The 112931-nt window shown below is 64.4% G+C and carries 106 protein-coding genes and 2 pseudogenes (1 of these 108 running past the window's edge); 64 read left to right on the forward strand and 44 right to left on the reverse strand.

Going from position 1 to position 112931, the window contains the following annotated elements; all coding sequences use genetic code 11:
* Positions 1 to 215: 215 nt before the first annotated feature.
* Entirely contained in the window at positions 216 to 731 is a 516-nt protein-coding gene (locus QSV46_RS08525) for a ferritin-like domain-containing protein (protein WP_314949279.1), read from the reverse strand.
* Positions 732 to 815: 84 nt separating this feature from the next.
* Here QSV46_RS08525 and QSV46_RS08530 point away from each other — a divergent pair, with 84 nt between their 5' ends.
* From QSV46_RS08530 to QSV46_RS08555, 6 genes are all read left to right on the forward strand, one after another.
* On the forward strand, positions 816 to 1004 hold the full coding sequence (locus QSV46_RS08530) for a hypothetical protein (protein ID WP_314949280.1): 189 nt from the start codon (positions 816 to 818) through the stop codon (positions 1002 to 1004).
* 60 nt (positions 1005 to 1064) lie between these two features.
* On the forward strand, positions 1065 to 2117 hold the full coding sequence (locus QSV46_RS08535) for an ATP-dependent DNA ligase (protein ID WP_314949970.1): 1053 nt from the start codon (positions 1065 to 1067) through the stop codon (positions 2115 to 2117).
* A 48-nt stretch (positions 2118 to 2165) separates the two neighbouring features.
* Positions 2166 to 2333 (forward strand): DUF2934 domain-containing protein, encoded by a 168-nt coding sequence (locus QSV46_RS08540; protein ID WP_314949282.1) that lies wholly within the window; start codon positions 2166 to 2168, stop codon positions 2331 to 2333.
* A gap of 185 nt (positions 2334 to 2518) precedes the next feature.
* Entirely contained in the window at positions 2519 to 2824 is a 306-nt protein-coding gene (locus QSV46_RS08545) for a hypothetical protein (RefSeq protein ID WP_314949284.1), read from the forward strand.
* Between the two features lie 112 nt (positions 2825 to 2936).
* Positions 2937 to 3329, forward strand: coding sequence for a VOC family protein (locus QSV46_RS08550; protein WP_314949285.1), 393 nt, complete (start codon positions 2937 to 2939; stop codon positions 3327 to 3329).
* A gap of 29 nt (positions 3330 to 3358) precedes the next feature.
* Entirely contained in the window at positions 3359 to 3967 is a 609-nt protein-coding gene (locus tag QSV46_RS08555) for a cysteine hydrolase (RefSeq protein ID WP_314949286.1), read from the forward strand.
* A 52-nt stretch (positions 3968 to 4019) separates the two neighbouring features.
* Here the strand turns inward: QSV46_RS08555 and QSV46_RS08560 are convergent, their stop codons facing one another.
* A complete protein-coding gene (locus QSV46_RS08560) occupies positions 4020 to 4193 on the reverse strand; it encodes a hypothetical protein (RefSeq protein ID WP_244429184.1) in 174 nt (57 codons plus the stop codon).
* A gap of 249 nt (positions 4194 to 4442) precedes the next feature.
* On the opposite strand from QSV46_RS08560, the gene QSV46_RS08565 reads away from it, so the two are divergent.
* From QSV46_RS08565 to QSV46_RS08575, 3 genes are all read left to right on the forward strand, one after another.
* On the forward strand, positions 4443 to 5519 hold the full coding sequence (locus QSV46_RS08565; protein ID WP_314949290.1) for a flavodoxin family protein: 1077 nt from the start codon (positions 4443 to 4445) through the stop codon (positions 5517 to 5519).
* 74 nt (positions 5520 to 5593) lie between these two features.
* Entirely contained in the window at positions 5594 to 5923 is a 330-nt protein-coding gene (locus tag QSV46_RS08570; RefSeq protein WP_314949292.1) for a four-helix bundle copper-binding protein, read from the forward strand.
* A 16-nt stretch (positions 5924 to 5939) separates the two neighbouring features.
* Positions 5940 to 6113: a hypothetical protein gene (locus QSV46_RS08575; protein WP_314949294.1), complete on the forward strand. Its 174-nt coding sequence runs from the start codon at positions 5940 to 5942 to the stop codon at positions 6111 to 6113.
* A 7-nt stretch (positions 6114 to 6120) separates the two neighbouring features.
* On the opposite strand, the gene QSV46_RS08580 is transcribed toward QSV46_RS08575, so the two are convergent.
* Positions 6121 to 6843, reverse strand: a complete 723-nt coding sequence (locus QSV46_RS08580; RefSeq protein WP_314949296.1) for a DUF72 domain-containing protein — start codon at positions 6841 to 6843, stop codon at positions 6121 to 6123.
* A 102-nt stretch (positions 6844 to 6945) separates the two neighbouring features.
* Here QSV46_RS08580 and QSV46_RS08585 point away from each other — a divergent pair, with 102 nt between their 5' ends.
* Positions 6946 to 7206: a hypothetical protein gene (locus QSV46_RS08585; RefSeq protein ID WP_314949297.1), complete on the forward strand. Its 261-nt coding sequence runs from the start codon at positions 6946 to 6948 to the stop codon at positions 7204 to 7206.
* A gap of 6 nt (positions 7207 to 7212) precedes the next feature.
* Here QSV46_RS08585 and QSV46_RS08590 read toward each other — a convergent pair whose 3' ends face one another.
* The 5 genes from QSV46_RS08590 to QSV46_RS08610 form a co-directional block, all read right to left on the reverse strand.
* Positions 7213 to 8361 (reverse strand): amidohydrolase, encoded by a 1149-nt coding sequence (locus QSV46_RS08590; RefSeq protein ID WP_314949298.1) that lies wholly within the window; start codon positions 8359 to 8361, stop codon positions 7213 to 7215.
* Between the two features lie 273 nt (positions 8362 to 8634).
* Complete coding sequence (locus tag QSV46_RS08595; protein ID WP_314949299.1) at positions 8635 to 9723, reverse strand: mandelate racemase/muconate lactonizing enzyme family protein; 1089 nt, start codon at positions 9721 to 9723, stop codon at positions 8635 to 8637.
* Between the two features lie 74 nt (positions 9724 to 9797).
* On the reverse strand, positions 9798 to 10991 hold the full coding sequence (locus QSV46_RS08600) for a M20/M25/M40 family metallo-hydrolase (protein ID WP_314949300.1): 1194 nt from the start codon (positions 10989 to 10991) through the stop codon (positions 9798 to 9800).
* A gap of 122 nt (positions 10992 to 11113) precedes the next feature.
* On the reverse strand, positions 11114 to 12361 hold the full coding sequence (locus QSV46_RS08605) for an MFS transporter (RefSeq protein ID WP_314949301.1): 1248 nt from the start codon (positions 12359 to 12361) through the stop codon (positions 11114 to 11116).
* 203 nt (positions 12362 to 12564) lie between these two features.
* The gene (locus QSV46_RS08610) at positions 12565 to 14088 is read right to left on the reverse strand and encodes a CHAD domain-containing protein (protein ID WP_314949303.1); all 1524 of its coding nucleotides are present in this window, start codon (positions 14086 to 14088) and stop codon (positions 12565 to 12567) included.
* A gap of 174 nt (positions 14089 to 14262) precedes the next feature.
* Here QSV46_RS08610 and QSV46_RS08615 point away from each other — a divergent pair, with 174 nt between their 5' ends.
* From QSV46_RS08615 to QSV46_RS08625, 3 genes are read left to right on the forward strand one after another with little or no spacing between them, the layout of a single operon-like run.
* A complete protein-coding gene (locus tag QSV46_RS08615; protein ID WP_314949304.1) occupies positions 14263 to 14400 on the forward strand; it encodes a hypothetical protein in 138 nt (45 codons plus the stop codon).
* Positions 14401 to 14424: 24 nt separating this feature from the next.
* On the forward strand, positions 14425 to 14562 hold the full coding sequence (locus tag QSV46_RS08620) for a hypothetical protein (protein ID WP_314949305.1): 138 nt from the start codon (positions 14425 to 14427) through the stop codon (positions 14560 to 14562).
* A complete protein-coding gene (locus QSV46_RS08625; protein WP_314949306.1) occupies positions 14559 to 14735 on the forward strand; it encodes a hypothetical protein in 177 nt (58 codons plus the stop codon). Before QSV46_RS08620 ends, QSV46_RS08625 begins: the two co-directional genes overlap by 4 nt.
* Here the strand turns inward: QSV46_RS08625 and QSV46_RS08630 are convergent.
* Together QSV46_RS08630 and QSV46_RS08635 are read right to left on the reverse strand one after the other, a co-directional pair.
* Positions 14689 to 15018, reverse strand: coding sequence for an HGGxSTG domain-containing protein (locus QSV46_RS08630; RefSeq protein ID WP_314949308.1), 330 nt, complete (start codon positions 15016 to 15018; stop codon positions 14689 to 14691). The two genes, QSV46_RS08625 and QSV46_RS08630, sit on opposite strands and share 47 nt — an antisense overlap.
* On the reverse strand, positions 15015 to 15617 hold the full coding sequence (locus QSV46_RS08635) for a hypothetical protein (protein WP_314949309.1): 603 nt from the start codon (positions 15615 to 15617) through the stop codon (positions 15015 to 15017). Before QSV46_RS08635 ends, QSV46_RS08630 begins: the two co-directional genes overlap by 4 nt.
* Positions 15618 to 16029: 412 nt before the next feature.
* Here QSV46_RS08635 and QSV46_RS08640 point away from each other — a divergent pair, with 412 nt between their 5' ends.
* Together QSV46_RS08640 and QSV46_RS08645 are read left to right on the forward strand one after the other, a co-directional pair.
* Complete coding sequence (locus QSV46_RS08640; protein WP_314949310.1) at positions 16030 to 17004, forward strand: tripartite tricarboxylate transporter substrate binding protein; 975 nt, start codon at positions 16030 to 16032, stop codon at positions 17002 to 17004.
* 102 nt (positions 17005 to 17106) lie between these two features.
* Complete coding sequence (locus tag QSV46_RS08645; protein ID WP_314949311.1) at positions 17107 to 18168, forward strand: DUF1236 domain-containing protein; 1062 nt, start codon at positions 17107 to 17109, stop codon at positions 18166 to 18168.
* Positions 18169 to 18216: 48 nt separating this feature from the next.
* On the opposite strand, the gene QSV46_RS08650 is transcribed toward QSV46_RS08645, so the two are convergent.
* The 3 genes from QSV46_RS08650 to QSV46_RS08660 all read right to left on the reverse strand — a co-directional run bounded on the left by QSV46_RS08650 (position 18217) and on the right by QSV46_RS08660 (position 21629).
* Positions 18217 to 19164 carry a lytic transglycosylase domain-containing protein gene (locus tag QSV46_RS08650; protein ID WP_314949312.1) on the reverse strand — a complete coding sequence of 316 codons (948 nt, stop codon included), beginning with the start codon at positions 19162 to 19164 and terminating at the stop codon, positions 18217 to 18219.
* 270 nt (positions 19165 to 19434) lie between these two features.
* On the reverse strand, positions 19435 to 20292 hold the full coding sequence (locus QSV46_RS08655; protein ID WP_314949313.1) for a VOC family protein: 858 nt from the start codon (positions 20290 to 20292) through the stop codon (positions 19435 to 19437).
* Between the two features lie 146 nt (positions 20293 to 20438).
* Entirely contained in the window at positions 20439 to 21629 is a 1191-nt protein-coding gene (locus QSV46_RS08660) for a urate hydroxylase PuuD (RefSeq protein WP_314949314.1), read from the reverse strand.
* Positions 21630 to 21893: 264 nt separating this feature from the next.
* Between QSV46_RS08660 and QSV46_RS08665 the strand changes: the two genes are divergently transcribed.
* On the forward strand, positions 21894 to 23204 hold the full coding sequence (locus tag QSV46_RS08665) for a sorbosone dehydrogenase family protein (RefSeq protein WP_314949972.1): 1311 nt from the start codon (positions 21894 to 21896) through the stop codon (positions 23202 to 23204).
* A gap of 48 nt (positions 23205 to 23252) precedes the next feature.
* Here QSV46_RS08665 and QSV46_RS08670 read toward each other — a convergent pair whose 3' ends face one another.
* Positions 23253 to 24053: an SDR family NAD(P)-dependent oxidoreductase gene (locus QSV46_RS08670; protein WP_314949316.1), complete on the reverse strand. Its 801-nt coding sequence runs from the start codon at positions 24051 to 24053 to the stop codon at positions 23253 to 23255.
* A gap of 254 nt (positions 24054 to 24307) precedes the next feature.
* Here QSV46_RS08670 and QSV46_RS08675 point away from each other — a divergent pair, with 254 nt between their 5' ends.
* Genes QSV46_RS08675 through cyoD form a run of 4 tightly spaced genes read left to right on the forward strand, consistent with a single transcriptional unit; the run spans position 24308 to position 28155 of the window.
* Complete coding sequence (locus QSV46_RS08675) at positions 24308 to 25141, forward strand: cytochrome ubiquinol oxidase subunit II (protein WP_314949318.1); 834 nt, start codon at positions 24308 to 24310, stop codon at positions 25139 to 25141.
* Positions 25131 to 27128, forward strand: coding sequence for a cytochrome o ubiquinol oxidase subunit I (gene cyoB / locus QSV46_RS08680; RefSeq protein ID WP_314949320.1), 1998 nt, complete (start codon positions 25131 to 25133; stop codon positions 27126 to 27128). Before QSV46_RS08675 ends, cyoB begins: the two co-directional genes overlap by 11 nt.
* Positions 27128 to 27769: a cytochrome (ubi)quinol oxidase subunit III gene (locus tag QSV46_RS08685; RefSeq protein WP_314949322.1), complete on the forward strand. Its 642-nt coding sequence runs from the start codon at positions 27128 to 27130 to the stop codon at positions 27767 to 27769. Before cyoB ends, QSV46_RS08685 begins: the two co-directional genes overlap by 1 nt.
* Positions 27766 to 28155, forward strand: a complete 390-nt coding sequence (cyoD, locus tag QSV46_RS08690) for a cytochrome o ubiquinol oxidase subunit IV (RefSeq protein WP_314949324.1) — start codon at positions 27766 to 27768, stop codon at positions 28153 to 28155. The genes QSV46_RS08685 and cyoD overlap by 4 nt, the downstream gene beginning before the upstream one ends.
* A 212-nt stretch (positions 28156 to 28367) precedes the next feature.
* Here cyoD and QSV46_RS08695 read toward each other — a convergent pair whose 3' ends face one another.
* Positions 28368 to 29156, reverse strand: a complete 789-nt coding sequence (locus QSV46_RS08695) for a thermonuclease family protein (protein ID WP_314949326.1) — start codon at positions 29154 to 29156, stop codon at positions 28368 to 28370.
* A 199-nt stretch (positions 29157 to 29355) separates the two neighbouring features.
* Here QSV46_RS08695 and QSV46_RS08700 point away from each other — a divergent pair, with 199 nt between their 5' ends.
* The 3 genes from QSV46_RS08700 to QSV46_RS08710 all read left to right on the forward strand — a co-directional run bounded on the left by QSV46_RS08700 (position 29356) and on the right by QSV46_RS08710 (position 32522).
* Positions 29356 to 30954, forward strand: a complete 1599-nt coding sequence (locus QSV46_RS08700) for a GMC family oxidoreductase (RefSeq protein ID WP_314949328.1) — start codon at positions 29356 to 29358, stop codon at positions 30952 to 30954.
* A gap of 7 nt (positions 30955 to 30961) precedes the next feature.
* The gene (locus tag QSV46_RS08705; RefSeq protein WP_314949329.1) at positions 30962 to 31411 is read left to right on the forward strand and encodes a hypothetical protein; all 450 of its coding nucleotides are present in this window, start codon (positions 30962 to 30964) and stop codon (positions 31409 to 31411) included.
* Positions 31412 to 31502: 91 nt separating this feature from the next.
* On the forward strand, positions 31503 to 32522 hold the full coding sequence (locus QSV46_RS08710) for a S1C family serine protease (protein WP_314949330.1): 1020 nt from the start codon (positions 31503 to 31505) through the stop codon (positions 32520 to 32522).
* 27 nt (positions 32523 to 32549) lie between these two features.
* Here the strand turns inward: QSV46_RS08710 and QSV46_RS08715 are convergent, their stop codons facing one another.
* On the reverse strand, positions 32550 to 36026 hold the full coding sequence (locus QSV46_RS08715) for an indolepyruvate ferredoxin oxidoreductase family protein (protein ID WP_314949331.1): 3477 nt from the start codon (positions 36024 to 36026) through the stop codon (positions 32550 to 32552).
* A gap of 644 nt (positions 36027 to 36670) precedes the next feature.
* Between QSV46_RS08715 and QSV46_RS08720 the strand changes: the two genes are divergently transcribed.
* Positions 36671 to 37369 (forward strand): isochorismatase family cysteine hydrolase, encoded by a 699-nt coding sequence (locus QSV46_RS08720; RefSeq protein WP_314949332.1) that lies wholly within the window; start codon positions 36671 to 36673, stop codon positions 37367 to 37369.
* A 9-nt stretch (positions 37370 to 37378) separates the two neighbouring features.
* A complete protein-coding gene (locus QSV46_RS08725) occupies positions 37379 to 39046 on the forward strand; it encodes a regulator (protein WP_314949334.1) in 1668 nt (555 codons plus the stop codon).
* A gap of 55 nt (positions 39047 to 39101) precedes the next feature.
* Here the strand turns inward: QSV46_RS08725 and soxA are convergent, their stop codons facing one another.
* The 7 genes from soxA to QSV46_RS08760 are packed head-to-tail and all read right to left on the reverse strand — an operon-like array spanning position 39102 to position 45089.
* Positions 39102 to 39881, reverse strand: a complete 780-nt coding sequence (gene soxA, locus QSV46_RS08730; protein ID WP_314949335.1) for a sulfur oxidation c-type cytochrome SoxA — start codon at positions 39879 to 39881, stop codon at positions 39102 to 39104.
* Positions 39878 to 40195: a thiosulfate oxidation carrier complex protein SoxZ gene (soxZ, locus tag QSV46_RS08735; protein ID WP_314949336.1), complete on the reverse strand. Its 318-nt coding sequence runs from the start codon at positions 40193 to 40195 to the stop codon at positions 39878 to 39880. The genes soxA and soxZ overlap by 4 nt, the downstream gene beginning before the upstream one ends.
* Positions 40195 to 40662 carry a SoxY-related AACIE arm protein gene (locus tag QSV46_RS08740; RefSeq protein WP_314949337.1) on the reverse strand — a complete coding sequence of 156 codons (468 nt, stop codon included), beginning with the start codon at positions 40660 to 40662 and terminating at the stop codon, positions 40195 to 40197. The genes soxZ and QSV46_RS08740 overlap by 1 nt, the downstream gene beginning before the upstream one ends.
* A gap of 4 nt (positions 40663 to 40666) precedes the next feature.
* Complete coding sequence (soxX, locus tag QSV46_RS08745; RefSeq protein ID WP_314949338.1) at positions 40667 to 41116, reverse strand: sulfur oxidation c-type cytochrome SoxX; 450 nt, start codon at positions 41114 to 41116, stop codon at positions 40667 to 40669.
* Positions 41109 to 42392, reverse strand: a complete 1284-nt coding sequence (locus QSV46_RS08750; RefSeq protein ID WP_314949339.1) for an NAD(P)/FAD-dependent oxidoreductase — start codon at positions 42390 to 42392, stop codon at positions 41109 to 41111. The genes soxX and QSV46_RS08750 overlap by 8 nt, the downstream gene beginning before the upstream one ends.
* 48 nt (positions 42393 to 42440) lie before the next feature.
* Positions 42441 to 44627 carry a xanthine dehydrogenase family protein molybdopterin-binding subunit gene (locus QSV46_RS08755; RefSeq protein WP_314949341.1) on the reverse strand — a complete coding sequence of 729 codons (2187 nt, stop codon included), beginning with the start codon at positions 44625 to 44627 and terminating at the stop codon, positions 42441 to 42443.
* 12 nt (positions 44628 to 44639) lie between these two features.
* Positions 44640 to 45089 (reverse strand): (2Fe-2S)-binding protein, encoded by a 450-nt coding sequence (locus QSV46_RS08760; protein ID WP_314949343.1) that lies wholly within the window; start codon positions 45087 to 45089, stop codon positions 44640 to 44642.
* Between the two features lie 279 nt (positions 45090 to 45368).
* Here QSV46_RS08760 and QSV46_RS08765 point away from each other — a divergent pair, with 279 nt between their 5' ends.
* Entirely contained in the window at positions 45369 to 46976 is a 1608-nt protein-coding gene (locus QSV46_RS08765; protein WP_314949345.1) for a B12-binding domain-containing radical SAM protein, read from the forward strand.
* A 19-nt stretch (positions 46977 to 46995) separates the two neighbouring features.
* Here QSV46_RS08765 and QSV46_RS08770 read toward each other — a convergent pair whose 3' ends face one another.
* The 3 genes from QSV46_RS08770 to QSV46_RS08780 all read right to left on the reverse strand — a co-directional run bounded on the left by QSV46_RS08770 (position 46996) and on the right by QSV46_RS08780 (position 50539).
* Positions 46996 to 48384, reverse strand: a complete 1389-nt coding sequence (locus QSV46_RS08770) for an MFS transporter (protein WP_314949346.1) — start codon at positions 48382 to 48384, stop codon at positions 46996 to 46998.
* A 106-nt stretch (positions 48385 to 48490) separates the two neighbouring features.
* A complete protein-coding gene (locus tag QSV46_RS08775) occupies positions 48491 to 48745 on the reverse strand; it encodes a hypothetical protein (protein WP_314949347.1) in 255 nt (84 codons plus the stop codon).
* A gap of 243 nt (positions 48746 to 48988) precedes the next feature.
* The gene (locus QSV46_RS08780) at positions 48989 to 50539 is read right to left on the reverse strand and encodes a winged helix-turn-helix domain-containing protein (RefSeq protein WP_409997159.1); all 1551 of its coding nucleotides are present in this window, start codon (positions 50537 to 50539) and stop codon (positions 48989 to 48991) included.
* A 109-nt stretch (positions 50540 to 50648) separates the two neighbouring features.
* Here QSV46_RS08780 and QSV46_RS08785 point away from each other — a divergent pair, with 109 nt between their 5' ends.
* From QSV46_RS08785 to QSV46_RS08800, 4 genes are all read left to right on the forward strand, one after another.
* Positions 50649 to 51110, forward strand: coding sequence for a cupin domain-containing protein (locus QSV46_RS08785; RefSeq protein ID WP_314949349.1), 462 nt, complete (start codon positions 50649 to 50651; stop codon positions 51108 to 51110).
* Between the two features lie 726 nt (positions 51111 to 51836).
* Positions 51837 to 52223: a hypothetical protein gene (locus QSV46_RS08790; RefSeq protein WP_314949351.1), complete on the forward strand. Its 387-nt coding sequence runs from the start codon at positions 51837 to 51839 to the stop codon at positions 52221 to 52223.
* A 105-nt stretch (positions 52224 to 52328) separates the two neighbouring features.
* Entirely contained in the window at positions 52329 to 52937 is a 609-nt protein-coding gene (locus QSV46_RS08795; RefSeq protein WP_314949352.1) for a TerC family protein, read from the forward strand.
* Between the two features lie 239 nt (positions 52938 to 53176).
* The gene (locus tag QSV46_RS08800; RefSeq protein ID WP_314949353.1) at positions 53177 to 54643 is read left to right on the forward strand and encodes a CHASE3 domain-containing protein; all 1467 of its coding nucleotides are present in this window, start codon (positions 53177 to 53179) and stop codon (positions 54641 to 54643) included.
* Positions 54644 to 54840: 197 nt separating this feature from the next.
* Here QSV46_RS08800 and QSV46_RS08805 read toward each other — a convergent pair whose 3' ends face one another.
* Entirely contained in the window at positions 54841 to 55584 is a 744-nt protein-coding gene (locus QSV46_RS08805) for an SDR family NAD(P)-dependent oxidoreductase (RefSeq protein ID WP_314949973.1), read from the reverse strand.
* Between the two features lie 153 nt (positions 55585 to 55737).
* On the opposite strand from QSV46_RS08805, the gene QSV46_RS08810 reads away from it, so the two are divergent.
* From QSV46_RS08810 to QSV46_RS08830, 5 genes and pseudogenes are all read left to right on the forward strand, one after another.
* Positions 55738 to 56508: a methyltransferase domain-containing protein gene (locus QSV46_RS08810; RefSeq protein ID WP_314949355.1), complete on the forward strand. Its 771-nt coding sequence runs from the start codon at positions 55738 to 55740 to the stop codon at positions 56506 to 56508.
* A 200-nt stretch (positions 56509 to 56708) separates the two neighbouring features.
* Positions 56709 to 57710: a DctP family TRAP transporter solute-binding subunit gene (locus QSV46_RS08815; RefSeq protein WP_314949357.1), complete on the forward strand. Its 1002-nt coding sequence runs from the start codon at positions 56709 to 56711 to the stop codon at positions 57708 to 57710.
* A gap of 155 nt (positions 57711 to 57865) precedes the next feature.
* Positions 57866 to 58342: pseudogene (locus QSV46_RS08820) on the forward strand (TRAP transporter small permease); the annotation flags it as partial.
* A gap of 219 nt (positions 58343 to 58561) precedes the next feature.
* A complete protein-coding gene (locus tag QSV46_RS08825) occupies positions 58562 to 59842 on the forward strand; it encodes a TRAP transporter large permease subunit (RefSeq protein ID WP_314949975.1) in 1281 nt (426 codons plus the stop codon).
* Between the two features lie 89 nt (positions 59843 to 59931).
* Positions 59932 to 61860, forward strand: a complete 1929-nt coding sequence (locus tag QSV46_RS08830) for an alkyl/aryl-sulfatase (protein ID WP_314949359.1) — start codon at positions 59932 to 59934, stop codon at positions 61858 to 61860.
* 61 nt (positions 61861 to 61921) lie between these two features.
* Here the strand turns inward: QSV46_RS08830 and QSV46_RS08835 are convergent, their stop codons facing one another.
* Both QSV46_RS08835 and QSV46_RS08840 read right to left on the reverse strand, forming a co-directional pair.
* Positions 61922 to 62992 (reverse strand): glycosyltransferase family 4 protein, encoded by a 1071-nt coding sequence (locus tag QSV46_RS08835; protein ID WP_314949361.1) that lies wholly within the window; start codon positions 62990 to 62992, stop codon positions 61922 to 61924.
* 163 nt (positions 62993 to 63155) lie between these two features.
* Entirely contained in the window at positions 63156 to 63350 is a 195-nt protein-coding gene (locus QSV46_RS08840; RefSeq protein WP_314949995.1) for a hypothetical protein, read from the reverse strand.
* Between QSV46_RS08840 and QSV46_RS08845 the strand changes: the two genes are divergently transcribed.
* From QSV46_RS08845 to QSV46_RS08860, 4 genes are read left to right on the forward strand one after another with little or no spacing between them, the layout of a single operon-like run.
* A complete protein-coding gene (locus QSV46_RS08845; RefSeq protein WP_314949363.1) occupies positions 63273 to 65036 on the forward strand; it encodes an ABC transporter ATP-binding protein in 1764 nt (587 codons plus the stop codon). The genes QSV46_RS08840 and QSV46_RS08845 overlap by 78 nt on opposite strands.
* Positions 65037 to 65092: 56 nt before the next feature.
* Positions 65093 to 67297, forward strand: coding sequence for an amylo-alpha-1,6-glucosidase (locus QSV46_RS08850; protein WP_314949364.1), 2205 nt, complete (start codon positions 65093 to 65095; stop codon positions 67295 to 67297).
* A gap of 21 nt (positions 67298 to 67318) precedes the next feature.
* Positions 67319 to 67855, forward strand: a complete 537-nt coding sequence (locus QSV46_RS08855) for a PRC-barrel domain-containing protein (RefSeq protein ID WP_314949366.1) — start codon at positions 67319 to 67321, stop codon at positions 67853 to 67855.
* 23 nt (positions 67856 to 67878) lie between these two features.
* The gene (locus QSV46_RS08860) at positions 67879 to 69198 is read left to right on the forward strand and encodes an MFS transporter (protein WP_314949367.1); all 1320 of its coding nucleotides are present in this window, start codon (positions 67879 to 67881) and stop codon (positions 69196 to 69198) included.
* Here QSV46_RS08860 and QSV46_RS08865 read toward each other — a convergent pair.
* On the reverse strand, positions 69195 to 70397 hold the full coding sequence (locus QSV46_RS08865) for an MFS transporter (RefSeq protein ID WP_314949369.1): 1203 nt from the start codon (positions 70395 to 70397) through the stop codon (positions 69195 to 69197). The two genes, QSV46_RS08860 and QSV46_RS08865, sit on opposite strands and share 4 nt — an antisense overlap.
* 104 nt (positions 70398 to 70501) lie before the next feature.
* Positions 70502 to 70984: a cupin domain-containing protein gene (locus QSV46_RS08870; protein ID WP_314949371.1), complete on the reverse strand. Its 483-nt coding sequence runs from the start codon at positions 70982 to 70984 to the stop codon at positions 70502 to 70504.
* A 270-nt stretch (positions 70985 to 71254) separates the two neighbouring features.
* Here QSV46_RS08870 and QSV46_RS08875 point away from each other — a divergent pair, with 270 nt between their 5' ends.
* The gene (locus tag QSV46_RS08875) at positions 71255 to 71971 is read left to right on the forward strand and encodes a peroxiredoxin-like family protein (RefSeq protein ID WP_314949373.1); all 717 of its coding nucleotides are present in this window, start codon (positions 71255 to 71257) and stop codon (positions 71969 to 71971) included.
* A gap of 41 nt (positions 71972 to 72012) precedes the next feature.
* Here QSV46_RS08875 and QSV46_RS08880 read toward each other — a convergent pair whose 3' ends face one another.
* Positions 72013 to 72897, reverse strand: coding sequence for a LysR family transcriptional regulator (locus QSV46_RS08880; protein ID WP_314949374.1), 885 nt, complete (start codon positions 72895 to 72897; stop codon positions 72013 to 72015).
* Between the two features lie 185 nt (positions 72898 to 73082).
* Between QSV46_RS08880 and QSV46_RS08885 the strand changes: the two genes are divergently transcribed.
* The 3 genes from QSV46_RS08885 (at position 73083) to QSV46_RS08895 (ending at position 76135) form a co-directional block, all read left to right on the forward strand.
* Complete coding sequence (locus tag QSV46_RS08885) at positions 73083 to 73907, forward strand: 3-hydroxybutyrate dehydrogenase (RefSeq protein WP_314949375.1); 825 nt, start codon at positions 73083 to 73085, stop codon at positions 73905 to 73907.
* A 70-nt stretch (positions 73908 to 73977) separates the two neighbouring features.
* Positions 73978 to 75120, forward strand: coding sequence for a patatin-like phospholipase family protein (locus tag QSV46_RS08890; protein ID WP_314949376.1), 1143 nt, complete (start codon positions 73978 to 73980; stop codon positions 75118 to 75120).
* 64 nt (positions 75121 to 75184) lie between these two features.
* Positions 75185 to 76135, forward strand: coding sequence for an oxygenase MpaB family protein (locus QSV46_RS08895; RefSeq protein ID WP_314949976.1), 951 nt, complete (start codon positions 75185 to 75187; stop codon positions 76133 to 76135).
* A gap of 182 nt (positions 76136 to 76317) precedes the next feature.
* Here QSV46_RS08895 and glgA read toward each other — a convergent pair whose 3' ends face one another.
* Positions 76318 to 77733, reverse strand: a complete 1416-nt coding sequence (glgA, locus tag QSV46_RS08900; protein ID WP_314949378.1) for a glycogen synthase GlgA — start codon at positions 77731 to 77733, stop codon at positions 76318 to 76320.
* 194 nt (positions 77734 to 77927) lie between these two features.
* On the opposite strand from glgA, the gene QSV46_RS08905 reads away from it, so the two are divergent.
* The 3 genes from QSV46_RS08905 to QSV46_RS08915 all read left to right on the forward strand — a co-directional run bounded on the left by QSV46_RS08905 (position 77928) and on the right by QSV46_RS08915 (position 81549).
* Positions 77928 to 79124, forward strand: a complete 1197-nt coding sequence (locus QSV46_RS08905) for a CoA transferase (RefSeq protein WP_314949380.1) — start codon at positions 77928 to 77930, stop codon at positions 79122 to 79124.
* Between the two features lie 148 nt (positions 79125 to 79272).
* On the forward strand, positions 79273 to 80340 hold the full coding sequence (locus QSV46_RS08910; RefSeq protein ID WP_314949383.1) for an alcohol dehydrogenase: 1068 nt from the start codon (positions 79273 to 79275) through the stop codon (positions 80338 to 80340).
* A 129-nt stretch (positions 80341 to 80469) separates the two neighbouring features.
* Positions 80470 to 81549 carry an isocitrate/isopropylmalate dehydrogenase family protein gene (locus QSV46_RS08915; protein WP_314949384.1) on the forward strand — a complete coding sequence of 360 codons (1080 nt, stop codon included), beginning with the start codon at positions 80470 to 80472 and terminating at the stop codon, positions 81547 to 81549.
* 38 nt (positions 81550 to 81587) lie between these two features.
* On the opposite strand, the gene QSV46_RS08920 is transcribed toward QSV46_RS08915, so the two are convergent.
* From QSV46_RS08920 to QSV46_RS08935, 4 genes are all read right to left on the reverse strand, one after another.
* The gene (locus QSV46_RS08920) at positions 81588 to 81875 is read right to left on the reverse strand and encodes a hypothetical protein (protein WP_314949386.1); all 288 of its coding nucleotides are present in this window, start codon (positions 81873 to 81875) and stop codon (positions 81588 to 81590) included.
* Between the two features lie 105 nt (positions 81876 to 81980).
* Complete coding sequence (locus tag QSV46_RS08925; protein ID WP_314949388.1) at positions 81981 to 82802, reverse strand: enoyl-CoA hydratase; 822 nt, start codon at positions 82800 to 82802, stop codon at positions 81981 to 81983.
* Positions 82803 to 83113: 311 nt separating this feature from the next.
* On the reverse strand, positions 83114 to 83485 hold the full coding sequence (locus QSV46_RS08930) for a helix-turn-helix domain-containing protein (protein WP_014497036.1): 372 nt from the start codon (positions 83483 to 83485) through the stop codon (positions 83114 to 83116).
* A gap of 29 nt (positions 83486 to 83514) precedes the next feature.
* Positions 83515 to 84564 carry a LysR family transcriptional regulator gene (locus QSV46_RS08935; protein WP_314949420.1) on the reverse strand — a complete coding sequence of 350 codons (1050 nt, stop codon included), beginning with the start codon at positions 84562 to 84564 and terminating at the stop codon, positions 83515 to 83517.
* 493 nt (positions 84565 to 85057) lie between these two features.
* On the opposite strand from QSV46_RS08935, the gene QSV46_RS08940 reads away from it, so the two are divergent.
* Both QSV46_RS08940 and QSV46_RS08945 read left to right on the forward strand, forming a co-directional pair.
* A complete protein-coding gene (locus QSV46_RS08940) occupies positions 85058 to 85324 on the forward strand; it encodes a hypothetical protein (RefSeq protein WP_314949422.1) in 267 nt (88 codons plus the stop codon).
* 205 nt (positions 85325 to 85529) lie between these two features.
* Positions 85530 to 86261 carry a cytochrome c biogenesis CcdA family protein gene (locus QSV46_RS08945; protein ID WP_314949424.1) on the forward strand — a complete coding sequence of 244 codons (732 nt, stop codon included), beginning with the start codon at positions 85530 to 85532 and terminating at the stop codon, positions 86259 to 86261.
* Here QSV46_RS08945 and QSV46_RS08950 read toward each other — a convergent pair.
* The 3 genes and pseudogenes from QSV46_RS08950 to QSV46_RS08960 form a co-directional block, all read right to left on the reverse strand.
* Positions 86258 to 87395, reverse strand: a pseudogene (locus QSV46_RS08950) (mandelate racemase/muconate lactonizing enzyme family protein). The gene QSV46_RS08945 and the pseudogene QSV46_RS08950 overlap by 4 nt on opposite strands.
* Positions 87396 to 87411: 16 nt before the next feature.
* A complete protein-coding gene (locus QSV46_RS08955; RefSeq protein ID WP_314949425.1) occupies positions 87412 to 88920 on the reverse strand; it encodes a sensor histidine kinase in 1509 nt (502 codons plus the stop codon).
* A gap of 306 nt (positions 88921 to 89226) precedes the next feature.
* On the reverse strand, positions 89227 to 89568 hold the full coding sequence (locus QSV46_RS08960) for a DUF1236 domain-containing protein (protein WP_314949427.1): 342 nt from the start codon (positions 89566 to 89568) through the stop codon (positions 89227 to 89229).
* Between the two features lie 141 nt (positions 89569 to 89709).
* Between QSV46_RS08960 and QSV46_RS08965 the strand changes: the two genes are divergently transcribed.
* From QSV46_RS08965 to QSV46_RS08980, 4 genes are all read left to right on the forward strand, one after another.
* A complete protein-coding gene (locus QSV46_RS08965) occupies positions 89710 to 89943 on the forward strand; it encodes a hypothetical protein (RefSeq protein ID WP_314949429.1) in 234 nt (77 codons plus the stop codon).
* A 380-nt stretch (positions 89944 to 90323) separates the two neighbouring features.
* Entirely contained in the window at positions 90324 to 91322 is a 999-nt protein-coding gene (locus QSV46_RS08970; RefSeq protein ID WP_314949431.1) for a TRAP transporter substrate-binding protein, read from the forward strand.
* An 83-nt stretch (positions 91323 to 91405) separates the two neighbouring features.
* Complete coding sequence (locus QSV46_RS08975) at positions 91406 to 91921, forward strand: TRAP transporter small permease (RefSeq protein WP_314949432.1); 516 nt, start codon at positions 91406 to 91408, stop codon at positions 91919 to 91921.
* On the forward strand, positions 91918 to 93237 hold the full coding sequence (locus QSV46_RS08980; protein WP_314949433.1) for a TRAP transporter large permease: 1320 nt from the start codon (positions 91918 to 91920) through the stop codon (positions 93235 to 93237). The genes QSV46_RS08975 and QSV46_RS08980 overlap by 4 nt, the downstream gene beginning before the upstream one ends.
* Positions 93238 to 93279: 42 nt before the next feature.
* On the opposite strand, the gene QSV46_RS08985 is transcribed toward QSV46_RS08980, so the two are convergent.
* The gene (locus QSV46_RS08985) at positions 93280 to 94554 is read right to left on the reverse strand and encodes a serine hydrolase domain-containing protein (RefSeq protein WP_314949435.1); all 1275 of its coding nucleotides are present in this window, start codon (positions 94552 to 94554) and stop codon (positions 93280 to 93282) included.
* Between the two features lie 174 nt (positions 94555 to 94728).
* On the opposite strand from QSV46_RS08985, the gene QSV46_RS08990 reads away from it, so the two are divergent.
* A complete protein-coding gene (locus QSV46_RS08990; RefSeq protein ID WP_314949437.1) occupies positions 94729 to 95646 on the forward strand; it encodes an intradiol ring-cleavage dioxygenase in 918 nt (305 codons plus the stop codon).
* A gap of 28 nt (positions 95647 to 95674) precedes the next feature.
* On the opposite strand, the gene QSV46_RS08995 is transcribed toward QSV46_RS08990, so the two are convergent.
* Complete coding sequence (locus QSV46_RS08995; RefSeq protein ID WP_314949438.1) at positions 95675 to 96568, reverse strand: LysR family transcriptional regulator; 894 nt, start codon at positions 96566 to 96568, stop codon at positions 95675 to 95677.
* 103 nt (positions 96569 to 96671) lie between these two features.
* On the opposite strand from QSV46_RS08995, the gene QSV46_RS09000 reads away from it, so the two are divergent.
* On the forward strand, positions 96672 to 97535 hold the full coding sequence (locus QSV46_RS09000) for an NmrA/HSCARG family protein (protein WP_314949440.1): 864 nt from the start codon (positions 96672 to 96674) through the stop codon (positions 97533 to 97535).
* Positions 97536 to 97573: 38 nt separating this feature from the next.
* Entirely contained in the window at positions 97574 to 98248 is a 675-nt protein-coding gene (locus QSV46_RS09005) for an SDR family oxidoreductase (protein WP_314949442.1), read from the forward strand.
* Positions 98249 to 98271: 23 nt separating this feature from the next.
* Here QSV46_RS09005 and QSV46_RS09010 read toward each other — a convergent pair whose 3' ends face one another.
* The gene (locus QSV46_RS09010; protein WP_314949977.1) at positions 98272 to 100008 is read right to left on the reverse strand and encodes a bifunctional protein-serine/threonine kinase/phosphatase; all 1737 of its coding nucleotides are present in this window, start codon (positions 100006 to 100008) and stop codon (positions 98272 to 98274) included.
* A 58-nt stretch (positions 100009 to 100066) separates the two neighbouring features.
* Complete coding sequence (locus QSV46_RS09015; RefSeq protein ID WP_314949444.1) at positions 100067 to 100906, reverse strand: formate/nitrite transporter family protein; 840 nt, start codon at positions 100904 to 100906, stop codon at positions 100067 to 100069.
* 677 nt (positions 100907 to 101583) lie between these two features.
* On the opposite strand from QSV46_RS09015, the gene QSV46_RS09020 reads away from it, so the two are divergent.
* From QSV46_RS09020 to QSV46_RS09060, 9 genes are all read left to right on the forward strand, one after another.
* Positions 101584 to 102903, forward strand: coding sequence for a CmpA/NrtA family ABC transporter substrate-binding protein (locus QSV46_RS09020; protein ID WP_314949445.1), 1320 nt, complete (start codon positions 101584 to 101586; stop codon positions 102901 to 102903).
* A 61-nt stretch (positions 102904 to 102964) separates the two neighbouring features.
* Entirely contained in the window at positions 102965 to 103861 is an 897-nt protein-coding gene (gene ntrB / locus QSV46_RS09025; protein ID WP_314949447.1) for a nitrate ABC transporter permease, read from the forward strand.
* Between the two features lie 11 nt (positions 103862 to 103872).
* Entirely contained in the window at positions 103873 to 104667 is a 795-nt protein-coding gene (locus tag QSV46_RS09030) for an ABC transporter ATP-binding protein (protein ID WP_314949449.1), read from the forward strand.
* 339 nt (positions 104668 to 105006) lie between these two features.
* Positions 105007 to 106386 (forward strand): MFS transporter, encoded by a 1380-nt coding sequence (locus QSV46_RS09035; RefSeq protein ID WP_314949451.1) that lies wholly within the window; start codon positions 105007 to 105009, stop codon positions 106384 to 106386.
* Between the two features lie 122 nt (positions 106387 to 106508).
* Entirely contained in the window at positions 106509 to 106937 is a 429-nt protein-coding gene (locus QSV46_RS09040) for a globin family protein (RefSeq protein WP_314949453.1), read from the forward strand.
* 10 nt (positions 106938 to 106947) lie between these two features.
* Positions 106948 to 108165: an NAD(P)/FAD-dependent oxidoreductase gene (locus tag QSV46_RS09045; RefSeq protein ID WP_314949455.1), complete on the forward strand. Its 1218-nt coding sequence runs from the start codon at positions 106948 to 106950 to the stop codon at positions 108163 to 108165.
* 14 nt (positions 108166 to 108179) lie between these two features.
* On the forward strand, positions 108180 to 110885 hold the full coding sequence (locus QSV46_RS09050) for a molybdopterin-dependent oxidoreductase (RefSeq protein WP_314949456.1): 2706 nt from the start codon (positions 108180 to 108182) through the stop codon (positions 110883 to 110885).
* Between the two features lie 340 nt (positions 110886 to 111225).
* On the forward strand, positions 111226 to 112065 hold the full coding sequence (locus QSV46_RS09055; RefSeq protein ID WP_314949457.1) for an aldo/keto reductase: 840 nt from the start codon (positions 111226 to 111228) through the stop codon (positions 112063 to 112065).
* Positions 112066 to 112252: 187 nt separating this feature from the next.
* Positions 112253 to 112931: the 5' portion of a DMT family transporter gene (locus QSV46_RS09060; protein ID WP_314949978.1), read on the forward strand. It continues 263 nt past the right edge of the window; 679 of the gene's 942 nt are visible here — the first part of the coding sequence; it begins with the start codon at positions 112253 to 112255; its stop codon lies beyond the right edge, outside the window.

Below are 112931 nucleotides of genomic sequence, written 5' to 3' on the forward strand. Positions count from 1 at the left end.
AACACATGGCTGCTCCGACCAACGCCGCAAGTGAAGATTCTCCTTGCCAACCCGGAGCCGTCCACACATGGCCCATCTGCGACCTCGGAGACCATCCGCTCTTCGGCCGATGCTGGCGGTAAACCGGACGTCAGGCGGACAGCCGATTAATGAGTGTATGCCCTAGTTGAAGGAGCGGCCCGCTGCGTCGCGGAGCCGCTCCAGCAAAAGGCGATCTACGCCGCGGTGGACGCCTTGGCGTTGACACCCTTGCGCAAGGCCACCGTGTTCAGCTTGGTATTCGCGGCCTTCTCTTCATTCAGGTTCGTCGTCAGGAAGCGCACGATCTCGTCATGCCCGAGCTCCTCGGCCCAGGCGATCAGCGTGCCGTAGCGGCACATCTCGTAATGTTCCACGGCCTGCGCGTTCGCGACGATGGCGGCGTCCAGCACGGCCTTGTCCTCGATCTCGCCGGCGGTCTCGTCCGCTTCCTTGATAAGGCCGTCGATGGCCGGGCACTGCGTCCCGCTCGGCTCCTTGCCGAGCTTGGCGAACACTTTCTCGAGCCGCTCGACCTGCTTGTTAGTCTCGTCGAGATGGTTCTTGAGGCCGGTCACGAGATCCCGATTGGTCGCCTTGTCGATCATCTTCGGCAGAGCTTTTAGAATCTGCTGCTCCGCATAATAGATGTCCTGAAGACCGTGCATCAGCAGGTCTTCCATCGATTTGATGTCCTTGGTGAACAGTCCCATCTCGAATGTCTCCCTTTCGAATAAAGGGATGGAACGCCAACGGGTGTGCGTAGTTCCCTCTTCGAACTGGACAGGAGTTTCGACATGGCCGACGAACGCTTTGCCAAATTGCTGGGCCAGGCCGCCATGGACGTGTGGGGCGATATGCCGCGTGACATCCAGGAGGCGCTGTTCGAGACGGCGATGAAAGACCACGCCGGAGATCGCGAAGCTCTGGCGCGGCTGCTGCATGACCGTCATCCACGCACCGCGCATCCTGCCAAACCCGGTTGACCTGCGGACGGGTGCCGTCCCGACGATCGAAGCGTGTTGCGAGTGCTGATCATGGAGCCGATGGAAGCCGAGTCTGTCGTCGAGCTTCCCCGCGGGGCGCAATGGCAATACGAGCCGAAATGGGATGGATTCCGTTGCCTGCTCATCCGCGATGGGCAGCGGCTCAGGATGCAGTCGAAGGGCGGGCGCGATCTCGTCCGCTATTTTCCGGAAGTCGCCTCGGCCGCGTCTGCTCTCGATGCCGACTCCTTCATCCTCGACGGCGAGCTGATCATTCGGCTCGACGACGGCTATTCGTTCGATGCCTTGCTTCAGCGCATCCATCCGGCTGCCAGCCGGGTGAAGCGTCTCGCCGGCGAGACGCCGGCGAACTTCATTGCCTTCGATTTGCTGCGGGCGGCCGACGCCGATCTCGCGGCGTTGGCGCTCGCCAAACGGCGGCCCGCGCTCGAGACCTTTGCGCGGCGCGAGTTCCGGAGCAGTCCTGTGTTCGCGCTGTCGCCCGCGAGTCGCAATTACGCGGAGGCAAAGCGGTGGCTCCGGCGTGTGGAGGACGGCCACGACGGCGTCATCGCCAAGCGGCTCGACCTCGCCTATCGCGGCGGCACGCGAGACGGGATGCAGAAAATCAAGCTGCTGCGCTCCGCGGACTGCGTGGTCGGCGGGTTCAGATACGCAGAGAAGAAGCAGGGCGGGCGGAAGGTGGTCGGCTCGCTGCTTCTTGGATTGTATGATGAGTCAGGACTTCTGCATCATGTCGGCTTCACGTCGGGCATCAAGGCGTCCGACCGGCCTGGCCTGACCGACAAATTCGAGAAGATCCTCAGCGAGAGCAGTTTTACCGGCAAGGCGCCGGGCGGCCCGAGCCGATGGTCGACGAAGCGATCCGCGACCTGGCAGGCGGTGCGTCCCGTTCATGTCGTCGAGGTCTGCTACGACCATGTTTCGGGCGACCGGTTTCGCCACGGCACGAAAATCCTGCGATGGCGTCCTGACAAGAAACCCTCCCAGTGTCGCATGGACCAGCTGCGGCAAAAATCGGCGAAAGCCCGCCGGGAAATGGTCGTGAAGCCCGACGATCGGCAAGGGCGTGCGGGCACGGCTGGAACGTGACGCGCGAAAGCGGGGTTGAGAACAACAGATTTCGAGGAGACACCCCAAATGGCAAAGCCGACGGAAGACGACATCCGGACTCGCGCGCATGCGCTCTGGGAATTGGCAGGTAGGCCCGAAGGACGACAGGAGGAGTTCTGGCGCGAAGCGGAGCGGGAGCTTGCGGCCGATCCGGCCATCAATGCCGAAGAAGCCTCCGAGACGTTCACGGAATAACCGATCCGCTGGTCGCAACGGCAGGCGGCGGTCATCATCGAAGCTGGACCAGGCCTCGAAAGGCTCATCGCTTTGGAACCGCCGATGCCTTGCGCGATTAAGCAACATCATCTCGCAACAGCATCGCAAAATGGCGGAACCCGGCTCCGCCAAGCATTAGCCGGCACCTCAGGAAGGAGATCGTCATGCTCAAGAGATCAATGCTGGTCGGCGTCCTGCTGACAGTCAGCTCGACCATCGCCTTGGCAGGTCCCTGCAACACCACCGCCAACCGCGATGCAGGCTCGGGGCCGGTCACGACCGGCAAGGCGGCCGAGACCACCGGCACCGCTTCGTCAGCTGCCAAGGAGCACCCGCCGACCTCGGCGATGGGCAAGGCCAGCGAGAGCACGGCAACGTCCTCGCAGGACGCCCAGCGGCAGATGCAGGGACAGCCGACGGCGGCCGAACAGTCAAAGACGGCGACGGGACCCAGCGACAAGGACTGCTGAGTCATCGGATTTCCAAACGCGCGCGAGAAGGAGCCGGCCTTGCTGCCTCTCGCGCGCGACCGCTTGAGGACCGCAAAAGTCTGGCCGCTTCTGCGATGGGAGCAATGAGCCGATGATCCACCACGTCTCCGTCGGAACGAACGACGTGCCTCGGGCGCGCGCGTTTTACGACCCGCTGATGGCGTTGATCGGCTTTCGGGTTCTCAAATCCTCGGACCGCGCCGTGCATTACGGCGCCTCCGACATCGTCTTCAGCCTCGAAACACCGCTGAACGGCGAGCCCGCCAGTGCTGGCAACGGCGTGCATATCGCCTTCCAGGCGCCCGACCGGGAGACCGTGAGGCGCTTCCACTCCGCGGCCTTGGCGAATGGCGGGCGTGACGAGGGAGCGCCGGGTATCCGCGAACAGTACAATGCCAACTACTATGGAGCCTTCGTGCGCGATCCCGACGGCAACAAGATCGAAGCCGTGACCTACACGGCGCGGGAAAGCTTCGGTCTGTGATCAAGCCATACGCTTCGGGATAAACACCGATGAGGGACGCAAAGACGCCGGAAAGCCAGATCCGGAATGCCGTTCACCTCTGCATCGACATGCAGAACATCTTTGCGCCCGGAGGCCTCTGGGAAACACCATGGATGGAGAAGGTTCTGCCGACGGTCGCCTCGATCGTCTCGCGCCACCAGGACAGAACCATCTTCACGCGCTTCATCACGCCGCAGGATCCGGAAGATCGCCCCGGGCAGTGGCAGGTTTATTTTCGGCGCTGGCGTCAGGCAACCCGCCTCCATCTTTCGCCGTCCGCACTCGATCTCGTGCCGGCGCTGGCGCGCTACGTTCCGCCGGCCCGCGTCGTCGACAAGCCGGCCTATTCCGCATTCAGCAATCCGCACCTGGCGGGCACATTGGTTGAAAAAGGCATCGGTGCTGTGGTGATGACGGGTGCGGAGACCGATGTCTGCGTTCTCTCGACGGTCCTGAGCGCCGTCGATCTCGGCTTCAAGGTCGTGATCGTCGAAGACGCGTTGTGCAGCTCATCCGACGTCGGCCACGATGCGCTCATGACGATGTATCGCACGCGCTTCCACGGCCAGGTCGATCTCGTGACCGCGGAAGAACTGGAGGAGTTCTGGCGGGAGTAGGCAGCGCGCCGCGCCAGAGGCGCGGCACGCGCCGCCGATGCGGTGCCCGGGCTCAGCGCCGTTTCGCCGCTTTGGTTCGCCGGTTGTAAGGCGAGCGGTTGACGGGCCGCAGCGAAATTCCTTCGCGCTGCGCCTTGCTGCGGATGGCCGCGACCGGGCGCTGAAGCTTGATGCTCATGACGCCCGTCGGCGTGTTTCCTTTCGCAAGCTGTTTCAGCTTGCTCACATCCGCAGGCGTCCATGGCTCGCGCGTGCGGCGCTTGTAAGCGGGATTTGCCTTGCGCGGTCCTCTGCGACCGATCGGTGAGCCTAGCCGTTTCAATGCTGCTTTCGCCATGATGATCCTCCTTCAAGCCCTTCATGAACAAGCGAATCACCATTTCGGTTCCGGCGTAGTGCATTCGCAACGCCAGGGGCCGGAACCGCGCACAGCGCGCCGGGTTGATCGCTTGCACTGATCTGTCGAGGAACCAGCATGACGGATGTCGACGTTCGCAAGGGGATGCCGCCCGTCAAGCTGTCGCGCGAAGCGTTCGAGCGGCGCTACAGGAGCCAATTCGTCGATCCGGCCTTTGCGCCGTTGCAGCGCGAGCTCGATGCCATCGTCGGCGCCGCCTGGGACGCCTACAGCCATTCGCGCAAGGCGCCGGTGACGCGGAAGGCGGGAGCAGGCTTCGCCGATCCCGACTACGATCTCGCCGCGGACTGGCTCGCCGCGCGCGCTGCGATTCTGGAGGCGCAACGGCGGCACGACGATGCCGACGCGACGCCGCGCATCCTCATCGTTAATGGCGCGGCGCGCAGCGAGCACAGCTGTCCCGGCGAGATGTCCAAGACATGGCGCATGGTGAAGCTGGCCGAGCCGGTCTTCGTGGAGATGGGCTATGCCGTCGACATCCTCGATCTCTCCCGCCTGACGTCGGAGTTCGGCAAGACCATTCATCCGTGCAAATCGTGCGTCTCCACCGCCATGCCGCTCTGCCACTGGCCGTGCAGCTGCTATCCGAACTACGCGCTGGGCCAGACCGGCGACTGGATGAACGAGATCTACCCGCTCTGGGTCGCGGCCCACGGCATCCTGATCGTGACGCCGGTGAACTGGTATCACGTCCCCGGCGGTCTCAAGGCGATGATGGACCGCCTGGTCTGTGCCGACGGCGGCAATCCCGATCCGACATCGACGCACGGCAAGAAAGCGGACGAGGCCAAGGCGATGGAGCTGAAGGGCTGGCCCTATCCGCGTCATCTCGCCGGCCGCCACTTCGGCCTCGTCGTTCACGGCGACAGTGTCGGCGCCGAAGGCGTGCGGCGGACATTGTCCGACTGGCTGACCGACATGCACCTGATCTCGGCTGGCCGCTTCGGCGAGCTCGACGGTTATGTCGGCTACATGGAGCCATACGCCACCTCGCACCGCGACCTGGATGAGGACGGCGAGTTCCAACAGGAGGTGCGCAATGCGGCGCGCGCGCTCGGCAACGCGGTTCGGCTGGCGCGCAGCGGGCGGCTCGACCGGCCGGGGAACGGCCTTGAAGATCCAAATCCTAAATGATGTGCGTCAGGAACGAAGCGCGCCGGCTTGCTTTGACTGGCGTTGGAGAAGCGTGCACCCGAAGGAGAGACGCGATGCCGAAATCGGAAGACATGAACCGTTGCATCGAGCTGTGCCTGGGCTGCTACCGGACCTGTCTCGGCACGGCCATGAACCATTGCCTCGAGACCGGCGGCAAGCATGTCGAGCCGAAGCATTTCCGCCTGATGATGGCCTGCGCCGAAATCTGCCGGACGGCCGCGCATTTCATGCTGATCAACACCCCGCATCACAGGCACACATGCGGCGAATGCGCCGAGATCTGCGCCGAATGCGCCCAGGATTGCGAACGGATCGGCGGCATGGACGAATGCGTCGCCATGTGCCGGTCATGCGCCGAATCCTGCCGCGCCATGGCTGCTTAAGCAGCAGGAGACGCTCATGCTGGAAGAGAAACTGAAGGAAGCCATCGTCGGAGAGCTCAAGCGTCAGGCCGCCAACCGGCCGCAATCGCTCAAGGTCGACGGCTCCTCCGAAGAACTGGTCGTCAACGGAAAGATCGATCTTGCCGAGCTGGCCATGGTGATCGCCGGGTCGGTCGCGGGCGGACCGTAGCTCCGTCTCAAAGCAGGGTCTTTAGCTTCAACGCATCGGCCGGTGCCGCGCTCTTCTGGTCGTTGTCGAAATAGACGTAGACGTCGCAGCCCTGCCGCTTCCACGATTTGATCCGCCGCGCCCATTGCGCCAGCGCCGCCGGCGAATAGTGGCCGTGATAGCGCCCGCCCGGTCCATGTCCGCGCACATAGACGAAGTCCGCGGTGCGCTTCCACGGCGCCGGTGCGTCGTGATGGTCCGACAGGCAGAGCGAGATGTTCTCGTCGGCGAGCATCCGCAGGATGCGGGGCTGATACCAGCTCGGATGACGGAATTCGAAGCTGTAACGCCGTTTGCCCGACAGCAGCTTGAAGAAGGAGGCGAGCCGGTCGGCGTTTGCCTCGAATTGCGGCGGCAACTGGAACAGGATCGGTCCGGCCTTGCCGCGCAGCCGGGAAATGCGATCCTCCAGCAGCTCGAGGCTGTTGACGGAGCGGTCGGACAGGCGCTTCCAGTGCGTGATGAACTTCGAGGCCTTCCATGCGAAGACGAAGTCGCGACCGGTCTGCTCGCGCCACGCTGTCACCGCTTCCGGCGTCGGCGTGCGGTAGAACACGCCGTTCAGCTCCGTCGTCTCGAACTGCCCGGCGTAGTAGCGAAGCTGCTCCTTCAACGGCAGGCCCTCGGGAAAAAACGGACCTCGCCAGGAGTCGTAATGCCAGCCGGAGGTTCCGATCAGAACGCGCGCCATTCTCTCTCGCTACTCCTGTCTCTCTCGCTGCTGCTGGCGCGGAGAGAACGGTCCGCGCCAGCCGGGGAGGAACGTCCGTGCAGGAGATACGTTTCTGTCGGCATGACGGAGCTCGATATTCCGTACCACGCAGCAGGACTGGAACCGATGTACGCGCTGTTCGAAGGCAACAAGCAGATCGGCGATCCCTTTCCCACCGAGAAAGAGGTGTGGGAAGCCGCGCTGATCGAGGGACTGGTGACCGACGTTCCGGTCGCGGACGAGGAGGGCGGCCGGCTTCTGCCGGCCGGCTATCACGTGGCGCGCGTCGACGAGACGTTCGAGCCGAAGCCGGGCTGGAAGCTGCCGCGTGAGATCTCCTGAGCGGGCCTAGTTCGAGGCCAGCGCCGCCTTGGCGACCTCGGCCATCCAGCTCGAGGCGACCGGCAGGATCGCGTCGTTGAAATCGTAGCGCGGGCCGTGCAGCTCGGCGCCGTCGCGCAATTCGCCGTTGCCGATCCAGACGAAGGCACCGGGGCGCTGCTTGAGATAGTGGGCGAAATCCTCGCCGGCCATGCTGGGCGCGAGATCGCGCCTGATCTCGGCCCGCACCTTCTCCGCGGCAAGGCGTGCAAGGCCCGCCTCATCAGGCGTATTGATCACCACGCCGACGCCCATCACGATCTCGGGCGTGACCTTGACGCCGAAGCTCGTCGCGATCCCGGCGCAGGTTCGTTCGATGCCGTCGAGAATGATTTCCTTGATTCCGTCGCGATGAAATCGCAGCGTGCCGCGGATCGTGACGCGGCCGGCGATCTGGTTCGGCGCGGTACCGCCGTCGATCGTGCACAGCGACAGCACGGCGGTGTCGAGCGGATCGACGCTGCGCGACACGATCGATTGCATCGCCACGATGAGGTGGCCCGCGGCCATCACCGGATCGCGCGTCAGATGCGGCATGCCGGCATGACCCGCATGACCGTCAATGGTGATGGTGACGCGCCCGCCGGAGGCCATGACGACGCCGTCATGGACCGCGATCGTGCCGGCTTGCAGGCCCGGCCAGTTATGGAAGCCGAACACCCGATCCATCGGGAAGCGCTCGAACAATCCGGCCGCGACCATCGCGCGCGAGCCGCCGTAGCCTTCCTCGGCCGGCTGGAAGATGAAATCGACCGTTCCGCTCCAGCTGGTGTCGTCGGCGAGCAGCGCAGCCGCGCCGAGCAGGGATGCCGTATGCCCGTCATGGCCGCAGGCATGCATCACGCCGGGATTTTTCGAAGCGTAGACAAGGCCCGTATCCTCGCTGATCGGCAGCGCATCCATGTCGGCCCGCAAGCCCACGCGTCCTTGCGCGGAGCCTCGCGCGAGGGTCGCGACGATGCCGTGGCCGCCGATGCCAGCCTCGAAGGGAATGCCGAGCTCGGTGAGCCTGTCCTGCACGAAGGCGGCAGTGGCCTTCTCCTGGAGGGACAGTTCGGGGTTGGCATGCAGATGCCGGCGCCACTGGGTCAGTTTCTGGTGCAACTCGGGGGTCAAGGCGGAGGGGACTTTCGGATGGTGGCTACCTTGGCACCATAGCCGAATAATTGCTGCTTGCATCCGGCGCTAGCGAATGCCTCGCGTGCAGCCACATCGTCATGGCCGGGCTTGACCCGGCCATCCACGTCTTGCTTGCTGCACGGAGAACGTGGATGCCCGGGACCCGGCTCCGCCAAGGCTTCGCCGGGCTACAAGGCTTCGCCGGGCTACAGGTGTTGGCCGGCGAAGCTTCAGCGAAGACGGCAAGCCCGGGCATGACGACCTCATGTCCTACGCCGCCAGCTTCGCCAGCCCCTTCCAGTCAAAGCTGATGCCGTGGCCGGGGCGATCGGGCGCCAGCGCCTTGCCGTCCTCCAGCACCAGCGGATGCTCGATATACTTGTCCAGCCCGAAGCCGTGGGCTTCCAGATACGAGCGGTTCGGGCAGGCCGCGAGCAGATGCACGGTGATGTCGTGCGCGCCGTGGCTGGTGACAGGCAGGTTGAAGGCTTCCGCGAGCCGCGCGATCTTCATGAACGCACTGACGCCGCCGCAATTGGTGACGTCGGGCTCGGGATAGGACACCGCGCCCGCGGCGATGTAGTTCTTGAACTCCCACAGCGAGCGCAAATTCTCCCCGGCCGCGATCGGCACGCCGCCGGCCTGCATGATGCGGGCGTGGCCCGCGACGTCGTCGGGGATAACAGGCTCTTCCAGCCAGGTCAGGTCGTATGGAACGAAAGCGCGTGCGGCGCGGATCGCTTCCTCGACCGTCCATTTCATATTGGCGTCCACCATCAGCGGAAAGCCGTCGCCGAGATGCTGTCGCATCGCGGAGACCTTTGCGACGTCGGATTTGAGGTCGGGCCGGCCGACCTTCATCTTGATGGCACGAAAGCCTTTTGCGAGATTGCCGTCTGTTTGCTTGAGCAATGCGTCGACGGAAAGATCGAGGTCGATGCCGCCGGCGTAGCACGGCACGCGCGCGTCAAACCCGCCGAGCAGGCGGAACAGCGGCAGCTTGGCCCGCCGCGCCTTCAAATCCCACAGCGCAATGTCGAGCGCGGACAGCGCCAGCACCACCGGCCCACCGCGCCCACCATAATGCAGGCCCCACCAGACGTGATGCCAGATCGCCTCGGTGTCGTCGGCCTCGCGGCCCTCGACCAGCGGCGGCATCTCGCGCTTGAGGATATCGGCGACAGCGCCGCCATTGCGCCCCACCGTGTAGGTGTAGCCGACGCCCTCGGCACCATCGGCATCGCGGACGCGGCAGGTGACCAGCTCGAACGCCGTGATCTCGCCATGCGTGGAGTCGGAGAGCGTGACGGGGAGGGGGATCCGGTAGAGTGCGGATTCGATATTGGCGATGCGTGCCATGGGGCCTCCCTGCGTTTTCTTTGCAGGCTAGGCCGGCGGGCGCTGCCCGGCAAGCGCGCGTCATGCGAGGCAGCTCACCGCATCGTCGCGAGCTGCACGGCCAGCGCGCAGGCGCGGTCGTATTCGTCCAGATTGATCCACTCGTCGATCGTGTGCGCCTCGTTCTGGCCGGCGCCGAACGTCACCGTCGGAACGCCGTGGCGGACCATCCAGTTGGCATCGAGGCCGCCATTGGCGGTGCGGACGTTCGGGGTGCCACCGACGGCGGACACGGCCTCGACCGCGCGTTTGACGACGGGCAAATTGTCCTTCATGCGGAACGGATAATAGTCGGTCTCGGCCTTGAATTTGACCTTGCCGGACTTGCCTTGCGCATTGGTGACCTTCTTGGCCGCCTTCTCGAATGCGGCCTTGTAGGCCTTGGTGATCTCCTTGAAGAACTTTCCGTCGTGGCTGCGGCTTTCACCGCGCACATGCACATAGTCGGTGACGACGTTGGTGGCATCGCCCGCCGGGCGGCCCTCGCCGCCGGTGACGGGGCCGACATTGCTGGTGCCTTGGCTCTTGCCCTTCACCACCTTGCCGAACCAGCCGCCGGCCTTCACGTCCGCAAGCGCGAGCGCCATGATCATGGTCGAGGAGATGCCGCGCTCGGGTGCGACGCCGGCATGGGAGGCGCGGCCGAAAATCTCGACGGTCCAGCGGTCCGCGCCGACCGCGCCGATGACGACGTTGGAGGCCGAGCCGCCGTCGTAGTTGAACGCCATCGCCGGCGAGCCGAGCTCGTCGAGCTTCACATGACGCGCGCCGTAGAGCCCGCTCTCTTCGCGCACGCAGAACAGCAGCGTGATCGGCGGATGATCGAGCTTGTGCTTCTCGAGCTCGGCGGCCAGGGTCACCAGCACGCCGCAACCGCAGCGGTTGTCGCCGCCGAGCGCGGTTTTGGCCTCGTTGACGATCTTGCGCCCGGATTTCTTCGGCCTGGCGCCGGCGCACAGCGGCACGGTGTCCATGTGGGTCATGAACATGATGCGCGGCTGGTTGTGCAGCGCGCCGCGGCCGGGCAGGTCAACGATGAGGTTGCCGGTCTCGGTCGGCACCGGAATGCGTGTGTTGGCATCGTCGAGCCGGATCGCCTTTCCCGGCACGCCGCTCTCCTTCAGCGCGGCCGCGAGCTCACGCCCGATCGCCGCCTCCTGTCCGGTGATGCCCTCGATGGCGAGAAAGCGCATGAGGCGGTCGGTGGCGGCTTTGGTGTCGACAGGCATGAGTCATTCCCTTGATGCACGAATGCGTAGGATGGGTAGAGCTCTTCGCGAAACCCACCATCTTCGTGCAAGAGCAATATCTTCGTGCAAGAGCGATGGGTTTCGCTTCCGCTCTACCCATCCTACGAACGCGACGAAGTATAAGTCAAAAAAATCAGCGTCCCGAACAGAAGCATGGCAGCCATGAAAAGCAACACCGCCGGCAGCCCGGCGAATGCCGCCACCGCGCCGGTCACCGACTGCATCAGCGCCGCGCCGAGAAAGAAGGCGAGGTTCACGGCCGCGAGCGCCTTGCCCGTAGTCTGCGCGTCGACCAGCTGGCGCGACATGCCGAACAGCAGCGGTTGGGCGGAGGTCGCAAGGCCGATCAGCACGAACAGCACGAGGTCGTATCGCGGCGGCATCACGGGCACCCCGCACAGCAGCGAGACCGCATAGTGCGGTGCCCCGAGCGCCATCAGCGCCAGCAGCAGCGCGCCGACCATATGCGTGCTCGCCACCAGCGCGCGGCGGCGGCCGAGCCTGCGATCGACCATGCCGATGAGAAGCGGACCTGCGATCATCGCCAGCGTGAACGCGCCGAGCTGGTTGCCGGCCTCGACCCGCGACAATCCCTTGACCTCCATCAGCCACGGCCCGCCCCACAGGCCGCGCAGCACCAGCGAGGTCGCAAGCGATACCAGCGCCAGCGCGATCAGGCCGCGCAGTGGACGCGACAAGCCGAGCCTGAGCACCTCGATCATCTGCGACAGCGGCGAGGACTCGTCCTTGTGCTCGGCCGGCTGGTGCGGCACCAGCAGGAACACCGCGAGCGCGACCGCGATGCCGCCGACGCCGGAGATCCAGAATCCGGCGCGCCAGCCGTAAGCATCGACCACGAAGGCGAGCGGGCTCGACGACAGCAGCATGCCGATATTGCCGATCGAGAGGATCGCGCCCGACCACAGGCCGAATCGCGCCGCAGATAATTGCTTGGCTGCCAGTGTCATCGGGCACATCAGCATGCCCGAGGTGGCGATGCCGAGCAGCACCTGCCCGACCGCGAAGCTTTCGGGCCCTGTCGCAAATCCCGACGCGATCGCGCCGAGCACGGTTCCCGCGAGCAGGCTGAGCGACACCGGCCGCACGCCAAAGCGGTCCATCGCAGCACCAACCGGAATCTGCGCGGCGGCAAAGGCAAACGGATAGACCGAGGTGAGGCTCGCCAGCGCCTGCGGTTCGATGTGAAAATCCGCCGCCATCAGATCGAGGCTGACGGCGGGAATGGTGCGCAGCAAGGTCGAAAGCATGTGCCCGCAGGCCAGCGCAAGCAGCGCAAGGATCAGCGCGCGGGTGCCGACGCCCGCTTCATCCGTGGCAGCGGTACCCATGAGCGCCCGTCCCGAGAAGGTTTTGGGTGGAGTTACATGATTGAGGGAGGCGTGCCAATGGCGGGGGCAGGAGCCCCTCGTATTCCTGAATGTGCCTTGTCAAAAGCATGGTCCGGAAAAATGCGGCGTGGTTCTTTCGAAAAGGCGACGTCGACAAAGGCCGGTGTGCGGGAATCCGGCATGACCCAGGCGGCTATTATTGCTCAGCCACGGGGCACGGCGCGCAGCCGGCGCAACCGATGCAGTTGCTTCGCCGCGTCCTTGATCAGGCCATCGGCGGCCTCGCGTTCCTGGCCGACGATGAACCCCGATGCGAATGCCTGGGCACGGCGGTTCGAAGGCGGCGCCGTCAGCGCAGCCTCCGTTGCCAGCTCGCGGTGCGCCATGAAGTCGTTCAGCGATCCCAGCGCGGATTGAATCTGCTTCAGCCGGTCGGAAAGATCCGCCAGCTCCTTCTGGTCGCGGTGGCTGTAGAGGCTCTTGAAGAACTCGGCGGCATAGCGGATCTTCTTGATCCTGATCCGCAGCTTGTGGCGCTGCATCGGATCGAGATCGTTTAGGCGCTTGCCCTGTTTTCGCGCCTTTCCGATGCGCCGGTCGAGCATTTCCGCGGCGTAGGCGGAGATGGTGCGGTCGTCACTGCTGTGATCATTGGCGCGAGGTCGTCCGGTGTCGATCCACTCGATCAAATCGATCAGCAGGCGGCGGTAACGCGCCGACCTGGTCGCGTCGCGGGCGCGGCCGAAGGCCGCCGTCCGTTGCCGGGAGAACCTCTTGCGGATCGCGCGAGCGCCGCGTTGCGGCACGCCGTGCCCGGTGATGGGCTGAACGCTCTCCGTCAGAAACACGTCGATCTCACGCGCCGGCGCCAGTTCGCCTGTGAGCCATTTCAGCTCGGCCTTGATCCGCGCGGTGCTTGCCCGCGGCAGGATATCGGCGAACAGCGAGATGGCCGCACGCAGCCGCCGCAGGCCGACCCGCATCTGATGGATGCCCTCGGCGTCCATGTCTCGCACCGGCTCGGCGTTCGCCGTGATTTGACGCAGCGTCGAATGCGCGATCATGCCGAACGCTTCGCGCGGCGGGAGCTCCGGTGTCAGCGCGATCGGCTCGGCGTGCTGCGCGCCGCCGCCGCTTCCCGCGACGAGCTGGTAGCCTCGCTCAGCCTTCGAGCGCAGATCGAGCTCTGCATCCGTTCTGCGTTCGAGTTCGCGGGCGAGGCGAAACAGGTCCGCGACATGTCCCGACTTCAGCTCCAGTTCCAGCTCGGAAACGGGCCGCGAACGGCGCCCGGCACTGATGCGGCCGCGATCGACCGCGAGTTCGATCTGGCTCTTCCGGACGCGTCGCGGCTGCGACAAGCGATGGATGTCGGTCTGGAACACCGGCTTCAGCTTGCGGGGAAGTTTGGCCGTCGCAAGCCTGCGGAGCGGCGTATGCCCCATCTTCTTCAACTCCGGTCTTGCGCCGGAAACCTCGTGCTCCCATTCGCCGCGCGTCACGCGTCCCGCGCCGCCGGATTTCACGGTTTGCACGTAACGGCCCTCGATCTTGCGGACGCGCAAGGTAAGGCCATGGCGCCTGAGCTTCTGCTTGTTCGTATCGTAGTAGGTCGACACGAGCGTCTGCTCGGACCCGTCGCGGCGCTGCCTCGAACTGCCGCGCCGCAACACCGACGACAATTTCCCTGGTGAAATCCGGAATTTCAGTTCCGTTTCTGCGTTCATGGCTGAATCTTTCCGTTGCCAAATTCAAAGTGGCGCATTCACGGGAAGTTCCGGCGCTGCCTGCATTTCAATTCGGCCGGCCAATCATGCCGCTGCACGTCATGCAATCTTCACGGAACTCGGCGCGAGAATGTTCGATTGAGGAGCAACGTCCATGAGCTGAAGGAGGCCGCCTTGAGCCGAACGAACGCAATTGCGATCATTGTCATCGTACTCGTTCTCGCCGGCGGTGCCGCCGCGCTCTATCGTCTGGATGACGGCCAGGGAAGCCGCACTAGCCAGGCGGATTCGGCGAGAACGGCATCGGATTGAGCCGGGCAGATCACCGGCGTCGGAATGACCTGGCAGGCGAATCTCGTCGACAGCGGCGGGGCCGACTGGCAGCGCGCGGCCAGCGTATTGAGACAGACGAGAGAGGATCTCGACCCGATGTTCGAATTGGTTGACGAACCACAATCGAAGGACAGGCCATGAGAAAGCCCGCGATTCATCCAGACGACTTCCCGGTCGAAACCAGCAAGACCACCGTCAAGACCGACAAGGGCGAGCCGCTTGCAGAGGCCGAAAACGAGCCTGTGGCGGAGGAGATCGCCGACCGTCTCAACGAGCATGCCTACCGCGAGGAGCACGATCGATGGTCGCCGTGACGTCCGGATCGGTGCGGCTCAGCTCGCGAAGCAGTTTGCGCGCCTGATCCAGCACTGTCCGAACGTTTTCCCGCTCCGCGGTCGAATCACTCGTAAACATCCCATGCGTCTGCGCATTGCGATTGCCGCGTGGTGCGCCCGTCCTTGCGGCGCCGCCATGCATGCGGCATCGACTCTTGCCGCCCACCGCCGGCGCGCGGCAGGGGCGGCCGCTGCGGGCCCTTGCGCCGCATCGGCGGCTCGCCTGCATCGGGGCCGTGTTGCGGACGTGATCGCTGTTCATGCCACGGCGCCGTGCGCGCCGTCGGCGCCCGCCTCCGCAACGATCATGCTGGCATGCTGGGTGACGTTGCCTACGATCGCCTTGCCGCCGTCCTGCACCGACACATTTTGCACCGTGATCGCGCGCTCGTCGCTATTGCGGTGGCGGTTCAGGGCTTCGACCTGGGCGGCGAAGGTGCGGGAGAGCCGGGTCAATGCGCGTGTGACACTCTCCTGCTGCGGAAGGTTGTCGGTGCAGGCGAGGCGACAGGCGCTGCGCATCGTCGCCATGTGAATGGAGACCATCTGGGATATCAGCATGGCCTCGATGGAATCTTTCGGCGCGATGCTTCCGATCATCGAGATCATGAAGGCGAGATTGGCTTCATCGGGCTTCTGCCCGATCGCGCTCGCCTTGGCCAATTGCCTGAGCATGCCGTGCAGCGCGTCACGGTCGGCGGCGCCGAGCGCCTCGGCCAGCAGCCGCTCGCCGGCTTCCGGGTCCGGATGATTGATCGCAATGCGGCGCTTGTAGAGTTTGATCCGTGGGGTGGCGGCGGGACTGCTGCGATCGTTTGCCGCAAGCGGCAAGGCGATGTGGCGTTCGGGGGCTGTCGTCATGTCTGTGTCCTTTGCTGGCGCAGGCGCGCGCGAACGGGACCGTTCGCTGTTGCGCGCGGATGCGAATTTCGGGATGTCGATGAAGGGCTTACGCACCACCACGCCAGGGCGGCCCTGATCAGGCAGGGCGGGACGCTCATGATGGTTGGGATGATGGCATTCTGCCCCTGTTTTGCCCGACGAGTCAAACGTCCTCGCGAGATGCGTAAGTCCTTGTTCTCTCAACGGCCGGCTACTGTGCATGGGGTTGTTTTCGCATTTTTTGTTTGGAAGCAGCTCTCGCGTGCCGCGCGGCGGAATGCCGGCACGCCAAGGCGATTGCGAATTTTGGCGCGACCGCTAATCATGCCGCCCGCATGCGTCGCACCAACAAGCAGTCACAAGCGGCGCGTTGAGGTCGGGGAGAGAACGAATGCAAGGAACGCTTCGCCTGCTGGCGATCGTCGCCGGATTGTGCGTGACGACAGAGGCACTCGCGCAGAAATATCCGGTGCGGCCGGTCAAGGTCATGGTCGGCTTCAGCGCGGGCGGTCCGGTCGATGTCGTCGCGCGCATCGTTGCCGACCGACTCAGCAACAAGCTCGGACAGCCCTTCGTGGTCGAGAACCGCGCCGGCGCCAACGGCATGATCGCGGCCGAGGGCGTGGCGCGTGCGGAGGCGGACGGCTACACCATCCTCGCCTGCAACTCGTCCACGATCACGCTCAACAAGACGCTGTTCAAGGACATCCGCTACGATCCCGAGAAAGACTTCGCGCCCCTCACCACCGTCGTGTCCGCGCCGCTCGTGCTCGTCGTCAATCCGGAGAACCCCAAGACCGCCAACGTCAACACCGTGGCCGATCTCGTCGCCGCCGCGAAGGCCGCGCCCGGCGCGCTGGCCTATGGCTCGGGCGGCAACGGCAACCTCGCCCATCTCGCCATGGAGCTGCTCAGCCAGAAGGCCGGTATCAAGCTGATCCACGTGCCCTATCGCGGCGGCGCCGCATCCGAGGTCGGCATCCTCGCCCAGGAGGTGCTTGCGGTGTTCGATCCGCTCTCCGCGGTGCCGCTGGTGAAGGCCGGAAAGCTGCGCGCGCTTGCGGTGTCCTCGGCCGAGCGGCTACCGTCGCTGCCGGATGTGCCGACCGTCGTCGAAGCCGGCTATCCCGGCTTCGACATCTCATTCTGGGTCGGCTTCTTCATGCCGAAGGCAACGCCGGCGCCGATCCTGGAGACGCTGCACCGGGAGATCGCCACGGCCGCGAAGGACCCGGCGATCGAGGAGAAGCTCGGCTCGCAAGGCGTGGTCAGCGTTCTCAGCCCCGCCGAGTACGCCGCCAAGATCGCGAAGGAGACCACGGAGCTTGCCGAGGTCGTCGTGGCCGCGAACATCAAGGCGGAGTAGGGTCCGTACGGAAGCGGTTCGCCTTTCTCCTGGGAAAAAGTGGAACTGGCCGTTCTAACGCAGGTTAGTAGCCAACGTTCATTTGATAAAAGGGAGTGAACCATGATCCGCCTGTTGGCAACCACCGCATTAGGGCTGGTGCTGGCGAATTCCGCCTTTGCGCAATCGCCCAGTTCGAACACGAAGTCCGAGCAGACCCCGCAATCCCAATCAAATTCGACAGCGCCGTCCACCACCACGCCATCCGGCGCGGCCGACAGGCAGCAGACCACATCGCAACCGCAGCAATCACCGGCGACAGGAAACTCGGCGCAGACTACGCAGAGCCCTGCGCCGTCATCGCAGAGCGGCACGGCAAGCTCGAACACCACCGGCAACCAGCCCGCGACCCAGCAGAGCGCCAACCCGCCGCCGGCGAATACGAACCAGGCGCAGGATCGGTCCAATCCGCCGCCGCCCAATAGCAATCAGGCCCAGCAGGCGCCCGCCGCATCCGGGACCAACCAGGCTCAGCCGGCGCCGAACGCCCCGGCCAGTAATCAGGCGCAAGGCGAACGCACGGGCAGCAATGCGCAGGCCGCCGCCCGTACCGACGTCAACCTCAACAAGCAGCAGGAAACCAAGATCAGCGCTTCGATCTCGCATCTGAACGTGCGGCCGCTGACCAACGTCAACTTCTCGCTAAACGTCGGCACCGTGGTTCCGCGCGACATTCAGCTATCGACGCTGCCGCCGGACGTGGTCGAGATCGTGCCGCAATATCGCGGCTACAGCTTTGCACTGGTGAAGGATCAGATCGTCGTGGTCGATCCGGCGACCTACAAAATCGTGACGGTGCTGCCGTACTCGGGACAATCCACCGCAACGACAACGACCACGCGCGAGCGTAGCGCCAGCAAGTTTTCGGATCGCGATCGCGAAGTGATCCGCAAGCACGCGAGAACCCGTAGTGAGGGACGGAGCGAACGGCAGACCACCGGCAGCACTGCGCGGACCGAGATCCGCGTCGGTGACCGCGTTCCCGATAGTGTCGAGGTCGAGGAATTCCCGAGCACGGTCTACCGGGACGCGCCCGACCTGCGCGAATACCGCTACATCCATCGCGATACGCGGACCTACGTCATCGAGCCTCGTGAACGGCGCATTATCGAGGAGATCGACTAGCTCGCAAGGCGTCGGAAGCCGCTCTTGGAGCGGCTTCCGATCGGCGCATCAGCGCTCGTTCGATGCGAGGCGGATGGCGCGGGCCTTCGCGCTCTTTCCGGCTGCGCGCGCCGCGATCATGCTGCGCGCCTTGCCGTGGCTGGTCTTCCTGATCATGGATGCGAGCCGCTTGCGGGCACGGGTGGCCGTTACCCGCGCTGCCACTTGTTCGCCCTTGCGAATGATGGCGGCGGCTGAAGTCGTCAGGTTCACCGGAACCCAGGCAACGTCTTTCATCTTGGACAGGCTGCCGATGCCTTCGCAGGGCGCTTCGCGCGGCAGGTCGATCCGGATCGCGAGGGCTTCCGCGCGCTCGGTCCAGTCTTCGGCGCTGGTGCCGGTGATGATGCGGACATAGTCGCGGGTCTCGCGCGGCAGCTGGCTCTCCTTTGCGAGCCACTTCTGGATGCGGCCGGGGCCTGCGTTATAGGCGGCCGCCGCGAGGCCGAGGTTGCCGAAGTCGTCGCGGAGCTTGCGCAGGAATTTCGCCGATGCCGGCAGCGCCTTCATCGGATCGAAGGGATCGTCCAGCCCGACCTCGGCCGCCGTCCCCGGCATGAACTGCGCGACGCCCTGCGCGCCGGCCTGGCTCACTTCGTCGGACTTGAAGCGGCTCTCCTGCCAGATCAGGCGCGCGAAGAACGGCACCGGAATGCCGCTGGCTTCGGCAGCTTCCCGAAGTGCGTGACAGAATCGTTCGGTGGATGAAACGGCGATCTGCGGGACGGGCGCCGGTTCGCGCGGTGGCTCGACGGCCTGCTCAAACGCCGCGCGTGCATTTGTCAGCTCGAGGGCCTGCACGCTCGCGAGGAAGAGATCGACGAGGGGAACCAGCGATGATACGCGTTCGGCTTGGAGACCGGTGTTGTCGAATTTCGATCCTTGCGGGGACGGCGACGAGCCGACGTCGCACATCAGAATCAGGAACGCGGCACAAGCCGCGACGAGAAATCGCATCTCGGTGGGAGTCCTTGAACTGTGGGGGAACGACCGGCGGCGGCGCCAGTGACAAGGACTTCTTAACGGTAATTGCGGCGAAGCTGCGATTCCGCGCGGCCCCCGGTGTTAGTACGGTGTTCCCGGCGCAGAACATGCGACGAGAGTTCCGCGGCTTGGCTGGGACTGCGAGGACATGAGGCCGCGAGCGATATTGCGGCAGCCTGGCGATCACACCTTGGGAAAGTCCTTCCGCATCGCGATCTCGGCGGCATCGCCGGGCGGTTAAAATCAGCCGGCGACGAAGGCGAGCAGGGTGCCGTTGGCTTTGGCCGGCGGGACGCAGATCGCCGGCCCGCTGCGGACTGCGGCGGAGCCAAGTGTCTTTTCGGTGGCCGCCAGATCGCGGCTGACGAGGACCAGGGCCGCGCCGCCGCGCTTGGAAAGGCCCGCGAGCGGCACGCCGGGATAGCGTTTGCCGAGCTGGTCCAGCGTCAGATAGACGAAGTCGGCGCGATCGCCGCCGGAGGGAACGATCACCGCGCCATCGGCCTCGGCCTTCGGCTCGCGGTCGATCAGCCGGCCGAGATGTGCTGCTTCCTTTGCCGGCTCCGGCGTTGCGATCAGCGTCTGCTTGATCCGCTTGGCCGCATTGGCGTGCTTCATCAATTCAGGGATCCACACGGTCTCGCGCGTCTTGTGCTGGCAGGCGAAGATGCGAATGCCGCCCGGCGCTTCCGCCGTCGGCCACATGAAGGTGCGGAATTTTGCCGCCGAGACCGTGCCATCGGGCAGCGTCACCGGCCGTTCGAAATCGGTGGGGCCGACCGGCTCCAGGCCGCGTGCACGGATCTCCTCCGCACCGGCTGCGGAATCGAGGGCGGTGAAGGCAATGCGCTCGATGCCTTCGCCGCGCTTGTCGAGGAAGGCGCGCGCCGGCGCATTGTGCTCGGTGGCCGTGAGCACGCCGAGCAGCTCCATATAGTCCGGGTCGAACATGATGGTGTAGTTGCCGGTGCCCATATGGGCGCTGTGGGTGCCGCGCGGGGAAACGGTGAAGCCGAGCTGCCGGTAATTCTCGGCGGCCTTGTCGAGGTCCTGAACCATGACCACGGCGTGGTCGATACCGATGACGTTCTTGAGGGCCACTGTTCTTATCCCCGCATGCAAACTGACTTCAGGCCGCTCTGGCGGCCACGGTCCTGTCTACGCCGGATGGGCGGTCGAGTCATTTTCAATTCAAAGGGAAATGCAAAATTTCATTCCGCGAAGCACGGCCACGGTGCGCGATCGCGTCAGCGCGTCTGCTCGATATAGGCGGCGAGGATGGCACGCTCCTCGCTGGTCATCTCGGTGATGTTGCCCGGCGGCATTGCATTGGACCAGGCGGCGACGCGGCCGATCAAGCGGATGTTGCGATGGATGTGCTCGGGCGCATCGAGCAAAATGCCTTTCGGCGCGGTGACGATGCCGGCCCAGACCGGCTCGGCCGCATGGCACATGCTGCAGCGGGACATCACGATCTCCTCGACGTTGGCAAGCGTCGGCTGTGCCGACAGCGCGGTGGTCCTGACATCGCGCGGGCCGGCCGCGGAGAGGAACAGGATCGCGATCACGCCGGCGGCTGCCACACCCCACACCCACCACGGCGATTTGCGCCCGGCATGGCGCTCGTTGAAGAAGTGGCGGATGACGGGGCCGAGCGCGAGAATGATGGCGACGATGATCCAGTTGAAGCGGGTGGCGTAGAGCAGGGGATAGTGGTTGCTGATCATCAGCACGACGACGGGCAAGGTCAGGTAGTTGTTGTGAACCGAGCGCTCCTTGCTGGTCTTGCCGAGTTTCGGATCCGGCGCCTGTCCCGCGATCAGCGCGGCCACGATTTTCTTCTGGTTCGGGATGATCAACGTGAAGACGTTGGCGACCATGATGGTGCCGATGATCGCGCCGATCTGGTTGAAGGCGCCGCGGCCGCTCAAGACATGGGTGAAAGCGTAGGTCAGCGCGACCAGGAACAAATAGCCACCGATGGCGAACGGCAGCTCGCGCTGGGCAAGCCCTGTGCGGCAGGCGGCCTCATAAAGCAGCCACGCCAGCGCGAGGCTGCAGAAGCTGAACAGGCCGGCCTGAAACGGCGTGAGGTCGAGGATCGACTTGTCGACCAGGAACAGGTCGGCTTCGAGATAATACACCACCACCATCAGCGCGAAGCCGGACAGCCAGGTGGTGTAGGCCTCCCATTTGAACCAGGTCAGCTCGTCCGGCATCTGGCTCGGTGCCACCAGGTATTTCATGATCCGGTAGAAGCCGCCGCCATGGACCTGCCAGGCCTCGCCCTGCACGCCGTCAGGCAGATCGTTGTTGGGCTTGAGGCTGAGATCGAGGGCGATGAAATAGAAGGAGCTGCCGATCCAGGCGATTGCGGCGACCACATGAAGCCAGCGGAGCAGCAGGCTCGCCCATTCCGATATGATGGATCCCCACATGATCACCCCATCAATTTGCGACGCCGACGCCGCAGCCTTGATGACCGCAACCGGCGGCCCTGCCCTTACAATGTGTCGCACCGATCTGCCGCATTTTCCAGTATGATGGGTCGCGGCTGATGCACATCGTGCGGGCATGAGCTGACGTGGGATGCGGCAGGCGTTTTTCCTGCCGCAGACCATTTGCGGATCGATCGGCGTTGACGCGCGAGACGTGCAGGCCGGGAGGAAGACGACGTGAAAATCAGGACATGGTCCGTGGCGATGGCCGCGGGATTGCTGGTCGCGGTTGCGACCGGTGCGCAGGCGGAGCCGGTGCTGCAGGGCAAGGATGCCTATGGCGATTGGCAGGCCGACAAGCCCGGTACGGTCAGATTGATCCGGCCGCAGGATCTGGTCAGGCCCGGCGCCACGCGGTCGTTTGCAAGCTCCGCGCGCGTGGTGGCGCGGCCGCCGGAAGCCTCGCCCCAGGTGCCGACAGGTTTCAAGGTCGAGCTGTTTGCCGAAGGCTTGCGCGCTCCGCGCATCATTAGGGTCGCGCCGAACGGCGATGTCTTCGTCGCGGAGACGCGGGCCGGCACCATCCGTGTGCTTCGCGCCGGCGAGAGCGGCAAGGTCGCGACCAACGAGGTGTTTGCGAGCGGGCTGCGGCAGCCGTTCGGCATCGCCTTCTTTCCGAACGGCGACAATCCGCAATGGGTCTATGTCGCCAACACCGACAGCGTCGTCCGCTTCCCCTATCAGGCCGGCGACATCAAGGCGCGCGGCAAGGCGGAGACGATCGTTGCGAGCCTGCCGCACGACGGCGGCCACTCCACGCGCGATATCGTCTTCACGCCTGACAACAAGCGCATGCTGGTCTCGGTCGGCTCGCTCAGCAATGTCGCCGAGGGCATGGGGACGCCACCGGGCGGGTTGGATGCGTGGTCGAAAGCGCAGCCGCTTGGCGCGGCCTGGGCCAGCGAGACCGAGCGTGCCGCCGTGCTGTCCTTCAACCCCGATGGCAAGGAGCGGAAGATCTATGCGACCGGCATCCGCAATTGCGTCGGCCTCGCAATCCAGCTGCAGACCGGCCTGCCCTGGTGCTCGACCAACGAGCGGGACGGACTCGGCGACGATCTCGTGCCGGACTACGTGACGAGCGTGAAGGAGGGCGCGTTCTACGGCTGGCCGTGGTTCTATGTCGGCGGCAACGAGGACCCGCGCCACGCCGGCGCGCGACCCGACCTCAGGGACAAGGTGACGGTGCCTGATGTGCTGATCCAGCCGCACTCGGCCTCGCTCGGCATGACCTTCTATCAGGGCACGCAATTTCCGTCCGAGTACCAGGGCGACGCCTTCGCCGCCGAGCACGGCTCCTGGAACCGCTCGAAGCGCACCGGCTACAAGGTGATCCGCATCAGGATGAAGGAAGGCAAGCCAACGGGCGAGTACGAGGACTTCGTCACGGGCTTCGTGGTAAGCGACAGCGAGGTATGGGGACGGCCGGTCGGCGTCGCCGTGGCGAAGGATGGTTCGCTGCTGGTGTCGGAAGACGGCAACGGCACGATCTGGCGGGTGACGTACTCGCGCTGAGCGAGCCTTTGTCTCCTCTCTCCGCGTGCGGAGAAGGGCAAGAAGGTGTCACCCCCGCCTCACGCTCGCGCCTCCATCCACCGGCAGCGTCACGCCGGTGATGAAGTTCGCTTCGTCCGAGGCCAGGAACAGCGCGGCGTTCGCGACATCCCATGCCGTGCCCATCTTCTTGCGCAGCGGCACCTTGCTGTCGCGTTCGGCTTCGACTTCGGCACGGGTCTTGTGCCATTCGCGGGCGCGGGTATCGACGGCCATCGGCGTGTTCATCAGGCCGGGCAGGATGACGTTGGCGCGGATGCCGTATTCGGCGTTCTGGTAGGCGAGTTGCTCGGTGAAGGCGATCATCGCCGATTTCGTCGCCTTGTAGGCGACGTAGGGATAGGTGGTGATCGCCGCCATCGAAGAGATGTTGATGATGGCGCCACTGTTCTGGGCCCGCATGATCGGGATCACTTCCTTCGCCGCGAGGATGCAGCTCTTCAGATTGATGGCGACGATGCGGTCGAACGCCTCCTCGGTGATTTGAAGCAGCTCGGCATCGCCGCCGGACAGGCTGACGCCGACATTGTTGTGCAGTACGTCGATCCGGCTCCAGCGCGTCTGCGCGTCCGTGACCATCGCCTTGATGTCAGCGGCCTTTGTCACGTCGGCCCTGAAGGCTGCGGCGGAGCCGTTTTTCTCTGCGATCATCGCGGCGGTTTCCTGTGCCGATTCCAGATGATGATCGACGCACAGCACCTTTGCGCCCTCGCGCGCGAAGGTCAGCGCGGTGGCGCGGCCGTTGCCCATGCCTTCACCGGGGCTCTGGCCGGCCCCAACCACGATGGCGACTTTGTCGTTCAGGCGCATGACGCTTTCTCCCTGCTTTTTCATCACGATAGCACGTGACAAGCGGAGCAGAAGAGCGATCGATCGCAGAGTGGTTGGCATTCGGCGCACGCCGTCCCGCCGAACATGCATGGCTCCGATGCCTCGAGGAAAGTGCGTGCACGCGCAAGGGCTTGCTGCTGCGCAGGAACCGAACTCAAGCGACTGCGTTGCTGCCGGGGCGTTTTTCGCGTTACGCTCTCCCCCGGGGCTTCTCAATCGTCAGTGGCCTGCCGATGAATCTGCTCGATCCGCAAGGGCCTGTTGCTGCGGCCAACAGCACCATTCTGGTCGATTCCGTCTTCATCATGCTCGCGATCGTGGTGCCGACCATTTTCGCGATCCTGGCCTTTGCGTTCTGGTTTCGCGCCTCCAATCCGAAAGCGCGCTTCCAGCCGGACTTCGTCTATTCCGGACGGGTCGAGATGGTGGTGTGGGCGATCCCCGCGCTGACCGTGATCCTGCTCGGCGGCGTCGCCTGGATCGGCTCGCACCAGCTCGATCCAGCAGCCCCAGTGCCGGGCACCGGCGCCCCGGTGCGGATCCAGGCCGTCTCGCTCGACTGGAAATGGCTCTTCATCTATCCGGACCAGCGCATCGCCACCGTCAACACGCTGACGGTACCGGCCGGCGCCGAGCTGAATTTCCAGCTGACGTCGTCGAGCGTGATGAACACCTTCTTTATCCCGCAGCTCGGCAGCATGATCTACACCATGAACGGCATGGTGACGAAGCTGAACCTGCGCGCCGACAATGAAGGCAAGCTGCAGGGGCTGTCGGCGCATTTTTCCGGCGACGGCTTCCCCGACATGATGTTCGACGTCAACGTGATCTCGCCGCTCGCCTTCCCGGACTGGGTCGCGACCACGGCGAAGACCGATGCCGTGCTGAACGAGGAGAGCTACAAGAAGCTGATGCAGCAGGGCATCGAGAAGGGCAGGCCGGCCTTCCGCCTGGACGATCCTCGCCTGTTCGATCTGATCGCAACCCAGCACATTCCGCCGGGTCCTGGACCCGAGCTCGCATCCGAAGCAGGCCGGTCGCACAGTGGAGGCCACGATGCTCGGTAAGCTCGACTGGTCGGCCATTCCGTTCGATCAGCCCATTCCGCTCGTCGCCGGCGGGATCGTGCTGGTCGCGATTCTCGGCGTGCTGATCTGGGTCGTGGTGAAGGGGCATCTGCCCTATCTCTGGCACGAATGGATCACCAGCGTCGATCACAAGCGCATCGGCGTCATGTACATCCTGCTGGCCTCCGTGATGCTGCTGCGCGGTGGCAGCGACGCCATCATGATGCGGATCCAGCAGGCGGTCGCCTTCCAGTCGCAGGGCTATCTTCCACCCGAGCACTACAACCAGATTTTTTCGGCCCACGGCACCATCATGATCTTCTTCGTGGCGATGCCGTTCGTGATCGGGCTGATGAACCTGGTCGTGCCGCTGCAGCTCGGCGTGCGCGACGTCGCGTTCCCGACGCTCAATTCGGTCGGCTTCTGGCTGACCGCGACCGGCGCGCTGCTGGTCAATCTGTCGCTGGTGATCGGCGAATTCGCGCGCACCGGCTGGCTCGCCTTTCCGCCGCTGTCGGAGCTGTCCTATTCGCCAGGTGTCGGCGTGGACTATTACGCTTGGTCGCTGCAGATCTCCGGCGTCGGCACGCTGGTCGCCGGCATCAATCTCGTTACCACCGTGCTGAAGCTGCGTACCAGGGGCATGAACTATCTGCGCATGCCGATGTTCTGCTGGACCACGCTGGCCTCCAACCTGCTCATCGTTGCGGCATTTCCGATCCTCACCGCCACGCTCGCGATGCTGCTGCTCGACCGCTACCTCGGCTTCCACTTCTTCACCAACGAGGCCGGCGGCAACGTCATGATGTTCATGAACCTGATCTGGGCTTGGGGGCATCCCGAGGTCTACATCCTCGTGCTGCCGGCCTTCGGCATCTTCTCGGAGGTGGTCTCGACCTTCTCCGGCAAGGCGCTGTTCGGCTACCGCTCGATGGTGCTCGCCACCATGGCGATCTGCGTCATCTCCTTCATGGTCTGGCTGCATCATTTCTTCACGATGGGGGCGGGGCCCGACGTCAATGCCATCTTCGGCATCGCGAGCATGATCATTGCGGTGCCGACGGGGGTGAAGATCTACAACTGGCTGTTCACGATGTATGGCGGCCGCGTTCGCTTTGCGACGCCGATGCTATGGGCGGTCGGTTTCATGGTCACGTTCATCATCGGCGGGCTGACGGGCGTATTGCTCGCAGTGCCGCCGGCAGACTTCATGCTCCACAACAGCATGTTCCTCGTGGCGCACTTCCACAACGTCATTATCGGCGGCGTGCTGTTCGGCGCCTTCGCCGGTTTCGAATACTGGTTTCCGAAGGCGTTCGGTTTCCGCCTCGACGAGCGCTGGGGCAAGGCCGCGTTCTGGTTCACCTTCCTCGGCTTCTACGTCACCTTCATCCCGCTCTACATCGCCGGCATGCTCGGAATGACGAGGCGCATGCAGCATTACGACGTCGCGGCGTGGCGACCCTGGATGCTGGTTGCGGCGGTCGGCATGGCCGTGCTGACGATCGGCGTGCTCTGCCAGATCGTGCAGCTCGTCGTCAGCATCCGCAATCGCGAGGCCCTGCGCGACCGCACCGGCGACCCCTGGGACGGCCGCTCGCTGGAATGGGCGACATCGTCGCCGCCGCCGGTGTTCAATTTCGCCTTCAATCCCGATGTGCGCGGCGAGGACGCCTATTGGGACATGAAGGCCCACACCAAGCAGCAGCTCGAGCATGACAGGCCGGAATATCAGGATATCGAGATGCCCAGGAATTCGCCGACCGGCTTCGTCTGCGCGTTCTTCGCCACCATCATGGGCTTTGCGCTGATCTGGCACATCTGGTGGATGGTGATTCTAGGAGGCTTGGGCGCGTGGGCGACCTTTGTCGTGTTCGCCTGGCGCGACCACGACGAGTACGTCATCCCGGCCGAGGAGGTCGCGCGCGTCGACGGCGCCAATCTCGAGGAGCGGCGCGGCCTCGTCAGCATGGCGGGAACAGTCTGATGGCGATGACCGCAACCGCCGGCCGTGCGCACGCCGATCCCCATCACATCGGCATCGTCATCGAGCATCCCGGCCCGGCGCCAAAGCGGATCGTGACCGCCTACGGCTTCTGGGTCTTCCTGCTCTCCGACATCGTGATGTTCTCCTGTTTCTTCGCGGCCTATGCGGTGCTGGTCGACCAGACCGCCGGCGGCCCGAAAGGATCGGAGATTTTCGAGCAGCGGAACGTCGCGATCGAGACGGTCTGCCTGCTGTTGTCGAGTTTTACCTGCGGCATGGCCAGCATTGCCGCCGACGTCCGCAACCGGTTGTGGTTCTACCTCGGTATGGCCGTGACCTGTTTGCTCGGCCTCATCTTCCTGGCCATCGAGTTTCGCGAATTTTCCGACCTCGTCGCGCGCGGCTACGGCCCCTCGCGCAGCGCCTTCCTGACCGCGTTCTTCTCGCTGGTCGGATGCCACGGGCTGCATGTCTCGGCCGGCGTGCTCTGGCTCCTGACCATGATGGCTCAGGTCTTTGCCAAGGGCTTTCGCGCCGACGTCCTGCGCCGGATGATGTGCTTTGCGCTGTTCTGGCACGCGCTCGACATCGTCTGGGTGGGGGTCTTCTCCGTCGTCTCTTTGCTTGGGAGTGGCGTATGAGCGATCAGGTGCATGTGCGGACCCAGCATGACATCGCACCGGGCGATGAGGAGCAACACAGCGTCGGCGAGCGGGTGCTCGGCTATGTCGTCGGCCTCGCTTTGGCGCTGCTGCTCACGGCGACGTCGTTCTTCATTGCCGGCACCGATCTGGTCTGGCAGCCTTCCATCCCTGTCGCGCTGATCGTGCTTGCGATCGCGCAGATGGGCGTGCACCTCGTGTTCTTCCTCCACATCACCACGGGACCCGATAACACCAACAACGTGCTGGCGCTCGCTTTCGGGCTGTTGGTCGTCTTCCTCGTCGTGGGCGGGACGGTCTGGATCATGGCGCATCTGAACGCGAACATGCCGCCGATGGATCACATCATGCAGATGCGGAGATAGGATCCGCAAAAAAGAAGAGCCGCTTGTTTGTGACAAGCGGCCCAAGTCTAGGGAGGAAACGCCCGAGCAAAGACAATCCGATGAGGATCGTCTGCCAAGGAAGCGCTCGCGCAAAGCGCGTGCGCACGTTCATAGGTGCAGCAACTCCCGAAAGAGTTCAATTCCGGTTCAATACTGTCTCCGGGTACCACTCACGGCTGCGTGAACCACTTTCACTTTGGCCGGCGGCAATTGTAGGCCTTGCGGAAGCCGGCGGCCTGGGCGTCGTCCTCCGAGCAGAACCAGCGGTCCGGCTTGGTGGTCGCGGGATAGCTCGGGCAGCCCCGCAGATGATAGATGCCGATATTGCCGGTGACGCGTGCGCGCACCGCGAGCTTGCCCTTGATACTGCAGCTTGGCGGCATCGTGAGCTCGTCCGGAAACAGGACCGCGCGGATCTCCTTGTCGCGATCAGGGCGGCAGGCAGCACCCAGGAGGGCGCCGTCCTTCTTGCCGGCGCGGAATTCCTGCGGTGCAACAAAGCAGCCCTTCCAGATGCCGGCTGACGCTGTCTTGGCTTCGACTGCCGCCGCCTTGACGTTGGCCTTGATCGGCTCGCGAGCGATGGCATAGCCGAGCTTGACCAGCTGCTCGTTCAGGCTGGCCTTGTCGCCCTCGGCCATGCAGATCGCCCGGTGGCGCTTGCCAAAACTCTTTTCCGGGCCGACATCGTCACAGCGCACGGAACGCTTGTTGATGAGCTTGGTGAGCTGATCGCGGGCCTCGATGCCGCAGGTCCAGGGATCAGCGTGGTCGTCGATGCAGACCTGGTCCAGTTCGGGCGCGTCGACGCCGTCCAGCCGGTAGGTGACGTCGCCGAGCTGAATCGAATTGCCGTCCCGGACAGTCGCGGCGGCGGTCAGCGCGGCCGCTGGGCCGGCGGCGCCCAGAAACCCGGACAGAGCGAGAAACAAAACAAGCGCGAAAGCGCGGGCGGCGGCAAATGAATTCTCGAAGGACATAACTTCTCGCTATCGATGGCTCTTGCCCCTCGTTCCTAGCATCCGGACATGGCGATACCAATGGTCTGCGCCCAGCGAAGTGCGACATTCGCCCGCCAGCCTTTACTCGCCGGGTCCTCTGCCCCTATCGTTTGCGCAAGCCTACGAGCCTTGACGGCCGAATCGTCCGGAAAGCGGCGAGGGGAGGGAAAAAGTTGCGATGAAAGATCCCGTGGACGTCCTGATCATCGGCGCCGGCGCTTCAGGAGCGGCGGTGGCGTGGTCGTTGGCCGAGACCAAGATGCACATTCTCTGCCTCGAGCAAGGCGGCTGGATGAACCCGGCGGAATATCCCAGCACGGGTCGGGATTGGGAGGCCAAGTTCTACGGCGAGTGGTCGTCAAGCCCGAATGTCCGCGGCCGGCCCGAGGACTATCCGATCAACGACGACAATTCGCCGATCAAGGTCGTCAACTACAATGCGGTCGGCGGTTCCACGGTGATGTACACCGCGCACTGGCCGCGGCTGCATCCCTCCGATTTCAAGGTCAAGACGCTCGACGGCGTCGCGGACGACTGGCCGATCGACTACGACGCGCTGACCCCGTTCTTCGAGGAGAACGACCGGATGATGGGGACATCGGGTCTGTCTGGCGATCCGCGCTCGCCGCTGACGCATCCGCCGATGCCGCAGCAGCCGCTCGGATTGTCCGGCGCCATCATCGGCAAGGCCATGAACAAGCTCGGCTGGCACTGGTGGCCGTCGGACACGACGGTCGCGACCATGGACTACCAGGGCCGGGCGCGTTGCATCAATCTCGGCCATTGCACGCCGGCCTGCGCGCAAGGCGCAAAGTCCTCGACCGACATTACCTATTGGCCGCACGCGGTCCGCGCCGGCGTCGAGCTGCGCACCCATTGCCGGGTACGCGAGATCACCACCGACGAGAACGGCATGGCCTCGGGCGTGGTCTATTACGACAAGGACGGCGTCGAGCAGTTCCAGCCGGCGCATGTCGTCATCATCGCCTGCAACGGCGTCGGCACGCCGCGGCTGCTCTTGAACTCGGCATCGAGCCGCTTCCCGAACGGCCTTGCCAATTCATCGGGCCTCGTCGGCAAGAATTTGATGTTCCATCCCTACGCGCAGATCTACGGCTATGTGAAGGAGCCGACCGACTCCAATCGCGCGCCGCCGACCTGCTTGTGGAGCAAGGAGTGGTATGACACCGACCTGTCGCGTGGCTTCGTGCGCGGTTATGGCGTCCAGTTCGTGCGCGGCGCAGGACCCGTGTTCGAGGCCGTCGTCAGCGAGCAGAAGGGCATTTTGCCCTGGGGCGCCGATCATCACCGCGTCTTCCGCAAGCTCAACGGCCATCGGCTCGGGTTCTCAGCGATCTGCGAGGACCTGCCGGAAGAGCACAACCGGGTTACGCTCGATCCGGTGCTGAAGGACAGCCACGGCATTCCGGCGCCGAAGATCGACTACACGATCAGCGAGAACAGCCGGAGAATGATGGAGCATGCGTTGGCGCGCGGCCGCGAGGTCTTGGAAACCGCGGGGGCGACCGACATCTGCGTCAACAGCCCGATCCCATGGGGCGGCTGGCATTTGCTCGGCACCGCGCGGATGGGCACCGACCCCGAGCGTTCCGTCGTCAACGAATCGGGCCGCACGCACGACGTGAAGAACCTCTTCATCGTCGACGGCAGCATCTTCGTCACCTCGGGCGGCGTCAACCCGACCTCCACCATCCAGGCGCTCGCGCTCTACATCGCCGACCAGATGAAGCAGCGCCTCGCAAACTTGTTCGATTGAGGCCGTCATGTCCGCAGACAATCAACTCACACCGCGACAGCGCGACGACCTCCGCACCATCGCCGCGATGATCGTTCCCGCCAGCGAGGAGTACGAGGTGCCCGGTGCCGACGATCCCGCGATCCAGGCCGACATGCTGGCGACGTTGGGGCGCGACACCAATCTGGTAGTGGCGGCGCTGGACCATCTGGCGAGACTGGCCGGAGGGCCGCTCGCTGAGCTCGATGCCGCGAGGCGCGATGCGGTTGCGCAGGAGTTTCGAAGCTCCGGCGGTGCGGCCGCCGCAACACTCGTTCGCGTCGTGCTGCAATGCTACTACCGCGACGACCGCGTGCTGCGCTCGCTGGGGCTCGAACTGCGCGCACCATTCCCGAAGGGCCATGTGCTTCCGGACGGCGACTGGTCGCTGCTCGACCCCGTCAAGGCGAGGGCTGGCGCGCTGCGGCGGGCGACCTAGCCACCTTGGTAGTCCAGCCCTGCGTCCCGAGCGGGCTACTTGCGCGAAAGGAAACAGGCCACCATCTGTGTGAGCCTCAAGGACTCTTGCCATGCTGGATTTCACCTCAGACATCGTCGATGACGCCGCGTCATCGCGAACGACAGCGGTTGCGCCGGTCAGTGACGGGGCGCTGCTGGACGCCTATTCCAATGCCGTGATCGACGTGACCGACCGGGTCGGCCCTGCGGTCGTGCGGGTCGAGACCGGTCCAAAGGTGCCGAACGGCCGCGAGCGCGGCGGGCTCGGCTCCGGCATCGTGATCTCGCCGGACGGGCTTGTGCTCACCAACAGCCATGTGGTCGGCTCCTCCAGGGAGATCCGGCTGCGCGACGTCGAGGGGCATGTCGGCGACGCCCGGGTGCTCGGCGTCGATCCCGATACCGATCTTGCGTTGCTGCGCGCCAACGGCGTGCGCGACTTGCCTTACGCCGCACTCGGCAATTCCAAGAGCTTGCGGCGCGGCCAGCTCGTGATCGCGATCGGCAATCCGCTCGGCTTTGAATCGACCGTGACCGCCGGGGTCGTCTCCGCGCTGGGCCGTTCGATCCGTTCGGTCAGCGGGCGCACCATCGAGGACGTGATCCAGACCGATGCCGCGCTCAACCCCGGCAATTCCGGCGGCCCGCTGGTGTCGTCGAATGCCGAGGTGATCGGCATCAACACTGCCATCATCAACGGTGCGCAAGGCATCTGCTTCGCGGTCGCCAGCAACACTGCGCAATTCGTGCTGTCGGAGATCATCCGCCACGGCTATGTCCGCCGCGCCTATATCGGCGTGGCCGGGCAGACCGCGCCGGTCCCGCGGCGGCATGCCTTGCTGGCCGGCGTCGAGAACAAGATGGGTGCGCTGCTCGCCCAGATCGAACCGGACGGACCGGCGGCCAAGGCGGGCCTGTTGCCCGGCGACGTCGTCGTCAGGCTCGACGGCGTCGAGATCAACGGCGTCGACGATTTGATCCGCGTGCTCGACCGCGACCGGATCGGCCGTCGGCTCGCCATGGACGTGCTGCGGCTCGGCCGCCTGCGGGCCATCGATATCGATCCGATCGAGCGCAAGCCGGCTCGCTAGCGCGGAGAGGCCCTCGCGCCCTCACCGCTACTCCGCCGCCGCCGCAAACCGGCTGTTCTCCAGCTCCGTCTCAAGCCGCGCCTTCTCGGCCGCCGCCAGCTTGATATTGGCTTCCTTGACGTGGCCGAAGCCGCGGATCGTTTCGGGTACGCGCGCAAGCCTTGCCAACAGAGGGATCTGTTCGGGTTTCAGCCCCGCAATGCGCTGATCGATCATGCCGAGATAATCCGCGATCAGCTTGCGCTCGGCCCGGCGCTCCTCGGTACGGCCGAACGGGTCGAGCGCGCTGCCGCGCAGGAATTTCAGCTTGGCCAGCACGCGGAAGGCGTGGATCATCCAGCCGCCGAATTCCTGCTTCTGGAGATGCCCGGTCGTCTTGTCGCGCTGCGCGAAGATCGGAGGTGCGAGGTGGTATTTCAGCGTGAAGTCGCCGTCGAATTTCTCCGACACCTTCTTCGCAAAATTGCCGTCGGTATAGAGCCGCGCAACCTCGTACTCGTCCTTGTAGGACATCAGCTTGAACAGGTTCTTCGCCACGGCTTCAGTCAGTTCGGTAGAAGCCGGCGAAGCCGCGCTCTCCGCCTTTCGCACCTTGGCGACGGCGGCAAGATAGCGGTCCGCATAGGCCTTGTTCTGATAGGCCGTCAGGAATTCAGCGCGGGTCGCGATGATGTCGTCGAGCGATTTCGTCGGGGTGGACGCCCGGCTCTTGAACTGGAGCACGTTGCGCACCCGCGACATGTCGTGGGCGGCGAGGCGCCCCCAGGTGAAGGCGAGCTTGTTCATCTCGATTGCGGCACCGTTGATCTCGATGGCGCGGAGCAGCGCTTCGAGCGACAGCGGGATCGCGCCCTTCTGGAAGGCGAAGCCGAGCATGAAAGGATTGGTCGCGATGCTGTCGCCCATCAGCGCGGTGGCAATAGCTGTGGCGTCGATGATGTCGAGATTCTTGTCGCCGATGGCGTCACGCAGCACGGTCTGCATCGTGCCCAGCTCGAAATCGAGGTCGGGGTTCTGCACGAAGCTCGCGGTCGGCTGCAGGTCGGCGTTGATATAGGCCCTGGTCACGCCGCGCTCGGCGCGGCTGAGAGCGGAGGGGCCGGCCGAGACGACCATATCGCAGCCGAGAATGACGTCGGCGCCGCCGGTGGTGATGCGAACCGCCGAGATGTCCTCAGGCTTCCGCGCAATGCGGACATGGCTCATCACCGCGCCGTTCTTCTGCGATAGGCCGGTGAAGTCGAGTGCCGAGCAGCCGCGGCCGTCGACATGGGCGGCCATGCCGAGCAGCGCGCCGATGGTGATGACGCCGGTGCCGCCGATGCCGGTGACGAGGATGTTGTACGGCGCTTCCAGTTCGCGGGCAGGAGGCAACGGCAAATCGGCGAACAACTGTCCGGAATCGATCGCCGATGTCTTCATGCGCTTCAGTGTCCCGCCATGCACGGTGACAAAGCTCGGGCAAAAGCCCTCGACGCAGGAAAAGTCCTTGTTGCAATTCGACTGGTCGATCTGGCGCTTGCGGCCGAACTCGGTCTCCAGTGGCTGCACCGAAACGCAGTTGGAGGCCTGCGAGCAGTCGCCGCAGCCTTCGCAGACGAGCTCGTTGATGAAGGCGCGTTTGGCGGGATCGGGATACAAACCTCGCTTGCGGCGTCGGCGCTTTTCGGCGGCGCAGGTCTGGTCGTAGATCACGACCGTGAGACCCTTGATGTCGCGCAGCTCGCGCTGCACGGCATCGAGCTCGCGGCGGTGATGGATGGTCGCGCCTTGCGGGAAGTAGTTGCCTTGCGGATACTTGCCCGGATCGTCCGAGACGATCGCGAGGCGCTTCACACCTTCGGCCCAGACCTGGTGCGCGATCTGGGCGACATTGAAACTGCCCTCGGCGGGCTGGCCACCGGTCATCGCGACGGCGTCATTGTAGAGGATCTTGTAGGTGATGCTGATGCCGGCGGCAGATGCCGCGCGGAGGGCGAGAAGCCCCGAATGGGTGTAGGTGCCGTCGCCGAGATTCTGGAAGATGTGCTTTTCGGTTGTGAAGGGTGACTGGCCGATCCAGTTCACGCCCTCGGCGCCCATATGCGAGATCAGATCGGTGCGGCGGGTCGGCATGCTCAGGGCCATGCCGTGGCAGCCGATGCCGGCCATGGCACGGCTTCCCTCAGGCACGCGCGTTGACGAATTGTGCGGGCATCCCGAGCAGAAGAACGGCGTGCGCGCAAGCTTGATCGGCGTGCTGGCGGCGACCGGATTGTCGAAGGCCTCTAACCGCGCGAGGCGCTGCTCCAGCACCGGGCTGTGATGACCGAGCTTGCGCAGTCGCGCCACCAGCGCCGACGCGACGATGGTCGGCGTCAGCTCGCCCTCGCTGGGCAGCAGCGGCGCGCCGCGCTCGTCGCGCTTTCCCGTGACGGTCGGGCGCCTCGAGGCGTCGATGTTATAGAGGATGCGCATCAGCTGGTCCTCGACGAAGCCGCGCTTCTCCTCGACCACCAGCACGTCCTGAAGACCTTTGGCGAAACGCTTCGCGCCGCTCTCCTCCAGCGGCCAGGTCATCGCGACCTTGTAGATGCGCAGGCCCAGATCCTGCGCGTCCTTGTCGGTGATCCCCAGGTCGGCGAGCGCCTGGCGCAGGTCGAGATAGGCCTTGCCGGTCGCGACGATGCCGAGTCGCGCGGGCTTTGAATCGAGCACGATGCGGTCGAGCTGGTTGGCGCGGGCAAAGGCCTGCACCGCTTCCATCTTGGGGCCGAACAGGCGCCGCTCGGCGTCCAGCGGCGGATCGGGCCAGCGGATGTTGAGGCCGCCGGGCGGCATCTCGAAATCGTCGGGAAGCTTGATTTGGATGCGCTCGGGGTCGCTGTAGATTGAGGCCGAGCTCTCCACGGTCTCGCTGATCGCCTTGAAGCCGACCCAGCAGCCGGAGAAGCGCGACAGCGCGAAGCCATAGAGGCCGAGGTCGAGATAGTCCTGCAGCGTCGCCGGATTGATCACGGGGATCAGCGCCGCCGCGAACACCTGCTCGCTCTGATGCGCGAGCGTCGAGGACTGGCAGCCGTGGTCGTCGCCCGCCAGCGCCAGCACGCCGCCATTGAGCGAGGTGCCGGCCGCGTTGGCGTGCTTGAGCGCGTCGACCGAGCGGTCGATGCCGGGGCCCTTGCCGTACCAGATGCCGAACACGCCATCGACCTTGGCGCCGGGAAACAGGCCGACCTGCTGGCTGCCCCAGACGGCGGTGGCCGCGAGATCTTCGTTCAGGCCGGGGACGAAAGCGATGTCGTGCTGCTGGAGGTGTTCCTTCGCGCGCCACAGCGCGTGGTCGTACATGCCGAGCGGGGAGCCGCGATAGCCCGAGATGAAGCCGCCGGTGTTGAGACCCTGAAGCCGGTCGCGTTCGCGCTGCAACATGGGCAACCGAACCAGCGCCTGCGTGCCGGACAGGAAGATCCGCTTCGATTCGAGCCGGTATTTGTCATCCAGCTCGACTTGCAACAGCGTCATTTCAAGGGTCCTTGTTTGCTTGGGCCGGCGAGGGGCGCTGCGCTGCGGGAGGGAATTCAGGTTGCGAAGCAGCTGGTTGCAGTCAAAAGCATAGACCGGTGAAGTCAATGTCACTGGCCGCATCCGTGGCGCTCCCGCTCGTCATGGCTTGTGCTGGCGCGGTACTCGAAGCCCCGGCTGCAGATGCGCATTCGACAAGGCGAGTGCGGTCGTCGCGACGGTGCTTCGGCACAGCAACGCTGAAGGATTCATAGACGCCCATCCTCCACGCTCGTCATTCCGGGCCGACGCGACTTGTCCGCCGAAGCTCGAAGAGCGAAGGCGGAAGCGGCGAGCCCGGAATCCATTTCACCTCGCATACTGCCGCCTGATGGAGTCCCGGATGGGCAATTGGGCATCATGGCTCGCGACGTCGCCCGCGCCCCGGAATGACGGCTGGCGAGCGCATCGCGTCCCGCCCAACCCTTGAGCAAATGCTCCGCGCAAGGCCGCCGCACAGCGAATGAGCAGAGCCTTCGCTCATCGGGTAACATTCTGACAGCGCAGCGAATTTCTCCGCAGCATCGTTCCGATCGCAATTGTACACAATGGCACGACGCTTGCAGAACTCCGGGCAACAGAGAGTTCTCGCGGGGGCCTGCGTCATGTTGAACTCAGCCAAGCCGACACGGGGCGTCATCAGCGCAGAGCCCGAGCCGATCAAGCTCGACTGGCCCGCCACCGCGCTTCTCATCATCGACATGCAGCGCGACTTCATGGAGCCCGGCGGCTTCGGCGAGACGCTCGGCAACGACGTCAGCCGGCTCGCGCGCGCAGTGAAGCCGATCGGCGCGGTGCTGAAGGCCGCGCGCGACACCGGCATGCTGGTGATCCACACCCGCGAGGGCCATCTGCCGGATCTGTCCGACGCGCCGCCCGCGAAAGTCGAGCGCGGCGCGCCGTCATTGCGCATCGGCGATTCCGGTCCGATGGGCCGTATCCTCATTCGCGGCGAAGCCGGCCACGACATCATTCCCGAGCTCTATCCGCTCGACAGCGAGATCGTGATCGACAAGCCCGGCAAGGGCGCGTTCTACGCCACCGAGCTCACCGACGTGCTGGAGAAGTACGGCATCGAAAATCTGCTGGTGTGCGGCGTCACCACCGAAGTGTGCGTCAACACTACCGTGCGCGAGGCCAATGACCGCGGCTACCGCTGCGTCGTCATCTCGGACGGCTGCGCATCCTACTTCCCTGAGTTTCACGAGATGGGCCTGAAGATGATCAAGGCCCAGGGCGGCATCTTCGGCTGGGTCGCGGACTCAGCCGCAGTTCTGGAGGCGATGAAGATTTCGACCACATAGGGGGATATCATGAGCACGTTGACAGGGATGGCCGGCAAATCTGAGATGAACAAGTCCGAGTTCAAGCCGGCACTATGGACATCGGGCGACTGGAACGCGTTCTTTGGCTTCGGCACCAACATCCTCGTCAACATGCTGGTGCTCACGGGCCTGCTTCGCTTCGTGCTGAAGATGCCCGACAGTCTCGTGTTCGGCCGCATCCTGCCCGCACTCGGGCTGATGATGTGCCTGTCGACCTTCTACTACGCGTACCTCGCCTATAGGCTCGCGCAGAAGACAGGCCGCAACGACGTCTGTGCGCTGCCCTCGGGCGTGAGCGTGCCGCACATGTTCATCGTCACCTTCGTGATCATGCTGCCGATCACGATCAAGACCGGTGATCCGCTCAAGGGCTGGTCGGCTGGCCTCGTCTGGGTATTCTTCCAGAGCTTCATCCTCATGATCGGCGGTTTCATCGCGCCGTTCATCCGCAAGATCACGCCGCGCGCGGCGCTGCTCGGCACACTTGCCGGCGTCTCCGTCACTTTCATCTCGATGCGTCCCGCGCTCGAAATGTACATGACGCCGCAGATCGGTCTGGTCTGCTTCGCCATCATCCTGGTGAACTGGTTCGGCGGCGTGAAGTACTGGCGCGGCATTCCCGCCGGTCTCGTTGCGATCGCCGTCGGCATGATCATCGCCTGGGGTTCCAACCTGTTCGGGCTTGGTCTCGGCGGATTGAGCGTCAAGGGTGTCGGCGACGCCTTCGCCAATTTCGGCTTCTCGGTGCCGATCCCGGCGGTGGGCTATGTCTTTTCCGGCTTCGAATTCCTCGGCATCATCCTGGTCACCGCCATTCCGTTCGGCATCTACGACCTCGTCGAGGCCATGGACAATGTCGAGAGCGCGGAAGCGGCCGGCGACGAATATCCGACCACGCGGGTGCTGACCGCCGACGGTGTCGTCAGCCTGATCGGCTGCCTGATGGGCAACCCCTTCATCAACGCCGTCTATATCGGCCATCCCGGCTGGAAGGCGATGGGCGGCCGCATCGGCTATTCGGCGGCGACCGGCATCATGATGGTGGTGCTGGCCTGGTTCGGCATCATCTCGGTGCTGCTGGCGCTGGTGCCCGTGGTGGCGATCTCGCCGATCCTGCTGTATATCGGCATGCTGATTGGCGCACAGGCGTTCCAGACCACGCCGGTCAAGCACGCACCCGCAATCGTGCTGGCGCTGACGCCGCACCTCGCCGCCTGGGCCAAGCTCCAGATCGACACGATGCTGGGCTCGACCATGAACGCGGCAGCAACCGTGGGCGGCATGGCCGCCGACAAGGCCGACGTTGTCAAGGCAGCCGCGATCGCCGCGCTGCCGCAGCAGGGCGTGTTCTACCACGGGCTCGAGATCATGGGCGGTGGCTCCATCCTCGGCGGCCTCGTTCTGGGCGCGATCGGCGTCTTCATCATCGAGCGCGATTTCGAGAAGGCCTCGGCCTTTGCTCTGGTCGGTGCGGTCCTCACCTATTTCGGCTTCATGCACGGCGAGGCCGTCGGTATCGGTGGTGGGTTCGGCGTCACGCCTGCCGTGGCCTTCGCCTATGCCGTGATGGCTGCCGGACTGTTCGCGGCGAGCAAGCTCGGTGCAAGCGAGCCTTATGCCGCGCATCCGGAGATGCACGCGGCACCGGCGGAGTAGGCGCCGAATTCAAACCTTGCGGCAGCGGCCGGGTCATGTCCCGGCCGCTTTCGTTTCAGGGACGAACCGCCGGCGACTCTATCGGCATACCGCGCGCCCGCGACATCAGATAGAGCTCGAGCGCGACCAGCTCGGGCGAACCGTAATCAAAGGCCTGGGCGCGGACGCCGCTCATGCAGCTGCGCAACCGCCGCTCGATCGAGCCCAGTGCCTGCCATTCCAGGCGATAGAGCGGATAGCCGGTCGGCTGTCCCTGCGTGATCGGCGCGCCCGCGAGGCGCTTGTCGAAATTGTCGTCGTGGCAATTGGTGCAGGCGAGATTGAGCTGGCCCTCGCGCTGCATGAAGAGGTCGCGGCCCCGCGCGACGAAGGGTTTGAGTTGCGGATCATCGCCGGCGGTGATCGGGGTGCCGCGGGACTGGTGGGCGACGAAGGCGGACAGAGCCAGGAGGTCGCGGCTCTCATAGGGCAGCGCCGTCGCCTGCTGATGATCGGCGCGGCAGAGATTGATGCGCTGATCCAGCGTGACCGGGCGCGCCAGCGCCTTGTCGAAGGCGGGATAGCGCGCCGCGACGCCCTTCATGCTGCTCCGCGCATCGCCATGGCAGTCGGCACAGGATTTTTCGGCGCGTCCGGTTTTCTTGCCCCACAGCGCCTCACCGTCGAGCACGAACAGCATGCCCGGATTGGACGTGTCGTCATCCTGCATCGCACGCGTATCAGGGCCCATGAAGGCATAGCCGGAGCGGCGCGCATCGGGCGGAATTTCTCCGGCGAGCAGGGCGGGGGCCGCGGCAACGAGCGCCGCCGCCACTATCGCGCGCCAGAAGATCATTCGACGGTGATCGATGCGGATGCGGTCGACGAAAAGCCATTGTCGCCGATCCATTCGAACTCGAACCTGCCGCTCTCCTTCGCGACCGTGAAGAAGGAGAGATACGGATTGGCGGCGATCGCGGGAAACAGGTCAGCGCGGAAGACTTCTGTGCCGTTGTAGCGGCACGTAAAGCTCGTGATGATGTTGCGCGGCACCAGCGTCCCGTCCGCGGTATGACGAAAGCCGGTCTCCATGATGTGCGAGGTCAACGTGCGGATTTCGATGATGTCGCCGCGCCTGGCCTTGGCCGGAACGTTGATGAGCGCAGCCATCAGTTCATCTCCTCGGTGCAGGCGGCCAGCGTCACGACCACGTCCGCTCCGGCCTGCCAGAAGGTGTCGTCGGAGAGGCGGGCGATCGCGATCACCTTCTGGGTGTCGGCGAGGCGGACTCTCGTCGCGACCTGGGCGCGGCCCGAGGACGACGTGAGATAGAAATTGCCGATGTTCGGCTGCGGGTTCTTTTCGTTGAAGAGATGGATGCTCTTGACGTAGTCGTTCGCCGTCATCGGGCTTGCGACGCTCACCGTCATCGGCACCGTGTTGCCGTTCTCGACCAGCGGCGGGATGTCGATCTTCACCTTGCCGGTGCGCACAGGTGTTTCGCCGACGACATTGTGGATCGCGGCGGTGAGCATGGCCGGTGTCGCTTCGAGCGGCCGCAGCGTGACGAGCGGTATCGTGCCGGCTGCGGTGACGCCGCCGGCGAGGCTCAAGAATTGTCGTCGCGTGGTTGGCATGGAACTAGTCCCGAAGTGTTGCAAGAAAGGCCACGATGTCTTCGATCTCCGCGGCCGACAAGATCGGCTTGCCGGCGAAATTGCGCCCGACGCGGACGAGCCCATCGTTGCGATAATAGGACGGCATGATGGTCTCAGGATTGAAGCGCGAGGCATCGACCAGACGAAGCCGCAATTGGCTGGCCGACCACCGGTTCCCGCTACCCGTGAGGTCAGGCGCGAGGTCGCCCTGGAACTGCGTTTCCGGGAACGGTCCGGAATGGCAGAGAATGCAGGTCGTGGTGCGCGCGAGCACGAGCGCGCGGCCGCGTGCCGCATCGCCGGGCGAGCCCGTGAGCGGCTCTGCAATGCCGTCGCCGACGATTTTGTAGGGCGCGAGCTCGTCCGCGCTCGTGCAGGTACAAGCGAGGCAAGCAGCGACCAGTGCTGCGATATGGACGGATGGTCTAGCCAAAGGTGTCCGCCGTGATGGTTTGAAACCAGCGCTCTGCCTCCGCCGCCTCGCGGGCGCGCAACTCGCGCGGCGCATCGACCGGGCTCGTCGCGCCGCCTTCGACCTCTGCAAAAATATCGCCCCTGGGCTGGTAATTGCCGGCGAGCAAAAAGCCGTAACCTGGCGCGACGGTGTTGTAGCAGACGCCGGTCAGCCGTGGTGTTTCTGGCGCACGGCCGGCGAGGAGGTTCACGATGGCAGCGGCGCAGGCCTTGCCCTGCGCGCCGGCGGCCGAGGCCGATTTGGGAATGCCGCCGCCGAGGCAGGCGTCGCCGATGACGTGGATGTTCGGGACGAGCTTGGACTCGAAGGTGACGGGATCGATCGGGCACCAGCCGGTCGCATCCACAGCGCTCGCGATATCGGCAATGCGCCCCGCACGCTGCGGCGGGATAATGTTTGCGACTTCAGGGATGTAGTTGCCGAATTCGGTGACGATAGTCCTGGTAGCCGGATCGACCGATGTGACACGGCCGCCCTGCGACAGCGCCACGCGCTCGATCATGTCGCCATAGAGCTCCTTCCATGCCTTCTCGAACAGCCGTTGCTGGGAGAAGCTATCCTTGGCATCGAGGATCAGCACCTTTGAGCGCGGCTTCTTGTTTTTCAGGTAATGCGCGATCAGGCTGGCGCGTTCGTACGGTGCCGGCGGGCAGCGTGAGGGATTGGCGGGGATCGCGATTGCGACCGTGCCGCCGTCCGCCATCGCCTCCAGTTGCCGACGCAGCAGCAGCGTCTGCGCACCGGCCTTCCAGGCGTGCGGCATTTTCTCCGATGCGGCATCGTCGTAGCCCGGCAGGGCTTCGAAATGGAAGTCGATGCCGGGCGAGAGGACCAGGCGGTCATACGCAAATGCGGTGCCATCGGTCGCCGTCACGCTGCGCTTTTGTGTGTCGACGGCCGTCGCAGCCTGACCGATGACCGTGACGCCTTCGGCGGCAAGCTTGTCATAGCCGAACTGCTGTGCCTCGAGCTCGCGCAGGCCCGCGATCACCTCGTTGCTGAAGGGGCAGGCGGTGAAGATATTGTTCGGCTCGATCAACGTGACCTGCAATTTGGCATCGGCGCGCCTCAGCGCGCGGGCGCAGGCCGCGCCGCCAAAGCCGCCGCCGACCACGACGACACGTCCAGTCGATTGCGCGCGCGAAGCCGATGGCCGCGCCAAATTTGCGGCCGTTATGGTGATGCCGAACACGGCACTTCGCCGTGTCATCGGGCGCGTGGTCATCAGGGGCATCTGGAAAAGGGCTGCGGCGGCAATTTCTCGCCCCCGCAGCGTGTGGCTCTAGGCGAAGGTGATGTTCTGGTCGCGCAGCGGCACCGAGCGGATACGCTTGCCGGTCGCCGCGAAATAGGCGTTGAGCACCGCCGGCGCCGCGACGCCGATGGTCGGCTCGCCGACGCCGCCCCAGAATCCGCCGCTCGGCACCATCACCGATTCCACCTTCGGCATCTCGTTGATGCGCATCGAGTTGTAGGTGTCGAAGTTGGTTTGCTCGATCTTGCCGTCCTTGACGGTGCAGCCGCCGTAGAACAGCGCGGAGAGGCCGTAGACGAAGGAGCCGGCGATCTGCCGCTCCACCTGCGCCGGGTTGACGATGTAGCCGGGATCGGTGGAGGCGACGATGCGGTGCACCTTGATCTTGTTGCCCTCGGTCACCGAGATTTCGGCGGCGCCGGCGACATAACTGCCATAGCCCATGACCTGCGCAATGCCGCGATAGACGCCTTGCGGCGCCGGCTTATCCCAGCCGATCTTCTCGGCCACGGCATTGAGCACCGCCAGATGCTTGGGATGGTTGCCCATCAGCCTGCGGCGGAACTCGAGCGGGTCCTGGCCTGCGGCCTGGGCCAGCTCGTCCATGAAGCATTCCATGTAGATCGCGTTGTGATTGACGTTGACGCCGCGCCAGAAGCCGGGCGGAACATGCGGGTTGCGCATCGCATGCTCGACCAGGAGGTTGGGCACCGAATAGCCGAACGCGGCTTCGCCGGATTGGGCGACGCCCTGGAATGCGGCCGGATCCATCCCGTTCTGCAGCGCTTCGGGGCGCAGCGAGAACAGGATCGACTGCCCGGACAGGCGGTAGTGCAGCGCGACCAGATTGTTGTTGGCGTCGAACGCGCCGGTCATCTTGCACTGGGTGATGGGATGATACCGGCCGTGCGCCATGTCCTCTTCGCGCGACCACAACAGCTTGATCGGCGTGCCCGGCATCTGCTTGGCGATCATCACGGCCTGACGGACATAGTCCGTCTGACCGCGCCGGCCGAAGCCGCCGCCCGGCATTACCTTGTGCACGTCGCACTTCTCCGCCGGAAGGCCGGAAGCCTCCAGCACCGCCGCGAAGGCGGCCTCGCCGTTCTGCGTGCCGCACCAGACCTCGCATTTGTCCGCCGTGTAGATCGCCGTGGCGTTCATCGGCTCCATGGTGGCGTGGTTCTGATAGGGATAGCTGTAGACGGCCTCGATCTTCTTGGCGGCGCCGGCAATCGCCGCCTTCGCGTCGCCGTTCTTGTTGCCGACATAGGCCGGCTGCGCGTCGTCGAGGCCTTCGGCCAGCCATTTCGCAATTGACTCGCTGGAGACCTTGGCGTTCTCGCCCTCGTCCCACACGATCGGCAGCGCTTCCAACGCCGTCTTGGCCCGCCACCAGGTGTCGGCAACGACCGCAACCGCGGTATCGCCGACCTTGACGACCTTCTTGACGCCCTTCATGCCGGTGATCTTGGCTTCGTCATAGCTCTTCAGCTTGCCGCCGAACACCGGGCAGTCCTTGATCGCGGCATTCAGCATGCCCGGCAGCTTGACGTCGATGCCGTAGATCATCGTGCCCCTGGTCTTGTCGGCGGTGTCGAGCCGCAGCAGGCCCTTGCCGGCGATGGTCCAGTCCTTCGGGTCCTTGAGCTTGACCTCGGCCGGCGGCGTCAGCTTCGCGGCAGCTTCGGCGACCTTGCCATAGGTCGTCGTCTTGCCCGTAGCCTTATGGGTGATCACGCCCTTGGCGACGGTGCATTCGGAGGCCAGCACCTTCCATTCGTCGGCGGCGGCCTGGATCAGCATCACGCGGGCGGTGGCGCCGCCCTTGCGGACATAGTCCTGCGAGGAGCGGATGCCGCGGCTGCCGCCGGTCGAGAAATCGCCCCAGACGCGCTTGCGGGCGACGCTCTGGCCGGGGGTTGGATATTCGGTCGTGACCTTCGACCAGTCGCATTCGAGCTCCTCGGCGACGAGCTGGGCGAGGCCGGTCAGCGACCCCTGGCCCATCTCGGAGCGGGCGATGCGGATCACGACCGTGTCATCGGGCCGGACCACGACCCAGGCACCGATTTCGGGCGAGCCGTCGGCCGCGCGGACCACGGCGGGGCCGCCGAAGGGCAGGTCGAGGCCGATTGCAAGGCCGGCGCCGACAGCGGCGGTGCCGATCACGAAGGCGCGGCGGTTCATCTTGGGAGAAACGTGCTTGTTCATGGGGGCGGCTCCTTAGGCGCTGGCGATCGTGTGGATCGCTTCGCGCACCTGCTGGAAGGTGCCGCAGCGGCAGATATTGGTGATGGCCTCGTCGATGTCGGCGTCGGTCGGCTTCGGCTTCTCGCTGAGCAGCGCCGCCACGGCCATGATCATGCCGCTCTGGCAGTACCCGCATTGCGGAACGTCCTTCGCGATCCAGGCCTTTTGCACCTTGTGCAACGCGTCGCCGGAGGCGAGCCCCTCGATCGTGGTGATGTTCTTGCCTTCGGCCTCGCCGACCGAAACGCCGCAGGAGCGGGTGGCGACGCCGTCCATGTGGACCGTGCAGGCGCCGCATTGTGCGATGCCACAGCCATATTTGGTGCCAGTTAGACCGGCATTCTCGCGAATCGCCCAGAGCAGCGGCGTATCCGGCTCGACGTCGAGCGTGAAGGTTTTTCCGTTGATTGTTAGATTTGCCATCGCAAGTCCCCTGATTGGCCCAATCCACCGATCGGACTCAGGGGCGGAATGTGTCGGGCAAATTGGAACTGTTCAAATCAACAGTCCGAGGGGTAGCCACCAATCCGAGGGGTCGCCACCAAAGAGACCCTTCCTGGACGTCCGCGGCACGGCTTGGGGCGACGTCTACCGGCTTCTGCGCCGACACCCCTGGAACAGAGAGCGACAGTTTGCCCCTTTTGCCGGGGTGCAAGTCGTCAGCGCTCTGCTACACTGGGGATCAAGCCAAAAAGGGGTTCCATGAACGTACCGCAGCCTTGCAACGTCCTGATGCTCTATCCGCTGTTCTCGGCAGAGTCCTTCTGGAGCTTTGGCGAATCCTGCAAAGTGCTGGGCGTGAAGCGCCCCGCCGCCCCTTTGGGCCTGATCACCGTTGCCGCGATGTTGCCTGAGAGCTGGACGGTCCGGCTGATCGATTGCAACACGCAGTCCTTCGGCGAGGAGGATCTCGCCTGGGCCGACGTCGTCTTCACCGGCGGAATGCTGCCCCAGCAGGCAGACACATTGCGCCTGATCGAAGTATGCCGCGCGGCGGGCAAGCCGGTGGTGGTCGGTGGTCCTGATCCCACCTCGAGCCCCCATGTCTACGAGCGAGCCGACTTCCGGGTGCTCGGCGAAGCCGAGAGCGTCATCGACGAGTTCATCGCGGCCTGGGAGGGCGGCGCACGCGCCGGCGTCTTCACCGCGCCGAAATTCCAGGCCGACGTCACCAAGACGCCGGTGCCGCGTTTCGATCTGCTCAAGTTCGAGGACTACCTTTATCTCGGTGTGCAGTATTCGCGCGGCTGTCCGTTCACCTGCGAGTTCTGCGACATCATCGAGCTCTATGGACGCGTGCCGCGGACCAAGACGAACGCGCAGATCCTGAACGAGCTCGATGCGCTCTACGCCATGGGTTACCGCGGCCATCTCGACTTCGTCGACGATAATTTCATCGGCAACAAGAAGTCGCTGCGGCTGTTCCTGCCCCAGCTCGCCGAATGGCAGCGCAGCCACGGCTATCCCTTCGAATTGTCGACTGAGGCCTCGGTCAATCTGGCCGACGATCCCGAGCTATTAGACCTGATGGGCGCGGCGAATTTCTTCGCCATCTTCGTCGGTATCGAAAGTCCGGATCCGGCGACGCTGGTCGCGATGCGGAAGAAGCAGAACACGCGGCGCAACATCGCCGAGAGCATCCACAAGATCTACGCCGCGGGCATGCTCGTCACCGCAGGTTTCATCGTCGGCTTCGACAACGAGAAGGTCTCGATGGCGGATGCCATGATCGAATTCATCGAAGAGGCGGCGATTCCCGTCAGCATGGTCGGCCTGCTCTATGCCTTGCCGAACACGCAGCTGACGCGCCGCCTGGAGCGCGAAGGCCGGCTGCACTCGGGCCATGATATCGCGCCGACCATTGGCGCCGATCAGTGCACGGCGGGGATCAACTTCGATCCGGTGCGCCCGTTGCGCGACATCCTGATGGACTATAAACGGGTGCTGGAGCACATCTACAGCCCGGCTGCCTATGCAAGACGCGTCGACCGCCTGATGACGCTGCTCGACCGCTCCAGGCAGCGTCATGAACTCGCGGAAGGCGACATCCGTGCCAAGATCGGCGCGATGGAAACAGTGCACAAGGTCGTCACCGCCCTTCCCGAGGCGCGGGGGCCGCTGTGGCAAACCTTCATGAACTGCGCCAAGCGCGACACGTCATCGGCGCGCATTGCCGTGCAGATGATCGCGGCCTACGCGCATCTCGGGCCGTTCTCGCGCAAGGTCATCGCTGCCATCGACTCGCGTCTCGCCGCGCTGGACGACGAAGCCGTGATCCCGGCTGGGGCTGCCGACGTAACGGCGGCGTGACACCTGGCCCGAGGGGGACCTACTTCACCGCCAGCCGCAAGAAGCTCATCACGCTGCCGAGCGCGGCAAAGCCGGCGCCGAGCGCCAGCGCGACGGTGGCGCCGTCGTGTCCGGCGAGAGCAAAGCAGGCCGCGGCGAGTGCCGAGCCGGTCGTCTGCCCCGTCAGCCGCGCGGTCGCGACGATGCCGGACGCGCTGCCGCTGCGGTGCGGCGGCGCGCTCGACATCACCGCCTTCATGTTCGGCGCCTGAAAGAAGCCGAACCCCATGCCACAGATCACCATCCGCCAGATGATGTCGGGGATGGCAGGATTGGCCGGCAGCATCGCGAGCAGGGCCATGCCGAGGCCGAGCAGCACGAGGCCGATGCCGCCGAGCAGGCCGACTGCATGGCGGTCGGACAGGCGCCCCGCGATTGGCGCCATGATGCCGACGACGAGCGGCCACGGCGTCATGAAGAAGCCGGTCTCGACCTGCGATCGCCCGAGCACGTCCTCGAAATAGAACGGCAGCGAGACGAAGGCGAGGCCCTGCACGGCGAAGGAGCACACCGCCGTCGCCGCCGACAGCGCGAACATCGGCCGGCTGAACAAATCGATCGGCAGCATCGGCGCGGGGTGCTTGGCATGACGGCGCGTCAGGATGAAGCCGAGCGCGAGGGCCGTGACCAGCTCGATGCCGACGACAACCGGAGACAGGTTGTGCGCGGCGCTGCCGATGCCGGTGATGAACAGGCCGAGACAGGCCGATGCGAGGAGTGCGCCGAGGAAATCAAAACCGTGATCGGCCCGCGGCGTCTTCGGCAACATCGCAAGGCCGATGCCGATGGCGACGAGGCCGAACGGGATGTTGACGGCGAACAGCCACGGCCACGGGCCGAGCGCGAGAATCGCGGAGGCGACCGAGGGCCCGAAGGTGAAGGCGGTCGCGACCACCAGCGCGTTGTGGCCGAAGCCGCGGCCCAGCATCCTCCCGGGATAGACGAAGCGCACCAGCGCGGTGTTGACGCTCATGATGCCGCTGGCGCCCAATCCCTGCAGGGCGCGCGCGACCAGCAGACTGTCCAGCGACCACGCCACCGCGCAGAACAGCGAGGCGATGGTGAACAGGATCAGGCCGCCGAGATAAATGCGCTGGTGCCCGACGATCTCCCCGAGCGCACCGAGCGGCAGCAGCGTTGCCACCAGCGCGATCTGGTAGACGTTCACGACCCAGACCGACTGCTCCGGGCTGACATGCAGATCGGCGGCAATGGCGGGCAGCGCGATGTTGGCGATCGCGGTGTCGAGCGAGGCCATCGCCAGCGCGGTGAAGATCGCGGCGATCGCCCAGCGCCGCTGCGCGGACGGCAGGCCGTCGGCAATGGGATGGTCGGGCTCGCGCGCGGCGGCAGGTAACGTGATTGTCATTGCGTTAGCGCGTTGCTCCGGCGGCCCGCTGTGGCGACTTTGGGCATGTACTACGCCCGCGCCGCCTTCCACAGGCTCATGCTTGCATGCTGTGTATGCGCGAAGGTCAGGTAATGCGGCCGCGATCGGCGAGGGCAGGGCGACGCGCGATGTCGGCGGCAAGCCCGGCACCATCGCTGCGATCGCGGAAATCCTGCAGGCGGAATGAAGCGCCGCTGAGTATTTTTTTCTTGGCGCCAAAACAAAAACTGCGAAAACAACCCCATGCACAGTAGAAGGCCCTTTGATCGATAAGGGATTTTCGAGTCGCGCCGAGACGGCATTCGGAGCCGCCGTGACGTTGACCCGTCGGGCAAAACACTGGCAGGATGCTATCGTGACGGAGATCCGGGAAGACCAGCGTGTGCGCTCATGGATACGCGACGCCCGCTTCCAACACTGAAGCAGACTTGAGCAGGCGATCCAGGTGTTTCGCCGTTTGACCCAAGCGGACAATCGGACGTCGCGACGAAGCAGTCTGGTGAGCCAAGCCCAATATGCAGTATCCAGTGCGCGTATTTTTACTTGGCCCGTCGATCACCATGACGAGAACTCCGATCTCGCCTTACTCTGGCAGCCCGGCGGTCCTCAGCGCATCACCAAGGGTTTCCGCGAGCGCTGGGGCACAGTTCACGCCCGCGAACTGGCGGCTGTAGCGAAAGGTCGGATGAAGTTCGAGCACCCGCTCGGCGGCTGCCCTAGCTTCATCCAGCCGTCCGAGTTTGGCAAGCACAGCGGCCAGCTGCACATAGGTGATGCTGTGTGCGGGATTGGCCTGCACGGACTTGTAGGCGGCGCGACTGGCTTCTTCAAAGCGGCCGCGCAGCAAATGACTCATCGCCTGCGCGTCGAATGCGGCGAAAGCCCATGGATCGAAGGGGCTGAGCCGCATGCCTCGTTCGCTCCACTCGATGGCGCGCTCGGCTTCTCCGCTCCATCCGAGAACGACGCTGCCGAGGATGTAGGTCAGCGCCGAAGAGGGGCTGACGGCAAGCGCGGCCTCAAATGCGGTAAAAGCCGCGTCCCGATCATGCGCGTCCATGCCGATCGAAAACCCCGCAAGCGCCAGCGCGCTCGCGTCGTCCTGGCCGTGGAGGATTGCCGAGCGGGCGTGGCGGATCGAAGCGGCACGGTTCGCCTCCTGCAAACCGACGCGAAGGTAGAGGCAATGGTGGCACATCGCGGCGTTGCCATGTGCCAGCGCGTAGTCGGAATCAAGTTCGATGGCACGTTCGAGCAGCACGAGCGCTCGCGTCACCTGCTCAGGCATGCCGGAATCGACGTCGACCTGGGCCCGCAGAACCAGATCGTAAGCATCCAGGCTCTCGGGGCGCTTCCGCTTGACCCTGTCGATTTCAGCACGGCGCAGGCTCGGCGCAATGGCGCCTACCGCCGAGAGTGCAATCTCATCCTGGAGTGCGAAAATATCGTCGGAGCTGCGGTCATATCGCTCGGCCCATACATAAGCGCCGGTCGAGGCGTCGATCATCTGGCCCGTCACGCGCACGTTGCCCTCGGCCTTGCGAACGCTGCCTTCGAGGACATAGCGCACGCCAAGCTCGCGGCCGACCTGCTTCACGTCCACGCCACGGTTCCTGTAGGTCAGGGTCGAATTTCGTGCAATGACGAACAACCACTTGATGCGGGCCAAGCCGGTGATGATGTCTTCAACCATGCCGTCGGCGAAGTACTCCTGCTGCGGATCACCGCTCAAGTTCGAAAACGGTAGAACCGCGACGGACGGCTTGTCAGGCAACGCCGGTGCGGGCGCCGCACGGGTGGCAGGTGACTGAATATTGATGGCGACGGCAGCCCCGACATAGCGATAGCCGCGGCGCGGCAGGGTTTCGATCCAGCTATCGGCCCTCTCGTCGGCCAGCACCCGGCGCAAGGCGGCGATCTGAACCGTCAGATTATTATCGGCAACTGCCAGTCCGTCCCAGCCGGCCTCGACCAGCGCATCCTTGGACACCGGAGCACCCGCGTTCTCCAGCAGCAGCCGGAGCAGCGCGACAGCGCGCTGCCCGAGCATCGTCGGCCTGGTTCCCTGGTAGAGAATGCCCGCCTTTGGGTCCAGGCGGAACGGGCCGAACTGGTAGAGATCCGTCATAGGCATTCGGTGGTTTTAGCAAATTTTTGGGAACTGTTTCACGACTTTCCGACCCAGACGGCCGAGGTTGCTTCCGTGCTTGCGGGAGCAAGCGCTTGGTCGATGGAGGAATGTCATGAGCGCCGATGCTGTCATTCGCATGCCCAACGAGACAAAGGGGATCATGCTCCGTGGTCATCCTATGGTTTTCCTCGTCACCGGCGAGGATACCAAGCACACCAGCATGTTCGACTGGACAATTCCGGCCGGGTTCGCCACTGGACTGCATGTTCACCGGGTGCAGGAGGAGACCTTTTACCTGCTCGAGGGCGAGTGTGAGTGGCACGTTGGCGACAAGACGATCCGCGCGATCCCGGGGACCTATTTGTTCATTCCGCCAGGGGTACCGCACAACATCACCAATGTCAGTCAGAAATCGGCCCGCGTGCTGATGACCGTCTCCCCACCCGGCCACGAGCACTATTTCGAAGAGCTTGCGAAACTCGCAGCAAAGGGCGCGCCGGATCCACGAGCCCTGGCCGACCTTCGAGACCGCTACGACACCGATCAGTTGTCGAGTTTGACAGCACGGGCGTAAGCTCTAAGGCTCGGCTCCGATGGCAGCTTCTGGCCCTTCCCGAACTGTTCACAATGTCGGCTGCTCGGGCGAAACCGGAAGTGGCGGCTCTGCCGCCGAAGCGGCGCTCGTGACCCGAAGCCGACCTTAGTGGAGCGAAGCCGTCAGCACGAAAGATGCTGCGGGAATGTCAGCCTGCCGATCGCCAACATAGCGGGATCGAGGCGAGCCGCCGCCTCGTCGGCGATGGTGGCAATCTTGCGTTCCCGCCCGGGGACCCCAGCCGCGACGCCGAATGCCAGCACACAGGCGGCGGCCAATGACCAGAACCAGTTGCACTCGAGCCGTCAGGGCACGTTCCAATAGAAGGATGGCGAGCATGCGTGCCAAACGGCTCGTGGTCATGTTCCCGCGCGGTTAAAACGCGCGCGACGATGAGTAGCATTGTCTTTCTGATTGCACGGGTCGTCCTCTAGAGAGGCAATTTTATCGATCGTGGGTGCGCTCTTGAGAGAGGCCAGCACATGATTGAGCTTTGGAGCAAGTGGTTCGAGACCTTGGCCTCGGTCGAGGGACTGGCAGCCATCGTCGTTGTTGCCGTAATGACCGCTGGCATTCTTACGCTGATTGAGGGTCGGCGGCATAGGACCAACAAACACTAGTTGAAGAGACGGAAAACGAGCCAACTGGACCAGGGTGGTGCCGCAAGTAAGTGGCCCTATAAATTGTCGTATGCAGGAGGATCAAATGTTCGCTTCTCATGCAGGTTGGAACAGGAATGCTTCTTGGCGGGAGACATTCTGCATATTCGCGCTGTTGAGCATCTTGGTCGCGGCTCCCGCCCTCTTGATAATACTTCTGCTGGATTCGCAACTCATCTTACCAGCGCTCAGTCTTTTGTTTTTCTCGGACGCGATGATCACCGCGCTCTTGGCCCTGGCAAAGTCAGGGACTGCAACGGTAGGTAAGATTTCTCTGTGGGTTATCGCAGGTGCGTTCACAATGATCGGCTGCGCCGCAGCGATTTTTGGCGAGCCAGATCAAGTAGCACTGCTTTTCGGGCAGACCGCCGGACAACATTCGGACGCCGCTGCCGCAGATAGTTACCCCAGCGGCCGAGCAGCGGTGGACTAGAGCTAGAGCTGTATTAGCTGCCCTGCTTTGGAGGTAACCCGTATGGGTCGACCTGGCGGATATAAATACGCCCCTCGCTCGGAGCGGAACCTGGGACCATGACCCTTGATAGACTATCTCGATACGGATGTTCTTAGCGTACTCTTGCAGGTCGTTCTGATCGACCTTGTGCTCGCTGGCGATAACGCCATCGTCATTGGCCTTGCTGCAGCGGGACTTCCTCAAGCGCAACGAGCCAAGGCCATTTTGATCGGGATCGTCGCCGCGACGATACTGCGCCTTCTCTTAGCGGGGATAGCGACGCAAATCCTGCAAATCGTCGGCCTTCTGCTCGCTGGCGGGATCCTGTTGTTGTGGGTATGTTGGAAAATGTGGCGAGAGTTGCGCACGTCCCCCGCGGGGCCCACAGTTTCTGCAGAAAGCAAACCCCGCAAAACACTCTTCCAAGCGAGTTGGCAGATTATCGTGGCCGATGCTTCCATGTCTCTCGACAATGTCCTGGCCGTCGCAGGGGCGGCGCGCGAGCACCCAGTGGTTCTGATTTTCGGCCTGGGGCTTTCCATCGCGATGATGGGCATGGCCGCTTCTTTCATTGCCGGCCTTCTGCAAACTCATCGATGGGTCGCTTACGTCGGACTGGCCGTCATTCTCTATGTGGCAGTTGAGATGATCTGGCGCGGAACATTGGATATCATGAAGGTCGCATCGATATGAGGGCCTGTTGTGTCCGACGGCGCGGCCAATGCCCAGAATTTCCCGGTTGTCCGACGAGATGCTGTCTGCGCTCCACTCAGGGGAAGGCTGCGCTGCTTTGCCCTATCACAGTCCCATGCCAAATTCTTGCGAATGCCACCGCTTGGGAGCAATCTCGAACTAGCTATTGATCGGCCGCGGATTTCGGCTTTGAGGGTCACGTGCCCCCTTTCTCGAATCTACTGATTTTGCACAAATTGATGGCCGCGTTTGCTGCCGTGATAGCCGTCATATTCGTGAGTGGCGCAATCGTATACGACAGACTTGGCGTGATAGAAGAGGCCAAAAACTGGCGGGTCCATACCACCGATGTGTTGGACACGCTAGAGATGGCTGTGGCCGCAGCGCTTGATCAAGAAACGAGTCTGCGCGGCTATTTGATCAGCGGCGACGAGAAATTCTTGGATCCATACCGCGAGGGCGGCGACAACTTCATCGTGGCGATCCGGAAACTTAGAGCACAGACTTCGGATAACCAAGACCAGCAAAACCGGCTTGATGAATTGAATAAGCTGGCGACCGCTTGGCGCATCGAGACCGCCGAGCGCGAGATTGCGCTGATGGCGAACCCCGCGACGCGCGATGAGGCGCGCACGTTGGAGGGGTCGAGCGGCAAAGCTGCCATGGGCGCAATCCGCGCCCAGGCAAACGAAATCGAGAAGGCTGAACGCGATCTGTTGGCAAGGCGCGACGCCGTGCAGAAGCACGCGTACGCCACTGCATACATGGCGACCGCGCTGGGCGCCGCAGCCTCGCTCCTGATCGCGGTGTTGATGGGCCTTCTACTCACGCGCGCTATCGCGGCGCCGATCACGCGAATGACCGGCGCCATGACCGCACTCGCCAAGGGCGACACTAGCATCGACGTGCCCGGGATTGATCGACGTGACGAAATCGGCGCCATGGCGGGTGCGGTCGAAATTTTCAAGAAAGGTGTTATTGAACGCCAAAAGACCCAGGTCGAACTCGCTCATGTCAGTCGTGTCGCGACCCTTGGGCAGCTGACGGCCTCGATTGCCCATGAAGTCAATCAGCCGATCTCGGCTGTGCTCACCAATGCGGACGCCGCCTTGAACTGGCTGGGCGCTAACCCGCCAAATCTAAATAAGGCCCGCGAGTCCCTCGAGCACATTGTCGCAGATAGTCGACGAGCTGGCGAGATCGTCCACCGTATCCGCGCTATGGTCAGGAAAGCGCCGGTACCCAGAAGCCGCCTCGACCTCAACGAAGCCGTCCTGGACGTCGTCGCCATGGTCCGAAGCGAGGCGGTGAGGCATAAGATTTCGCTACAGACGCAACTGGCGGAGGACCTGCCGCAGATCGAAGGTGAGCGCATTCAGCTGCAGCAGGTGCTCCTCAATCTGATCCTCAATGCCATCGACGCCGTGAACTGCGTTCACGAGGGCACGAGGGAGCTGCAGATCAGTACTGAACGGGACGTTGCCGGCGATGTACGCGTCGCCGTGCGAGACTCGGGCCCGGGGCTCGATCCGACGAGTGAGGAACGCGTTTTCGATGCGTTCTACACGACCAAGTCGCACGGCTTAGGGATGGGCCTGGCCATCTGTCGGTCGATCATCGCAGCTCACGGCGGACGGTTGTGGGTCACGAGGAACAAGCCTCGGGGCGCCGTCTTCCAGTTCACCCTCGCTCCCCACCAGGACTAGATGGCCCCGTTTGGCCAAAGCCGGTGAGGTGGGCATATACTTGGGGATTGAGTGTGGACAGGCCTCTTGAGGACCATTCGGGTCACAGTGTTCGCATGACCGATTCTCTTAGCGGACTCGCCGGGACAAGTTCCGGCTGTCCGCTCTCGTGAGTAGTGCGGCCACAGCATCTTTTCGACTTGATCGAGTGCCCCGCCTCAGAACTGATACCTCCGCAGCCCCCCATCCACCGGGATCACCGTCCCCGTAATGTACCGCGCCACCGGCGATGCCAGAAACACCGCGAGCGCGGCAAGGTCCTCCGGCTCGCCCCAATAGCCGACCGGGATCTCCTCCTCCGCGAAACGCTCGCGGTAATCAGGCGGATAGTTGCGGCGGATCTGCTCGCTCATGATGCGGCCGGGCGGGATGCAGTTGATGGTGATGCCGTGCTCGCCGATCTCGCGCGACAGGCCCTTGGCCCAGGCGTGCACGGCGGCCTTGGCGGCGAAGGCGGCGTTGAGGCCTTCCGGCTCGGACTTGCCGGTGATGTTGACGATGCGGCCCCATTTGCGTTCGATCATCTGCGGCAGCAGCGCATGCGCGATGCGGCGGTAGCTGGTGAAATTCAGCGCGATCGCCTCGTCCCATTGGCTGTCGGGCGCATCGACCGGCAGCGGGCGGCTGCCGCCGGCATTGTTGATGAGGATATCGACATGGCCAAGCTCCTTCAATGCGAAGGCCGCGATCTTTTCCGCCGCGTCCTTCGCCATCACGTCCTGCTCGAACGGCGTGATCAGGCCGGGGCCGACTTCCTTCACCAGCTCGGCGAGCAGATCGGTGCGCCGCGCGACGCCAACGACGCGCACGCCTTCGGCCGCCAGGCCCTTGGCGATGGCGCGGCCGATGCCGATGCTCGCTCCGGTGACAACAGCGGTTTTTGATTTGAGCCCGAGGTCCATGGTCACACGCTCTCTTGTTGCTTTTGCTTGTTGCCGTTCGTTTGGTGTTCGTTTCCTGCCCGTCCCGCGGGCTTGGCGAATTGCCCGACCGGGACGAGCAGTGGTAACCAAGAGCTTTGGTGAAGGAACACGAAAAAGAAAAGGCCTATCACGATGGTCTGGGATCCGCAGCAATATCTGAAGTTCTCCGGCCATCGGCTTCGGCCTGCCGTCGACCTCTTGATGCGGATTCCGGATGTTGGCCCGCGTACGATCGCCGATCTCGGCGCCGGCGCCGGCAACGTCACCAAGCTGATCAAGGAGCGGTGGCCGGACGCGACCGTGACTGCTGTCGAGGGCTCAGCCGAGATGGTCGCCGCCGGCCGCAAGGCGGCGCCGGATGTGGAATGGTCGCATGAAGACCTCGGCCGCTGGCGTCCCGCCAGGCAATACGACCTGGTCTATTCGAATGCCGCACTGCACTGGCTGCCCAATCATGCGGCGCTGTTTCCGTCGCTCATGGAGAAGATGACGCCGGGCGGCATGCTCGCGGTGCAGATGCCTCGCAACTTCCTCGCGCCATCGCATGTGCTGATCGGCGAGACTGCGTTGAGCGGCCCCTGGCGGTCCAAGGTCGAGCATCTCGTCACCGCGCCGCCGGTCGAGGCGCCGGCCTATTACCACGATCTTCTTGCTCCGATGTCCGCCAATATCGACATCTGGGAGACCGAATATCTGCAAGTGCTGGAAGGCGACAACCCCGTGAAGGAATGGACCAAGGGGACCTGGCTGACGCGCTATCTCGACATTCTGCAAGGCGACGAGAAGGACGCCTTCGACGCGGCCTACGGCATGCGGGTTGCGACGGCCTACCCGAAGAATGCGGCGGGGCAGACGCTGTTCCCGTTCCGGCGCCTGTTCATGGTCGCCCAGCGCAAAGGCTGATCGCATTGCGGCAATGCGGCATAAGCGCTCGCTCTCCGCAGTGGGCGCGGGTGCCGGGTTGCGGAGACGACGGCCATCAAGATAGCTTGCCGGCGGCAAATTGGGCTTAGGTCTAGTTGTTCGGCTGGCGGATTGCTGCCACTACTGAAGGCGCAAAACAAAAAAAGACCCGGTTCTAGAGGTTGTTGGGAGGTTACTTCATGCGCAAGCTGCTTGTCGCGGTCGCCGCCGCAGCCATTCTCGCGGTCCCAGCCATCGTCCAGGCCCAGAACCCCATCGTCATCAAGTTCAGCCATGTCGTCGCCAACGACACCCCGAAGGGCAAGGGCGCGTTGAAGTTCAAGGAGCTCGCCGAGAAGTATACGGACGGCAAGGTCAAGATCGAGATCTACCCGAACTCCACGCTCTACAAGGACAAGGAGGAGATCGAGGCGCTTCAGCTCGGCTCGGTGCACATGCTGGCGCCTTCGACCGCGAAATTCGCCCCGCTCGGCATCAAGGAGTTCGAGGCGCTCGACCTGCCCTGGCTGTTCAAGGACGAGCAAACCTACGCCAATGCGATGAAGGGCAAGCTCGGCAAATGGCTGTTCCAGAAGCTTGAAGCCAAGGGCATCACCGGGCTCGCTTATTGGGACAACGGCTTCCACATGGTGTCGTCCAACCGTCCGCTGGTGAAGCCAACCGATTTCCAGGGAATGAAATTCCGGATCTCCGGTTCGAAGGTCGCGGACCAGTATTTCCGTCTGGTCGGCACCATCCCGCAGATCATGGCCTTCTCGGAAGTCTACCAGGCGCTCCAGACCGGCGTGGTCGACGGCTGCGAGAACACGGCGTCGAATTACTGGACCCAGAAGTTCTACGAGGTGCAGAAGGACATTACGGTATCCTATCATGCGCATCTGCAATATGCCGTGATCGTCAACTCGAAATTCTGGAACGGGCTGCCGCCTGACATCCGCGCCCAGCTCGACAAGGCGATGGCGGATGCGACCGACTACACCAACTCGATCGCGCGCCAGGAGAACGAGGACGCGCTCGCCGAGATCAAGAAGACGGGCAAGACCACGCTGCATTATCTGACCGACGCCGACCGCAAGGCGTGGCAGGAAGCGATGCAGCCGACTTATACATGGGCGAAGGGCAGGGTCGGGCAGGAAGTGCTTGATCTCGTCGCCAAGGAACTCGACGTCAAGATGAACTGACGGCCGCGGCTCCAAAACAACACCACCAACGGTCGGGGGTGATCGCACTCCCGGCCGTTTCGCTCTTGAAAGACGGACTCATCCCGGGGGGAACCAAGTTGCTGCGCGTGCTGAATCGTTTGCTCGATCATCTCGAGGAGTGGCTGATTGCGACGATGATCGCGGCCGCAACCTCGCTCATCTTCGTCGCCGTGCTGCACCGCTACGGCGCCGGGCTGTCGATCGACATCGCCAAATGGGCGGAAGTCCGCAATCTGGCTTTCATTGCCGTCCCTGCACGCGCGGCGTTCGTCTGGCTTGCCGCGCTCGACCTGTCCTGGGCGCAAGAACTCTGCATCTACATGTTCATCTGGATGGCGAAGTTCGGCGCGGCCTACGGCGTGCGCACCGGCATCCATGTCGGCGTCGACGTGCTCGTCAACATCCTGCCTGGCGGATCGCGCCGCCGCGTCATCACCTTCGGCCTGTTGTGCGGCGCCCTGTTTACCTCGATCGTGTGCTATTTCGGGGCCGCGTTCGTCGGTCAGATGTGGCAGACCGGCCAGCAGTCGAACGATCTCGAAGCGCCGATGTGGCTGGTGTATCTCACCATCCCGGTCGGCTCCGGCTTGATGTGCTTTCGCTTCCTGCAGGTCGCCTGGTCGTTCTACCGCACCGGCGAACTGCCGCATCACGACATGGCGGGCGTCGAGGGTGTCGAGGTCGACCCCGTGCATCCGGCCCCGGTCACGCCCTCCCAGGTCGTCCGGGACGAGCGCAGCCCGCTCGGCTGGATCCTGATGCTGCTGCCGGTCCTGATCGTCGCGCTATGCTTCGCTCATGCGGCTCACGTCGTCACGCTGCCGCAGGGTCTGCGCGTCTTCATCGTGTTCGCGCTGCTGCTCTCGCTGATGCTGACGGGCATGCCGATCTCGATCGCGCTTGGTCTTACCGTGCTCAGCTACATGTTTGCGCTGACCGACGTGCGGACGGAATCGGTGGCGCTGAAGCTGTTCACCGGCATCGAGAATTTCGAGATCATGGCGATCCCGTTCTTCATCCTCGCCGGCAACTTCCTGACCCATGGCGGCGTGGCGCGACGGATGATCACCTTCGCAACCTCGCTGGTCGGCCATTGGTACGGCGGCCTCGCGCTGTCGGGCGTGGTCGCCTGCGCGCTGTTCGCCGCGATCTCCGGCTCGTCGCCGGCAACCGTGGTGGCGATCGGCTCGGTGATCCTGCCCGCCATGGTCGCGCAGGGGTTCCCGAAGCGGTTCGGCGCGGGCGTGATCACGACGTCGGGCTCGCTCGGCATCCTCATTCCGCCGTCGATCCCGATGGTTCTCTATGCGGTCTCGACCAACAGCTCGGTCGGCAAGCTCTTCATCGCCGGCATCGTGCCGGGGCTGGTGCTCGCGTTCCTGCTCGGCGCGACGACATTCTATCGCGCCTGGCGGAATGATTATCCCCGGATGCCGAAGGCGACGTTCATGCAGCGCTTCGATGCGTTCCGCAAGTCGGTCTGGGGCATCCTGCTGATCGTGATCGTGATCGGCGGCATCTACAGCGGCCTGTTCACGCCGACCGAAGCGGCCGCCGTCAGCGCGGTGTACGCCTTCATCGTCGCGGTGTTCATCTACAAGGATCTGAAGCTGCGGGACGTGCCGCGGGTGCTGCTGTCATCGGCGAACCTTTCGGCGATGCTGCTCTACATCATCACCAACGCCGTCCTGTTCTCGTTCCTGATGACCTACGAGAACGTGCCGCAGGCGCTCGCGCAATGGATGATCGACCAGGGTCTCGGATGGATCGGCTTCCTCCTGCTCGTCAACCTCCTGTTGCTGCTGGCGGGCAACGTGATGGAGCCGTCCTCGATCATCCTGATCATGGCGCCGATCCTGTTTCCGGTCGCGATCAAGCTCGGCATCGATCCCATCCATTTCGGCATTCTGATGACGGTCAACATGGAGGTCGGGCTGTGCCATCCGCCTGTCGGCCTCAATCTCTACGTCGCCTCGGGCATCGCCAAGATGGGCATCACCGAGCTCACGGTGGCGGTGTGGCCATGGCTCCTGACCATGCTGGCGTTCCTCGCGGTCGTGACCTATTGGCCGGGCCTGTCGCTGTGGCTGCCGAGACTGCTCGGGATGTAGCTGCAGGCTACGCGTCGGTCCGTTCTCGTCGAAGGCAATCGGCCGCCAGATGCGGTTAGATGCCGCGCGACAAGCCGGGAGGAAGCGACATGACGGAATCCAGCAGCGAGCCGAAGGCCGCAACGGCGTCCGTCATCGCGCAGCAAACGGCGATGCTGAACGCGCTGCCGTTTTCCGACAGGCGGGATTTCGACGATGCCGCGCGCGGCTTCCTCGGCACGATCGAGAACGCGAAGGTCACAAGTCCGCAAGGACGCACGGTCTGGAGCCTCGAGCCCTACGGCTTTCTCTCCACCGAGGAGGCGCCCGCCACGGTCAATCCCAGCCTGTGGCGGCAGTCGCGGCTCAACATGCAGCATGGGTTGTTCGAGGTGGTGCCCGGAGTCTACCAGGTCCGCGGGTTCGACATCGCCAATATGACGCTGATCGAGGGCGACCGTGGCGTCATCGTGGTGGACACCCTGACCTCGATCGAAGGCGCGCGCGCTGCACTCGATCTCTACTACCAGCATCGTGGCCAGCGGCCGGTGGTGGCCGTCATCTTCACGCACACCCACACCGATCACTGGGGCGGCGCGCGGGGTGTGCTGGAAGAGGATGCTCTCGCCAGTGCCGGCGTGCCGATCATCGCGCCGAACCTGTTCATGGAGCATGCCGTCTCCGAGAACATCATCGCGGGACCGGCGATGCTGCGGCGGGCGCAATATCAGTTCGGCCCGTTCCTCGCCAAGGGGGTACGGGGGCAGGTCGATTGCGGCCTCGGCAAATCGATGGCAGCAGGTTCGGTGGCGCTGCTGCGCCCGACCGATCTGATCATGGCGACCGGCGACAGGCGCGTGATCGACGGCGTCGCGTTCGAATTCCAGATGGCCCCGAACAGCGAAGCGCCGGCCGAGATGCATTTCTTCGTCCCGCGCTACAAGCTGTTGAACCTCGCCGAGAACTGCACGCACAATTTCCACAATCTGCTGCCGTTCCGCGGCGCCGACGTGCGCGATGCGCTGGCTTGGTCGAAATATCTGGGCGAGGCCTTGCAACTCTGGGACGGCAGGGCGGAGGCAATGTGCGGCCAGCATCACTGGCCGGTGTGGGGAGCCGAGCGCATCGGCACGATGATCCGCCAGCAGCGCGATCTCTACAAGTTCGCGCATGACCAGACCATCCGTCTGATGAACCACGGCCTCACCGCGGCCGAGATCGCCGAGACGATCCAGCTGCCGAAGAGCCTGGAGGGCGCCTGGCACGGCCGCGGCTATTACGGCCACATCCGGCACAATGTGAAGGCGATCTACCAGAAATATCTCGGCTGGTATGACGCCAACCCGGTCAATCTCGATCCGCTGCCGCCGGTGGAATCCGGAAAGAAGTACGTCGAATACATGGGCGGCGCGGACGCCATCCTCGCGCGGGCGCGGGTGGACTTCGACAAGGGCGGGTTTCGTTTCGTCGCGCAGGCGCTCGGCCATCTCGTCTTTGCCGAGCCTGACAACGCGGCGGCGCGCGCATTGCTGGCGGATACGCTGGAGCAGCTCGGCTACGCCGCCGAAAGCGCGACCTGGCGCAATGCCTATCTGTTCGGTGCCCAGGAGCTGCGCCAGGGCATGCCGAAGACGCCGCCGCGCCCGCCGATGCCGCGCGAGACGCTGGCGGCTCTGCGCACCTCGCAGCTCTGGGACGTGCTCGGCATCCGCCTCAATGGACCGAAGGCTGAAGGCAAGCACATCGTGCTGAACTGGCGCTTCTCCGACACCGGCGAGACCTTCGTGCTCAACCTGGAAAACTCCGCGCTCAGCTATGCCGAGGGTGTGCAGGCGGAAGGCGCCGATGCCAGCTTTACGCTGGCGCGCGCAACGCTCGATGAAGTCATCGCGAAGCTGACGAGCTTTCCGGAAGCCGTGGCCGCCGGCAAGGTCCAGCTGTCAGGCAACCCGATGCGGCTTGCCGAGCTGATGGGCCTGATGGACGAATTCCCGCGCATGTTCGAGATCGTCGAACCGAAGCGGGCGGCGGTGGTGTAAGAATCTCGTGCCCCGGACGCAGCGCAGCGCGTCCGGGACACGAGTGTGGCGGGTGTTGCCGCTACTCCGCGCTGCTCACCAGCTTGATCCGCGGCGTCTGCGCCTCGGTCAGGCTGCGATAGGCCGCGAGATAGTCGAGCGCCATCCGGCGCGCCGTGAAGCGCTTCTCGAAGTGCCCGCGGATGGCGACGCGGTCGAGCTGCGCAAGGCGGCCGACGACGCCGGCAGCGCTGAGGATGTCCTCGACGACGAAGCCGGTGAGGCCCTCGTCGATGATCTCCGGTACCGAGCCGCGGTTGAAGGCGACAACGGGCGTGCCGCAGGCCATGGCTTCGATCATCACGAGGCCGAACGGCTCCGGCCAGTCGATCGGCAACAACAGGCCGAGCGCGCCGCTCAGGAAGTCCGACTTCTCGTGGTCGCTGATCTCGCCGATGAAGTCGACCAGCGGATTGTTCTGGATCATCGGCTTGATCAGCTCGTCGTAGTAATCCTGGTCGGCGCGATCGACCTTGGCCGCGATCTTCAGCGGGATGCCGCAATGGGTCGCGATCTTGATGGCGCGATCGACGCCTTTTTCGGGCGCGATGCGGCCGAGCACGGCGAGGTATTCCTGCTTGGCCGGCTTCGGCGTCAGCAGATTTTCCGGCAGTCCGTGATGAATCGTCGTCACCCAGTTCGCCTGCGGCACCGGCCGCCGCTGGGCATTCGAGATCGAGATCACAGGCATTTTCGAGAAGGTGTTGAACACCGGCTGATGCTCCGGAAGGTCGAGCCGGCCGTGCAGGGTGGTCAGGAACGGCGTCGGCTGCCGGTGGAACAGCGACCACGGATAGTAGTCGAGATGGAAGTGGAGGAAGTCGAACTCCTCGTCGTCACATTTCTGCCGCACGCGCTCCAGGAGCACCATGTGCAGCGCGTTGGGATCGCGTACGGAACCGTCGAGGCGCAGGGCCCGCGGCCACAATGCGTCCAGCTTCGCCGAGGTCTGGGAGTCGCCGCTGGCGAACAGCGTCACGTCGTGACCCAAAGCAACCAACTCCTCCGTCAACCAGTGCACCACCCGCTCGGTGCCGCCATACAGCTTGGGTGGAACAGCCTCCGTCAACGGAGCTACCTGCGCGATGCGCATCTCACCATCTCCTCTGTGCGATCATGGACGTGAAAAAACCCCCGCCGTGTCTCGGCACCGGCATGCCAATGAGGGAACGTTCTCGCAATTGCGAAGTTCCTTCAACGAACGTTACTTCTTCGACACACTTCAAGCGCGGTCGCGATGATGCCACGTCCTGCTCTCACATCGTCCGCATCCGCATGTCGTGATGGTCCAGCCCGGGAACCGAGGCGAAGCGGTCGATGTTCAGTCGGCTAAGATAAAAATTACAAACCATCATGACGGGGTCGGTAATCACATGGATCATCTTTCTGGATACGCGCGCAGGCCATTTGCCTTTGTCTTGCGCTATCTTCGGCGGCGCTTGGCGTCGCACCTGGTGATCCTGACCGCTGTCGTTGCAGCCGTTGCCTGCTCCGTAGGCACGCAGTATGGCGTGAAATCCCTGGTCGACGGCCTGTCGGCGGGAACTTCGCATGGCGGGAGCGTATGGCTGGCATTCATTCTGCTCATGTCGCTGATCGCCGCCGACAACTTCCTGTGGCGGATCGCGAGCTGGACCGCGAGCTTCACCTTCGTCCGTGTCACGGGTGATTTACGCCGTGACATATTTCGTCATCTGACCGGGCATGCGCCGAGCTACTTCTCCGATCGCATGCCAGGCATGCTGACCAGCCGCATCACGGCGACGTCGAACGCGGTGTTCACCGTCGAGAACATGTTCGTCTGGAATGTGTTGCCGCCGTGCATCGCCACGGTTGCGGCGATTGCGCTGATTGGAACCGTGAGCCCCTATATGGCACTCGGCCTGATCGTGATCGCCGGAGGCATGGTGATCGCGATGTTCCGACTGGCTGCGGCCGGCAAGCCACTGCATGACGATTTCGCCGACAAGGCGGCCGTTGTCGACGGCGAGATGATCGACGTCATCAGCAACATGCCGCTGGTGCGCGCCTTCTGCGGCATCGGCCACGAGCATGAGCGGTTTGACGCCACGGTCAACCGGGAACTGACCGCGCGCGGGCGCAGTCTGCGCTATCTGGAGAAGCTGCGGCTCACGCATGCGGGCGTGACTGTCGTGTTGACGGTGGCGCTGATGGCCTGGGCGATCACGCTGTGGCAGCAGGGCGAGGCGACCACCGGCGACGTCGTGCTGGTCTGTACGCTCGGTCTGTCTATCCTTAATGCGACGCGCGATCTTGCGGTTGCGCTGGTTGATGTCACCCAGCACGTTGCGCGCCTGACCGAGGCGATCGCAACGCTCCTGGTGCCCCACGAACTGCGCGATCACCCCGCGGCCGAGCCGCTGATGAAGAGCGGCGCCGCGATCGCGTTCAACAACGTCACCTTCGGCTATCCCGGCGGCGCGAAGATCTTCGAGCGGTTCAGCCTGCGCCTGCAGCCCGGCCAGCGTGTCGGCCTCGTCGGCCAGTCCGGCGGCGGCAAGTCGACCCTGTTCACGCTGCTTCAGCGCTTCTATGATGTGGACGAGGGCAGCGTGACTATCGACGGCCAGGACATTTCCATGGTGACGCAGCAGAGTCTGCGCGAGGCGATCTCCGTCGTGCCGCAGGACATCTCTCTGTTCCATCGGTCGATCCGCGAGAACATCCGTTATGGCCGGCCGACCGCGACCGACGACGAGGTGCTGCGCGCGGCAATTGCGGCGCGCTGCGACTTCATCGACAGCCTGCCCGAGGGCCTCGACACCATGGTCGGTGACCGCGGCGTGAAGATGTCCGGCGGCCAGCGCCAGCGCATCGCGATCGCGCGCGCCTTTCTGAAGGACGCACCGATCCTGTTGCTGGACGAGGCCACCGCCGCGCTCGACAGCGAGTCGGAGGAAGCGATCCGCGAGGCGCTGTCGCGCCTGATGCGCGGCCGCACCGTGATCGCGATCGCACACCGGCTCGCGACGCTGCGAAATTTCGACCGTGTGGTCGTGTTGAAGGGTGGTAAGATTATCGAGGACGGATCACCCGAGCGTCTGATGCAAGGCCACGGGCCCTATCGCGAGCTGGTCACGCAGGAAATGAGCCGGCTTGCCCAAGCCGCCGCGTAAACCAACAGTCGCGTTCGAGTCGGTTGCGTGTCGAAACAAGCGCAGGGGAGCTGCTGATGTCGGCTGAAGCCGTTACCCAATTCGTCTCCGTGACGCGGACCTTGGACCAGGTCGCGGAGCAGCCTTTCTATATTCCGATGACGGGACCGTCGGCGCGGCCGCGGCGTTCGCTCAAGCACGACGATACCTTCATCGTGCTCGACAGCCATGGGGACATCGGCGCGTCTGCGGGCGGGCCCGATGGCCTGTTCCATTACGATACCCGCTATCTTGCGAGGCTCGAACTCGTGCTCGACGATCTTCAGCCGTTGTTGCTCGGCTCGAACCTGCGCGACGACAACTCGGCGCTGACAGTCGATCTCACCAATCCGGACATCTACCGGCAGGGCAGCCTCATGCTGCAAAAGGACCTGCTGCACATAGTGCGCACGATCTTCCTGTGGCGCGGCACCGCCTATCAGCGCATCGGCGTGCAGAACCATGGTGACCGGCCGGCCGGCTTCGAGTTGACGCTGCTGTTCGACAATGATTTCGCCGATCTGTTCGAGGTCCGCGGCGAGCGGCGACCGCGCCGCGGCATCGGTTCGAGCCGGCTGTTAGGCCCGACCGACGTCCTGTTCGACTACCGCGGCCTTGATGACGCCGAGCGCACCACGGGCTTGCATTTCGACCCGCGCCCGACGAAATTGTCGGTGAATGCCGCGACTTGGCAGCTCGAACTCGACCCGCATGAGTCGAAATCGCTGTTCGTGGCCGTGTCCTGCAACCGGCCGATCGCGGAGAAGCCGGCGCGCTTTTTCCGGGGCCTGCTCGCCCATCGCCGCGAGATGCGGCAGTCGACGATGGGGGCGGCCAGCATCGAGACCTCCAACAACATCTTCAACGAGGTGTTGTGCCAGGCCATGGCCGACCTGAACATGCTGATGACGGAGACGCCGCAAGGGCGTTATCCCTATGCCGGCATTCCCTGGTACTCGACGACCTTCGGCCGCGACGGGCTGATCACCGCGCTGCAGATGCTGTGGGTCGATCCGCGGATCGCCAAGGGCGTCCTCAGGCGGCTTGCGCATTTTCAGGCGGATGCGATCGATCCGCTCAACGATGCCGCGCCCGGAAAGATCCTGCATGAGATGCGCGGCGGCGAGATGGCGGCACTGCGCGAGGTGCCGTTCGCGCAATATTACGGCAGCGTCGATTCGACCGCCTTGTTCATCATGCTCGCCGGGCGCTATTTCGAGCGGACCGGCGACGAGAACACGCTGATCGAGCTGTGGCCGGCGATCGAGGCGGGGCTTGCCTGGATCGATGGGCCCGGCGACCCCGACAATGACGGCTTCGTCGAATATCAACGCGCCACCGAAAAGGGCCTCGCCAACCAGGGCTGGAAGGACTCCTACGACGCGATCTTCCATGCCGACGGCCAGCTCGCGGAGGGCAATCTCGCGCTGGCGGAGGTCCAGGGTTACGTCTTTGTCGCCAAGCAGCTCGCCGCGCGCTGCGCGCTCCGGCTCGGCAAGCCTGATCTCGCGAGAAAACTCGAGGCAGATGCCAAGGCGTTGGCCGAGCGCTTCGAGAAGGCATTCTGGTGCGAGGAGCTCGGGACCTATGCGCTTGCGCTCGACGGCAGGAAGCGGCCCTGCAAGGTGCGGACATCCAATGCCGGGCAGGTACTGTTCAGCGGCATGATCCGTGAGGACCGCGCCCGCCTCGTCGCGGCCGATCTGATGCGGCCGCATTTCTTCTCGGGCTGGGGTATCCGCACCGTCGCTGTCGGCGAGGTGCGCTACAATCCGATGTCCTATCATGACGGCTCGATCTGGCCGCACGACAATGCGCTGATCGCGCTCGGGCTCGCGCACTACGGGCTCAAGCACTCGGTCGCGCATGTCTTCAAGGGCCTGTTCGATGCCGCGACCTACATGGACCTGCGGCGGCTGCCCGAGTTGTTCTGCGGCTTCCGCCGCGAGAAGCGGCGCGGCCCAACGCTCTATCCGGTTGCCTGCGCGCCGCAGGCCTGGGCCAGCGCGACGCCGTTCACCCTGCTGGAGGCGGCGCTGGGCATCGAATTCGATGTCGCGCGAGGCGAGATCCGTCTGCGCAATCCACATCTGCCGTCGTTCCTGAACGAGGTGATCCTGCGCGATCTGCGCCTGGGCGATTCCAGCGTGGATCTGCGCGTCAGCCGCCACGGCGACGACGTGGCGCTGGAAGTGTTGCGGACGCGCGGCCGGATTCAGGTGTCGATCGTGCTGGCGCGCTAGCGGCGCCCGCGAGGAGGGGACATGCGTACGATCGGAGCATGGGTGCTGAGCTTGGCGATCGTCGCGGGATTGACGGTCGCTGCATCGCGCGCCGCGGAGGAGACGCCCGCCGCGTCGCCAACGACACCCCCAAGTGAAGCAAACGCGCCGGCCACGGCTCAGCCGCCGGCTTCCACCGTGCCCATTACGCCGAAGGATGCCGCGCCGCCGCCCTCGGTGACCATCATCGGCGCGAGCGACGCACACGGCGTGCTTGGCCGCGACGTCCGTAGCGCCGCCGACGAGGACATGGGCCGCATCGTCGACGTCGTCGTCGACCGCACCGGCCATGTGCGCGCGGCCGTGATTGATTTCGGCGGCTTTCTCGGCGTCGGCAGCCGCAGGATCGTGGTGGACTGGAATGCGATGCGGTTCGGCAAGATCGTCAACAAGAAGGACAGCATCACGCTGGAATTGACCAAGGCGCAGGTCGCCGCCGCGCCGGAATACAAGGAAGACACGCCGATGGTCGTGCTCGGCGCGTCCGGCAGCCTGCAACCGCTGCAAGCGATTCAGTGAGGCGGGGGGAGGGATGACGGCCGGTGCTATTGTCGAGAAAGCCGAACCACGCAGACCGCGATAGAAGCGTCGAACAGGGCGACGTTGCGGCGCCACAGCCTGCGAGCCTTCCGGCACCGTCGCGGCAGAGCCTGCGCGGCCTCGATTGGTTCATCTTCTTCCTCGCCGACGTGCAGACCGGGTTCGGTCCCTTCATTGCGGTTTACCTGACGACGCAGAAATGGACCCAGGTCGAGATCGGCTTCGTGCTGTCGATCGGCGGCATTGTCGCACTGATCGGGCAGATGCCGGGCGGCGCCATCATTGACGCCGCGAAATCCGAGCGGCTGGTCGCAGCCCTCGCGATCGCGACCATTGGCTGTTGCGCGCTCGCCTACGCGGCGATGCCGATCTTCGCCGTGGTGGTGGCGGCGGCCACGCTGCATGCGGCCGCGAGCTGCGTGCTGGGGCCGGCGATCGCGGCGATCAGCCTTGGTCTCGTCGGCCCGCTCGTGATCGGGGAGCGGCTCGGCCGCAACGCCCGGTTCGCATCCCTCGGCAACGGCGTTGCCGCTGCTGTGATGGGCACGGCAGGCTACCTGCTGTCGAGCCGTTCGGTGTTCCTCGTCACCTTCCTGCTCACGATACCGACCCTGATCGCGCTGTCGCGCATCCGCGAGGAAGAGGTCGACATCGCGCGCTGTCACGGCGAGATGCCGCGCGAGGCACCGTTGCCCGGCGACACTAATGTCTGGCACCTGATCCGGCAGCGGCCGCTGATCGTCTTTGCGCTGAGCGTGCTGCTGTTGCAGCTGGCGAATGCCGCGATGATGCCGCTGATGGCAAGCGCGGTGACGGCGCGGTCGAGCCAGTGGGCGACGGTGCTTGTCGCGTTTTGCATCGTGGTGCCCCAGGCGATCGTGGCGCTGCTGTCACCGACGGTCGGGCGCAAGGCGCAAGCGTGGGGCCGGCGCCCGCTGCTGCTGATCGGGTTCGCGGCGCTGACGATTCGCGGCCTGTTGTTCGCGACCGTGCGCGATCCCTATCTGCTGGTCGCGGTGCAGGTGTTTGACGGTCTCACCGCGGCGGTGTTCGCAGTGATGATCCCGCTGATCGTCGCCGACGTCGCCTTCGGCAGCGGGCATTTCAATCTGGCACAGGGCATCGTCGGCACCGCGACCGGCATCGGTGCGGCGCTCAGCACGTCGCTTGGCGGCTATGTCGCCGATAAATTCGGCAATGCCACCGCCTTCATCGGGCTGTCCGGCGTCGCCGCGACGGGGTTGTTGCTGATTCTATTCGTGATGCCGGAGACCCGGCGCACGGGCATGATCGCGGCAAAAGAGGCGCAAGCCAAGCGCTAGCGCTTCAAGGCAGTCGTGAGCAGGGCCGCGGCCGCGAGGGCCACGCCGACGCCGGCGACGCAGGCGTGCCAGCCGAAGCTGTCGAACAGCCGTCCGAGCACGGCCGTGCCGACCAGCCCGCCGCAGAAATAGCACGCGAGATAGGTGCCGCTGGCGATGCCGCGGTTGTCGCTGGCCGCCTGTCCGACGAAGCCGGTGGCGGCGGCCTGCGCGAAGAATGTGCCGACGCCGACCAGAACCATTCCGGTAAGCACTTCGCCCAGACGCGGTGCCAGCATCAGCGGCAAGCCTGTCCCGGCAACCGCGAGCGAGCCCCAGATTGTCGGCCGCGTCCCGAGGCGCGATGCCACCCGGCCAGCCAGTAGCGTCGTGACGATCGATGGCAGGAAGACGAAATAGACGAGGCCGAGATCCATCATGCCGAGCGACAGCGGCGGCCGGACCAGCACGAAATTGACGAAGGTGAAGGTGCCGATGAAGGCGAACAGGATACAGAAGCCGATGCCGAAGGCCGCGCGCAGCCGCGGCTCGCGCCAATGCGCGATCATGGCGGCGAGGGGCGATCCCGCCGGCATCGTCGCGTGCATCGGCGGGACGTGCTTGATGGTGAAATGGACCAGCACCGCGCCGGCGAGGTTGAGGGCTGCGAAGAAATAGAAATTCCATTGCAATCCGAGACCGTCGGCGATCGCAGCCGAGATTAGACGGCCGACCAGATTGCTGGCGACGTTGCCGGCGATGTAGGCTGCGAAGGCGCCGCCGGCGTCCATGGCGCTGCATTGCTCGCCGAGATGAGCGAGCGTCAGCGCGAAGGCAGATGCCATGCACAGCCCTTGTGCGACCCGCAGGGCGGTAAAGACGGCGAGATTGGGCGCGACCGCAAGCAGGCTGGTCGGGATCGCGAGAAGCGTGAGACTGAGCAGGATGCCGGTGCGGCGGTCGATATGTGGGCTGAAGAATCCGACGACGAGGCTCGCGACAGCCATGCCGAAGGTACTGGCATTGACGGCAAAGCCCATCGCCGCCGGCGTGACGCCGTAGTGGCGCGTCAGCGAGGGCAGGATCGCCTGTGTCGCGAAGAGGTCGACGACGGTCAGGAAGGCGGTCAGGCCGATGACGAGCGAGCGGAGCGCCAGCCCTGGCGAATGCGTGTCCATCGGCATCGTGGCCGGCTTCATCCGTGCAGACAGATCGGTCATGACCGGCATCTCCGGTGGAGGATGTGGCGCCGGGCCCGCCTTGCGACATGGGGATTTGCGGACGCCACATCCGGGAACGAGTTCGCTGGGGCCGGAACCGCCCGTCACATGTGATGGTCGTTGGGATCCTTGCGGACGTCGCCGACATAGAGAATGACCGTCTCCTTGCCGAGGTTCTTCCACCAATGCGAGGTGCCGTAGACTTCGGGGCGGATGTCGCCGGCCTTGTGCACGATCGGATCGACGCAGTTGGAGGCATATTCGACGATCTCGCCCTGCTGCACGAAGATCAGGGCGGGGCGGTCGTCGTGGCTGTGCCAGGGCACGATGCCGCCCGGCGCGATGGTCAGCTTGCGGAAGCGCAGCTCGCGGCCTTCGATGTGTGCCGGCTGCTTGCCGAGGTCGATCGCGCCGAGCGTGACGTCGGTAACGCCGACCGGCTTGTAGTCGACCATCTGTTGCGCATTCGGCTTGATCTTACCGGCGGGACATTCGCCGGCAAACACGGGCTGCGCCGCAAGGGTCAGCGTGCCGAGAACCGCAAGGCCGGGACAGACCGCGCGCGACAACATGTGATGCCTAGACATGGGGAAGTCTCCTCTGTTGGCCGCAACCTCGCTGGTCGCCGGCTATGGCAGGAGCTTCGTCGAGACAGCGCCTCTTCTGAAATGCCGTTTCGCTTTCGGTGCGATAGCCCGGCGCTATGGCGAGGCGATGCGCGCCGGCTATCAAACCGATTGCAGATCGGCATTTCCGCGTACATGATTTCCGGGGCTCGATGGCATGCCCGACGGCCACCTCTTGCGGGCGGCCGGACCGGGAAACTAATATTCGCGCGAAGAATGCCGGAGCGGAAGATGACGTCTCTCTCACCAGCCGATGCCGAGCGACTGAGGCTTGCCTTCCAGCGGTGCCGCGACATGGAGGGAACGCTGAACGAGCAGCTGCGCACCTATGCGGACGCAAGCCGCCAGGTCTTCCCGGCCTATGGTGCTGCGGTCGATCGCCTGGTGGAGCGATTGAACGGGAACGGCGGCGGCGAGACCGCGCCGCGTCCGGGCGATGCGATGCCGCCGTTCATGCTGCCCGACGCGGGCGGACGTCTGGTCGCGTTGCCCTCGCTGCTGGAAGGCGGCCCGGTCGCGGTCATGTTCTTTCGCGGCCATTGGTGCCCCTATTGCCGGCTCAACGTCCGCGCCGTGGTTCAGGCGCACGACCGCATCAAGGCCATGGGCGCGCAGATCGTCGCGATCATGCCGGAGACGCAGGAATACACCGAACAGCTCAAATCGGACTCCGGCGCACGGTTTCCAATCCTGACCGATCTCGACAACGGCTATGCGCTCTCGCTGAATCTGGCAATCTGGCTCGGCGCCGAGATCCAGGGGCTGTTGTCGTATCAGGATATCGCGAAGTTTCACGGCAACGATGGCTGGATGCTGCCGATCCCGGCGGTGTTCGTCGTCGGGCGCGATGGCATCGTGAAGGCGCGATTCGTCGATCCCGACTTCCGCAAGCGCATGGAGATCGACGATCTGCTTGCGGCGCTCGAAGACGCGAGCCGGGAGCGCTGAGTTTCACCTCGCCTCGCTCGCGGGGAGAGGGAGAAGCCAGACTACCCCGCGATCGCCCGCCAGTCTGCGCCGCGCAGCATGCGCATCACGGCATTGGCCACGGCCGTGCGCTGGCGTCCGGCGACGCCGTAGAGGCTGACGGTGCGGCGGGCGTCGAGCCCTGCCACTGCGGTGCGCGTCAGGCTCGCGGGCACAGGCGAGGTGCGTGGCACCATGGCGACGCCGATATCGGCCTCCACCAGCTCGATCATATCGTGCTCGCTCGAGATCTCGTAGGTTTCGACGTCGATGCCGTGCTCGCGCAGGCTCGCCGAGATGCGCCGGGAATGCTCGCAGAAGGTCCGGTTGAGCAATTGCTCCGGACGAAGATCGTCCAGCTCGATGGTGCTGCGTCCGGCAAGCCGATGCTGTTTGCTGACCACGAGCTCGAACGTCTCCGTGAACAGGGGCCAGACGTCGAGCCGATCCCAGGCTTCGTCGATCTCGGCGGCGATGCCGAGCTCGGCGTCGCCCTTCTTCAGGAAGTCACCGACCTCGCGGCTCGAGCCGCGCAGGAAGCGCAGCTCGAGCCGGTTGAACTGCCGCCTGATCTCGTTGAGATGGGGAATGAGCAGGGACAGATCGATCGAATGCGTCAGCGCGATGCGCAGCGCGCCGATCTCCCCGCTTCGGAACGAGGAGGCGAGCGAGCGCGCGCCGGTGGCGGCGTCATGGCATTGCTTTAGCAGCGGATGCATGCGCTGGCCGAGCTCGGTCAGTTGCGCGGCCGGCCGCTCGCGGCGGAACAAGTCGCCGCCGAGCTCGGCCTCGAGCTGCTTGATCGCGCGGGTCAGCGAGGGCTGCGTGACGTTGCATTCCTCGGCGGCGCGCGTGAAATTGAGCAGTTGCGCCACCGCGAGGAAATAGCGGACCTGGTGCATTTCCATGGATCGGCTCCCGGCAAGATCAGCCGGACCCTATCCGATCGGGGCAGGGAATGACATCCCGGCCGCAATAGCGCCAGCGTATGGATTCGGAAGCCAACCGGCATTTCCACGGAGCTGGACGATGCCGCAGATTTCGCCCAACGGTGCGGCGTCACGCGGGCCGTTCGTGCAAGGAGGTCTGGATCATGAACATCCCCATCAAGACGCAATCGTCCGCTTCATCACGTGCGCTGGCCGGCAAGGTGGCCCTCGTCACCGGCTCGACCAGCGGCATCGGCCTTGGCATCGTGCGGGCATTGGCCGCGTCCGGCGCCGATGTCGTGCTGAACGGCCTCGGTGTCGCCAGCGAGATCGGCCGGGCGCGCGAGCAGATCGCGGCCGAGTTCGGGGTCAAGGCGAGCTATTCGCCGGCCGACATGACCAAGCCGAAATCCATCGCCGAGATGATCGCGGCCACCACTGCCGGGTCCGGCCGGCTCGACATCCTGGTCAACAATGCCGGCATCCAGCACGTCGCGCCGCTTGACCAGTTTCCGGCCGACAAGTGGGACCAGATCCTCGCCATCAACCTGACCTCGGCCTTCCACACCACGCAGCTTGCGCTGCCTGCGATGCGCCGGAACGGCTTTGGCCGGATCATCAACATCGCTTCGGCGCATGGCCTGGTCGGTTCGCCGTTCAAGGCAGCCTATGTCGCGGCCAAGCACGGCATCCTCGGCCTGACCAAGGTCACGGCGCTGGAGACCGCCGAGCAAGGCATCACCTGCAATGCGATCTGTCCCGGCTACGTCTACACGCCGCTGGTCGAGGCGCAGATCGACGGACAGGCAAAAGCGCACGGCATCTCCCGCGATGAGGTGATCCGCGACGTGCTGCTGGCGCAACAGCCGAACAAGCGCTTCGCCACGGTCGAGGAGCTCGGCGCGCTCACGGTGTTCCTGTCGACGGAGGCTGCCGCGTCGATTACGGGCGTCGCGCTGCCGGTCGACGGCGGCTGGACGGCGCATTAACATGAACCGGCGTAACACGTCACTGCCAACAGCGAATATCCGAGCAGTGCAGGCTGATCAGGAGCGAACCATGAGCGGCACGCAGAATAACACACAGGGCAGGGACCTGCCGGGTCAGGTCGTCCTCGTGCTTCAGGGCGGTGGCGCGCTCGGCTCCTACCAGGCCGGCGTCTATCAGGCGCTTCACGAGGCCGGCATCGAGCCGGACTGGGTCATCGGCACTTCGATCGGTGCCATCAATGCCAGCCTGATTGCGGGTAACGCGAGGGAGCACCGGCTGGCGCGCTTGAGGGAGTTCTGGAAGCGGATGGAGCAGAAGCCGGTCTGGGACTGGCGGAGCGCGTTTCCCGGTTTCAACGAGAAGCTGGCCTATTGGTCGACCGTGACCCACGGCATTCCCGGTTTCTTCCGGCCCAATCCGCTGGCGCATGCCGGAGATTTCTATCCGCTGGGCGCCGATCACGCCGGCTTCTACTCGACCGCGCCGCTGGAGAAGACGCTGAGCGAGCTGGTCGATTTCGATCTGGCCAATCTCTGCGCGCCGCGCCTGACGGTCGGTGCGGCTCATGTCGGTACGAGCGAAATGCGCTATTTCGACAGCCGCGACGGCGAGCTGACGGTGAAGCATGTGATGGCCTCGGGCGCGTTGCCTCCGGCCTTCCCGGCGGTGCGCATCGACGGCGAACTCTATTGGGACGGGGGCATCCTCTCGAACACGCCGACGGAAGCGGTGTTCGACGACAATCCGCGCAAGGACTCGCTGATCTTCTCCGTGCATCTGTGGAATCCCGTCGGCGCCGAACCGACCACGATGGCGGAGGTGCTGAACCGGCACAAGGACGTGCAATATTCCAGCCGGATCGCCAGCCAGATCGTGCGCCAGCAGCAGGCCCATCGCCTCCGCCACGTCATCAACCAGCTCGCGGCGCGGCTTCCGGAAAGCGAGCACGACGATCCCGCGGTGAGGGAGCTGATTGGCTATGGCTGTCCGACCCGCATGCATGTGGTGCGGCTGCTGGCGCCGCAGCTCGAGCGCGAGACCCATACCAAGGACATCGACTTCAGCCCGTTGGGGATCACACGGCGCTGGCATGCCGGCTATGCTCACACGAAGTCGGTGCTTGCGCGCAAGCCGTGGGTCGGCGAATTCGATCCGCTCGCAGGCGTGGTGCTGCACGAGCATATGGACGAGATGCCGATGGCGGCGGAGTAGGGCCGCAAGCGAACGTCGGGTTCATCGAATTGCCACAGGCCTTGCGGATTGTGAGGCCATGCAGGTGGTGTCAGAGAACGATCTGGAATTGGCGCTCGAGAAGGTCCGTGCCGAAGCGGCAGGACCGGTGGCCGGCGTGTTCGGTCCGTCCTCGATCACCTGGCGGATCGACCGGGAGGCCGTGATCTTTCTCGGCGCCGGCCGTGCGCTGCTGCTTCAGCTTGCGCACCCCTGGGTCGCAGCCGCCATCGCCGAGCATTCCAGGACCCTTGCAGATCCGATCGCACGCTTCCATCGCACCTTCGACATCGTTTTTGCCATGGTGTTCGGCTCGGTCGACCGGGCGATGTTGTCGTCCCGGCAGCTGCATCGGCGTCACTCCATGATCGTCGGAGAGATGCCGGAGACGGTCGGTCCGTTCGCCGCGGGCTCGCGCTACTGCGCCAACGACATCCCGTCGCTGCGCTGGGTTCATGCAACGCTGGTCGAGACCGCGCTGATGGCGCACGATCTGGTGCTGCCGCCGTTCTCGGCGGAGGAGCGCGAGCGCTACTGGACCGAGAGCCGGACGTTTGGCGCGTTGTTTGGATTGACCGGCGATGACCTGCCTGCGGACTGGGCGGGCTTTGCCGCGTACACCGCGGCAATGACAGCGTCGGATACGTTGACCGTCAGCCCGGCGGCGCGCGAGATCGCCGCGCAGATTTTTGGGGGCGCGCGTCCGTGGTTGCGGCCGCCGCGATGGTATCGCGCGCTCACGGCGAGCCTGCTGCCGGAGCGCTTGCGCGCGGGCTTTGGGTTTGAACTCGGCGAGCGCGAAATCAGATCCGCCGACAGTGCCTTGAGATGGATCAGGCGCGTCTATCCGAGATTGCCGGACCGGCTGCGCTATGCCGGTCCCTACCAGGAGGCGCAGGCCCGTCTGCGCGGCGAGCCGCGGCCGGACTGGATGACTCGCTGTCTCAACCGCGCCTGGATCGGTCGGCCGCAGATGGACTTGCGCGGGAAGGGGTGAAGTTCTCCATCATTAGCTCCGTCATCCTGAGGCGCGAGCGGCGCGATGCTAACGCATCGCGCTGGGAGCCTCGAAGGATGCACGGCCCCGCTGCTGCAGCCGGGCCGTCGCCCTTCGAGGGCCGCTGAAGAAGCGGCCGCCTCAGGGTGACGGGAGACGGAGTGGCGCTCGCAGCGTCGCCCTCACACCGACGCCAGTTTCCGGTACAGCGCGTTGTAGCTGCCGGCCGAGATGGTCCAGGAGAACGAACGGCCCATCGCTCTGCGGCGCATGGTGTCGAGCTGGTCTTGTGCCATGAAGGCCTCGAACGCCCGGCGGACGCCGCCGAGGAAGGATTCGTGCGAGGGTCTTGAGAACAGGAAGCCGGTCTCGCCGTCGGTGATGGTTTCGGCAAGGCCGCCGGTCTGGTGGCCGATCGGCAACGAGCCGAAGCGCTGGGCGTACATCTGGCTGAGCCCGCAGGGCTCGAAGCGCGACGGCATCAATGTGAAGTCGCTGCCGGCGAAGATGCGACGGGACTGGGCGTCGTTGAAGCCGATCGTGACCCCGATTGCGTCGGGACGGCGGCGATGCGCGTCGACCAGCGCCTGCTCGAGCGCAGGCTCGCCGGAGCCGGTGACCACGATCTGGCCGCCGGCGTCGACGATCTCGTCGGCGGCCGCCAGCACGAGGTCGATGCCCTTCTGGTGGACGAGGCGGGCGACGATGCCGAACATCGGGCCGCGCGACACCGCGAGCCCGAACTGCTTGCGCACGTAATCCGCATTGGCCTTCTTGCCGACCCAGTCGCCGGCGCCGAATTGCTGGGCGAGCTGGGCGCACGAGCGCGGGTCCCAGCTCTCGTCGATACCATTGAGGATGCCGGTCAGCTCGGATGCGTCGGAGCGCAGGCGGAGCAGGCCTTCCAGACCGCAGCCGAACTCGGTCGTGGTGATCTCCCGCGCGTAGGTGCCGCTGACGGTGGTGAGGTGGGAGGCGTAGACCAGCCCGGCCTTGAGGAAGGAGACCTTGTCGTAGAACTCGACGCCGTCGATGTGGAAGGAGCTTTCCGGTGCGCCGATCCGCCGCAGCGAGTCTTTCGGGAAGAGGCCCTGATAGGCGAGGTTGTGGATGGTCAGGATCGACGGCAGCTTGGCGCCGCGCCAGGCGAGATAGGCCGGCACCAGCGAGGCCTGCCAGTCATTGGCATGGATCAGGTCCGCTGCCCAATTCTTGTCCAGCTTGCCCATGGCGAGTTCAGCGGCCGCAGAGGCAAGGCGCGCGAAGCGGATGTCGTTGTCCGGCCAGTCGCGCCCGAACTCGTCGCCATAGGGATTGCCGGGCCGGTCGTAGAGTTGCGAGCACAACAGCACATAGACCGGCAGGCCGTCCTTGGTCGCGGCGCGGCCGAGCGAGCAGGCCGGCATCTCCGCGAATGCCGGACAACGGCCAACGATCTGAATATGCGTGAGTTGCTCGATGATGTCGCGATAGCCGGGCAGCATGATCCGGATATCGGCGAAAGGGCGAAGGGCTCTGGGGAGGGCGGCGGAAACGGCTCCAAGTCCGCCGACGCGGACGAAGTCGTCCATCTCTGTCGTAACGAACAAGACCCTCAAGAACGGTTGCCCTCTGCCGGAGTCCGATTGTTGCTATGCAAGAACGGGTCCAGTTGCCCTGAAATTTCCAAGCCCGCCTCCACGGAGCGTCGGTTCGGTAAAGACTTTCCTACTCAGCCGCCGCCCTCTAGGGTCGATGCTCCAACAACATAGAACATCGGTTGTTCCCAGGCGGCCCAAGGACGTAAGCGAGTATGCAGCTAGCAGATAAGCATGAGGGGACGACGACAAAGGCCTTTGCGGGCCTGCGCGTCCTGGATTTTTCGACCACCATCGCCGGTCCCCACTGCGCCCGGATGCTCGCCGACATGGGCGCCGAGGTCATCAAGATCGAGACCGACGGCGGCGAGACGATGCGGACCCGGCCGCCGCTGCGCAAGGGCTGCAGCACTGCGTTCGGCCAGCTCAATATCGGCAAGAAGAGCGTCGTGCTCGACCTCAAGTCCGAGGACGGCAGGGAGACGGTGCGCCGGCTGGCCGCGACCGCCGACATCCTGGTCGAGAATTTTCGACCCGGCGTGATGCGCCGCCTGCGGCTCGACTACGACAGCTTGCGCCCGGTCAACCCGAAGCTGATCTATTGTTCGATCTCCGGCTACGGCCAGAGCGGCCCGTCGGCCGAACTGCCGGCCTATGCGCCGGTGATCCACGCGGCCTCCGGCTACGATATGGCGCATCTCGCCTACCAGCCCGGGCGCAATCGTCCCGATTTTTGCGGCATCTACCATGCTGACGTAGTCACCGGCACCTACGGCTTTGGCGCGATAGCCTCCGCGCTCTATCAGCGCACCGTGACCGGGCTCGGTCAGCACATCGACGTCTCCATGCTGGAATCGATGCTGACGCTGACACTGACCGAATTGCAGAGCTCGCAATTCGCAGTGAAGCCGCCGCCGCGCCCGATGTTCGGCCCGACCGAGACGGCGAGCGGCTATATCATGATCACAGTCGCCAGCGAGAAGACCTTTCAGGGCTTGATGGGGGTGATCGGCCGCCCTGAATGGATCTCCGACGCACGCTTCTCGACCTATGCCGCGCGGCGCGAGAACTGGGCGGACATGATGGACGGCGTCGAGGCCTGGTCGCGGCAGCTCTCGACGGACGCATGCCTCGCCGCGCTTGGCGCTGCCGGGGTGCCGGCCTCGGCCTATCGCACCGTGTCCGAAGCGCTGGTCGATCCGCAGCTCGCGCACCGACAGGCGCTCTCGTCCGTGGAGGACGGGGGCGGCTCGTTTCAGGTGCTCAACCTGCCATTCCGGATGTCGGGCGCCGACACCGCGCCGGCCAGGACGATGGCGGTGCTCGGTGAGCATACGAATGCGTTGCGCGAGGAGATCGGCCTCGCCGACGAGGCGCCTATTCCATCAGGCAAAACGGCTGCGCAAGGCTGACGAACAGCTTCGTGCAGCAAGCAATGCGGCTTTGCGCGTGGTCGGCTTGCCATCATCCGCCAGCCTAAACTAGACAGGTCCGAGTTTGTCTCGTCCTGCCGCCCGTGCCATGGTGGCGGCGACAAGAAAAATATCCGGGAGGACGCCAATGAAGAGTTTCAAGGTTGCCGATTTCAAGGCGCCGCTGCAGGAGTTCGACGAGGCTACGCCGCAGCCGTCGGGCACGCAGGTGCTGATCAAGGTGAAGGCCGCCGGCGTCTGCCACAGCGACCTCCACATCTGGGAGGGCGGCTACGATCTCGGCCATGGCCGCAAGCCGCTGTCCCTGAAGGATCGCGGCATCAACCTGCCGCTCACCATGGGCCACGAGACCGTCGGCGAGATCCTCGCCTTTGGCCCCGACGTGAAACCGACCGACCAGGGCGATCTGAAGCTCGGCGATGTCGGCCTGGTCTATCCCTGGATCGGCTGCGGAAAATGCGCCGTCTGTCTTGCCGGCGACGAGAACATGTGCGCGACGCCGCGCTCGCTCGGCGTCTATTGCGACGGCGGCTATTCCGACCACATGCTGGTGCCGCACCCGCGCTATCTGCTCAACCTCAAGGGCCTCGATCCCGCGACCACAGCGCCTTACGCCTGCTCGGGTGTCACCACCTACAGTGCGCTGAAAAAGGTCGAGCAGCACTTCGACACGCCGATCGTGATGTTTGGCGCCGGCGGCCTCGGCCTGATGGCGCTGTCGCTGCTCAAGGCGATGGGCGGCAAGGGCGCGATCGTGCTCGACATCGATGCGAAGAAGCGCGAAGCGGCGGAGAAGGCCGGCGCGCTCGCCACCGTCGACCCCAAGGCGCCGGATGCGCTGGAGCAGCTTGCGAAGAAAGCGGGCGGGCCGATCCGCGCCGTGATCGACCTCGTCGGCAATGCCGCGACCACGCAACTCGGCTTCGATTGTCTGGCCAAGGGTGGCAAGCTCGTTATCGTCGGTCTGTTCGGCGGCGGCGCGACCTGGGCGCTGCCGCTGATTCCGATCAAGGCGGTGACGATCCAGGGCAGCTATGTCGGCAATCTGCGCGAGACGCAGGAGCTGCTCGAACTCGTGCGCACCAAGAACATCGCGCCGATTCCGGTGACGACGGCGCCGCTCGCCAAGGCCAACGATGCGCTGGTGCAGTTGCAGCAGGGCGCCGTGTTCGGGCGCACGGTGCTGACGCCGTAGTCGCCGCTGTTTGTTTCTCGTCATGGCCGGGCTTGACCCGGCCATCCACGTTCTTGCCACGGAAAACGGCATCGAGACGTGGATGCCCGGGACAAGCCCGGGCATGACGGTGGAGAGAGTAGGAACCTCATGTCCGCAAACAACGCCTTCCACATTGCCGTGCTCGCCGGTGACGGCATCGGTCCTGAAGTCATGGCGCCGGCCATCGAGGTTCTGCGCAAGATCGAGGCGAAGTCGGGCCTGAGCTTCCGCTTCACCGAGGCCCCGGCCGGCGCCAACAATTATCTGGCGACCGGCAAGTCGATGCCGGAGAGCACGATCAAACTCTGCGAGGAAGCGGACGCGATCCTGCTCGGCGCCTGCGGCCTGCCGTCGGTGCGCTACCCTGATAACACCGAGATCGCGCCGCAGATCGAGCTGCGCTTCATCTTCGATCTCTATGCCGGCGTGCGGCCGGCAAGGCTCATTCCGGGCGTGCCGAGCCCGATCGTCGGCGCCGACCAGCGCGGCATCGATCTGGTCGTGATCCGCGAATCCACCGAAGGCCTGTTCGCGTCGATGGGCAAGGGCGTCGTCACCCATGAGGAGGCGCGCGAGACCATGGTGATCACGCGCAGGACTTCCGAGCGGCTGTTCGAATTCTCGTTTCGCCTCGCCGAACGGCGCAAGGCGCGCGGCAAGCCCGGCGCGCTGACCTGTGTCGACAAAGCGAACGTGTTCAAGGCGTTTGCGTTCTTCCGCGGTATCTTCGACGAGATAGAGAAGCGTCATCCGGAGGTGAAGACCGACCGGCTCTATGTCGATGCCTGCTCGGCGATGCTGGTGAAGCGTCCCTGGGATTTCGACGTGATGGTGATGGAGAACATGTTCGGCGACATCGTCTCCGACATCACCGCGAGCCTGATCGGCGGCCTCGGCATGGCGCCATCGGCCGACATCGGCGACAAGTATGCCGTGTTCCAGCCCTGCCACGGCACCGCCCCTGACATCATGGGGCAGGGCAAGGCCAACCCCACCGGCATGATCCTGTCGGCGGCGATGATGCTGGATTGGCTCGCCGACAAGCACGGCGTCGAGAGCGCGGCTGAGGCCGGCGAGACGATCGAGCGCGCGGTCGATCAGGTCTATGCCGGTGGTATCAAGCCGATGGAGTTCGGTGGCAGCAACGGCACCGCCGACATCACGAAGGCGGTGCTGGGGGCGCTGTAGTCCTCTAATGGAAAGGGGCCTCGCGGCCCCTTCGTCGTTCACCAGCGCCGCCAGTGGTGGTGGCGATGGCCCCAGCCCCATGGCCGCGGGCCATAGAAGCGGCGCGGGCCGCCGTAATAGCCGTAGGCGCCGTAATAGTTCGGACGCCAGAAGCAGCGGCCCCAGGGGTTACACACCCAGCGCACCTGATCGACGTCCGCAGCCAGGCCGCTTGCGATCCGATCGGCCTGCGGAATACCGTTCGGCATCGCCGCGAGTGCCGGGCCGGAAGCGAGCACTACACCGCCCAACGCAGCCAAACCAAGAATAGCAAATTTCGGATTCATTGCCATCTCCCTCGTTAACGGCGAAAGAACCGGCAGGAAATCAATTGGTTGCTACTGCGGCGCAGGCGCGCGAGGAATTTAATCTTCCTGAACGTAGGTTCAGTTTCACCGCCCCTGGAACTGCGGCTTGCGCTTTTCCATGAAAGCCTGCCGGCCCTCGCGAAAGTCTGCGCTGTCCATGCAGGCATTGCCGATCGCCTTGATCGCCTCCATGTCGCGCTGGCTCTCGTCCTTCAGCACCTGCGCGATGGTGATCCTGGCAGCCTTGACCGCGAGCGGCGCATTTTGCGAGATCGTCTCGGCAATCGCCGTCGTCTCGCTCCAGAGTTGATCGTCCGGGAATACGCGCTCGACCAATCCGATACGCTGTGCTTCGGCGGAATCGATCCGCATGCCCGTGTACATCAACAGCCGTGCCCAGGACGGGCCGACCAGCGATACCAGGTGCTTCAACCCGTCATAGCCGTAGGCGATGCCGAGCCTGGCGGCGGGAATGCCGAACTGGCTGCTTGCAGCGGCGATGCGGATGTCGGCGAGCATCGCGACCTGCATGCCGCCGCCGAGGCAAAAGCCCTGGATGCAGGCGATGGTCGGCTTGGGATAGTCGGCGAGCAGCGCTCGCTGGGCCGCGCTGCGTTTGGCATATTGCTCGGACGCAGCCGCGTTGTGCCGTGTCGTTTCGAACTGGCTGATGTCGGCCCCCGAGACGAAGGCCTTGCCGCCGGCGCCGCGCAGGATCACGACGCGCACCGTGTCGTCGTCGCGCAAGGCTGTCAGCGCCTCGCCAAATCCCTCCCACATCTCCAGCGACATCGCGTTGCGCTTGTCGGGATTGTTGAAGGTGATCACGCCGACGCCATTGGCGGCATGCTTGAGGATCTTGCCGTCGGCGTATGGTGTTTCGGTCGTGCTGGAAATGCCGGGCATCGCGCGCTCGCTTGTCGTAGGCCGGGCGCAATGTGCGGCCGGGGCCAGACCCGGGTCAACCGCGGCAGGGATGCGGCTTCGCATCCGCCTGCGCGTCGATTGCATGGCACCGCCATAAGCGCGTCGCGTCGTTCCCGACGCCCCGGTATCCGCGACGATGATGGGAAAGTGGACAAAAAGAAGGGCGGCGGAGCCGCCCCGAGAAGCAGAGGTTGCGCGCGGACGGCGCGCAAGCCCGGATTCTTTCAATCCGGCCGCGCCCCCGTGACGCGGCGGATTGAAGATCGGCCGTAAAGGCCAGGCCGTCGATCTCAGGCTTCGTTCGCTGCGATCGATTCCATCAGCGAGACGAGCTGACGCTGCACCGTCTGGTCCTTGATCTTGCTGTAGGCGCGCAGCAGCCGGAGGCTGAAGGCGCTGTCGAGGAAGAGCAAGCTCTCCACTTCGCGCGCCTTGTTGTCGCCGTCATAGAAGAAGGTCACGGGCACATCGAGGGCGGTGGCGATCTGCTGAAGCCGAGCCGCGCCGACGCGATTGACGCCCTTCTCGTATTTCTGGACCTGCTGGAAGCTGACGCCGAGCTTCTCGCCGAGCTCGGCCTGCGAGATCTTCATCTCGACGCGCCGCAGACGAATACGCTTGCCAAGCTCAATATCCGGCTTGCCGGCACTGCGCTGCTTCATTCTCTTCGCCGCTGCTTTCATCTTTTTTTTCACCTTTGTTCTTCGGTTGAAAATCCCCCGAAGAGCTGGGTCAGGGGTTCGCCCATATACGAGTCCTTGAATTCATGCGGATGCACGAACTCTTCCTTAAACCACGGGAAGCGAGCCGGATTGAAAGCTTCGATCAGCCAGTCAATCATGTGCCGCACGCGTGGAATTCGGCCGCTACCGGGATGGTAGGACAGCCAGATATCCAGCGGTCGGTTCAACTCGACCTCCAGTGGAATCAACTTCCCGCCAAGCGCAATGGCGTAGCTCGGGAATACGCCGATTCCGGCGCCATTCGCGACCGCCCAGTAGTTGGCGCTCGAGACGTTGGTCTTCATGACCAGAAGGTCACGTTCCGGAACGCCCGGGAAGAAACTCTCGAAGGTTTGCTTGGCAGCGAGCTGGTCGGCGAATTGCAGCACCAGGCGGTGCTTGATCAATTCGAGGGCCGAGCGCGGCGTGCCGTATTTCTCAAGGTATTTTTCCGAAGCCCAGAACATCAGATGCATGCGGCCGAGCCGCACCAGCTTGACGTCGAGCGCCGAGGGACGCGACAGATGGATGGCGACGTCGGCCTCGTGGCGGGAGACGTCGGCCGAACGCATCGCGCAATGCAGGTCGACCAGGATCTTGGGATAGGTCTGCTGGAATTCGACCAGCCGCGGGGCGAGCCAGAACGTCCCCAAGCCTTCGGTCACGGCGACGCGGACCTCGCCGGACAGGGCGTTGGCCGTCGAATCACTGGTGCGCAGCACGTCGAAGGCTGCCGCTTCCATGCGCTCGACCGCGGAGACCACGAGCGCGCCCTCGTCGGTCAGATGGGTGCCGTGGACGTCGCGGGTGAAAAGCGTGGTGCCGGTCTGGCGCTCGAAATCGTCGATCCGGCGGCGGACGGCGTTGATCGACAGTGAAAGGCGTTCGGCCGCCGAGCGGAAACTGCCGCGCCGAACGACTTCCAGGAAGATGCGGGCCGCATCCCAATCGGAGAGGCCGCTGATGCTGATCTTTGGGCGTTCTTCCAGTGGAACGCCCCTTTCCGCCAAGGAGTGCATACAAGTCCCTTCAGATTGCTAAACTGGCAGAATCTGGCGCAAACCACAACCACGGCGGGTTGCGGGGTGATGAGTTTTGAACGTCATCCTTACTGCGTGATAGGTGGTATCGGAGTGCTGCCGGGGGCTGGAATCGGACAGGCCACCGTCCGAACGAGGGGTGTCGTGTGAGTTCCGTTGCGAGCCGTGAAGTGGCTGCGGGATTGTGTGCGCTGTCCGTAGCGGATGTCTTTGCGCAAGACTTGCCGCTGCAAGACTTGCCGCCCCACGGGATGGATCAATCTCACCGCACCAGGCGTTTCACTTCTGACAAGTCCGACAATGGCCTGCCGCGCAGTGCGGCCATGTTCGCTGGAACCAGAGTTTCCAGGCAGAAACACGTTGAAATCGTATTCGGAGGCGCAGGCGCCTCGTGTTATTCTCGGTGTCTCATGGGGGCCGAGGGGATCACCACAAACACCTCTCGCAGGCCGAATTAACGGAAAGAACGCCGGTGTCGCATTCAGATGAACAGTTGCAGTCGGTGCTTGAAACGCTCGAGGAGTGCCGCAGGGTTCTCAATGAGATCAACGGCCGTGAATCGGCCGAGCTGCTGTCCATCGTCATTCTCGACGTGCGAATGAAGCTCAAAGGAATTGACAGTGCCGATCTCAAGGCACTGTGCGACGAAATGCTGCGGAACGCCGGAAGCGAACCGCTGCCCCCTTCCAAGCAGACGCAGGACCAGCCCCGGCGTCCGCTGCTCCGCGTGGTGAAGTAGCCGCGCCGCCGAATCTCGCTTTTTGGAGAGATTTGTGCGCGTCCCGATGCCGCATCTGTGATCACAGTCGGCATCGGGAGGAGCCCTGGTTGTTTGCGCCTCTGTTGCGCATTCTCCGGCATCGGCTACACCAGAGCCGGTTCGGCCCCGAGCCGCGCGCATTCCCCGCGCGCCGCACTGGGCCTGAGATGGCTCCGACTGCATCATGCAAAATGTTTCGATCCCGGCGGCGCTGATTGCCGGCCTCGTCAGCTTCCTCTCTCCGTGCGTCCTGCCTCTGGTCCCGCCCTATCTGGTCTATCTCACGGGCGCCACGATCGAGCATGTCGAGAGCGACGAGCCGGCCTCGGCCTCCAAACGCGCGATCATGATGGCAGCGCTGCTGTTCGTGCTCGGCTTCTCCACGGTGTTCGTGGCGCTCGGTGCCAGTGCCTCGCTGGTCGGCGGGCTGATCCGCGCCTGGTCGGCCGAGCTCTCGATCCTCGCCGGCATCGTCATCATCATCATGGGCCTGCACTTCCTGGGGCTGACGCGGATCGGCCTATTGATGCGCGAGGGCCGGCTGCCGATCCCGAGGCCCGTCGGCCTCTGGGGCGCCTACATCATGGGGCTCGCTTTCGCCTTCGGCTGGACGCCCTGCATCGGCCCGATCCTGGCCGCGATCCTCTCGATCGCGGCGGCAGAGGCGACGGTGACCAGGGGCGCAGGCTTGCTCGCAGTCTATTCCGCCGGCCTCGGTATTCCCTTCTTGATCGCCGCCCTGATGATCGAGCAGTTCTCAAAGCTGTTCGCGCGCATGAAGGGACATCTCGTCAATGTCGAGCGCGCCATGGGCGTCCTGATGGTGATCACCGGTATCGGCTTTCTCACCGGCGCGGTCTCGAACGTGAGCATCTGGCTGCTCGAGACCTTCCCGGCGCTCCAGACGATCGGCTAGGCGCTCGCCGCGAACCGCGCCAGCGCCGCGCGGTCGATGTCGATGCCGAGCCCCGGACCGGCGGGAACGCGCACGACGCCCTTCGCATGCTCGATCGGCTCTTTCAAAATCGCCTGCCGGATCGGATGTTCGGTGCGATCGAACTCGAGCAAGGGCTCGAGCGGAGCGAGCGAGCTCGGCGTGTGCGACGGCAGCACGGCGAGAAGCTGGAGCGAAGCGGCGATCGCGATCCCGGTGCCCCAGACGTGCGGATTGTAGCGGATGCCGAAGGCTTCGCTCATGTCGGCGATCTTCTTGCATTCGGTGAGGCCGCCTGCCGCGCAGGTGTCGGGCTGGACGACGTCGAGCGCATGGCAGGCGAACAGGTCGCGAAAACCGAAGCGCGTGAACTCGCACTCGCCGCCGGCGATCGGAATTGTCAGCGCGGATTTCACCGCGCGATATCCGGCAGCATCCTCCGGCGGCACCGGCTCCTCGAACCATCCGATATCGTAGCGTTCGATCAGGCGGCCGAGCCGGATCGCTGCCACCGCGTCATAAGCATGGTTCGCATCGACCATCAGGGCGACATCGGCGCCGATCGCCTCGCGCACCGCGCGCGTGACCGCGGCGTCCTCGGCGACGCCGAATCCGACCTTCAGCTTCACGGCGCGGAAGCCCTCCGCCGCGTAGAAGGCCGCTTCCTCCGGCAGGTATTTGAGCGGATCGCCTGTCTTGCGCCGGTAGAGGCCGGTCGCGTAGGCCGATACCTGCTTGCGCGCGGCGCCGCCGAGAAGCTGATGGCGCGGGCACGCCGAAATGCTTGCCCTTGATGTCCCACAGCGCGATGTCGATGCCGCTCAGGCCCTGGATCACGACGCCCTTCTGGCCGTGATCGCGCAGGCGCGCGTAGACCGTTTGCCACAGGACATCGGTGCGCAGCGGATCCTCGCCGATCAACCACGGCGAGATGCTCTGCACCACAGCCGCCGTCATCCGCGCCGGGCCGTAGCATTCGCCCCAGCCGGTCAAGCCGTCATCGGTCTCGATCTCCACCAGCATCGCGGTGCGCGTGTCGTACCAGGCGCGCGAATAGGCGAAGGGCTGCGAGAGTTTTGCCTCGAGGATGTGCGCATGAACTTTGGTGATCTTCATCGCCGATGTTCCTCGTTCATCGCGCCTCGTCCAGCGGGCACACCACCGTGCAGACGACGCCGCGCGGCAGGAAGTCGAGGGTCGCCTCGCCGCCGAGCTGATCGCGCGCGCTACGCTCGATCAGGCGCGAGCCGAATCCGCGCTGCACCGGCGCCGTCACCGGCGGTCCGCCGATTTCGGTCCAGATCAGGTGCAGCCGCGGCTTCGGCCTATCGGCGGTGACCTCCCAGTCCAGCGTCACCCGGCCGGTCTCGTTCGACAGCGCGCCGTATTTCGCGGCGTTGGTAGCGATCTCATGCACGATCATCGACAGCACCACGGCGAGTCGCGGCGACAGCGGCACCGCGGGGCCGGCCATCCGGATGCGATCGGGGTTGCTCAGCACGAACGGGTGGAGCACGCGCGCGATCACATCCCTCAGCTCCGAGCCTGCCCATTTCTCCTGGCTCAGCAGATTATGCGCTTCGGCGAGCGCGCCCAGGCGCCCCTCGAACTTGGCCCGCTCGTCCCTGCTCGAGCTGCGGAAGGTCTGCACCGCGATCGCCTGCATCAGGGCGAGCGTGTTCTTGACGCGATGATTGAGCTCCTCGATCAACAGGTCGTGCAGCATCTCGCCGCGCGCGATCGTGGTGGCCATCCTGACCGCGAAGGTGAGGCCGACCAGCAGCAGGATGCCGCCGATCAGGCTGGTGATCGCGATATTGCGCCAGAGCGGTGCGATCAGCGAGCTCTCCGGGACGCCGGCGGCGACCGTCCAGCGCGTCAGGCTCGATCGGGTATAGGCGGCGGCGAGCGCGATGCCGTCGAGAGACACCGTGGGGAGGGAAGCCTCGTTGCTGCGGAACATCTCGGCGTAAAGCGAAGGCGAGGCGCGCTTGCCGAAGGTCTCGTTCGGATTGGGCGCGCGTGCGAACACGACACCCCTGGCATCCAGCAGCGTCACCGTCCACTGCGGATCGGGCCGCTGCTTTTCGACCAGTTCCTGGAAAATGCCGATCGGCGGGCTGAAGCAGAGGTCGTAGATCACTTCGCTGTCGCGGAATACCGGGACCTCGACGGTGAGAATCCGGTGCTGATTGATCGCGCCGGTGAACAGATCGGAATATTGCGGAGTCCTGGTCTCGAACACCCTCTCGATGATCTCCAGATTGCCGCGGAGCGGCAGGCTCCTGGCGTCCTCGCTCGCCGACGAAAACAACAGCCGGCCTTTGCGGTCGGAGATCAGCAGCAGGCCGCCCTTGCCATACTGGTCGAGAAAGCCGAGCGCGATGCGCCGGAAGTTTTGGAAGTCGTCGTTTCGCAGCGAGTTCGTCAGTGCCAGGACCTGTAACCCGCCGGTCATCCGCTGCACCTCGGAGTCCAGCACCAGGCGCATGCTGCGCACGGTCTCCAGAACGCGACGGGTCGCCTCGCCGCGATCCTGGTGATAATTGTAATAGGCAAGACCGACGGCGAAGACGATCAACGGCAGGGTCGTTCCCGCCACCAGGAGAGCGAGCCGGACCGGCAGGGTGAACTTTGACAAACGCGGACGTCCTGGTTCCGGTGCGAGGGCACCGGATTATGATTTTGCTAAACCATAGGGGCAGGCCTTGCGTTGTGCCATGAATTTTTGCTGATGAATTTTCGCGTGGGGTTTTGAGCCGGAAATCGGATTTTGCACCGCAACGCGTGCGACGCTCACGTCATGCCGATGGCGGTCAGCAACAGGCACGCCGCGTAGACGGCCGCCAGAGCGATCCCGGCGATCCGGGCTTCTCGATGCGATTCCATGTGGTCTCTCCGTGACAGCGGCCGCCCGCAAGGCGGCCGCTTCCTTCGTCACGTTTGATCAATCGATTTCCTGAACGACCGTTCGGGAGCCCGGATCCACCAGCATCACGCGATCGCCGGAATAGACATAACGATACTTGGTGAGCGAGGGGCCCCACTCCGCCGGAACGGCCTCAAGCTCGACGTCGCTCGGGACCGCCGCGCCGACGACGATCTTCTCCTTCGTCGTCACCGGACGGACGCGATGCTCCGTGATGTAGGATTTGATCTTGGTTCGGTACTGCGGCTCGATCTGAACCGCCGCGTGACCGGTTCCAGTTGTGGTCACCACGGTGGACTGCGCAAAAGCGCCGGTCGAAATCAGAAGCGCCGCGGCGGAAAGCAGGAACAGTTTCTTCATCTTCTCCTCCTCGTTGGAATAATCCCCGCAACAACCTCTCATCGCAGGCGACGTTCCCCGGGGAACAGGAACAAATTGCCGGTTTTTCCCGTTTGAGAATCGACCGGGCCAAAAACACCCGGTGAACTGGAGGAGGAAAGAATGAAGGTGAAGATAGCGACAGCAGCCTTGATGGTTGCTGCATTTTCGCTGCCGGCGTTCGCGGCCGACGAGTTCTACGTCGTCCAGGACGTCAAGACCAAGAAGTGCACCGTCGTCGACAAGAAGCCGACGGATACGTCCATGACCGTGGTCAGCCCGTCGGGCACGATCTACAAATCGCGCACCGAGGCTGAGAGCGGCATGAAGACGGTCAAGGTCTGCACGTCGAATTAGGGAGATCGTGATGCCAGTACTTATTCTCTGGGCCGTGCCGGCCATTATCGTGATCGGCGGCGGCATCTACCTGATCGGCCACATGCACTAGGCCTGTCGTAGAAGGCTAGCGGGTCTCTGCGTGCAGCGCACAGGTCCGCACGCCTTCGGTCTCCTGCGAGAGCGGGAGACCGCCCTGCCGCCGTCTGCCCGCGCCGGCGGTGGCGCGAGTTGCAGTGCAGCAGATTGTGCAGGAGCAGCCCTGCGACGAAGAATATCCCCGGCGCACGCGAAATGACTTCCGTCGCGCCGCCGTTTTTCATACGCTTCCTCTCGTAAGCCGCATACGGCTGCGCTCACGGCCCGGCTACAGGGCCGGAGCATCAAAGGGAGGGGAGACGATGAAGCGACGGTCATTTCTCGCTGGTATCGGCGCGACCACTGCGGCGGCTGCGATCGGCATGCCGTCGATCCTCAGGGCGCAGGCGCCGATCACGCTGAACGGCGCGGTCCAGTTCAACGACGACCATGCCTTCAACCGGGCGCTGATCCGGTTCGAGGAGCTGGTCAAGAAGTACTACGGCAAGCCGGTCAACTTTACCCTGCACAAGAACTCCTCGCTCGGCCTCGAGAAGCAGTATTTCGAGTACATGTCGCAGGGCAAGGCGGTCGATTATGGCATCGTCTCGCCGGCCCACATGTCGACCTTTGCCAAGGCGGCTCCGTTCATCGACGCGCCCTTCGTGTTCAAGGGCATCGAGCACATGAACAAGGTCGTCGAAGCCAATATCCTGGCGCCGATTGCCGACGAAGTCGCAGCCAAGGCCGAGGTCGTTCTGATCGGTTATTCCGGCGGCGGCATCCGCAACATCTTCGCCAACAAGCCGCTCAAGAATCTCGCCGATCTGAAGGGCCTCAAGGTTCGCGTGCAGGGCGCGCCGATCTGGTCGAAGACCTTTGCGGCCGTCGGCATGAGCCCCACTGTGATCGCCTACAACGAAGTCTACAACGCGATTCAGAACGGCGTGATATCGGCCGGCGAGAATGAGGCCGCCGGCGTCGAGGCGATGAAGTTCTACGAAGTGGCCCCGCATCTCAACCTCACCCAGCACGCCGTGTCGATCCGGCCGATCTGCTTCTCGGTGAAGACGCTGAAGACGTTGCCCAAGGATCTGCAGGACGCGATCATGAAAGCCGGCAAGGAGGCGGGCGACTACGGTCGACAACTGGAGTCGAGCGAAGAGGTCGTCAAGCTCGACACGCTCGAGAAGGCTGGCAAGCTCAAACGCGTTCCGTTCGAGGAGCGGGACGCCATGAAGAAGCTCGCCGACCCGGTGATGGCCACCTACGCCAAGGAAATCGGCGCAGAGGGCATCTTCGAGAAGATCAACGTGGCCTGAGAATTGTCGCTGCCCAAGCGATAGGACGTCGGGGCAAGCCAGACGGCTTGCCCCGTTTCGTGATGTGATCCCCCGGAGCCATGATGACTGAAATATCGATGCCGCCGAACCCGTCGCTATGGCGCCGAGCAACGGCGGCCTATGCAAAACTGCTGGAAATCCTGCTCGCCGCCTGTGTCGGCATTCTGGTCATTCCGGTCACGCTGCAGATCATCTCGCGCTACACGCCGTTCATACCATCCTACATCTGGACCGAGGAGATGGCGCGCTTCATGTTCATCTGGACGATCATGATCGGCGCCATGGTCGGCATCAGGGAGTCGCAGCATTTCGAGGTCGACGTCTGGCCCGATTTGTCACGCCGGAGCGAGGCGATGGTGCGGATTCTCGCCCGGCTCGGCGTCCTGGCGATGGCGGTGGTATTCGTGTGGGCAGGGCTGGAATTCACGCGGTTCGCCTGGAACCGCACGTCGGAGCTGGCGGATCTGCCCCTCTGGATGATCCATGTCGCCTGGCCTGTGGCCGGCGTGACGTGGATCGTGTTTGCCGGTGAGCAGATCATCGACGAGATGCGGATTCTGGTCGGGGCAAATCGATGAGCGGTAATGTTCTTTCTGCCGGACAGGCCGCCATGGTGCTGTTCGGGACTTTCGTTGGCCTGCTCATCATTCGCGTTCCGGTTGCCTTCGCGCTCGGGCTTGCCTGTGTGCCGGTGCTTTTGATCGAGCCGCGCCTGTCGATCATGACGCTCGCACAGGAAACCTTCAACGCCTACAATTCGTTCATCCTGCTGGCAGTGCCGTTCTTCCTGCTGACCGCGAATTTGATGAGCATCGGCGGCATCACCGACCGCCTGGTGGCGTTGTCGCGCTCGATGGTCGGGCACTGGCCGGGATCGCTGGCGCAGATCAATGTCGTGCTGTCGGTGTTTTTTGCCGGCATTTCAGGCTCCTCCACCGCGGATGCGGCGAGCCAATCCAAGATCTTCATCGACGCCCAGACCAAGGAGGGCTACGACCTCTCGTTCTCCATCGCCATCACCGCGGTCTCCGCCGTGCTCGCCGTCATCATCCCGCCCTCGATCCTGATGATCGTGTGGGGCGGACTGATCTCGACTTCGATCGCCGCGATGTACCTCGCCGGCATCGTACCGGGCCTTTTGATCGCCGGAGCGCAGATGGCCACCGTGCATGTGTATGCCGTGCGCCGTGGCTATCCGACCTATCCGAAGGACAGCTGGCGGGACATGTGGTGGGCGATCTTGCGCTCGATACCGGCGCTGACGACGCCGTTCATCATCGTCGGCGGCATCTTGCTGGGGTGGTTTACCGCGACCGAATCCGCCTGTGTTGCGGTGCTCTATTCCATCGCGCTATCGACGTTCTTCTACCGCGAAACCGGCGCGAAAGAACTCTACAAGGCGCTGCTCGACACCGGACGTCTGGCCGGTGTGGCGCTATTTTGCGTCGGCACCGCAAGCGCGTTCGGCTGGCTGCTCGCCTATTACAGGATCCCGCAGGAGCTGCTGGCCAACGTCTCGACCTGGGGCATGGGCGCGATCGGTGCCGGCTTCTTCATCTCCTTCTGCTTTCTGGTGGTGGGCTGCTTCCTTGACGCCATCCCGGCGATCATCATTGTCGGCACCGTGCTGGAGCCGTTGGCCAAGTCCGTCGATCTCCATCCGGTGCAGTTTGCGATCATCTCGATCGTCTCGCTGGCTTTCGGTTTGGTGACGCCGCCCTATGGCCTGTGTCTGATGATCGCCTGTTCGATCGCCGGCGTACGGCTGCGCTATGCCCTGAAGGACACGGTGATCATGCTGATTCCGATGCTGCTCGTGCTGGCGGCGGTGATCGTATGGCCCAGCGTGTCGTTGTTCCTGCCGCGTCTGATCGTGCCGGAGATGCTCAAATGAGCATCGATCCCGCGCCGTTGGCAGCGGGATCGATCCAACTGATTAGAGATTGCTCTCGGTGATCGCGGCATACACCATGCTGCGCAGCTCGCGGCGGATCGGATAGGCACTCGACGGCAGCACCTGGGTCATGAAGATCGCGATCAGCTCCTCGGCCGGATCGATCCAGAACGAGGTCGTGGCCGCGCCGCCCCAATTGTACTCGCCGGGGCTGCCGGCGATCAGCGTCTCGGCCGGGCGCATGGTCACGGCGAAGCCGAGGCCGAAGCCGATGCCGTTATAGGCAGCTTCCGAGAACAACGAGCGCGAGACCTCGGGGAGGAAACGGCCGCCCGGAATGTGGTTGGTCGTCATCAGCGCCAGCGTCTTCGGGCCGATCAGGCGGACGCCGCCGAGCTCGCCGCCGTTCAGGAGCGCGCGGCAGAAGGTGAGATAGTCGGCGACCGTCGAGCAGAGCCCGCCACCGCCGGAGATGAACGAGGGCGGAGACAGGAACGAGCTCGTCGCCGGGTCGTCCTGGAGCGTCAGGCCCTCGCGGCGCTGGCCGGCATGGAAGGTCATGCCGCCGCCGGGATCAGCGGAGTAGCAGGCTGCGAAACGGTGCGCCTTGGAGGCCGGGACGTGGAAGTCGGTGTCGGTCATGCCGAGCGGATCGAGGATGCGCGTTTTGAGAAACTGCTCGAATGGGATGCCGGAGATCTTGCCAATGAGATAGCCGAGCACGTCGGTAGCCACCGAGTAGTTCCAGGCTTCGCCCGGCGAGAATTCCAACGGAATTTTTGCGAGCGCCTCGATCATGCTCTGAAGCGTGCCTGATTTCTCGACCTCGCCGATCTTTTCAGTGCGATAGGCGGCATCGACGTTGGAACGCTGCTGGAAGCCGTAGGTGAGGCCGGCGGTGTGGCGCAAGAGGTCGACGATCAGCATCGGCCGCGACGGCGGCCGGGTCAGGAAGGAAGGCGCGGTGCCGGCAACGAACACGCCGAGATCCTTCCATTCCGGAATGTACTTGGCGACAGGCTCGTCGATCGCGACGAGGCCCTGCTCGACCAGCATCATGAAGGCGACGCTGGTGAGCGGCTTGGTCATGGAATAGATGCGGTAGATGGTGTCGTCCCTGACCGGCACCTTGCGCTCGACATCGGCAAAGCCCTGAACCGAGCTGTGCGCGACCTTGCCGCGGCGGTAGACCAAAAGATGCGTGCCCGGGAAGCGGCCGGCTTCGAGGTAGCGGCTCTTCAGATGCGCATCGATGCGGTCGAGCGCCGCCTTGGACATGCCGACGGATTCGGGCGAGGCGGGGGTGGGGGCAAGCATCAGTTCCTCCGGGCAGTTTCTCCGAAAGTTGATAGCCAAATGGCGGGCCTATTCCAAGCCGGTCGCGCTTAACGTGGCCCCGCCGGTTGGTGTAGGCTTCAGTCTGGAACGCCTCCAGGGAGCCCATGGACCCCCTCATAAGGCCAACGAGAAAAAACCCAGGGCAAATGCAGCATGACCCAGTTCAACGAAACCGACCTCACCGAAGCCGTCGTCAAGAGCTTCGACAACACGCCGGATCCGCGGGCGAAATTCCTGCTCCAGGAGCTGGTGAAATCGCTGCACGATTACGTGAGCAAGACCGGTCTGACCTTCGCGGAATGGGAATACGCCATCGATTTCCTGACCCGCACCGGCCAGAAATGCACCGACACGCGCCAGGAGTTCATTCTGCTGTCCGACGTGCTCGGCGTTTCCATGCTGGTGGACGCGGTCAACCATCGCGACCGCGAGGGCGCGACGCAGACCACGGTGCTCGGCCCGTTCTATGTCGGCGAGCACAAGGTCACCGCCCACGGTACCGACATCTCGCCGAACAACCAGACCGGCGAGCGGATGTTCGTGCAGAGCCGCGTCACCGACCTCAAGGGCAACCCGCTCGCAAACGTTCCCGTCGACGTCTGGCATGCCGACGATGACGGCTTCTACGATTCGCAGAAGGCGAACTATGACGAGGTCGGCGCCTCGGCGCGGGCGCGCTTCATCACGGACAGCGAAGGCCGTTTCTTCTTCCGCACCATTCTGCCGTGCAGCTACCCGATTCCCACGGACGGTCCGGTCGGCGAGATGATCGTGCAGACCAAGCGCCACCCTATGCGCCCCGCGCATGTGCACTTCCTGGTCAACGCAAAAGGCTACGAGCCGCTGATCACGCACGTCTTCATGGATGGCGACAAATATCTCGATTCCGACGTGGTGTTCGGGGTCAAGGACGACCTCGTCGCCAAGGTCGAGCCGCGCAACGATCCGGCGATGCCGGACGGCTCCAAGGCAAGCGGGCAGTGGCATTTGATGAGCTACGAATTCCACCTCAAGCCGGGCGGCGGCATGGCGCCGAAGCCACTGGGGGCGAAGGCGGCGGAGCCGGCCTGATCTGACGGCTCGCAGCCGGGGTGCAGGTTCATCTCCCGATAAAGGCCGCCAGCTCGTCAGGCGTCCCCATTGGAAAGGCTTCCTTCATGAAGTCGAGGAAGGCGGATACGCGCGCGCTCAACAGCCGGCGCGATGGATAGAGCGTCCACAGCGCGATCTCCGGTCCGTCGATGTCGCCCCAATGCACCAGCGTGCCGGCAGCCAAATCGTGACTGACCAGTGACACCGGCAGCCGCGCGGCGCCGACGCCCGCCCGGACCGCATCGCGCACCATGACGAGCGACGACAGGCGCACGACCGGATCAACCGCGATGCGCGACTTTCCGGTTGGCACCGTCACTTCCCAAATTGTCTTCCGGTCGCCCGCTCCGCGCATGACAGCCGGCACAGCGAGATTGTCCCTCGGCCGTTTCAGGTTCGGGCTCGCCACCACCACCAGCCGATCGCGCAGAAAGATTCGTCCGACAAGATTTTCATCCGGATCCGGATTGACCCGGATCACCAGGTCGTAGCCTTCCTCCACCATGTCGACGGAGCGATCTTCCGTCGTGACCTCGAGGCGGATCTCCGGATATCTCAGCGCGAACCCGGCTGCGAGCTTGCCCATTGCAGTCTGCGAGAACAGCAACGGCGCGCTGATCCGCAACCTGCCACGCGGCCTGTCCCCGCCCGAGGCGATCGCCGCCGCAGTCTCGTCGAGCTCGGTGAGCAGTGCGCCGGTCCGCTCGTACAGCGCCCGTCCTTCCTGGGTGAGCTTCAACGTGCGCGATCCGCGCTCGAACAGGCGCAGGGCGAGACTGCCTTCCAGCTCTGCGACCCGGCGGGACAAGGTCGCTTTTGGGCGCCCTGCGGCGCGTGCAGCCCGCCCGAACCCTCCATGCCGGGCAACAAGATTGAAATCGGCGAGTGCGAGCAGATCCATCGTTCCACCAATGAGACGGTCTGTCTAAATATATCGTCTATCGGACCAAATGTGGATCACTAATTTCCGTGATGTCTTCTGACCCCAACCCGGAGTGATCCCCATGACCATCCTCGTTACCGGCGCAACCGGCACCGTCGGCCGCCAAATCGTCGAACAGCTCGTCAAGCGCGGCGCCGATGTGCGCGCTTTGGCCCGCGATCCCGCAAAGGCCAACTTCCCGGCAGGCGTCACCGCCGTGCAGGGCGACCTGCTCGACGTCGACTCGCTCCGCGGCGCGTTTACCGGAGTCTCGACCCTCTTCCTGCTCAATGCAGTGGTGCCGGACGAATTCACGCAGGCGCTGATCGCGCTCAACCTGGCCCGCGAGGCAGGCATCGAGCGGGTCGTCTACCTCTCGGTGATCCATAGCGATCGCTACGTGAACGTGCCGCACTTTGCGGGCAAGTTCGGCGTCGAGCGGATGATCGAGCAGATGGGCTTCAACGCCACCATCCTGCGCCCCGCGTACTTCATGAACAACGACGTCACGATCAAGGACGTGGTGACCGGATACGGCATCTACCCAATGCCGATCGGGAGCAGGGGGCTCGCCATGATCGACGCCCGCGACATCGGCGAGATCGCGGCGATCGAGCTCATTCGCCGTGAGCAGGCCGCCGGGCCGCTCCCGCTCGACCGGATCAATCTCGTCGGCCCCGAGACGCTGACCGGCGCGAAAGCCGCGGCGATCTGGTCGGAGGTGCTGGGCCGCACGATCGGCTATCCCGGCGACGATACCGCCGGCTTCGAGAAGAATCTCAGGCAGTTCATGCCGAGCTGGATGGCCTACGACATGCGCCTGATGAGCGAGCGTTTCCTCACTGAGGGAATGGTGCCCGAGGCCGGCGACGTCGAGCGTCTGACTGCGCTGCTCGGCCGGCCCCTGCGCTCCTATCGCGACTTCGTCTCCGGAATCGCGGCCTGACGACCAGGACACGACCCAATCCTCACAAGGAATCCATCATGATCTCTTCAACTGGCACAGCTCCGGTGAATTCGGAGGGCGCAGCGAAGATACTGGTGCTCGGCGCGACCGGTGCCACCGGCCGGCTTATCGTCAGCCAGGCGGTGGCGCGGGGGTACGACGTCACCGTGCTGGTCCGTTCCGCCGAAAAGGCGAGCGGCATCACGGGAGCGAAGCTCATCGTCGGAGACGCGCGCGACGAGACCACACTGCGCAAAGGCCTCAAGGGCCGGGACGGCGTGGTCAGTGCGCTGGGGACACCGGTAAGCCCATTCCGCGAGGTAACGCTTCTCTCGACCGCGACGCGCGCGCTCGTGAGCGCGATGAAGGCCGAACATGTCTCCCGTCTGGTTTGCATCACGGGGATCGGCGCCGGCGACAGTGCCGGGCATGGCGGCTTCTTCGCCGACAATGTCATCTTTCCGCTTCTCCTGAAGAAGGTGTACGCCGACAAGAACCGGCAGGAAGCGATCGTCAGAGACAGCGGGCTGGACTGGGTCCTCGTTCGCCCCTCGATCCTCAACAACAAGCCCGGCCGCGGGTCTGTCCGGGCCCTGACGGACCTTTCGGGCTTCCATGGCGGCAGCATTGCGCGCGAAGACGTTGCGAAATTCGTGCTGAATCAGGTGCGCGCCGATGCGTGGCTGCACCGTTCTCCGCTGATCACGTGGTGAGCTTTGCGAGGCCACGCCCCTGGTCAGCGCGCGTGCAACATCGCGAGCAGGACCACGACGGCGCAGGCGAGCGCCGCCGTGGTCAATTTCCAGAACATCAGCGGGCTGCGCTCCAGAAGCGGCGTGATCCGGGTGTCGAGATAGGCCGGATTGGGCGTGCGAAGCTCGAAGACGAATTCGGACAGATCCTCGTGCCGCTTGTAGGGATCGGGATGGAGCGCGCGCCTGAGTGCACCGTCGATCCAGGCCGGCACATTGCGGTTGTCGTCAGCGGGCCGATATTTGAGCCTGCGCGCGTCTGACTTTCGCCGGATCCTGGCGACCTGTGTGCCGTAAGGAAGCTTTCCCGTCAGCATCTGGTAGCAGATCACGGCCAGCGAAAACATGTCGGAGCGCGGCGAGCCGCCCTGCCCAAGAAAATACTCCGGCGCCGCATACTGGACCGTTCCCAGGATTTCGTCGCTATCGTCTTGCGGCGCGGCCTCCGCGACGCCTGCCACCCTGACCGAGCCGAAGTCGATGATTTTCGCGGTGCCTGTCTTGTCGATCAGGATGTTGTCGGGCCTGAGGTCCTGATGCAGCATCTCCATGCGGTGAAAGGCGCGCAGCCCCGCGGCGATCTGCTCGACGATTCCGCGGACCGTTTCGAGATCGGGGCGCGGATTGTCGGTCATCCACTGCCTCAGGGTCTGTCCCTCGACGAATTCGGTCGCGACGTAGAGATAGCTGCGCCGCCGCGACTGTGACAGCGGCTTCAAGACGTGCGGGCTGTCGATCCGGCGCGCGATCCATTCCTCCATCAGGAAGCGCTTGAGATAGGCGGCATTGTCGCGCAAATCGATCGACGGCAGCTTGAGCGCGACCGGCTCCTCGGTCTCCATATCGACCGCAAGATAGATGTGACTGCGGCTGCTGCCGTGGATTTCGCGGACGATCCTGTAACCGTCGAAGATCGCCCGCGGCTCCGGCAGCGGAGGCAGCGGCAGCTGTGTGGTCTGACTGAAAATGCCGGCCGGTTCGCGCTGAGGCACCGCATCGATGCGGAGGATCTGGACGGTGATGTTGTCGTCGCTGCCGCGCCGGTAGGCTTCCTCGACGATCGCCTTCGCCGCGCCGTCGAGCTCGGCTGCATGTTCGCTGAGCGCACTCGTGATGAAACGCGCATCGACGAATTCATAGGCGCCGTCGGTCGCGAGCAGGAACGTGTCGCCAGCCTCGATCTCGAACGACTGGTAGTCGATCTCGAGCTGCGGATTGATGCCGAGTGCGCGGCCGAGATAGGTCTGCTCCGACGACACGATGATCCGGTGGTCGTCGGTCAGTTGCTCGAGCGCCTTGCCGGACACGCGGTAGATGCGGCAGTCGCCGATATGGAAGATGTGCGCGGTGGTCGCCTTGATGACCATGGCGCTGAGGGTGCAGACGTAGCCCTTGTCGCGGTCGTAGGCGTATTGGCTCTTGCGCGTCTGCGCGTGCAGCCAGGAATTGGTCGCGTCGAGCACCCGGCGGGCGGACGTCTTCACCGTCCAGGATTCCGACGTGCAGTAATAGTCCATCAGGAAGCTCTTGACCGCCGACTCGCTGGCGATCTGGCTCACCGTGCTGCTCGAGATGCCGTCGGCGAGAACGGCCGCGATGCCCTTCAGGCTGAGCAGCGGCTCGTCCGGAATGAGGACGCCGTGAAAATCCTGGTTGACGGGCTTGCGGCCCTTGTCCGAGTGCTGGCCGACCGAGATCAGGAGTCCGCGGGGCATCGTCATCACCGGCGAAAGGGAGCCTCACCCTGATCGGGCGAGGCTCCTTTGTCGAGACGTTCGCTCAGGCCGCAACGCGGGGCTTTGCAGCCTTGCCGGCCTCGCGCTTCGGCTTGGTCATGACGTGCGTGGCGTAGAGGGTCATGCCGGTGAAGGCGAGGCCGCCGACGAGATTGCCGAGCACCGTCGGGATCTCGTTCCAGATCAGGTAATCCATGATCGAGAATTTCGCGTGCAGCATCAAGCCCGACGGGAACAGGAACATGTTCACGACGGAATGCTCGAACACCATGTAGAAGAACACCAGGATCGGCATCCACATCGCGATGACCTTGCCGGGGACCGAAGTCGAGATCATGGCGCCGACCACGCCGGTCGAGACCATCCAGTTGCAGAGCATGCCGCGCAGGAACAGCGTCGCCATGCCGGCCGCGCCGTGGGCGGCATAGCCCAGCGTTCGGCCCTCACCGATATTGCCGATGGCCGCGCCGACCTTGTCCGGCGCCTCCGTGAAGCCGAACGTCGTGACGAAGGCCATCATGAAGGCCACCGTGAAGGCACCGGCGAAGTTGCCGACGAAGACCAGACCCCAGTTGCGCAGCACGCCGCCGAGGGTGACGCCGGGGCGCTTGTCGATCAGCGCCAGCGGCGAAAGCACGAACACGCCGGTCAGGAGGTCGAAGCCCAGCAGATAGAGCATGACGAATCCGACCGGAAACAACAGCGCGCCGACCAGCGGCTGTCCCGTGTTCACGTTGATCGTGACGGCGAACCAGGCGGCGAGCGCGAGGATGGCGCCGGCCATGTAGGCCCGGATGATGGTATCCCGGGTGGACATGAAGACTTTGGACTCGCCCGCATCCACCATCTTGGTGACGAATTCCGAAGGCGCGAGATACGACATCAAGGGTTCCTTTTGCTTCGTAAGTAAGTGAGACCGACACACCCTCTCGGAGAGCGCGGCTGAACGTATGGGACGTGCGGGCTGGCGTGCCGCACGAGGGTTTTGGGCAGTTGGAAGCCTTGGAATCGCGTCACGACGACTGTGCCGGGGAGGGCCGCGAAGCTATTGAGCTTCCGGATGCAGCCGCCAGCGGCTGCAACAATGCGGCAAAGCCGCAGTCTTCGTTGACGCTCCCAAGGAAGCAAATTGCGTGCCGCTCGGGTGGATCGGAAAAGGTCAGTGATATCAGCTGGATGACTCCAGCCTCGATCCGGCTTTTGCCGGGTCTGCGGCCCGTTGCTTAGGCGGCTGCATAAGATTTGTGCGTCGCACAAGTTCTGGGCAGGCCGCAAATTTCGCGTGCGCAACAAGCCTGCGACAGTCTGGCGCAGCACGCATAACTTATTGATTTTAATTCTCTTTCAGAGGCTGCGGGCTTGGCATGAAGCTTGAATGGTTCCGAGCCGACGCCATTGAAGCCGTCCCGCGAGACTTCTCATCCGAATTTGCTGACGCCACCAGACGGGGGTCCCCCCGTCGCGCGTTCGCATGCGCCTTTTTCGCGCGCCACGGACGGACGGGCTGCTCGTGCGCACTGACGCAATCATTCGCAACGACGCAAAAGGACGACACCAGCTATGACCAAGCGCATTCGCCGGCCCTCGGATAATGGCCTCAGCCGCCGTCAATTGTTGAAAGCCACCGGCTCTACCGCCGCACTTCTCGCCGCCGCAAAACTGAATTTCCCCGCCGGCGCCTTTGCGCAGGACGCAGGCCCCGAGGTCAAGGGAGCCAAGCTCGGCTTCATCGCGCTGAGCGATGCCGGCCCGCTCTTCGTCGCCAAGGACAAGGGCCTGTTCGCCAAATACGGCATGCCGGACACCGACGTACAGAAGCAGGCCTCATGGGGCACCACGCGCGACAATCTCGTGCTTGGCTCGGAAGGCAACGGCATCGACGGTGCGCATATCCTGACCCCGATGCCGTACCTGGTCTCGGCCGGCAAGGTGACGCAGAACAACCAGCCGACGCCGATGTACATCCTGGCGCGGCTCAATCTCGACAGCCAGTGCATCTCCGTCGCCAATGAATATGCCGACCTCAAGCTCGGCGTCGATGCTGCGCCGTTCAAGGCGGCGCTGGAGAAGAAGAAAGCGTCCGGCAAGTCGGTGAAGGCCGCGATGACCTTCCCCGGCGGCACGCATGATCTCTGGATCCGCTACTGGCTCGCCGCCGGCGGCATCGATCCCGACAAGGACATCGAGACCATCGTGGTGCCGCCGCCGCAGATGGTGGCTAACATGAAGGTCGGCACCATGGATTGCTTCTGCGTCGGCGAGCCCTGGAACCTGCAGCTGATCCATCAGAACATCGGCTATACCGCGATCAACACCGGCGAGCTCTGGAACAAGCATCCGGAAAAATCCTTCGGCATGCGCGCCGCCTTCGTCGACAAATATCCGAAGGCCGCCAAGGCGCTGCTCATGGCGGTGATGGAAGCCCAGCAATGGTCCGACAAGGCCGAGAACAAGGCCGAGCTTGCCGCTATCATGGGCAAGCGGCAGTGGATGAACTGTCCGGTGGAGGACGTGCTCGATCGCACCGCCGGCAAGTTCGATTACGGCATCCCCGGCAAGGTGGTCGAGAACTCGCCGCACATCATGAAGTACTGGCGCGACTTCGCCTCCTATCCGTTCAAGAGCCACGACCTCTGGTTCCTGACCGAGGACATCCGCTGGGGCAAGTATGAGGCGAATTTCGACACCAAGGCGCTGATCGCCAAGGTGAACCGCGAGGACATGTGGCGCGATGCGGCCAAGACGCTCGGCGTCGCGGCTGCCGAGATCCCGGCCTCCACCTCGCGCGGCAAGGAGACCTTCTTCGACGGCAAGGTGTTCGACCCCGAAAATCCGGCGGCCTATCTGAAGTCGCTCGCGATCAAGCGCGTCGAAGTCTGATGGAGCCAGCGGCCGCCTTTACGGCGGCCGCATCGTCTTTTGCAGCCGGAGAGATATTGCGATGAACATGCCTGCCACGAAGATCGAGGTTGAGACCGCGAAGCCCGCGAGCGCTGCCGCGCCGGTCGTCGCGATGACACCGAAGCGTCCGCCGCGTTCGGAGACTTACGCGCGGATGGCGCGGGAGACCGCCGTGCGCGTGATCCCGCCGCTGGTCGTGATCGCGCTGCTGATGCTGGTATGGGAGCTGGTCTGCCGCCGCGCCGGCTCGGCATTGCCGCCGCCGTCGCGGGTGTTCAAGGATACCAAGGAGCTGATCCTCGATCCGTTCTTCGACCATGGCGGCATCGACAAGGGCCTGTTCTGGCATCTCTCCGCCAGTCTCCAGCGTGTCGCGCTCGGCTACTCGCTCTCCGCGATCGCCGGCATCGCGCTCGGCGTCCTGGTCGGCCAGTCGGTCTGGGCGATGCGCGGGCTCGATCCGCTGTTCCAGGTGCTGCGCACGATCCCGCCGCTCGCCTGGCTGCCGCTGTCGCTTGCGGCGTTCCGCGACGGCCAGCCGTCCGCGATCTTCGTCATCTTCATCACCTCGATCTGGCCGATCATCATCAACACCGCGGTCGGCATCCGCAACATCCCACAGGATTATCGCAACGTCGCCGCGGTGGTGCAGCTCAATCCGCTCGAGTTCTTCGCCAAGATCATGATCCCCGCGGCCGCACCCTATATCTTCACGGGGCTCCGCATCGGCATCGGCCTGTCCTGGCTCGCGATCGTCGCCGCGGAAATGCTGATCGGCGGCGTCGGCATCGGCTTCTTCATCTGGGACGCCTGGAACTCCTCGCATATCAGCGAGATCGTTTTGGCGCTGTTCTATGTCGGCATCATCGGCTTCGTACTTGATCGCCTGATCGCGGGTCTCGGCAAGATCGTCACTCGCGGCACGGCTCAGGGTTGAGGAGTAAACACATGACCGCCTATCTGAAGCTCGACCACATCGACAAGGTCTTTACCCGCGGCGCCGCCTCCACAGAGGTGCTGAAGGACATCAATCTGACGATCGAGAAGGGCGAATACGTCTCGATCATCGGCCATTCCGGCTGCGGCAAGTCGACCCTGCTCAACATCATCGCAGGATTGACCAACGCCACCACCGGCGGCGTGCTGCTGGAGAACCGCGAGGTCAACTCGCCGGGCCCCGATCGCGCCGTCGTGTTCCAGAATCACAGCCTGCTGCCGTGGCTGACCGTGTACGAGAACGTCAGGCTCGGCGTCGACAAGGTTTTTGCCAGGACCAAATCCCGCGCCGAACGCGACGCCTGGGTCATGCACAATCTCAACCTCGTGCAGATGGCGCATGCCAGGGACAAGCGCCCTTCCGAAATCTCCGGCGGCATGAAGCAGCGCGTCGGCATCGCCCGTGCGCTGGCGATGGAGCCGAAGGTGCTGCTGCTCGACGAGCCGTTCGGTGCGCTCGACGCGCTGACCCGCGCCCATTTGCAGGACTCGGTGATGGCGCTGCACCAGAAGCTCGGCAACACCATTCTGATGATCACCCACGATGTTGACGAAGCGGTGCTGCTCTCCGACCGTATCGTCATGATGACGAACGGACCGTCTGCGCGCATCGGCGAGGTGCTCGAGGTGCCGCTGGCGCGCCCGCGCAAGCGGCTCGATCTCGCCACCAGCGCGACCTACTTGAAGTGCCGGCAGCGCGTGCTCGAATTCCTCTATGAGCGTCATCGCTTCGTCGAGGCTGCGTAAACGAAGGATCACGCAAGGACATGCTTGAGCCCAAATAATCGACATCCCGCTCAATCCTTGTGCGACGCACAAGGATTGAGCGAACCGCAAATTTAGCGTGCTGAAAGGGCCTGCCAAAATTTCGAGCGACACGAATAACAGCTTGAAATCCCTGTATTTCGACGGTGCGCGCAACTGGCACGGAAATTGAAACGCCTTTGCGCGACGCCAACGACGACGTCCCTCAACATCATCAATCAGCATCGTGAACTCGCCACCGGGGTGAAGCCTCGGAGCGCGCCTCCGTGGCCGGAGGCTGAGCCTGCAACGACGCAGCGGTGAGCCTGGAAGGGATATTCAATGACCAAGAATCCGACGTGGATTTCTGACTGGCGCCCCGAAGATGAGGCGTTCTGGAATGCGGGCGGTAAAGCGATCGCCCGGCGTAACCTGATCTGGTCGATCGTGGCCGAGCATATCGGCTTCTCGGTCTGGCTGATCTGGAGCATCGTCACCACCAAGCTGCCGCAGGCGGGCTTTCACTACACGACAGACCAGCTGTTCCAACTCGTCGCCGTGCCCGGCCTGATCGGCGCCTTGATGCGTTTTCCCTACACATTCGCGGTGACGACGTTCGGCGGCCGCAACTGGACCATCTTCAGTGCGGCGATCCTGTTCATCCCGACGCTGTCGCTGGCTTATTTCGTCAGCCAGCCCGACACGCCGTTCTGGCTGATGCTGCTGATCGCTTCGACCGCCGGTCTCGGCGGCGGCAACTTCGCCTCCAGCATGACCAACATCTCGTTCTTCTTCCCCGACCGGATGAAGGGATGGGCGCTCGGCCTCAATGCCGCCGGCGGCAATATCGGCGTCTCCAGCGTGCAGCTCCTGACCCCGATCCTGATGACGCTCGCCGTCATCAACCTGTTCCAGGCAAGCCCGGTCGACGGCATCTTCCTCCAGAATGCCGGCCTGATGTGGGTGCTGCCGATCGCGATCGCCGTGTTCGGTGCGGTGTTCTTCATGAACAATCTCACCACGGCCAAATCGTCGATCAAGAACCAGCTTGCCGTCGTCAAGCGCAAGCACACCTGGATCATGGCGTATCTCTATATCGGCACGTTCGGATCCTTCATCGGTTACTCCGCGGCGTTTCCCCTGCTGATCAAGACCCAGTTCCCGCAAGTCACGATCGCGATCGCGTTCCTCGGGCCGCTGGTCGGTTCGCTGTCGCGGCCCTTCGGCGGCTGGCTTGCCGACAAGATCGGCGGCTCGGTCATCACCTTCTGGAATTTCATCGTGATGGCGGGCGCCACGGTCGGCGTGCTCTATTTCGTCGGGCAGAAGGACTTTATCGGCTTCCTTGCGATGTTCCTGATCCTGTTCGTGACGACGGGCATCGGCAACGGCTCGACGTACCGCATGATCCCCTCGATCTTCCGCGAGCAGAACCTGTTCAAGGTGCGCGGCAAGGGCGATGCGGCGCGTGCGGCCGCCTTGAAGACAGCGAGTATCGAGAGCGGCGCTGCGGTCGGCTTCATCGGCGCGGTCGGCGCGGTCGGCGGCTATCTGATCCCGAGCGGTTTCGGCAAGTCGATCGCGCTGACCGGCGGGCCGTCGCTCGCGCTCGCGATCTATCTTGCCTTCTACGCCTCCTGCCTCGCTCTGACCTGGTGGTTCTACCTGCGTCGCAGCCCGCAGGGTGAGGGCGCGCCAAGCCTCGCCGAAGCGCGGGTGTGACACTTGGTATGAAACTCGCTTCTCCCCGTACGCGGGGAGAGGTCTCTCTGATGACGTTTGATCCATGAACCTTGTTCGCAACGGTGCGGACAAAGGCAGACCGAAACAGACAGGAGAACATTATGACGCCAGAACAGATCACCCTCGTCCAGCAGAGCTTTGCCAAGGTCGCGCCCATTTCCGCGCAGGCTGCGGTGCTGTTCTACGACCGCCTGTTCGAGGTGGCACCGTCCGTGCGCGCGATGTTCCCTGAAGACATGACCGAGCAGCGCAAGAAGCTGATGGGCATGCTCGCCGCCGTCGTCGGCGGCCTGTCGAACCTGGACTCGATTCTTCCCGCGGCCTCCGCGCTCGCCAAGCGCCACGTCGGCTACGGCGCCAAGGCCGAGCACTACCCCGTGGTCGGCGCGACCTTGCTGTGGACCCTGGAGAAGGGCCTCGGCGAAGCCTGGACGCCCGAACTCGCAAAAGCCTGGACCGACGCCTATGGCGTGCTGTCCGGCTACATGATTTCCGAGGCCTATGGCGCTCAAGCGCAGGCCGCCGAATAGGAGATGCTTCGTGAGTGAGCCACTCGTCATCGTCGGTAACGGTATGGCGGCCGCGCGGCTGGTCGACGAACTCGCCAAGACCGCACTCGGCCGCTACGCGGTTGCCGTCATCGGCGATGAGCCGCGGCTCGCTTACAATCGCGTGCTGCTCTCATCCGTGCTGGCCGGCGAGACCGGCTCGCACGAGATCGAGCTCCGGCCGGCGGACTGGTGGCGCCACCGCGGCGTCACCGTGCGCTACGGCTATCGCGTCACCGAGATCGATACCGGCCGCCGCGAGCTCAAGATCGCGGGCGAAGAGAGCATGGAGTACTCAAAACTCGTGCTCGCCACGGGATCGACGCCGCTGCGGCTCAACGTGCCGGGCGCTGATCTTGTCGGCGTTCATACCTTTCGCGACACGCGCGATGTCGACTTGCTGCTGACGCTGGCGGCGGCAAAGAAGCGCGTCGTCGTGGTCGGCGGCGGCCTGCTCGGCCTGGAGGCGGCCTACGGCCTCGCCAAGGCCGGTGCGCCGGTGACGCTGCTTCATCTGATGGACCGGCTGATGGAGCGCCAGCTCGATTCGCCGGCCGCGGATTTGCTCAAGACGCTGGTCGAGCGCAAGGGCATCCGCATCCTGCTCAACGCCTCGACGGCGCGCATCCATGGCGAGGGCCATGTCGAAGCGGTCGAACTCGCCGACGGCAGCCGCATCGAGGCCGACGCCGTGATCTTCGCGGCCGGCATCAGGCCGAACATCGCGCTCGCGAAGGACGCGGGTGTTGCGGTCAACCGCGGTATTGTCGTCAACGATGTTATGCAGACGGCCTCGCCGGACATCTACGCGCTCGGCGAATGTGCCGAGCACCGCGGCACTTGTTATGGCCTGGTCGAGCCGGCCTACGAGCAGGCGCGCGTGCTGGCACGGCATCTCGCCGGACATCCGGCTTCCTATCAGGGCAGCGTGGTCTCGACCAACCTCAAGGTCTCCGGCGTCAGCGTGTTCTCGGCCGGCGACTTCATGGGCGGCGAGGGCAGCGAGAGCCTCGTGCTGTCAGATATCAGGCGCGGCACCTACAAGAAGCTCGTCATCGCCGACGGCCGGCTTACCGGTGCCGTGCTGATCGGCGATACCGTCGATGCGCTCTGGTATCTCGAGCTGATCCGTAATCGCGACAAGGTGGCGGCGATCCGTACCGACATGATGTTCGGCCGCGCCCTGGCGCGTCCTCGCAAGGCGGCTTGATAAGGCAGCTCGATATGACGGCGATCGATCCCGCGCTCCGCGCCACCAAGACGACCTGTCCCTATTGCGGGGTCGGCTGCGGTGTGCTGGCGACCCCTGACGGCAACGGCGGCGCGGCGATCGCGGGTGATCCGGATCATCCCGCCAATTTCGGCCGGCTGTGCTCGAAGGGCTCGGCGCTCGGCGAGACCGTCGGGCTGGAAAGCCGGCTGCTCTATCCGATGATCCGCTGCAAGGGCGTGCTGGAACGCGTCGCCTGGAGCGATGCGCTCGATCACGTCGCCCATCGCATGCAGCACATCGTCGCGCGCGACGGTGCCGATGCGGTCGCGTTCTATCTCTCGGGCCAGCTCCTGACCGAGGATTATTACGTCGCCAACAAGCTGATGAAGGGATTCGTCGGCACCGCCAATGTCGACACCAATTCGCGGCTCTGCATGTCGTCCTCGGTCGCCGGCCATCGCCGCGCGTTTGGTGCGGACACCGTGCCCGGCTGTTATGAGGATCTCGACCAGGCCGACCTCCTCGTGTTCGTCGGCTCGAACGCGGCCTGGTGCCATCCGGTGCTGTTCCAGCGCATGCTGAAGAACCGGCAGGACCGCGGCGCGCGCATGATCGTGATCGATCCGCGCCGCACCGACACCGCAACCGACGTCGATCTGTTCCTCGGATTGAAACCCGGCACCGATACCGCGCTGTTCTCCGGCTTGTTCGTCCATCTCGCCGACAATGGCGCGCTCGACCAGGATTATATCGCGCAGAACACATCGGGCTTCGACGACGCGTTGGCGCGTGCGCGCAACATCGCCGGCAGCATCACCGCGACCGCGCTGGCCACGGGCCTGTCCGAACAGGACGTCGCCACCTTCTTCAAGATGTTCCGCGACACCGAGCGCGTCGTCACGCTCTATTCGCAGGGCGTCAACCAGTCGGCGCAGGGCACCGACAAGGTCAACGCCATTCTGAACTGCCATCTTGCCACGGGGCGCATCGGCAAGCCGGGTGCCTCGCCGTTCTCGCTCACCGGCCAGCCCAACGCGATGGGCGGCCGCGAGGTCGGCGGTCTCGCCAACCAGCTCGCCGCGCATATGAACTTCACGCCGCCGGACATCGACCGCGTGCGGCGGTTCTGGAAGGCGCCGCGCATCGCCACCCATGAGGGGCTGAAGGCGGTACAACTGTTCGAGGCCATCAACCGCGGCGAGGTCAAGGCGCTCTGGGTGATGGGCACCAACCCGGCGGTATCCCTGCCGGATGCGGACTTCGTCCGTGAGGCGCTGAAGAAGCTCGAGCTGTTCGTGGTTTCCGAGAACGTGCTCTCCAACGACACGGTCGAGGCGGGCCCGCACGTGCTGCTGCCGGCGCTGGCCTGGGGCGAGAAGTCGGGCACCGTGACCAATTCCGAGCGACGCATCTCGCGCCAGCGCTCGTTCCTGCCGGCGCCGGGCGAGGCGCGGCCGGACTGGTGGATCCTGAGCGAGACCGCCAAGCGTCTCGGCTTCGGCGACAGCTTCAACTACAAATCTGCCGCGGACATTTTTCGCGAGCACGCCGCGTTGTCGGCGTTCGAGAATGACGGCAGCCGCGATTTCGACATCGGCGCGCTGACTTCGCTGTCCGACGAGGCCTTCGACGCCTTGAAGCCGGTGCAGTGGCCAGCGCGTGAGGGCCAGACTTCCGGCGAGCGTTTCTTCGCGACGGGCGGCTTCTTCACCAATGACGGCAAAGGCCGCTTTGTTGCACCTGAAGTGCCGGCGCTGCGCGGCGAGACCGGGCCGTCGCGTCCGCTGCGGCTCAACACCGGGCGTATCCGCGACCAGTGGCACACCATGACGCGCACGGGCCTCAGCCAGCGGCTGGGCGCGCATCTGCCCGAGCCGTTCGTCGAGATCCACCCTGACGACGCCAACAGGTACAGCATTGCCCATAACGGCTTTGCCCGCGTTACCACCGATTACGGCCAGTGCGTCCTGAAAGTCGTCGTCAGCGATCGGCAACAACGCTGCACGCTGTTCGCGCCGATCCACTGGAGCGCGATGAACGCTTCGCATGGCCGCGTCGGGGCGCTGGTCGCACCGTTCACCGATCCGTTCTCGGGCCAGCCGGAGTCGAAGGCGACGCCGGCTGCGATCGCGCCCTATGAATTCGTCTTTCGCGGTTTCGCGCTGTCGCGAAAGCAGCTCGAGCTGCCGCCAGGCCTGATGTGGACCCGCGTCACGGTTGCGGGCGGGGTCGGCTATCTCTTCGCCGACAATGCCGATCTGTCGCGCTGGCCGGCCTGGCTCGACGGCGTCGCCGGTGAGGACGTCGCCGATTATCGCGATTTCGGCGGCGGCGTTTATCGCGCGGCCTCGTTCGCTGGCGACCGTATCGAGACCTGCCTGTTCGTTGGCCCCGCGCATGATGCCGGCGACTGGGAGGTGGTGAAGAGCCTGTTCGTGGCCGATCACGTCACCGACGAGCAGCGCCGCATGCTGCTGTCGGGCAAGTCGACGGAGGGCGCGGACTCGACCGGCCCCGTCGTTTGCGCCTGCTTCGGCGTCGGCCGCGGCACCATCTGCGACACCATCGCCGGCGGCGCGCGCACGGCCGCCGAGATCGGCGCCAAGCTCAAGGCCGGCACCAATTGCGGCTCCTGCATCCCCGAACTGAAGCGCCTGATCGCGACGACGGAGGTCCCGCCCGCGAAGCAGGTGAAGGTCGCGGGGGCTGCAGGGTAGGGCGACGTTCTCGGTCGTCGCCGTAAACTCCGCTGTCATCGCCCGGCCTTGACCGGGCGATCCAGTACACCGAGCCACTTGTGATTGAGCAGTAGGGCCGCGGCGTACTGGATTCCCCGCGTTCGCGGGGAATGACGGTGAGGGTGGCAGCCAATGCCTCCGTCCCAATCGACGCGCCGCCAATTGTGCCCTATGTTGCTGCGCTCTTCCATCAGCACACATAAAAACAACGATTGTGCCCTATTGTGCCTGCCGTCCAACACCCTGGCTGTCATCGGTGAACTGAACTCCTGGGCTCCGTGGTGGTTGCTTGGACGAGACATCGGCCTCGGAGAAAAACATGCGAGCAAACCCCTTCGGCAAGACCGGCGCCAGCGTCTCCGTGATCGGGCAGGGCACCTGGTATCTCGACCACGGCGACCGCAAGTGCGCGATCGCGGCGCTTGTGCGCGGGCTCGATCTCGGCATGACCCACATCGATACTGCCGAGATGTATGGCGATGCCGAGCTCGTCATTGCCGATGCGATCGCGGGCCGGCGGGATGAGGTATTCCTTGTCTCGAAGGTGCTGCCGAGCAATGCCTCGCGTCGCGGCACTATCGCGGCCTGTGAACGCTCGCTGAGGCGGCTGAAGACCGATCGGCTCGACTGCTATCTGCTGCACTGGCGCGGTTCCTATCCGCTCGAAGACACCGTCGCCGCGTTCGAAGAACTGGCGAAGGCGGGCAAGATCAAATCCTGGGGCGTCTCGAATTTCGACGCCGATGATCTCGACGAAATTCTCGACGTTTCCGGCGAAGGCCGCATCGCCTGCAATCAGGTGCTCTATCATCTCAAGGAACGCGCGATTGAGCATGCGGTGATCCCGTGGTGCGAGAAGCACGGCGTCGCCGTCGTCGCCTACTCGCCGTTCGGTCATGACGATTTCCCAACAAGCAACAGCAAGGGCGGTGCCGTGCTGGCGCGCATCGCGGAGGCGCGTCATGCGACACCGCGTCAGGTCGCGCTGAGCTTCCTCACCCGTGCGACTACGGTGGTCGCGATCCCGAAGGCGTCGTCTGCGGAACATGCCGGCGAGAATGCGGCCGCCGGCGATCTCGTGCTGACGACAGAGGAGATTTCCGCGCTCGATGCGGCGTTTCCACGCGGTCCAAAGCCGCGCGGCCTGCCCATGCTGTAGTGCACAAAAGCCTATTATTAACGGAGTATTGACACGCGCGGACGTCAGCGCATATCGGCATCCTGTTTTCGGAAGTTGTGAAAGCGGTGCAATTGTCGTTTTTTTACGCTCGTTCCCGAATCGTATTTCCCAGGTTCCAGTCGTGACACCGCCGCCCGCCGCAGCCGCAAGGCTCGACAGTATTCCCATGCCCGTGCCGGAGAAGAAGCAGGAGACTCGCCGCGCTCCCGCGCGCGTCGATCATCCCTTCAAGGGGATCGCGCTGGTGCTGCTGTCGACGATCTTTCTCGGTTGCTCCGACGTCACCGCGAAATATCTGTCGACGAGCCTGCCGTCGATCGAGATCACCTGGATCCGCTTCGTCACGTTCGCGCTGTTGTTCACGCCGGTGATGCTGCCGGCTTCTCCGATCTATGCGATGCGCACCGAGCGACTTGGCCTGCAGCTGATGCGCGGCGCGGCGCTGCTCGGGTCGTCGCTGTTCTTCATCACCGGCTTGAGCTTCCTGCCGATCGCGGAGGCCTCCGCCACCGGCTTCGTCTCGCCGCTGTTCGTCACCGCACTCTCGATCGTCTTCCTGAGCGAGAAGGTGGGCATGCGCCGCTGGATCGCGACCGGGATCGGCCTGACGGGCGTGATGATCATCCTGCGCCCGGGCTCGAGCGCGTTTCACGCCGCCGCGTTCTTCCCGATCATCTCGGCGTTCTGCTGGGCCGCCGCGCTGATCCTGACGCGCATGATGAGCGGCCGCGAAGCGGTCGTCACCACGATGGCCTATTCCGCGCTGACGGGCGTTGCGATCCTCAGCGTGATGGTGCCGTTCGTCTGGGTGACGCCGAGCTGGACCGCGGTCGGGCTCGGGATCG

Source organism: Bradyrhizobium cosmicum, assembly GCF_032290525.1.
Taxonomy (GTDB): Bacteria; Pseudomonadota; Alphaproteobacteria; order Rhizobiales; family Xanthobacteraceae; genus Bradyrhizobium; species Bradyrhizobium cosmicum_A.

Bases quoted from the DNA above. Each gene is read 5' to 3' on its own strand.
- QSV46_RS08525 (WP_314949279.1), bottom strand. From the start codon at position 731: ATGGGACTGTTCACCAAGGACATCAAATCGATGGAAGACCTGCTGATG.
- QSV46_RS08685 (WP_314949322.1), top strand. From the start codon at position 27,128: ATGGCGATGACCGCAACCGCCGGCCGTGCGCACGCCGATCCCCATCAC.
- QSV46_RS08555 (WP_314949286.1), top strand. From the start codon at position 3,359: ATGAGGGACGCAAAGACGCCGGAAAGCCAGATCCGGAATGCCGTTCAC.
- QSV46_RS08960 (WP_314949427.1), bottom strand. From the start codon at position 89,568: ATGAAGAAACTGTTCCTGCTTTCCGCCGCGGCGCTTCTGATTTCGACC.
- QSV46_RS08610 (WP_314949303.1), bottom strand. From the start codon at position 14,088: ATGAACGCAGAAACGGAACTGAAATTCCGGATTTCACCAGGGAAATTG.
- QSV46_RS08665 (WP_314949972.1), top strand. From the start codon at position 21,894: ATGGCCGCGGGATTGCTGGTCGCGGTTGCGACCGGTGCGCAGGCGGAG.
- QSV46_RS08850 (WP_314949364.1), top strand. From the start codon at position 65,093: ATGTCGGCTGAAGCCGTTACCCAATTCGTCTCCGTGACGCGGACCTTG.
- QSV46_RS08920 (WP_314949386.1), bottom strand. From the start codon at position 81,875: ATGAATCCGAAATTTGCTATTCTTGGTTTGGCTGCGTTGGGCGGTGTA.
- QSV46_RS08945 (WP_314949424.1), top strand. From the start codon at position 85,530: ATGCAAAATGTTTCGATCCCGGCGGCGCTGATTGCCGGCCTCGTCAGC.
- QSV46_RS08880 (WP_314949374.1), bottom strand. From the start codon at position 72,897: ATGGAAATGCACCAGGTCCGCTATTTCCTCGCGGTGGCGCAACTGCTC.
- QSV46_RS09035 (WP_314949451.1), top strand. From the start codon at position 105,007: ATGACCAAGAATCCGACGTGGATTTCTGACTGGCGCCCCGAAGATGAG.
- QSV46_RS08705 (WP_314949329.1), top strand. From the start codon at position 30,962: ATGTCCGCAGACAATCAACTCACACCGCGACAGCGCGACGACCTCCGC.
- QSV46_RS08670 (WP_314949316.1), bottom strand. From the start codon at position 24,053: ATGCGCCTGAACGACAAAGTCGCCATCGTGGTTGGGGCCGGCCAGAGC.
- QSV46_RS08830 (WP_314949359.1), top strand. From the start codon at position 59,932: ATGACGGAATCCAGCAGCGAGCCGAAGGCCGCAACGGCGTCCGTCATC.
- QSV46_RS08815 (WP_314949357.1), top strand. From the start codon at position 56,709: ATGCGCAAGCTGCTTGTCGCGGTCGCCGCCGCAGCCATTCTCGCGGTC.
- QSV46_RS08645 (WP_314949311.1), top strand. From the start codon at position 17,107: ATGATCCGCCTGTTGGCAACCACCGCATTAGGGCTGGTGCTGGCGAAT.
- QSV46_RS08870 (WP_314949371.1), bottom strand. From the start codon at position 70,984: ATGTCTAGGCATCACATGTTGTCGCGCGCGGTCTGTCCCGGCCTTGCG.
- QSV46_RS08630 (WP_314949308.1), bottom strand. From the start codon at position 15,018: ATGAACAGCGATCACGTCCGCAACACGGCCCCGATGCAGGCGAGCCGC.
- QSV46_RS08585 (WP_314949297.1), top strand. From the start codon at position 6,946: ATGACGGAGCTCGATATTCCGTACCACGCAGCAGGACTGGAACCGATG.
- QSV46_RS08925 (WP_314949388.1), bottom strand. From the start codon at position 82,802: ATGCCCGGCATTTCCAGCACGACCGAAACACCATACGCCGACGGCAAG.
- QSV46_RS09000 (WP_314949440.1), top strand. From the start codon at position 96,672: ATGACCATCCTCGTTACCGGCGCAACCGGCACCGTCGGCCGCCAAATC.
- QSV46_RS08535 (WP_314949970.1), top strand. From the start codon at position 1,065: ATGGAAGCCGAGTCTGTCGTCGAGCTTCCCCGCGGGGCGCAATGGCAA.
- QSV46_RS08805 (WP_314949973.1), bottom strand. From the start codon at position 55,584: ATGGACCTCGGGCTCAAATCAAAAACCGCTGTTGTCACCGGAGCGAGC.
- QSV46_RS08810 (WP_314949355.1), top strand. From the start codon at position 55,738: ATGGTCTGGGATCCGCAGCAATATCTGAAGTTCTCCGGCCATCGGCTT.
- QSV46_RS09050 (WP_314949456.1), top strand. From the start codon at position 108,180: ATGACGGCGATCGATCCCGCGCTCCGCGCCACCAAGACGACCTGTCCC.
- soxA (WP_314949335.1), bottom strand. From the start codon at position 39,881: ATGATCTTCTGGCGCGCGATAGTGGCGGCGGCGCTCGTTGCCGCGGCC.
- QSV46_RS08935 (WP_314949420.1), bottom strand. From the start codon at position 84,564: ATGCACTCCTTGGCGGAAAGGGGCGTTCCACTGGAAGAACGCCCAAAG.
- QSV46_RS08530 (WP_314949280.1), top strand. From the start codon at position 816: ATGGCCGACGAACGCTTTGCCAAATTGCTGGGCCAGGCCGCCATGGAC.
- QSV46_RS08975 (WP_314949432.1), top strand. From the start codon at position 91,406: ATGACTGAAATATCGATGCCGCCGAACCCGTCGCTATGGCGCCGAGCA.
- QSV46_RS08980 (WP_314949433.1), top strand. From the start codon at position 91,918: ATGAGCGGTAATGTTCTTTCTGCCGGACAGGCCGCCATGGTGCTGTTC.
- cyoB (WP_314949320.1), top strand. From the start codon at position 25,131: ATGCTCGGTAAGCTCGACTGGTCGGCCATTCCGTTCGATCAGCCCATT.
- QSV46_RS09015 (WP_314949444.1), bottom strand. From the start codon at position 100,906: ATGTCGTATCTCGCGCCTTCGGAATTCGTCACCAAGATGGTGGATGCG.
- QSV46_RS08915 (WP_314949384.1), top strand. From the start codon at position 80,470: ATGTCCGCAAACAACGCCTTCCACATTGCCGTGCTCGCCGGTGACGGC.
- QSV46_RS08845 (WP_314949363.1), top strand. From the start codon at position 63,273: ATGGATCATCTTTCTGGATACGCGCGCAGGCCATTTGCCTTTGTCTTG.
- QSV46_RS08750 (WP_314949339.1), bottom strand. From the start codon at position 42,392: ATGCCCCTGATGACCACGCGCCCGATGACACGGCGAAGTGCCGTGTTC.
- QSV46_RS08755 (WP_314949341.1), bottom strand. From the start codon at position 44,627: ATGAACAAGCACGTTTCTCCCAAGATGAACCGCCGCGCCTTCGTGATC.
- QSV46_RS09030 (WP_314949449.1), top strand. From the start codon at position 103,873: ATGACCGCCTATCTGAAGCTCGACCACATCGACAAGGTCTTTACCCGC.
- QSV46_RS08575 (WP_314949294.1), top strand. From the start codon at position 5,940: ATGCTGGAAGAGAAACTGAAGGAAGCCATCGTCGGAGAGCTCAAGCGT.
- QSV46_RS08740 (WP_314949337.1), bottom strand. From the start codon at position 40,662: ATGCCAACCACGCGACGACAATTCTTGAGCCTCGCCGGCGGCGTCACC.
- QSV46_RS08570 (WP_314949292.1), top strand. From the start codon at position 5,594: ATGCCGAAATCGGAAGACATGAACCGTTGCATCGAGCTGTGCCTGGGC.
- QSV46_RS08905 (WP_314949380.1), top strand. From the start codon at position 77,928: ATGCAGCTAGCAGATAAGCATGAGGGGACGACGACAAAGGCCTTTGCG.
- QSV46_RS08865 (WP_314949369.1), bottom strand. From the start codon at position 70,397: ATGACCGATCTGTCTGCACGGATGAAGCCGGCCACGATGCCGATGGAC.
- QSV46_RS08720 (WP_314949332.1), top strand. From the start codon at position 36,671: ATGTTGAACTCAGCCAAGCCGACACGGGGCGTCATCAGCGCAGAGCCC.
- QSV46_RS08725 (WP_314949334.1), top strand. From the start codon at position 37,379: ATGAGCACGTTGACAGGGATGGCCGGCAAATCTGAGATGAACAAGTCC.
- QSV46_RS08800 (WP_314949353.1), top strand. From the start codon at position 53,177: ATGGCCGCGTTTGCTGCCGTGATAGCCGTCATATTCGTGAGTGGCGCA.
- QSV46_RS08855 (WP_314949366.1), top strand. From the start codon at position 67,319: ATGCGTACGATCGGAGCATGGGTGCTGAGCTTGGCGATCGTCGCGGGA.
- QSV46_RS08985 (WP_314949435.1), bottom strand. From the start codon at position 94,554: ATGCTTGCCCCCACCCCCGCCTCGCCCGAATCCGTCGGCATGTCCAAG.
- QSV46_RS08545 (WP_314949284.1), top strand. From the start codon at position 2,519: ATGCTCAAGAGATCAATGCTGGTCGGCGTCCTGCTGACAGTCAGCTCG.
- QSV46_RS08580 (WP_314949296.1), bottom strand. From the start codon at position 6,843: ATGGCGCGCGTTCTGATCGGAACCTCCGGCTGGCATTACGACTCCTGG.
- QSV46_RS09020 (WP_314949445.1), top strand. From the start codon at position 101,584: ATGACCAAGCGCATTCGCCGGCCCTCGGATAATGGCCTCAGCCGCCGT.
- QSV46_RS08760 (WP_314949343.1), bottom strand. From the start codon at position 45,089: ATGGCAAATCTAACAATCAACGGAAAAACCTTCACGCTCGACGTCGAG.
- QSV46_RS08635 (WP_314949309.1), bottom strand. From the start codon at position 15,617: ATGACGACAGCCCCCGAACGCCACATCGCCTTGCCGCTTGCGGCAAAC.
- QSV46_RS08780 (WP_409997159.1), bottom strand. From the start codon at position 50,539: ATGCCTATGACGGATCTCTACCAGTTCGGCCCGTTCCGCCTGGACCCA.
- QSV46_RS08565 (WP_314949290.1), top strand. From the start codon at position 4,443: ATGACGGATGTCGACGTTCGCAAGGGGATGCCGCCCGTCAAGCTGTCG.
- QSV46_RS09055 (WP_314949457.1), top strand. From the start codon at position 111,226: ATGCGAGCAAACCCCTTCGGCAAGACCGGCGCCAGCGTCTCCGTGATC.
- QSV46_RS08885 (WP_314949375.1), top strand. From the start codon at position 73,083: ATGAACATCCCCATCAAGACGCAATCGTCCGCTTCATCACGTGCGCTG.
- QSV46_RS08835 (WP_314949361.1), bottom strand. From the start codon at position 62,992: ATGCGCATCGCGCAGGTAGCTCCGTTGACGGAGGCTGTTCCACCCAAG.
- QSV46_RS08695 (WP_314949326.1), bottom strand. From the start codon at position 29,156: ATGTCCTTCGAGAATTCATTTGCCGCCGCCCGCGCTTTCGCGCTTGTT.
- QSV46_RS08990 (WP_314949437.1), top strand. From the start codon at position 94,729: ATGACCCAGTTCAACGAAACCGACCTCACCGAAGCCGTCGTCAAGAGC.
- QSV46_RS08790 (WP_314949351.1), top strand. From the start codon at position 51,837: ATGTTCGCTTCTCATGCAGGTTGGAACAGGAATGCTTCTTGGCGGGAG.
- QSV46_RS08930 (WP_014497036.1), bottom strand. From the start codon at position 83,485: ATGAAGCAGCGCAGTGCCGGCAAGCCGGATATTGAGCTTGGCAAGCGT.
- QSV46_RS08540 (WP_314949282.1), top strand. From the start codon at position 2,166: ATGGCAAAGCCGACGGAAGACGACATCCGGACTCGCGCGCATGCGCTC.
- QSV46_RS08600 (WP_314949300.1), bottom strand. From the start codon at position 10,991: ATGCCTGTCGACACCAAAGCCGCCACCGACCGCCTCATGCGCTTTCTC.
- QSV46_RS08675 (WP_314949318.1), top strand. From the start codon at position 24,308: ATGAATCTGCTCGATCCGCAAGGGCCTGTTGCTGCGGCCAACAGCACC.
- QSV46_RS08785 (WP_314949349.1), top strand. From the start codon at position 50,649: ATGAGCGCCGATGCTGTCATTCGCATGCCCAACGAGACAAAGGGGATC.
- QSV46_RS08965 (WP_314949429.1), top strand. From the start codon at position 89,710: ATGAAGGTGAAGATAGCGACAGCAGCCTTGATGGTTGCTGCATTTTCG.
- QSV46_RS09040 (WP_314949453.1), top strand. From the start codon at position 106,509: ATGACGCCAGAACAGATCACCCTCGTCCAGCAGAGCTTTGCCAAGGTC.
- QSV46_RS08875 (WP_314949373.1), top strand. From the start codon at position 71,255: ATGACGTCTCTCTCACCAGCCGATGCCGAGCGACTGAGGCTTGCCTTC.
- QSV46_RS08595 (WP_314949299.1), bottom strand. From the start codon at position 9,723: ATGGCACGCATCGCCAATATCGAATCCGCACTCTACCGGATCCCCCTC.
- QSV46_RS09010 (WP_314949977.1), bottom strand. From the start codon at position 100,008: ATGACGATGCCCCGCGGACTCCTGATCTCGGTCGGCCAGCACTCGGAC.
- QSV46_RS08995 (WP_314949438.1), bottom strand. From the start codon at position 96,568: ATGGATCTGCTCGCACTCGCCGATTTCAATCTTGTTGCCCGGCATGGA.
- soxZ (WP_314949336.1), bottom strand. From the start codon at position 40,195: ATGGCTGCGCTCATCAACGTTCCGGCCAAGGCCAGGCGCGGCGACATC.
- QSV46_RS08700 (WP_314949328.1), top strand. From the start codon at position 29,356: ATGAAAGATCCCGTGGACGTCCTGATCATCGGCGCCGGCGCTTCAGGA.
- QSV46_RS09005 (WP_314949442.1), top strand. From the start codon at position 97,574: ATGATCTCTTCAACTGGCACAGCTCCGGTGAATTCGGAGGGCGCAGCG.
- QSV46_RS08910 (WP_314949383.1), top strand. From the start codon at position 79,273: ATGAAGAGTTTCAAGGTTGCCGATTTCAAGGCGCCGCTGCAGGAGTTC.
- QSV46_RS08970 (WP_314949431.1), top strand. From the start codon at position 90,324: ATGAAGCGACGGTCATTTCTCGCTGGTATCGGCGCGACCACTGCGGCG.
- QSV46_RS08550 (WP_314949285.1), top strand. From the start codon at position 2,937: ATGATCCACCACGTCTCCGTCGGAACGAACGACGTGCCTCGGGCGCGC.
- QSV46_RS08605 (WP_314949301.1), bottom strand. From the start codon at position 12,361: ATGGGTACCGCTGCCACGGATGAAGCGGGCGTCGGCACCCGCGCGCTG.
- QSV46_RS08715 (WP_314949331.1), bottom strand. From the start codon at position 36,026: ATGACGCTGTTGCAAGTCGAGCTGGATGACAAATACCGGCTCGAATCG.
- QSV46_RS08890 (WP_314949376.1), top strand. From the start codon at position 73,978: ATGAGCGGCACGCAGAATAACACACAGGGCAGGGACCTGCCGGGTCAG.
- QSV46_RS08650 (WP_314949312.1), bottom strand. From the start codon at position 19,164: ATGCGATTTCTCGTCGCGGCTTGTGCCGCGTTCCTGATTCTGATGTGC.
- QSV46_RS08765 (WP_314949345.1), top strand. From the start codon at position 45,369: ATGAACGTACCGCAGCCTTGCAACGTCCTGATGCTCTATCCGCTGTTC.
- cyoD (WP_314949324.1), top strand. From the start codon at position 27,766: ATGAGCGATCAGGTGCATGTGCGGACCCAGCATGACATCGCACCGGGC.
- QSV46_RS08710 (WP_314949330.1), top strand. From the start codon at position 31,503: ATGCTGGATTTCACCTCAGACATCGTCGATGACGCCGCGTCATCGCGA.
- ntrB (WP_314949447.1), top strand. From the start codon at position 102,965: ATGAACATGCCTGCCACGAAGATCGAGGTTGAGACCGCGAAGCCCGCG.
- QSV46_RS08770 (WP_314949346.1), bottom strand. From the start codon at position 48,384: ATGACAATCACGTTACCTGCCGCCGCGCGCGAGCCCGACCATCCCATT.
- QSV46_RS08620 (WP_314949305.1), top strand. From the start codon at position 14,425: ATGACCTGGCAGGCGAATCTCGTCGACAGCGGCGGGGCCGACTGGCAG.
- QSV46_RS08625 (WP_314949306.1), top strand. From the start codon at position 14,559: ATGAGAAAGCCCGCGATTCATCCAGACGACTTCCCGGTCGAAACCAGC.
- QSV46_RS08660 (WP_314949314.1), bottom strand. From the start codon at position 21,629: ATGTGGGGATCCATCATATCGGAATGGGCGAGCCTGCTGCTCCGCTGG.
- QSV46_RS08640 (WP_314949310.1), top strand. From the start codon at position 16,030: ATGCAAGGAACGCTTCGCCTGCTGGCGATCGTCGCCGGATTGTGCGTG.